We start from the raw sequence: 111127 nt of genomic DNA, 5'->3' as shown, positions 1-111127 counted from the left end.
CCGACGCGGCGGAGCTGGTCGACGTGGACTACGACCCACTCGACGCCGTGGCGAGCATCGACGCCGCGCTGTCCGGCGGTATCGAGCTGTTCCCCGGTGGTGGTGGCACCGGCAACGTCATGCAGGTGAACGGCGCCGAGGAGTTCGACGACGCGATGTTCGCGGACTGCGACGCCGTCGTCACGCAGACGATCCTCAACCCGCGTGTGGCGCCGGCGTCGCTCGAGGTGCGTGGCGGATCGGCGGCGTGGGGCGAGGACGGTCGGCTGACGTTGTGGCTGTCCACGCAGAACGCCCAGATCGCCCGGACCACCGTAGCGGGTGCTCTGGGGCTCGGCGAGGAACTGGTGCGCGTGATCGCGCCGGATGTCGGCGGCGGCTTCGGCGCCAAGATCGGCGCCGACCCCGAGGCGAGCCTGCTCGGCTGGGCTGCGCGTGCCGTCGGGCGGCCGGTGCGGTGGACCGAGTCGCGCAGCGAGAACCTCACGGCGATGACCCACGGCCGGGCGCAGCAGAACACGGTGACCATCGGCGGCAAGCGCGACGGGACGGTGCTCGCGTACCGGATCGACGTCGTGCAGGACAGCGGCGCCTACCCGCGCGCCATGTTCCTGCCCACGCTGACCGAGATGATGGCGCCCGGCGTGTACCGCTTCCCGGTGGTGCAGACGCGTAGCCGCTGCGTGGTCACGAACACCACGCCGATCGCCGCCTACCGCGGCGCGGGCCGTCCCGAGGCGACGGCCGCGGTCGAGCGCGCGATGGACCTGTTCGCCGCCGAGATCGGGATGGACCCGGCCGAGGTGCGGCGGGTCAACTTCATCCACCCGGAGGAATTCCCGTACACCACGCCGACCGGCGGGGACTACGACACGGGCGAGTACGCGGCGGCGCTCGACAAGGTGCTCGAGGCCGCGGGTTACGCCGAGCTGCGCGCGGAGCAGGAGCTGCGCCGCGCCGCGGGTGACCCGGTGGCACTGGGTCTCGGCATCGCCGCCTACGTCGAGATCACCGGCGGCGACGCGAGCGGCGAGAGCGGCCGCGTCGACATCCACGAGGACGGCTCGGTCACCGCGTACACGGGCAGCTCGCCGCACGGCCAGGGGCTGGCGACGTCGTTGGCAATGCTCCTGTCCGACCAGCTCGGCGTGCCGCTGACGAAGATCACCGTGAAGCACGGCGACACCGACGAGGTCCCGCGTGCGGTCGGCACGTTCGGCTCGCGGTCTCTGCAGCTCGGCGGCTCGGCGGTCCGGCAGGCGGCCGACGAGGTGATCGCCCAGGCCCGGGAGCTCGCGGCCGACCTGCTCGAGGCCGCGGCCGAGGATCTGGAGCTCGACACGGAACGCGGGGTCTGGCAGGTGCGCGGCGCGCCGTCGAGCACCACGCTCGACTGGGCGCGGATCGTGTCCGCGGCCGAGAGCGCGGCGCTGTCGGCCGACGTGTGGTTCGGCGACGGCAAGCCGACGTTCCCGTTCGGCGCGCACCTCGCCGTGGTCGAGGTCGACACGGAGACGGGCAAGGTCGAGGTGCGGCGGCTGGTCGCGGTCGACGACGCCGGGCCGGTGGTGAACCCGCTGACCTTCCGCGGCCAGCGCCACGGCGGGCTCGGCCAGGGCATCGCGCAGGCGCTGCTGGAGGTCGTGAACTACGACGAGGACGGCAACCCGACCACGGCCACGCTCGCGGACTACTCGTTCGTGACCGCGACCGAGCTGCCCGACTTCGAGCTCGTGGACATGGCGACGCCGACGACTCGGAACCTGCTGGGGGTCAAGGGGATCGGCGAGGCCGCGACGATCGGGTCGACGCCGGCGGTGCACAACGCGGTGGTCGACGCGCTCGCCCACCACGGCGTGCGGCATCTGGACATGCCGACCACCCCGATGCGGGTCTGGGCGGCCCTGAACGACGTGAGGAAGGCGGACTGACGTGCGGGTCTCCATCGAGGTGAACGGCCGGACCACGGCCGGGGAGGTGCCGGACCGGACGCTGCTGGTGCACTACCTGCGCGACACCGTCGGGCTCACCGGCACGAACATCGGCTGCGACACCACTTCGTGCGGCGCCTGCACGGTCCTGTTCGACGGCGAGTCGGTGAAGTCGTGCACGGTGCTGGCCGCGCAGGCCGACGGGCACGAGGTGACCACAGTGGAGGGTCTGGCCGGCGACGACGGCGAGCTGCACCCCGTGCAGCGCGCGTTCCGCGAGCAGCACGGGCTCCAGTGCGGCTTCTGCACGCCGGGGATGATGATGGCTTCGGTGTCGCTGCTGAAGGAGAATCCGCAGCCGTCGCGACGCGAGGTCCGGGAGGCGCTCGAAGGAAACCTGTGCCGCTGCACGGGTTACCACAACATCGTGAGCGCCGTGGTCGAGGCGTCGGGGCAGGAGGTGGACCGGTGATCCCCGCCGAGTTCTCCTACCGCCGGGCGTCCACTGTGGACGAGGCGCTGGCGCTGCTGGCCGAGCACGGTGAGGACGCGAAGCTGCTCGCCGGCGGGCATTCGCTGCTGCCGCTGATGAAACTGCGGTTCGCGGCGCCCGAGGTCGTGGTGGACATCGCGCCGCTCGACGAGCTGAAGTTCGTGCGGCTCGACGGCGAGGAGGTGGTGATCGGCGCGCTGTCGCGGTACCACGACCTCCACGGCGACCCGGTGCTCGCCGAGCACGCGCCGCTCATCGCGCACGCGTCCGGTGCCGTCGGAGATCCTCAGGTGCGCCACCGCGGCACGCTCGGCGGTTCGCTCGTGCACGCCGACTCGGCCGCCGACCTGCCCGCGGTGATCCTCGCGTCCGACGGCGTGCTCGTCGCGCGCGGTCCGGCGGGGGAGCGGCGCATCCCGGCGTCCGAGTTCTTCCTGGGCCCGTTCACCACGCCGCTGGAGCCGGACGAGCTGCTGACCGAGATCCGCCTGCCCAGCCAGGCCGGACTGGGCTGGGGCTTCGAGAAGTTCACGCGCCGGAACATCGACTGGGCGATCGTGGGCGTCGCGGTGGTCGGCAAATCCGTGGGCCTGATCAACCTCGGCGGCACCCCGCTGCGGGCCGCGGCGACGGAGAAGGCGCTGGCGGATGGCGCTTCGGCCGACGAGGCCGCGGCGCTCGCCGCCGAGGACACCTCGCCGCCCGACGAGCCCCACGCGTCGGCGGAGTACCGCCGGCACCTGGCGCGCGTGCTGACGCGGCGGGCACTGCTGGCGGCGGGCATCGCCTGAGCCGTTCGGCCGGTGGGGAACGGGCGTGATCGTGACGTCCGTTTCCCGCCAGCCGCGCGCGCCCGGCGTGCGCAGACTGGGGAACGTGAACACGACGTTTCCCTTGCACACGGCCATCGAGCCCGGAATCCTGTACTTCGGCACCCCCGTGGTGCTGATCTCCACGACCAATGAGGACGGTTCGGCGAACCTCGCCCCGATGTCCTCGGCGTTCTGGCTCGGCTGGCGAGCCATGCTCGGCCTGGGCGCGCGCTCGAAGACCACCCAGAACCTGCGGCGCACACGCGAATGCGTGCTGAACCTGCCTTCGTCCGCCCTCGCCGCGGCCGTCGACCGGCTCGCGCTCACCACGGGCTCGGACCCGGTGCCCCCAGGTAAGCAGCAGCGCGGCTACCTCGACGTCGCCGACAAGTTCGGCCGCGCGGGCCTCACCCCCGTCTCGTCCGAGACGGTCGCACCGCCACGCGTCGCCGAGTGCCCGGTGGCCATGGAAGCCGTCCTCGAGGCCACCCACCCCTTCGCCGCCGACGACGAGACCCAGCACGGCTCCGTCGTGGGCCTGGAAGTCCGCGTCCAGCGCGTTTTCGTCCACGACGACATCCGCCTGCCCGGTACCGACGACCGCGTGGACCCCGACGCGTGGCGTCCGCTGATCATGAGCTTCCAGAAGCTCTACGGCCTGGGTCCGCAGGTGCGCGAGTCGACGCTGGCGTCCATTCCGGAGCGGCTCTACCGCGGTCCGGACATCGAGCGGGCCCGCCGGGCGGGGGTCCAGACCAGTTGATAACTTGTGAATTCGAGGTGACAAGGCCTGGTGGGGAGGGGCACGTCCGTGAACAATCCGTTGATCGCGCAGACCCAGGATTCCACGAAAGCGTATTCAGGGATCTCGCTGCTCGAAACCGCGAACGACCTGTCGACGGCGATCCAGTCGGGTGACTGGGCGTCGGTGGCGATGGGTGCGGTCGGGACGGCGCTGGATGCGTTGTCGATGGCGATGGACCCGTTCGGTGCGATCCTGGCGGCCGGTGTGTCGTGGTTGATGGAGCACGTCGGTCCGCTCAAGGACGCGCTCAACGGGCTCACGGGCAACGCGGACCAGATCGCGGCGCAGTCCGAGACGTGGGCGAACGTCGCCAAGGAGCTGGGCGGTATCGCGTCGGACCTGAACGACGCGATCAGCGCGGATCTGCAGAGCTGGTCCGGGTCCGCGTCGGACGCGTATCGGCAGCGGGCACAGGACCTGGGCACTTCATTGCAGGCGGCGCAGAAGGGCTGTGAAGGCGCTTCCTCCGGCGTCAAGACCGCGGGTGAGGTCGTCGGTGCGGTGCGCAGTCTGGTGCGCGACATTATTTCCGAGCTGATCGGGCACATGATCAGCTGGGCGTTGCAGGTCGTGTTCACCTTGGGTATCGGTTTGGCCTGGGTGGTGCCGCAGGTCGTGAGCGCGGTGGCGAAGACGGCGTCGCAGATCACCGGCCTGGTCACCAAGCTGGTGAAGGCGCTCAAGGCGCTGGTGCCGTTGTTGAAGAAGGCCGGGACGCTGTTCGAGGACGCGGGGAAGGCGTTCAAGGGCCTCAAGGGTGGCAAGGTGACTCCGCCGCCGAAGACGAAGGACCTCTCGGGCACCCCGAAGGCGCCGCCGGTGAAAACCCCCGGTGGCGACGGTGGCGGCACGCCCAAAGGCACTGGCTACAAGGACATCGACGACAAGGGCACGACGCCGCCCAAGGGCGACGACTCCGTGACGCCGTCCGGCGACCACAGCCCGCCGCCGAAGGGCGACGACGCCACGCACAGCTCGAGCGCAGGTGGCGGCAGCCACGGCGGCGACACGCCCCCGCCCCCGAAGAACGACCCGCCCCCACCGGCGAAGGCCGACCCGGACCCCGCGCCCGTTCCCAGGGGGCTCGACGGCGGCACGCCGAAGGGCGGCACTCCTCAGGGCGGCGCCCCCAAGAGTGACGGCTCCCGCTCGATCAAGGACGACAACGCCGACCCGCACAAGAACAGCACCGAGGCCGAGGACCAGTCCACGGCGGGCGACCCGGTGGACATCGCGACGGGGCGGATGCTCCTGCGCCAGCACGACGTCGTGCTGGGCGGGGTGCTGCCGCTGGCCGTGTCCCGCACCCACGTGTCCGGCTACCGGCTGGGCCGGTCCTTCGGCGCCGCGTGGGCGTCCACTTTGGACCAACGCGTCGAGGTCGAGGCCGACGGCGTGCACTTCGCCGCCGCCGACGGGACGCTGCTGTCCTACCCGGTGCCGGGTGAGGACGGGCCGGTGCTGCCGGTCTCCGGCTCGCGCCGGCCGCTGCACCGGGCCGGCGACGGCGGGTTCGTGATCGTGAACCGCGAGCTCGACCAGGTGTGGCACTTCGCCGCGACCGGGACCGGAGAGCTGCCGCTCAGCACGATCATGGACGGCAACGGCAACCGGATCGACATCGAGCGCGACGCCGCGGGCACCCCGGTGGTGCTGACCCATTCGGCGGGACACCGCGTCACCGTGTCCGCCGAGGCCGGGCTGATCCGCGCTCTGCGGCTCGACGACGGGGGCGAAGGCGTCGAGCTCGCCCGCTACCACTACGACGACGAGGGTCGGCTCACCGAGGTCGTCAACTCCTCCGGCCGCCCGCTGCGCTTCGAATACGACCACGCCGGGCGCATCGTGCGCTGGGACGACCGCAACGGCATGTGGTACCGCTACGAGTTCGACGCCGCCGGCCGGTGCGTGCGCAGCACCGGCAAGGACGGCTACCTCGACTGCGGGTTCGACTACGACGAGGACAACCGCCGGACCCGGGTCACCGACTCGCTCGGCCACGTCACCGAGTACCGGCTCGACGAGCGGTGGCGCGTGGTCGCGCGCACCGACGCGCTGGGCCACACCACCCGGTCGGAGTGGGACGAGGAGGGCAACCTCGTCGCGGCCGTCGACGAGCTCGGCCGCGTCACCCGGTTCGACTACGACGCGGCGGGCAACCTGGTCACGCTCACCCACCCCGACGGCAGCCAGGTCGTCACTACCTACAACGAGGACCGCAAGCCGGTCTCGCTCGTCACCGAGGACGGCGCGGTCTGGTGGCGCGAGTACGACGCCGCCGGGCGGCCGGTCGCCGAGATCGACCCCGGTGGTGCCCGCACCGCGTTCGCCTACGACGCCGGGGGCAACCTCGCCGGGATCACCGACGCGCTGGGCAACGCGACCCGGATCGAGTCCGATCCCGACGGTCGCCCGCTGGCCGTGACGAACCCGGCCGGCCAGGTCACGCGCTACACCTACGACCAGTTCGGCCGGACCACGGCCGTCACCGACCCGGCGGGGGAGGTCACGCGGTTCGCGTGGACCGTCGAGGGCGCGCTGCGGTCCCGGGTGGACCCGGACGGCACGACCCGCCAATGGCGCTACGACGCGGAGGGCAACCTCCGCGAAGCCGCGGCGCCGGGGCAGGCCACCGCGCGCACCGAGATCGGTCCCTTCGACCTGCTGACCTCGGCCGTGAGCACCGACGGCAGCCGGGTGGAGTACGCCTACGACAGCGAGCTGCGACTGGTCAGCATCACCGACCAGCGGGGCCAGGTCTGGCACTACTCCTACGACGCCGTCGGCAACCTCGTGAGCGAGACCGACTTCGACGGCCGCGTGACGCACTACCGCCACGACGCCGCGGGCCGGCTGGTGGAGCGGACCAACGCGGCCGGCCAGTCGGTGCGGTTCTCCTACGACCTGCTGGACCGGCTCGTCGAACGGCGCGCGGGCGAGCAGGTCGCCACCTTCGCCTACGACGCCACGGGCCGGCTGCGCCGGGCGCGCAACGACGACGCCGAGGTCCGCTTCGACTACGAGCACACCGCCACGGGCCGGCGGATGGTCGAGACCGTCAACGGCCGCTCCGTCGTGTCCGAGTTCGACCACGTGGGGCGGCGGCTGCTGCGCCGGACCCCGTCGGGCGCGGAGAGCCGCTGGGAGTACGACCCGCTGGGCCGGCCGGTCGCGCTGCACACGGCGGGCCGCGCCATCCGGTTCCGCTTCGACCCGGTGGGCCGGGAGGTCGAGCGGAGCATCGGCGCCGATGTCGTGCTCACCCACGGCTGGGACGCGCGCGACCGCCTGCGCGACCAGTCCGTGTTCGCCCGCGCGGCCGCGCAGCCGGTGCAGAGCCGGTCCTACGACTACCGCGCGAGCGGCGAGCTCGTCGGTGTCACCGACCAGCTCGGCGGGCCGCGCCGCTACGACCTCGACGCGGCGGGCCGGGTGGTCTCCGTGACCGGCCCCGGCTGGCTGGAGCGTTACGGCTACGACCGGGCGGGCAACGTCAGCCACGCCGACCTGCCCGCGCTCGCGCCCGGCTCGCCCGCGGCGGTGACCGCGGGACCGCGCGAGTACACCGGCACGACCTTGCGGCGCGCGGGGAGTGTGGAGTACGACCACGACGCCGAAGGCCGCCTGACGCAGCGCCGGCACGTCACCCCCACCGGGCGCACGGAAACGTGGCTCTACGCCTGGGACGCCGAGGACCGCCTGCTCGCGGTCACCACCCCGGACGGCCGCGTCTGGCGCTACCGCTACGACCCGCTGGGCCGCCGCATCGCCAAGCAGCTCCTGGGCGCGGACGGCGCGGGCGTCGACGAGCTCGTCGAGTTCACCTGGGACGGCACCGAGCTCGTGGAACAGGTCCGCAACGGCACCAGCGCGATGTCGTGGGACCGCATGCCCGGTCGCGAAGCCCCGGTCTGCCAGACCGAACGCGCGCTGCCCGACGCACAGCGCGGCTGGGTGGACACGAACTTCTACGCCATCGTCACCGATCTCGTGGGCTCGCCTCAGGAGCTCGTCGACGACGGCGGCCGGGTGGTCTGGCACGCGCGCCAGACGGCCTGGGGCGCCGAGCCGGGCGCGGCGGTCCCGGCCGGTCCGGCGACGACCCCGCTGAGGTTCCCCGGCCAGTACCACGACGCGGAAACCGGGCTGCACTACAACTTCTACCGCTACTACGACCCGGCGCAGGCGCACTACCTCTCGCGCGACCCGCTCGGGATGCGGGCGGGGCCCAACCCCCGCGCGTACGTGCCCAACCCGACGACGATGCTCGACCCGCTCGGCCTGTTCATGTGCGTGCAGTCCGAAGCGGAAGAGGTCGCGGACATCGCGTCGCGCAACAACTTCCCGACCGCGATGGCATCGGTGCTGCGCCCGGCCGGGCACGACCAGAACTCGGCGTTCTACGGCTTCAGCGGCCGCGGGAACCACGACATCCGCACCTGCAGGCAAGGGTCGTACGCGAACCAGAACCGGCTCAACGGCCGCAACCCCGAGACCCACAAGCTGCCGGGCGGCACGACGCAGCACCCGCGGCTCACGCAGGCGCTGAACAACGTGCCGCCGAACCGACGCGCGGAGAACCTCCAGCACGGCGGGTGCGCCGAGATGGACGCGGTCAACCAGGCGCTGCACGACAGCCGCGGCCGTCCCCTGACGGGGCAGGCGCTGCAGAACCGGCTCGACGACCTCAACGGCGGCCGGATGGGCATCGCGGGTGTCGACAGCAAGACGGGCGGGCTCGGCGACCGGCAGGGCCGCTACTTCCCGCCCTGCACGACGTGCGACCACGTGCTGGGGCAGTTCGGGATCCGCCCGTCGGGGCACTCGGACCCCACGCTGCCCGCGCGCCCGTTGCCGCAGGCCGCGCCGGCCCCGGCGCCGGCTCCCGCACCGGCGGCTCCCACCCCGGCTCCCGCACTCGCTCCGACGCCCACACCGGCACCGGCTCCTGCTCCTTCAGGCCCGGCGCCGAGCAGTTCGACGGCGCCGCCGAAACCGTCGTGGGCGGACATCGCGAAGCGCCGCTGACCCGGCGCGCAGTCGTCGCACCCGAGCGGGGCGGGCCGCCGCGGTTCTCACCGAACCGTGGCCCCGCCCCGAACTCCGGTGGGGCGGTGCGGGATCACACTGTCCACAGAGGAGTTATCGGGGTCTGTCAACCCGCGGTCCACGCGGCCAGTGCCGGCGCCAACGCCTTGATCCCTGCGGTCACCGCGGCGCGGCCCTTCGCCGACGAGGTGGCGGCCGGCTGCTGCGTCAGGAGCACCACGACGAAGCGGGAGTCGACGATGCCGGTGGTGTTGAGCACGAGCGACGAGCGCAGGATCATCCAGCCCTGCTTGATCTCCCACGTCGTGCCGGGCATGCCGTCCGGGATGCCGAAGTACTGCGGGTAGCCGTCGTCGGCGGGCTGGCGCGCGTCGGCCATCGCGGTGAGCAGTGGTTGTGCCGTGGCGTCGGGGACGGTGTCGGTGAGGTAGCGGTAGGTGGTGACCACGTCGTCGGGGCTCATCTTCGTCATGCCCCACTGGCCCGGGTCCGTCGGTTCGAGTGTGTGCGAAAGCCCGATGAGGTGGGCCATCCGCCCGACGATCGCGGTCCCGCCGTCGGCTTCCCACAGCTTGTCGGCGACGGCGTCGTTGCTGCCGGAGATCATGTCGGTGAGCTCGTCGGCGGTGTCGCCGGAGGGGACCTGCCAGGTGCCGTCGTCGTACAGCGAGTCGAGCGCGATGAGCAGCTTCACCACGGAAGCCGTGTAGTACGCGGTTTGGGGGTTGTTCAGCGCGAGCGTCTTGCCCGTCTTCGTGTCGTACACCGCGAGCCCGACCTTCGTGCCCTTCGACGCGGCGATCACCGCGTCGACCACGTCGTCGGCCACGGCCGAGGGGTCGGGCAGGGGAGGCGAGGAAGTGGTCGGTGGTGTCGTCGACGTCGGTGGTTCGCTCGTGGACGGCGGTGCGGGGGAGGACGAGGGCGGTGGCAGCGTCTGCGCCGCGGGCATCGTCGTCACGTGGCGCGTATTCACCGTGACGACGACCGCCGTCGTGAGGACCGTCGCGGTGAGCCCCGCGGCAGCCAATGTCCATCTCAGCCGTCTTGCCATACCCGGGACAACGCCGCGGAACCGCTTTGTTGCAGCAGATTCCACCTGTCTGTTTCCTGTGTGTTGCTGTGAAGCCGCTGTGATCGGCCGAACGGCCCAGCGCCCGCCCGCCGCGTGCTACGGTCGATGACGGCTTGCACCGCGAAAGGCAGCGAACGCGGTGTGGTGGAAGGAAGGGAGCGGTGATGGTCCGACGCATCCAGTGGTCTGGGCAAGCGTGCCCGATCGCCCGGGCGGTCGACGTGCTCGGTGAACCGTGGACGTTGCTGATCCTGCGCAACGCCACCACGGGTACCGCGCGCTTCGACGAGTTCCGCGACGAGCTCGGCATCGCCGACAACGTGCTCACGACCCGGCTCACCAAACTCACGGAGGCAGGGCTGCTCACGCGCGTGCCGTACCGCGACGGCGGCCGCACCCGCCACGAGTACCGCCTCACGAAGGCCGGCGCCGACGCGCTGCCGGTGCTGCTGTCCCTCGCCGAGTGGGGCGATGAGCACACGCGTTCCGACCCGCCCGCCGAGCGCATGCTGATCGTCCACGGCGCGTGCGGGGCGCGCACCCGCCCCGGCACGCTGTGCGACGAATGCGGCGAACCGATGCGCCGCGAGGACATGCTCTGGTACCGGCCGTGGCGCTCGCCCGAACCCGTGCCGCTCGCCGAACCTGTGAGCTGAACCCCGCGCCGCACCAATCCACAGTGGACAGTCCACGGGGAACGGGAGAGCCCGGGTCCGTGTGCCGGGTCGCGCACGAAGCCGTGCGGCCGGAGGTGCCCGCGGCGGCGCCGCTCGGCGGACCTCGGCGCGCCGGTAGCCTGAGTCCGGACGTGTCACCGGGTGAAGGGGGAGCCGTGGCGACGGAACGGATCGGGCCGCCGGCGATCGCGGGGGAGCGGGAGATGCTGCGGGCGTTCCTCGACTTCCACCGCGCGACGCTCGCGATGAAGTGCGACGGCCTCTCCGACGAGCAGCTGCGCCGGCAGTCGATGCCGCCCTCGACGCTGTCGCTGCTGGGGCTCGTGCGGCACCTGGCCGAGGTCGAGCGCGCCTGGTTCCGCCGGGTGATCGACGGCGAGGACGTGCCGCTCGTCTGGTCGGCCGACGGTGACTACCAGGCCGCCTACGACGCCACCGACGGCACGCGGGCCGAGGCCTTCGCCGCGTGGCAGACCGAGGTGGAGCACTCGCGGCGGATCGAGGCGGCCGCCGAGTCGCTCGACGTCGTCGCGTACAACGCGCGGTGGGGCGAGGATGTCTCCCTGCGGCTGGTGATGCTGCACCTGATCCACGAGTACGCCCGGCACAACGGCCACGCCGACTTCCTGCGCGAGGGCGTCGACGGCGTCGTCGGCGTCTGAGCCGAACCGCCGAGGTGTGAGAGCAGCGACTCTGGCTTGGCCTAGACAAGTCAGCGGCCTACTGTCGCACGGGTGACGAGCGCGAAGCGAATCCTGGTGGTGGGTGCCGGCGCGACCGGCGGGTTCTTCGGCGGCCGGCTGGTGCAGGGCGGCCGTGACGTGACCTTCCTGGTGCGCCCGGGGCGCTCGGCGGCGTTGAGCGAGCGCGGCCTGCGGATCACCGGGCTCGGCGAGGAGACGGTGCTCACACCGAAGCTCGTGCACGCCGGTGAGCTCACCGAGCCGTACGACCTCGTGCTGTTCACGGTCAAGGCCGCGGGGCTCGAGCAGGCGATCGAGGACGTGGCGCCGGCGGTCGGGCCGGACACCCTGGTGCTGCCGGTGCTCAACGGGCTGCGCCACCTCGACGCGCTCGTGACCCGCTTCGGCGAGCAGCGGGTGCTCGGCGGCGTCGCGATCGTGATGACCACTGTGGACGGTGCGGGCGACATCCGCCGCCTGTTCGACCTCCAGTCGCTGACCTACGGCGCCCGCACCGCGCCGGCGCCGGCCGGGCTCGCCGAGGTGCACGAACTGCTCTCGGGTGCGGGCTTCGACACGGTCCTGTCCCCGGACATCACGGCCGCCATGTGGGCGAAGTGGGTGTTCATCGCCTCGATCGGGGCCGTGACCTCGCTCATGCGCGGCACCGTCGGCGACGTCGCCGGACAGCCGGGCGGGATCGCCTTCGCCGAGGCCGTGGTCGCCGAGTGCGCGGCCGTCGCGGCGGCCGCCGGCCACCCGCTGGAGGCGGCCGCTCTCGAGAACGCCCGCGGTACCGTGACCGAGGTCGGCTCCCCGCGCGCGCCCTCGCTCTACCGCGACCTCACGGCCGGGCTACCCGTGGAGGGCGAGCAGATCTTCGGTGATCTGGTGGACCGGGCGCACGCGCTCGGGGTGTCCGTACCACTGCTGGAACTGGTCCGGCTGAACCTGCGCGTGTACCGGTCACGGCTGGGCTGAGCCCCCGAACGAACCCCGTTTCGGCGCCCAGGGAGAAGTCCGCGAACTTTTTCTCCGATCGAGGTGAACCGAATCGGCTCCGGCCCACGTGATGGGTGCGGAAGGGCGCGAAGGCCGTGCCCGGGTTGACACGGACGGATGGTCTTTCGGGCACCGGTTCGAGTGGTGATTTCCCGTCACACCAGGACTGCTAGGCTCCGATCAGTGACATCTGCGCCCCTTTTGCGCAGGTGTCCGGACCGCGGCGCAGCGCCGTGCACGACCCGCCGTGGGGAAGGAAGCTCTCGGGTATGGCGGACAGGTTCGAGTTCGTTCTCGACGTCTTCGAAGCTCTTGTAGTCAGCCAGGCAACCGGCGGTGACATCCGCCAGTACCCGTTGCGAATCGGCACGGTGCCTTCGGATCCCATCCGGTTCGTCCGCCTGGCGACCCAGGTCTACCGGGCGATGGAGGACAAGCGGCTCTCCACTCATGGTGAGCTCAGCCCCCACGTGCAGACGGCGTTCGGGTTGCTCGCCCGGCCGCGCGTCTCCGTCGCGGTGGCCGGGGTCGACGGCGTCGGCGCCGACATCGCGGTGCTCGCCCTCAGCGACGGCAGGCAGGCGCTCGGGATCACGCAGAACCCGCGCACCGACGAACTGCTGTTCTCCCTCTTCGCCGACGAGGACCTCGTCGACGTCGTCACCGGCGTGCTGCCTCCGGCGCGCGCCGCGACGACCGGCGCCCACGAGGTGAGCCGGCAGGCGACGCGTGCGGTGTCGGCGATGACCGCGCGGCGCATCGCCGAGGCGGCCGAGGACGAGGAAGAGACGGACGCGTTCGGGATGATCGAGGTCCGCGGGACCGTGCGGCCCAGCCGCACCGACCCCCGTGTGACACCGACGCCTGGCAGCACCGAGGTGCTGGAGCGCGTCATGGCCGCGCCGCGCCTCGGCGGCGGCCACGTCACCGTCACCGGCTGGGGCCGGCACGGCGAGCTGCGCGCGGCCGACCCGCTCAGCTGGCTCGACACGCAGGACGGCCGCTACTTGATCCACACCGCCACCGGCGACGCCGGTGACCTGAGCGCGAAGTACGTCCCCGCAGGGCGGTCCGAGGTGGCCCGCGCCGTGCAGAACGCCATCGCCGCCGTCTACTGACGCGCGCGCACAAGAGGAGGGAGATCCGGTGGCCGACGACGCGACCCCGGCGAAGATGACTGCGCGTGAACTGACGCCGCAGTTGTCCGGGACCGAGCTGAAGCGATTGGCGCAGACCGGCAGTTTCGCGGTGGATGACACCACCGGCAACCAGATGATCCAAGCGCTCGAAGGTGTGATCGACACCCTTCAGGCGCGGTGGGACGCTTTGCAGAAGCTGGGTACGGCCCCCGCTCTGTCGTCCACGGCGACCGGTCAATGGGTGTCGAACCACATGCTCAACACCGCCAGCGACGCCCAGGGCTTGCTCACGCAGCTGCAGGCGGCGCGCGATGAGTTCCCGACATACGTCGAGGCGATCAAGCTGGCGAAGCAGAACTACAGCAACACCGAAGCCGGAACGCGCGACACCATCAACCGGCTTCCCGTCGACGAGCTGACCTGAGGAGGATCTCGTGTCCACTGCTACAGACCCGTCCACCTCGGCGGTCTCCGACCCGTCGTCGCCGGACTACGACCCGCGCAGCCCCTACTACGAAGTGACGGCCGACTCGTCGTCGAAGTACTTCGTCGGCCCGGTCAAGCCGGACGACGTCGCCTCCGGTGACCAGATCCGCGCCGAGGCCACGAAGGAGATCGACGACGAGATCGCGAAGGGCTGGCTGGGCCCGGTCGTCGACCCGAAGGTGCGCGACGAGAAGATCCAGGAGCTCTACGAGCAGCAACTCGTGCAGTCGAAGTCCGGCCTCGACGGCGGCCTTCAGCTGCGCCAGACCGACGGCGCGCCCTACACCGACTGGTCGCAGGCGACGCACGAGCAGATGCAGCAGGCCATCACCCAGCAGGCGAACTCGGGCACCGTGGCCGAGTCGTCGGAGGAGTGGGTGCAGGTCGGCAACGACCTGGCCACGCACCAGCAGAACCTCGCGCAGGCGATCTCCGCCAGCACGAGCAACTGGCAGGGCGCGGGCGGCGACGCTGCGCGTGAGCACCTGGCGAACGTCGGCAAGTGGCTCGGCACCACCGCCCAGGGCGCGACCCTGGCCGGGCGCCAGCAGGAGATCCACTCGCAGGCGCTGAACCAGACGCAGATCGCGATGGCCGCGAACCCGCCCGTGCAGTTCAACGTGCAGGACGCCAACGCGCAGCTGCAGCAGATCAAGGACCCCACCGAGTACGCCGCGCAGGCGTCCAAGGCGATGGCGACCTTCACCGAGCAGCAGGCCGCGCGCCAGCAGGCGGCGCAGCTGATGACGCAGTACGACCACACGATCGGCTCGGCCGTCGTGACGCCGGCGTTCGCAGCGCCGCCGAAGCTGCCGGGCTCGACCGCCGCGAACGGCGGCGGCGCGGGTGGCGCCGGTGGCGGTGCCGCGAGCCAGGTTCTTCCGACCGGCCCCGACGGCCTGCCGATCGGCCCGGACGGACGGCCCATCGGTCCCGACGGGCTGCCGATCGGCGGCGCCGGGGGCGGTGCCGGTGGTGGCGCGGGCGGCGGCGCTGGTGGCGGTGCCGGTGGTGGCGCCGGCGGCTTCAACCCGCCTCCGCTCAACGTGCCCGACGGCCCGGGCGGCGCCGGTGGTGGTGGTCTCGGCGGTGGCTCCGGGAGCGGCGCCGGCGGCGGTGCGGGTGGTGGCGGTGGCTTCAACCCTCCGCCGCTCAACGTGCCCGACGGTCCGGGTGGCGTCGGTGGCGGTGGCCTGGGCGGTGGCGGCCTCGGCGGCGGCTCCGGCCTGCCGAACGACGACACCACGAAGGCTTCGGGCTTCACGCCCCCGCCGCTGAACGTGCCCGACGGTCCCGGCGGTACCGGGATCGGCGGCAGTGGCTTCAACCCGCCGCCGTTCAACCCGGGCAGCGGTGTCGGCGGCGGTGGCCTGGGCGGCGGCTCGGGTTCCGGCACGGGCTTCACCCCGCCGCCGTTCAACCCCGGCACGGGCGTCGGCGGCGGCTCGCTCGGCGGTTCCGGTGGCGGCCTCGGCGGGGGCTCGGGCAAGATCCCGACCATCGGCCGTAGTGGCGGCATCAACGGCGACAGCATCAGCAGCCGCCTCGGCGGCGGTGCCGGTGGCGGCGGGATCGGCGGCATCGGTGGTGGCGCCGGCATCAAGGGCGCGGGCCTCGGTGGCGCGGCCGGCGCGGGTGCCGGTTCCGGTGCCGCGGCGACCGAGGAGGAGCTGGCGGCGCGAGGCGGTGGCGCACAAGCGGGCGCCAAGGGCGCGGCCGGTTCGCCGGGCATGGGCGGCATGGGTGCCGGCCAGAAGGGCGGCAAGGGCCCGGAGGACAAGGAGCACAAGATCGCCGACTACGTGGAGTCGGACGACCCGAGCTTCTTCGCCCCGGACGAGGTCGTCGCGCCGCCGGTGATCGGTGACTGGAAGAACAAGGACTGGAAGTGAGGCGGGGATGACCAGCGGAGGCTTCGACGTCGAACCCGACGAGCTGACGGCGCACGCCAGCCACCTCGACGGGCTCGTGGACCGGCTGAACAACGCCGTGCAGGCGGCGGACTACGCGTTGAACGACGACGCCTACGGCCTGCTGTGCGCGTTTCTCCCGCCGATCGTGAACCCGACGGGGGAGCAGGCCAAGGACGCGGTGAGCGCCGCGGCCGAAGGCATGCAGACCACGGCGGACAACGTCCGCACCACGGCGCAGGCGTACATGGACGGCGACTCCCAGGAGGCGCAGCCGTTCCTCAACCAGCTGGCCAACAGCGACGACGCGGCGGGCTTCACCAGCGGGGGCTCGGACGGCTATTCGTCTGGCGGTTACTCGTCCGGCAGCGAACCGCTGTCGCCGCGCATCGGCACGACGATCCCGAGCGAGCCGCTGCAGCAGCCGCTGTCGCCGCGGATCGGGACGACGATTCCGAGCGAGCCGTTGCAGGCGCCGCTGTCGCCCCGCATCGGCACCACGGTGCCCGACGAGCCCGTGGTGAACCCGTCGTCGTTCCGGATCGGCACGGTCACCGAGTAGCCGGTGTCACCGTGGCGCCGGGCGACGCTTCGCCCGGCGCCACCCGAACAGTTCAGCAGCAGGCAGATCGAGGAGTACGAACACCATGACCAGTGCGGGAGGGTTGGGTGACCTGATCAGGGACCCCGACGAGGCGATCCGGCGGATGGACGAGTGGGCGGCGGGCTTCGCCCGCAAGGCCGAGCGTTACGCGGCCGCCCAGCAGGAGACCGAACGGCTGCGCCTCACGGCGTCGAGCCCCGACGGCACCGTCAAGGTCACCGTCGGCGCCGACGGGGTCGTGTCCGACCTGGTCTTCGGATCCAAGACGCGGACCATGCCGCAGGAGGAGCTGGCCCGCATGGTGCTGGACACCATGCGGCGCGCGCAGTCGGGCATCACCCAGCGCGTCGCCGAGGTCATGACCGAGAACCTCGGCGACGAGGACCAGGACACCCGCTCCGCGCTGCTCGGCAGCCTCCGCAGCCGCTTCCCGGACCTCGACGAGCCGGAAGACGGTTCGGGCGAGCCGGAGCCCCCGGCTCCGACCCCGCCGCCGGTGCCGCCCGCACCGTCGGCCGGTGGTGCCCCGACCCCGCCGCCGCCCGCCGCGCCGCCGAGCCCGGCAGGACCGACGGGTCCGCGCCGTTCGGGTCGCATCGACCCGGACGAGCAGGACAACAACCCCTGGTGACGTCCTCTGCCGGAGTCCACTGAGGACACCGGCACGGCACGCTTCGACAGCCCGGGTGAGCGCGAATGCTCACCCGGGCTGTCTGCTGTGGACGGTCCGCCGGACACGGTCCGGACACGGTAACGTCACGGCCCCTGCTCCGTTCAGGTGAAGCGAAATTCCCGTCGATGACTCACGGTGAATACGCCCCGCGGCCGTTCGGGGGCTGCCAGCTGCGCAAACGGACGCGGCCATGATCAACAGTGTCCGGTTCATGACCGGACGAGCGGTTGAGGCCTTGTAGCGAAGTAACAGTGGGCGGCGATCGAGGGAGCGACGCGTGACCAAACCGGTCGCGCGGAGTGTCCGTCGAAAGAGGAAACCCGTGTCGTACGCCCCCATTCCGCCGGTGTCGCCGGCTCCCGTGGCTCCGCAGCGCAAGAACGGGCTCGGTGTGGCCGGGTTCGTGCTCGGCCTGATCGGGCTGGTGTTCGCGTTCATCCCCGTCATCGGCCTGATCGCGTGGCCGCTGACGATCCTCGGCGTGATCTTCGGCGTCGTGGGCATCGTCCGGGTGAACAAGGGTGAGGCCGATAACAAGGGCATGGCGATCACGGCCGTCGTGCTGTCGGCGATCGGGCTCGTGATCTGTGTCGTGTGGACGGTCGTGGTCGGCGCGGCGGTGAAGGACGTCGCCGACGGCCTGCCCAAGACGGTGGCGCCGGCGGTCGTCCAGGACGCGGGTGCGGGCGCTCCGACCCCTGCCGCAGTCTCGCCCGGCGAGCACGCCGTTGTCCTGGAGGTGACGACCGCGTCGAAGTCCAATGTGGACTGGAACAGCGGGCTGGCCCAGGGCGCGCAGGCCGTCGTCCCCGGCGGCAAGACGTGGAGCCAGACGCTGTCGATGTCCGACCCGAACTTCACCACCGTCACGGCGACCGCGGTCGACCCACAGCTGGACGGCAAGGACAACACCTGCAAGATCACCGTCGACGGCAAGGTCGTCTCGGAGAACTCGAACGCCTTCGGCGCGGTCTGCACCTACCAGCCGTGAACGCACAACCGGCCCGGGCTGGGAAGCCCGGACCGGTCGTGTGTGGACGGTCGGTTACCACTTGTCCCAGTGGGTGACCTCGTCCGGCGCGGGCCGCGACGCCGGGCGGAAGTCGGTGCCCTTCGTGTACGCCAACGGGGTCAGCACCGCCTGCGCGACGGTCTCGTAGGGGATCCCGAGGAGGTCCGCGACCTCCTTCTCCCGGACCACGTGCATGGACGTCCACGCGGTGCCGAGACCGCGGGCGCGGGCCGCCAGCATGAAGCTCCAGGTGGCGGGCAGGACGTTGGACATGCCCGCCGTGGCGGACGCGCGGTCGGCGCCTTCATTGCAGGCCAGTACGAGCACCGGGGCTTCACCCATGTGGTCGCCGAGGTAATCGGCCGAACTGGCGACGCGCGACTGCACGCGGTCGCGCTCGGTCGCGCCGTCGTTCTTGCCTGGGTAGCCCGGCGATGCCTTGTACTGCGCGAAGATCGAGCCGTAGATCTCGCCGATGGCGCGGCGCTTGGCTTCGTCGCGTACGACCACGAAGCGGGCCGTGACCACGTTCGACCCGGCCGGGGCCTGCAGGGCGAGGGCGACGCATTCGCGGATGAGGTCGTCGGGGACGTCGCGGGTGAAGTCGAGGCGCTTGCGCACCGCGCGAGTGGTGGACAGCAGCTGATCCGGGGAGAGTTCGAGCATGCCGCGATCATAAGTCCGCGAGGTACCCGCCGCGCGAGACCGTGACCACAGCCGGGATTCAGTGTGCGCGCAGGCCTTCGATCAGCAGATCGGCGAAGCGGTCCGCGAGCTCGTCCGTGGTGAGCGACCCGTCGGGGGAATACCAGACATACGCCCAATTCAGGATGCTCGTGAGTGCGATACCGGCGATGCGCGGGTCGGCTTCGCGGAACTCGCCGGCCTCGATGCCTTGCGTGATGATGCTGCGCAGCCCGGTTTCCCAGCGGTCGCGGCTGGCGATCACGGCTTGCTGGCGGGGTTCGCTGAGGTTGCGCCACTCGTGGAAGAAGACGGTGGCGAACTCCTTGTTCTCGCCGATGAGCTTGAGGTCGCGCGCGGCCACTTGGCGCAGCTGCTCGGTGGCGGTGCCGCCGGCGGCGAGGATCTCCTCCATGTCGCGCTCGGAGCGCTCCATGATGCTGTGCACGATCGCCTCGAGCAGGTCCTCTTTGCTCTGGATGTGCACGTAGAGACTTCCGGCGTGCACGCCGACCTCCCGCCCGATGTCGCGCATCGAAGTCCCGTGGTAGCCCTTGCGGGCGAACAGGCTTGCGGCGATCTCGACGATGGGCGTGACGTAGTCGGTGGCTCGTTCGGACACCCGCCCATTAGACACTACGGCGAGTGACGAGTCGATGGGCAGAACGGGTGCAACAACTGTTTGTTGACCGATCGCTCCCGTGCGATTAGCGTCCGGAGGCGAGACTTGGAGGCAGCCCGACGATGCGCTACTACGAGATCGACCAGAGGACCACCGCGCACATCCTCGCCGACAAAGCCGCCCGCGTCGGCGACCGCCCGTTCCTGCACTGGGCGGGGCGCACCTTCACCTACCGCGACCTCGACGAGATGACCAACCGCTACGCCAACGGGTTCGCCGCGCTCGGAATTTCGCGGGGCGACCACGTGGCCATGATGATGCCCAACGGACCCGAGTTCCTGTGGACGCTCTGGGGCCTGGGCAAGCTCGGCGCCGTGGCGGTGCCGCTCAACACAGCCGCCAAGGGCGAGCTGCTGCGCTACTTCCTCGACCAGTCCGACTCCACGGCCGTGTGCGTGGCCGGTGACCTGCTCACGCGCGTCGCCGCCGTGCTGCCCGAGGTGCCGGCCGTGCGCACGGTGCTGGGGCTCGGCTCCGACCCGGCGCAGCTGGCCGCGCTCGACGGCATCACCACGCACGACCTCGCCGACCTCGGCCAGGCCTCGCCCGAACCGCCGCGGCTTGCCGAGCCCGTGCGCTGGAACGACCCGCACCTGATCCTCTACACCTCCGGCACCACGGGTCCGTCGAAGGGCGCGATCTGCCCGCAGGCGCAGGGCCACGCCGTGGGCCATCAGATGGCGTCGCTCAACTCCTACCGCCAGGACGACGTGCTCTACACGTGCCTGCCGGTCTTCCACGGCAACGCCATCTGGTACACGGTGTACGCCGCGTTGTGGGCGGAAGCGTCGGTGGCCTTGTACCCGCACTTCTCGGCCAGCCGGTTCTGGTCGCAGATCCGCGAGTCGAAGGCCACGGTGTTCAATGCGCTGGGCGCGATGGCGAACATCATCTGGCAGCAGCCGCGCTCGGAGCGCGACCGCGACCACTCGGTGCGGATCTGCATGATGGTGCCGAACTCCCGCGAGCTGGCCGACGGGTTCCTCGAACGCTACGGCGCGAAGGTCACCTCCGTGTACGCGATGACCGAGAACTGCGCGGTCACCGTGTTCAGCCCCGACGACCCGCTGGAGAAGGTGCCCTCGGCGGGCCGGGTGCGGCCCGACATGAGCGTGCAGATCGTGGACGACGAGGGCCGTGCCTTGGCGACGGGTGAGGTCGGTGAGATCCGCCTGCGCCCCAACGAACCCGGCATGACCATGCTGGAGTACTACAAGATGCCCGATGCCACTGTCGGCGCCACGCGCGACCTGTGGTTCCACACCGGCGACCGCGGCTGGCTCGACGAGGACGGGTACCTGTTCTTCTCCGACCGCAAGAAGGAAGCCATCCGCCGCCGCGGCGAGAACATCTCCGCCTACGAGGTGGAGACCATCGTCTGCAAGCACCCGGCGATCCTCGAAGCCGCCGCCGTGCCCGTGGCTTCGGAACTGGGCGAGGACGACCTGATGGTGTTCGTCGTGCTCGAAGAGGGCGCGAGCGCCTCCTACGAGGAGATCATCGCGTTCTGCGATGAGCACATGCCCTACTTCATGGTGCCGCGTTACCTGGAGTTCATCGAGCGCCTGCCGAAGACGCCGAGCGAGAAGATCGAGAAGTACAAGCTGAAGACCGCCGCCGCGGACCGCGTCGGCCAGCTGTGGGACCGGGAGGCGGCGGGCATTGTCATCAGGAAGTGAAGCCGTCAGGTTCAGTGTGGACGGTCCCGTCGGCCGGATCACGATCGACCAGGCGGCCACGCGCAACGCGCTCAGCCCCGAGGTGATCGCCGGTCTGGACGAGGCGATCACGGCCGCGGCGGAGTGCTCGGTGGTCGTGGTGCGCGGGCGGGGCGGGACGTTGTCGGCCGGCGCCGAGCTGAAGTTCCTGCGTTCGGTGCTGGACGACCCGGCCGCGGTGCGCGAGTACATCACCTCGATCGGGGTGACGCTCGACCGGCTGGAAGCCGCGCCGTTCGTGTCCGTCTGCGTGATCGACGGCTACGCGGTGGCGGGTGGCTGCGAGATCATGCTCGCCTGCGACCTCGCCGTGGTCAGCGAGACCGCGCAGATCGGCGACCGGCACCTCGAGTACGGGCTGCTGCCGGGCGCCGGCGGTTCGGTACGCCTTAGCCACGCCGTCGCCCCGGCGATTGCCCGCAGGCTGCTCTACACCGGCGAAATCGTCGACGGCGCCACCGCCGCGGGCTTCGGGCTCGTGAGCAGCGCGGTGCCCGCGGCCGAGCTCGACGACGCCGTCGAGGCGCTCGTCGCGCGCCTGGCCCGGCACGCGCCCGACGCGTTGCGCGGCATGAAACGCCTGCACCGCAAGGCACTCGCCGACGAACCCGCCGCCGCGATCACCGCGGAGCGGGAGACGTTGCTCGCGCACTTGGCCGGCCCCACCGCACGGGAGGGGCTGGCCGCGTTCGCCGAGCGGAGAGCGCCGCGGTTCGGCAGTCTCTGACTCAAGATCGCCGGTGGCCCGGCGCGGAAAGGTAAACCATGAGCACAGACACCGATCGCCCGGTCTCGGGCCGGTGGTTCGAACAGCTTGAAGTCGGCACCGTGGTGCGGCACGCGACGCGGCGCACCGTGACCGAGACCGACAACGTGCTGTTCACGACCATGACGATGAACCCGGCGCCGATGCACCTCGACGCCGACTACGCCTCGCGCTCCGAGTTCGGCAAGCCGCTGGTGAACAGCATGTTCACGATCGCGCTGGTGGTCGGGCTCTCGGTGTACGAGCTCACGCTGGGCACGATCGTGGCGCAGCTCGGGATGTCCGACGTGGAGTTCCCGAAGCCGGTATTCGCGGGCGACACGATCCGCGTGGAGAGCGAGGTCGTGGAGGCCCGCGCCTCGAAGTCGCGGCCGAACGCCGGGATCGTCGTGTTCGAGCACCGCGCCTACAACCAGCGCGACGAACTGGTGTGCCGGGCCAAGCGCACCGGCCTGATGCACCGCCGACCAGTGGGGGATGCCGCGTGATCACCGAGTACTTCGACCGGATCAAGGTGGGCGACACTCACGTCAGCCGGGCCCGCACGATCACCGAGACCGACATCGTGCAGTTCGCCATGTTCACCGGCGACTGGCACCCGGCGCACACCGACGCCGAGTACTTCGGCGCCGACCCGGTGTTCGGCGGCCGCGTGGCGCACGGCGCGCTGTCGCTGTCGGTCGCGCTGGGCCTGGTCACGTTCTGGCCCGAGGCGATGAAGGCGTTCTACGGCATCGACCGGCTGCGGTTCGTCACGCCGGTGCGCGTGGGCGACACGATCCACGTCGAGACCGAGGTCACCGAGCTGACCCCGCGCGGCGACGGCAAGGGCGTGGTCACCTCCGCGTTCCGGATCCTCAACCAGCGTGGCGAAACCGTGCTGGCGGCGTCGCTGAAGACCCTCGTGGTCACGGAGGAGGCAGCGCGATGAGCGAGGTGACGGCCGAGCTCGAGACGGCCGAAGAGATCGCGCTGGCGGGCGGCGACGCGAGCCGCTGGCCGAACAAGCTCCCGGTGCGAGAACGGATCGCGCTGCTGCTCGACCCCGGCAGCTGGGTGGAGGACGGGTTGCTCGCTGACGCGTCGGGCGACGGCCTGCCCGCCGACGGCGTGCTCACCGGCGTCGGCACGGTCGAGGGCCGGCCGGTCGCCGTGATCGCCCACGACTTCTCGGTGAAGGCCGGGTCGTGGGGCGAGCTGACGTGCGAGAAGCAGGTGCGCATCCTGGAGCGCGCCGACCGTGACCTGCTGCCGGTGTTCTACCTCGTCGACTCCGCCGGCGGGCGGCTCACCGACCAGCTCGGCTTCTTCTCCGGGCGGCGCGGGGCGTCGCGGATCTTCCAGCTGCAGGTGAAGCTTTCCGGGCGGGTGCCGCAGATCTGCTGCCTGCACGGGCCTTCGGCCGCGGGCGGCGCATACATGCCGGCGTTCACCGACTGGGTCGGAATGGTCGCGGGCAACGCGTCGATGTACCTGGCCTCGCCGCGCGTCGCGGAGAAGGTGACCGGCGAGCGCACCACGCTGGAGGAGATGGGCGGCGCGACCATGCACGCCACCGTTTCCGGCTGCGGCGACGAGGTGTTCGACGAGGACTGGCAGGTGATCGCGGCGGCGCGGCTGCTGCTGTCGTACTTGCCCGACGACTGGCGCTCGGCCCCTGCCCGCGCCGAGGCCGTGGCGCCGGAGATCCCGGACTGGCCCGACGGCCTGATCCCGGAGGACCCCAACGCGGCCTACGACGTGCGCGACGTGATCCTGCGGCTGGTCGACGCCGGGAGCTTCTTCGAGATCAAGTCCGCGTGGGCCGAGGAGATGGTGACGGGCTTCGCGCGCCTGGGCGGGCAGACCGTCGGGCTGGTCGCGAACCAGCCGTCGGTGCGCAGCGGCGCGATCTTCGTGGACTCGGCCGACAAGGCGGCGCGGTTCGTGTCGATGTGCGACGCGTTCAACGTGCCGCTGGTGTTCCTGCAGGACGTGCCGGGCTTCATGGTCGGCGTCGCGGTGGAGCGACAGGGGATCATCCGGCACGGTGCGAAAATGGTCGCGGCGATGGCGAGCGCCGAGGTGCCGAAGTTCACCGTGGTGCTGCGCAAGGCGTACGCGGCCGGCTTCTACGCGATGTGCGCGCCGGGCTTCGAACCGCGCGCCACGATCGCGCTGCCGACCGCGACGATCGGCACCATGTCCCCCGAGGCGTCGGCGAACGCGGTGTACGCCAACAAGATCGCGGCGATCGAGGACCCGGCCGAACGCGAGGCGTTCGTGGCCGCGCGCGTCGCCGAGCAGGCCGCGGACTTCACGTTGCTGCGGCTGGCCGGTGAGCTGCACGTCGACACGGTGGTGAAACCGGAGGCGCTGCGGGCCGAGCTGCTGGGCCGCCTGCGCGCGGCCGGGAGCTGGGAGCGTTCGGGCCACCGCCGTCACCACCTGATCAGCCCGGTGTGAGGGAGCTTTGATGTCGGACGGACTGGTGCCCCGCAGTCTGCTGTTCATGCCGGGCTCGAAAGCGGCGATGATCGCGAAGATCCCGGCGATCGCGCCCGACGCGGCCGTGGTCGACCTCGAGGACGCCGTGCCCGCCGCGCAGAAGGCCGAAGCGCGGGCGACGACCGTGGCCGCGCTGGCGGACTTCGACGCCGGCCCTTCGACGACGGTGCTGGTGCGGGTCAACCCCGTCACCTCGCCGTGGTTCGCGGACGACCTGGCCGCGGTGGCTTCGCTGGGCGGCGTCGGAGTGGTGCTGCCCAAGTACGAGCGGCGCGAGGAGATCGACGCGGTGCGGGCGCGGGTCGGTCCCGACGTGCCGGTGATCGCCGGGCTGGAGACCGTGCGCGGAGTGGCGTTCTGCCGCGATCTGCTGCGCGCCGGGATCGACTCCGTCTACTTCGGAGCGGAGGACTACATCGCCGACATCGGCGGCGTCCGCACCGCCCGCGGGGACGAGGTCTTGTACGCCCGCAGTGAAGTGCGATTGGCCGCCCATCTGTGCGGAATGTCCACAGTGGACCAGGCCGTCGTCTCGATCCGCGACGACGACCGCTTCCGCGCCGACGCCCACCAGGGCCGCGCGATCGGCTACACGGGCAAGATCTGCGTGCACCCCCGCCAGGTCGAATTGGCGCACGAGGTCTTCACACCCGCCGCGGACGAGGTCGCCCACGCGCGCGCCGTCCTGGCCGCCGCCGACTCCGGCGTCGCCGTCGTCGACGGCCAGATGGTCGACGACGTCCACGTCCGCATGGCGCGCACAGTGCTGGCGCGCGTGCCGGGGGAGGTGTGATGCGCGTCGGGTTGATGTTCCCGCCCGCGGGCGATCCGGGGGAGATCCCCGCAGTCGCGCGCAGGGCCGAGGAAGCCGGGTTCGACTTCTTCTGTTGCGGTGAGCACGTGTTCTTCCACGGGCCGATGACCAACGCCTTCGTCGGGCTCGCCGCGGCGGCCGGGGCGACCGAGCGGCTCGGGCTGATGAGCGCGCTCACGATCCTGCCGGTGTATCCGGCGGCGCTGGCGGCGAAGCTCGTGGCGACGCTCGCGGCGGTGTCGCGCGGCCGGTTCGAGCTGGGGGTCGGCGTGGGCGGTGAGCATCCGCCGGAGTTCGAGGCCGTCGGCGTGCCGCTGGCCGAGCGCGGCCGCCGGACCGACGAGGCCCTCGAGGTGCTCGACCGGCTGCTCGCGGGGGGCCCGGTGACGTTCCACGGCGAGTTCACGACCATCAAGGATCAGAAGCTCCAGCCGGTGCCCGACCGTCGGCCGCCGGTGTGGGTCGGTGGCCGGCGGCGCGCGGCGATGCGGCGGGCCGCACGGCACGGTGACGGCTGGCTGCCCTACCTGGTCGCGCCGGATCGGCTGCGCGACAGCCTGGCGCAGGTGCGGGAGCTGGCCGTGGGGTACGGGCGGCGGCCCGAGGACATTCGCGGCGGCGTGTACCTGTGGTCCAGTGTGGACACCGACGGCGACCGGGCCCGGCGTGAGGTGGTGTCGGCCGTGAGCGGGACCTACCGCCAGGACTTCGAGGGCCACGCCGACCGTTACCTGTTGTTCGGCACGCCGGCGCGCGTGCGTGAGCGGCTGGCGGAGTACGCCGAAGCGGGTGCCGAGAGCGTGATCTTCGCGCCCGCGTGCGCGGATCCCGACCGCGCGATCGACCTGTTCGCCACCGAGGTCCTCCCGGGGATCCGGGAGAGGGGGATGTCCCGTGTCTGAGTTCACCAAGGTCCTGGTCGCGAACCGGGGCGAGATCGCGGTCCGCGTGATCCGCGCCGCGCGCGACGCCGGGCTGGCTTCGGTCGCCGTCTACGCCGATCCGGACGCCCGGGCACCGCACACCCGACTCGCCGACGAGGCCTACGCGCTGCACGGCAGCACGGCCGCGGAGTCCTATTTGGACATCGACAAGATCCTCGACGTCGCCAAGGTCAGCGGCGCCGACGCCGTGCACCCCGGCTACGGGTTCCTCTCGGAGAACGCCGCCTTCGCCCAGGCCGTGCTCGACGCCGGTCTCGTGTGGATCGGCCCGGGGCCGCAGGCGATCCGCGACCTCGGCGACAAGGTGACCGCGCGCAAGATCGCCCGGTCCGTCGGCGCGCCACTGGTGCCGGGCACCGAGGAACCGGCGGCGTCGGCCGAGGAGGTCGTGGCGTTCGCGCGCGAGCACGGGCTGCCGGTGGCGATCAAGGCGGCGTTCGGCGGTGGGGGTCGCGGGCTCAAGGTCGCACGCACGCTCGAAGAGATTCCCGAGCTGTTCGAGTCCGCCACGCGCGAAGCCGTCGCGGCCTTCGGCCGGGGCGAGTGTTTCGTCGAGCGCTACCTCGACCACCCCCGGCACGTCGAGGCGCAGGTGCTCGCCGACGCGTACGGCACGGTCGTCGTGGCCGGCACCCGCGACTGCTCGTTGCAGCGCCGTCACCAGAAGCTGGTGGAGGAAGCCCCAGCGCCGTTCCTGAGCGCCGAGCAGCGCGCGCTGATCCACTCTTCCGCCAAGCAGATCTGCGCCGCGGCGGGATACCTCGGCGCGGGCACCGTCGAATACCTCGTCGGCACCGACGGTACGATCTCGTTCCTCGAGGTCAACACCCGCCTGCAGGTCGAGCACCCCGTGACCGAGGAGACGACGGGTCTCGACCTCGTGCTGGAGCAGTTCCGCATTGCCCGCGGCGAGCGGCTGACCATGGCCGATCCGGAACCTCGCGGGCACGCGTTCGAGTTCCGCATCAACGGCGAGGACCCGGGCCGCGGCTTCCTCCCGATGCCGGGCACCGTGCGCCGCTTCGACGTGCCCGAGGGCCCCGGCATCAGGCTCGACTCGGGCGTCGAGGCGGGCAGCGTCGTGGGTGGACAGTTCGACTCCATGCTGGCCAAGCTGATCGTCTCGGGGCCCGACCGCGCGACGGCCCTGGCGCGCAGCCGCCGGGCGCTGGCCGAGCTGGCGGTGGAGGGCCTCGCGACCGTGGTGCCGTTCCACCGCGCCGTGGTGCGCGACCCGGCGTTCACGGCCGAGGACGGGTTCACCGTCCACACGCGTTGGATCGAGGAGGACTTCGCCAACACCCTGCTCGAGTACTCCGCCGAACCCGTCGACGACGGCAAGGTGTCGATCTCCGTCGGCGGCCGTGCCCTGCGGGTGTCCTTGCCCGGTCTGTCGGAAGTGGGCAGCCGGGCCGACGAGATCCGCGCGGCTTCCGCGGCCGTGGCACTCGGCCCGCGCGCGAGCGCCGTGTCCGGCGACGCGGTGACGACGCCGATGCAGGGCACGGTCGTGAAGCTCGCCGTGGCCGAGGGCGACACCGTCGAGGCCGGTGACCTCATCGCCGTCGTGGAGGCGATGAAGATGGAGAACCCGGTGAAGGCGCACAAATCCGGCGTGGTCACGGGGCTCGCGGTGGCGGTCGGCGACAGCCGCGCCCAGGGCGAGGTGCTCTGCGAGATCGCCGGGTAAGGTCCACTGGGGACTTTCCGTTGGTACGGCAGGGGAGCAGGCTCGTGGATCTCGGAATCGCCGGCCGCACGGCCGTGGTGTGCGCGTCGACCCAGGGCCTCGGGCGGGCCTGCGCGGTGGAGCTCGCGCGGGCGGGCTGCACCGTCGTCGTCAACGGGCGCTCGGAGGACTCGACGCGCGCCGCGGCCACGGAGCTCGCGGCGGAAACGGGCGCCACGGTGGTGCCCGTGGCGGGCGACCTCGGCGACCACGCCGTGCAGGACGCGCTGCTGTCGGCCGCGGGACCGGTCGACATCCTCGTGAACAACAACGCCGGTCCGCCGTTCCGCGACTTCCGCGAGGTCGACGAAGACGCGCTGTTCGCCGGCGTGCGCGCCAACATGGCCACGCCGATCCGGCTGGTGCAGCAAGTCGTCGACGGCATGGTGGAACGCCGGTTCGGCCGGATCGTGAACATCACGTCCGGCTCGGTCAAGATGCCGCTCGCCGGGCTCGACCTCTCCAGCGGCGCGCGGGCCGGCCTCACCGGGTTCCTCGCCGGCGTCGCCCGGTCCGTCGCGCACGCCAACGTGACGATCAACTTCCTGCTGCCCGGCTCGTTCGACACCCGCCGCCTGCGTTCGGGTCAGGAAACGGCGGCTGCGAACGCGGGAGTGACGCCGGAAGCCGTCGCGGACCGGCAGCGCGCGGCGATCCCCGCAGGCCGGTTCGGCGAGCCCGCGGAGTTCGGCGCGGCGTGCGCCTACCTGTGCTCGGCGCAGGCGGGGTTCCTCACCGGCCAGAGCCTGCTCATCGACGGCGGGGCGTACCCGGGCGTGCTCTGACGCCCGGGCCCGCGAGCGTCAGCCGACCCAGACCGTCTTGAGGTTGCAGAACTCCCGGATCCCGTGCGACGACAGCTCGCGGCCGTAACCCGAGCGCTTCACGCCGCCGAACGGCAGCTCCGGGTAGGACACCGTCATGCCGTTGATGAACACCTGCCCGGCGTCGAGGTCGTCGATGAACCGCTCGATCTCGCCGGCGTCCTCGGTCCACGCGTTGGACCCGAGGCCGAACGACGTCGCGTTCGCGATCTCCAGCGCCTCGTCGAGGTCCGCCACGCGGTAGAGCGAGGCAACCGGGCCGAACACCTCTTCGGTGAAGATGCGCATCTCGCGCGTGATGTCGGTGATCACCGTCGGCGGGTAGAACCAGCCCGGGCCATCCGGGCGTTTCCCGCCGCACAGCACGGTGGCGCCCGCGGAAACGGCCTCGTCCACCAGTTCCTCGACGTCGGTGCGGCCCTGTTCCGTGGCCAGCGGCCCGACGTTCGTGGTGTCGTCGAACGGATCGCCGACGGTCAGCGCGCGCATCCGCTGCACGAACTTCCTGGCGAACTCGTCGTAGATGTCGGTGTGCACGATGAAGCGCTTCGCCGCGATGCACGACTGGCCGTTGTTCTGCGTGCGCGCCGTCACGGCGGTCTCGGCCGCGCGGTCGAGGTCGGCCGAGGGCATCACCACGAACGGGTCGCTGCCGCCCAGTTCCAGCACGGTGTGCTTCACCTCGTCACCGCAGATCGCGGCGACCGAGCGCCCGGCCGGCTCGCTGCCGGTGAGCGTGGCGGCGGCGACGCGCGCGTCACGCAGGATCGGCTCGACCTGGCGCGAGGAGACCAGCAGCGTCTGGAAGCAGCCTTCGCCGAATCCGCCGCGCCGGAACACGTCCTCGAGGTACAGGGCGCACTGCGGCACGTTGGACGCGTGCTTGAGCAGCCCGACGTTGCCCGCCATCAGCGCGGGCGCGGCGAAGCGCATCACCTGCCACAGCGGGAAATTCCACGGCATCACGGCCAGTACCACCCCGAGCGGCTGGTAGCGGCCCAGTGCGCGCGACGCGCCGACCACCGACGGGTCCGGCAGCGGCTCGTCCGCGAGGAACTCTTGCGCGTGGTCGGCGTAGTACCGCATGCCCTTGGCGGACTTCAGCGCCTCCGCGCGAGCCGAGGCGAGCGTCTTGCCCATCTCGGTCGTCATCATCCGCGCGACGTCGTCGGCTTCTTTTTCGAGAAGGTCGGCGGTGGCGTGCAGCAGCGCGGCGCGCTCGGCGAACGTGGTGCGCCGGTAGGTCTGCCACTGCTCGTGCGCGATCCCGATCCTGTCCCGGACCTCGGCCTCGGTCAGCTCGGTGAACGTCTTGACCGTCTCCCCGGTCGCGGGGTTGATGGTGGCGATCGCCATGGGCGGAGCCGTCCCTTCTCCTCGTCGCGGTGCGGCCGCGCGGGCCGTCCCCAGCACGAGCCTAGGTCTTCCCGGCCCCAGTGGCAGGCAAACCAGTGGCTGACGAACCAGCGGCAGGCAAACCAGCGGCAGGCAAACCAGCGGCAGACAGGCCGCAGCACGAAGCCCCCAGGCTCGTGAGTCCCTGGAGGCTTCGGCTCAGCCCGCCCTTGGCGGGAGTGGGAACCCGGCTGCCGCGCCTGATCGGGGTCAGCACGCGGCAGCCGGGAGATCATTCGTCGTCGGGGTGGTCTTCGTCGTCGCCGGTTTCGGGGTTGCCGTCGTAGATCACTGAGCCGTCGTCGCGCATCCATTTGCCGATCGCCGTCACCTCCAGCGGCTCGGCGAGGTGGAATTGGACGGTGTAGCCGTAGAAGCGGGAGTAGAGCAGCACGTTGGTGAAGGCCGCATCGGCGGCGCCGGGGTTGTTTTCCAGGCGCCACAAGGTGAGTGGGCTGATGCCGAGGGTTTCGGCGACCTCGTCGCGGGTCAGGCCGGCCTTCTGGCGCAGCATGTGCAGGTGCTGCAGGAGCTGCCACAGTTCGGACATCGCCTGGGCGTCGCCGGCGTTGTCGCCGTGGGGCATGCGCTCGCGCCAGGGCGGGCGGCGTTGTCCCGGGTCGTCTTCGACGAGAACGACGTGCAGGCGGTAGCCGAGGTGGCAGGCGTAGGCGTCGAGGGTCGGCAGGGTCTGGCTGGTGCGGGCCCGGGTGCGCAGCGAGTGGATGTTGCCGGCGAGCATGCCGAGGATCCGCCCCGCTTCCCGCAGGGTGAGGCCCTCGGCGACGCGGATCTCTTCGAGCCGCGCGGCGACGATGTCGAGTTGCTCGAGCGCCGACCGCTGGACCAGCGCGGTCATCGCGGCCGCCGGAAGCAGGTGCGGCAGTCGCGTGCCCTGTCACGGTCGTCGCCGAGTTCCCGCGACAGTTCGGAGCGGAACGCCCACCGCGCGGGAATGACGAAGCCGTTCTGCGTGCAGCCGGGGCTGAAGGTGTCCCGTTCCTCGTCTTCCAGCTGAGCGCGCAGGTACCGGTGGTTACGCGTGTCTCCCGCCCAGAAATGCACGGCGAACATGGCCTCGGCGACCCCGCTGATGCTCTTTGTCTCCAAGACCAACCCCTTCCTGGTGCCCCTGTGTTGATCGCTACACTGGTGTACAACTCAGTAAAAGTGCAAGTCTTGCATTCATGCTGAGCCTTCAGTCCACTCGATAGGAGTAGTCCATGGCCAACGCACCTTCTCTTCGCCGGCGCCGGTTGGTGGGTGCGTTGAAGCGGCTGCGGCTCGATGCCGGAATGACGCTTGCCGAGGCCGGCGAAGCTGCGGGATTCAGCGAAGCCAAGGTTTCTCGAATCGAAACGTTCCGATTTCAGGTCAGCGGCGATGACACTTATGCGCTGGCCAAGGCACTGGGCGCGAGTGAGGAGACCGCGAATGCCTTGGTGAAACTCGCGCGGTCTGCCAAGCAGCGCGGGTGGTGGCACGACGCTGCGGGCGAGGACAACGGCCTGGGGACCTTCGCTGACTTCCTTGAACTGGAGAGCGATGCTCGCGAGATCTTCGAGTTCCAGGAGACACTCATCCCGGGGCGGCTGCAGACGGCGGGATACGCGGCGGCGGTGATCCGCGCCGACTTGCCGAACGCGACCCATGCCGAGGTCGAGCGGCGAGTGAAGTTGCGCCTCGACCGGCAAAGTCAAAGTTCCGCGCCCCTCTGGGCAGTGATCTTCGAGGCTGCCTTGGACATGCCGGTCGGTGGGCCGGAGGTGATGTGCGAGCAGCTGGATCGACTCTCGGAGGCGGCGAAGCGACCGGGGATTCAGGTGCAGGTCTTGCCGAAGCGCTCGCGGGGACACGCGGCGATAGGCACGTCGTTCACCTTGTTCGAACTGGCCGACGGCGCAACCTTCGCGCACATCGACACGTTGACTGGCGGCCTCCTGATCGAGGACCCCGCTCAAGTGGAGATCTATCGCAAGGCTCGGATGGGCCTGCAGGCGGCAGCTGCGGACTTCGCCGGCAGCGATACCCTGGTCAAGCGAGCAAGGGACAACCACCGGAGCACACCATGAGCGAGAAGTTCGCTGGTCAGTGGATCAAGGCCAGCTACTCGAACGGCTCGGGCAACTGTGTTGAAGCAGCTGTTCTGCCGACGGCGGTGGGCATCCGCGACACGAAGGCCCGGGAAACCGGTCACCTGACGGTCACGCCCTCCGCGTGGGTCGCCTTCACCGAAGCGATCACCAAGTAGCACGCGCAAGAAGGCCCCCAGCGACTCGTGAGCGCTGGGGGCTTTCTGCTGTCCCTGCTGTCCCTGCTGCTGGGATTCTCGGGATCAGCCGACGGGTTGCAGGACGAAGTCGTAGCGCGCCTCGACCCACGGCACGGCCGACTCGCCGCCGTCGGGCGTCGGGCCCGGCTCGCGGGGCTCGAAGGTGACCACGAGCTCCTGTTTGGTGCCGAACACGACGTCGCTGTCGAGGTATGGGGCGCCTTCCTGGAACAGGTGCGTGATCAGCGGCTGGTGCCCGGCGGCGTTCACGAGGAAGTGCACGTGGGCCGGGCGGAAGTGGCTGATGTCGGTGCGCGAGATGAGGTCGCCGACGGGGCCGTCCATCGGGATCGCATAGCCCTTCGGGGCGATCGTGCGCACGCAGTAGGTGCCGTCGGCGCGAGTGGTGTACTTCGCGCGCAGCCGGGCCTCGTCGACCTCCGGCAGCTGGGACTCGTAGGCACCGTCGGCGTCCGCCTGCCACACGTCGAGCAGCGCGCCGGCGACGGGCGCGCCGTCGAGGGAGCGGACGGTGCCGCTGACGTAGAGCGGGGTGCCCTCGACGCCGTCGGACATGTCGCCGCCGAAGTCCAGCTCGGGGGAGCCGTCGATGTGGAACGGGCCGAGCACCGTGGCCGGCGTGGCTTCCTTCGCGAAGGCGTGGTTCATCTGCACGACGAGCATGCTCAGGCCCAGCACGTCGGAGGCCAGGATGAACTCCTCGCGCTTCTCGTTGCTGATCTGGCCGGTCTTGGTGAGCCACTGGATCGCGGCCATCCACTCCGGCTCGGTGAGCCGCACTTCACGCGCGAAGTCGTGCAGGTGGCGCACGAGCGCGGTCATCAGCTCCTTCGTGCGCGGGTCGTGCGCGGTGCCCCAGCGCCGCGCGGCCAGCTCCGTGATGTTGTCCTCGGTGACGAGCTCCATTGACGTCCTCTTCTCGACCGGATTCCGTGGGGTCAGGGCGTGTACGGGTCCGGCTCCACGGGCCGGTTGTTCAGGTCTACCGCGAGAAAGATGTCGTTGCCCACGGGGTGGCGCAGTTCCTCGGCGAGCTGCCCGATGAGCCCGGCCGTGCGGGCCAGCAGGGCAAACCCGCGCAGCAGTTCCAGCGGCAGCCCGAGGTCGGCCAGCGCCGCGCCGCAGACGCCCGCGCCGTTGAGCGGCAGCGTTTTGCCGAGCACCTGCGGGTGCACGCGGCCGATCGCGGTGAACAGCGCCAGGTGCGGGCCGACGAGCCCTTCCTCGGCGGCGATCTCCAGCAGGCGCGGCGTGCGCGGGTCGCCCTGCTTGTGTACGTGGTGCCCGAGCCCGGGGACGAACTCGCGGGCTTCCCGTTTCGTGCGAACGGTTTCGAGGGCGAGCGTGTCCCAGCCCGGGTCGTCGGTGGGGAGGTCGCCGGCCGAGGCGAGCACCTCGTGCAGGAAGCGGCCGCAGTCCTCGGTGACGCCGAGGAAGCGCGAGCCACCGCCGAGCAGGCCGGCGGCGAGCGCGCCCTGGATCGAGTCGGGCGCGGACAGGTAGGTCAGCCGCGTGACGATCGCGGTCGGGGTGAAGCCGTGGTCGGCCAGCGCCGCGAGCACGGCCTCGAACACGCGGGTCTCGCCCGGCGTCGGCCGGCGCTGAGTTGCGAGCCAGAAGGCCAGCTCGCCGAAGCCGACCTTGCCCATCACGTCGTGGGCCAGGTCCTGGCCGAGCAGGGTGATCTTGTCGAGCGACGACGCTCCGAGCGCCGTCTCGTACACGGGCGGTTCGCTCACTCGGATTCCTCTCGCGGGGTACGGAGCCAGGCGCGCAGCTCGGCGCCGTGCTCGTCGAGCTGCGGCGGCGGCAGCCGGTAGGACGCCGGGGTCGCCGAGAGCCGCAACGGGTGGCGCGTCGTGGGCACCGCGCGGTCGCCTTCGCCGACCTCGACCACGGGATCGAGCCCGAACCGCTCGGCCATCGCGAATCCGCCGTCGATCGTGGAGATCGGGCCGCACGGCACGCCCACGGCCGTGAGGGCCTCGAACCAGTCGACGGCGCCGCGGGCGGCCAGGCGCTCGACGAGGATCGGGCGCAGCTCCTCGCGGTTGCGCGTGCGGTCGGCGTTGTGCGCGAAGCGCGGGTCTTCGGCGATCTCCGGGATGGCGAGCACGTCGCACAGCTTGCGGAACTGGCCGTCGTTGGCCGCGGCGACGATGATGTCGTCGTCGGCGGTCGGCAGCGGCTCGTACGGGAACACGCTGGGGTGCGCGTTGCCCATCCGGTAGGGGACCACGCCCCCCGCGACGTAGGCGGAGCTGTGGTTCACCAGCCCGGTGAGCGCCGAGGACAGCAGGTTGACCTCCACGAGCTGGCCGGCGCCGGTCGCGTCGCGGTGGCGCAGCGCGGCGAGGATGCCGATCACGGCGTGGTTGCCGGCCATCACGTCGAACACGGAGATGCCGGCGCGGTACGGCGGCCCGGCGGGGTCGCCGGTGAGGCTCATCAGGCCGGAGATCGCCTGCACCATCAGGTCGTAACCGGGCACGTGGCTGCCCGCGCCGGAGCCGAAGCCGGTGATCGACGCGTAGACGAGGCCGGGGTTGAGGGCGCGGACGGTTTCGTAGTCGAGGCCGTACTTGGCGAGGCCGCCGGGCTTGAAGTTCTCGATGAGCACGTCGGCCCGGGCGGCGAGCTCGCGCCCGAGCGCCGCGTCGGCCTCGTCTCGCAGGTCAAGGGCGATGGAGCGCTTGCCGCGGTTCACGCCGAGGTAGTAGGTGGAGGTCTCGCCGCGCACCGGCGGCATCCAGGTGCGGGTCTCGTCGCCCTGCGGGCCCTCGACCTTCACGACTTCGGCGCCGAGGTCGGCGAGCAGCATCGTGGCGTACGGGCCGGCCAGCACCCGGGAGAAGTCCGCCACCAGCAGCCCCGACAGCGGTCCGGTGCCCGCTCCCGCCGGGGAGTCTTCCATGCTTCGCCTCTCTTAGTGTCCGTCAGGCGGACCAATGTCCGTCTGAGTCGTCCAACCGAGAGTCTGCGCCAGTGCGGCGCGCCGGTCAAGCGTGGGTCAGGACACGGCCGGCGCGGCGGCGGCGGCCGTGTGGGGCACGTCCTGCAGGCGCGCGAAGTCCGCGCTGATGTCGCCCGCGGCCTGCAGCAGCAGTGGCAGGTGGTGGCCGATCAGGCGGTCGACCGGGGTCTCGGCGGCGTGGCAGTTGACGTTGACGCTCGCGATCACGCGACCGGCCCCGTCGCGCAGGGGCGCCGCCACCGAGCGGATGCCGAGGGTGAGCTGCTCGTCGGTCAGCGCCCAGCCGCGGGCGCGCACCTCACGCAGCTCGGCGTCGCGCTCGGCGTGACCGGGCTGCCAGCGCGGCACGAGCCCGGAGCGCGTCGGCTCGGCGAGGGTGGTCTCGAGCTCCTCGGGTGACAAGGCCGCGAGCAGGACTTTGCCCAGCGACGTCGGCAGCGCCGGGAACCGGGTGCCGATCTGCACGGCCAGCGACACGATCTTCGGCACCGAAACCCGGGCCACGTAGACGATGTCGGACCCGTCGAGCTGCGCGATCGAGCAGGACTCGTTCGTCTGCGCCACGAGCTTCTCCAGGTGCGGGCGCGCGATGTCCCACAGGCCCATCGACCGCACGTAGGCGACGCCGAGTTCGAGCACGCGGGGCGTGAGGGCGTAACCACGCTCGGCCGCGCGCACGTAGCCGAGTTCTTCCAGCGTCAGCAGGATCCGACGCGCGGTGGGGCGGGCCAGCTTCGTGGCGGTCGCGACCTCGGCGAGCGTCATCACCGGCTGGTTGGGCCGGAAGGCGGCGATCACTTCGAGCCCGCGGGCGAGCGCCTCGATGAAGTCCGGACCGGTTCCCTCTCGTGGCATGGCACGACCTCCTCACGGCCTGGCGGGCACTGCGTCCCGCGAAGCGTATCCGCTCGCTGTCCGCGAGACGGACAGCATCGCCCGGCCTCGCGCGGCGCCGGGGCCCGGCCGGGCATTGACAGGGGCTCCGCGGTGCGCAAAAGTGTCTGCACCCCACTGGTTGTCCGTCAAGCGGACGATTGTACGCGTCAGGGGTCCGTGGGGGCTCCGGCGTGGAAGAGAGGCAGCCATGAGCGAGCCCACCGGCCGGCCGGTCGTCCTGCGCGGCGGGACCGTGCTGACCGTCGACGCCACCCGCCGCGTGCTGCCCGGGCACGACGTGCTGGTCACCGGCGACACGATCACCGCCGTCGGCCCGGAGCTGGCCGTGCCCGAAGGCACCGTGGAGATCGACGCGACCGGCGGCATCGTGATGCCGGGCATGATCGACACGCACCGCCACATGTGGCAGACGGCGATGCGCGGCTACGGCGCCGACTGGACGCTGACGCAGTACTTCGTCTGGTACTACCTCGAACACGGCAAGACGTTCCGCCCGGCCGACGTCTACGCGGGCAACCTGCTGTCCGCCTGGGAAGCGCTCGATGCCGGCGTGACGACCACAGTGGACTGGTCGCACGGGTTGCAGACGACCGAGCACGCCGACGCGGCCGCGGACGCGCTGCAGGCCGTGCCGGGCCGGTTCGTGCTGGCGTACGGCAACATCCAGGACGCACCGGCGCACTGGACCGCCACGCCCGAGTTCCGCGAGTTCGTCGTGCGCCGCATGACCGGCGACCCCATGCTCGGCTTCCAGCTCGCGTTCGACGTGACCGGCGACCCGGCGTTCCCGGAGAAGCCGGCGTTCGAGGTCGCGCGCGAGCTCGGCGTCCCCGTGACCACACACGCGGGCGTGTGGGGCGCGACCGGCGACGACGGCATCCGCCTCATGCACGACCACGGCTTCATGACGCCGGAGACGATCTACGTGCACGGCGCGTCGCTCTCGGCCGACTCGTACCATCGGATCGCCGCGACCGGCGGCTCGGTGTCGGTGTCCACCGAGAGCGAGCAGAGCGCGGGCCAGGGCTACCCGCCCACCTGGGCGCTGCGCTCGCACGGCATCCCGGTGTCGCTGTCGATGGACACTTCGGTGTGGTGGAGCGGCGACCTGTTCTCCGCCATGCGCACCACGCTGGGCGCCGACCGGTCCCGCGAGCACCTGGAGGCGCACGCGAAGGGCGATACCGTCACGCACGCCGCGCTACGCGCCGACCAGGTCGTGGAGTGGGCCACCCGCGGCGGCGCCAGGGCCCTCGGGCGCGAGGCGGAGCTGGGCAGCGTCGAGGTCGGCAAGAAGGCCGACGTGGTGCTGGTGAAAAACGATCACTCGCCCGTGTCGTTCCCGCTGCTCAATCCCCACGGCCACATCGCGTTCCAGGCCCAGCGCGGCGACGTGCACACCGTGCTGGTCGACGGCCGCATCGTGAAGCGCGACGGCCGGCTCGTGGACGCCGACCTCGCGGCGGTGCGCCGCACGGTGGACGCGACGGTCGAACACCTGCGCGCGCAGCTGGGCGACGAGGCCTGGGAGCAGGGGATGAACCCCGACGTCCCCGCGGCGAAGGTCCTGGACAACCCGTACACCTACACCGACTACCAGAGCGGCAGCACGCACGGCGGGTGACCACTGTGGACGTTTCCGCTCGGTTCGCCTTACGGTGGGGCGAGCGGGACGTCCGAGGCGGGAGGCCGGCATGGCAAGCGGTGCTGAGCGGTCGCGCGTGCCGGCCCCGATCGAGCCGATGCTCGCGACCCCCGACGGCGGCCTCCTGCGCGACAGCCCGGACTATGCCTACGAGTTCAAGTGGGACGGCTACCGCTCCATCATGCGCGTCGCCGCCGACGGCACCACCGTGCTGACGAGCCGCAACAACAACGACTTCACCGGACGCTTCCCCGAGCTGCTGGGCGTGTTCGGCGACGCGCTGGGCGGGCGGCCCGCGGTGCTCGACGGCGAGGTCGTGGCTCTCGACGAGCAGGGGCATCCCGACTTCGGGCTGCTGCAGAACCACGACAGTTCCCAGCGTTCCGTGTCGTACTTCGTGTTCGACGTGCTGTGGCTCGGCGGTGATTCGCTTTTGGACGCTCCGTACGACGAACGCCGGGGTGTTCTTGAGTCACTTGCGCCTGGGGACCGCCGCCTGGCGGCCATCACCCCGTCCTACTCCCACACGGACTTGTCGGCGCAGGGAATGTCACCGCAGGACCTGCTGGACGTGGCCCAGAAGACGATGCTCGAAGGCCTGGTGGTCAAGGCGCGCGCTTCGAAGTACCACCCGGGCCGGCGGAGCCCGGAGTGGCTGAAGCACCCGCTGATCCGCACCACGGAAGTCGTGCTCGGGGGCTGGCGGCCGGGCCAGGGGCGTCGCGCTTCGACCCTGGGTGCGCTGCTTCTCGGCGCGCACGATCCTGGGACGGGCGATCTTCTGTACCTGGGTGATGTGGGGACGGGGTTCACTGAGCAGATGCTGGTGGATCTACGGGAGACGCTGGCGCCGCTGGAGCAGTCGGTGAGCCCGTTCGCCAACGTGGTGCCCCGAGACCGGGCCCGGGGGGCGCATTGGCTGGCACCTTCGCTCGTCGGCGAGGTGGTGTACCGCCGTCTGACACCGGGAGACCAGCGGCTTCGGCACACGGCTTGGCGGGGGTTGAGGCCGGATCGGGTGCCGAGTGAGGTGGAAGTTCCGTCGACCTGATCGGGTGCCGGGTGCGATGGACGTTCCGCTGTCGCCCTGATCGCACCAGCGGGCTGTCTCGGCCCCGAGACGCGGTCGGCGGCGGACAGGCAGTCGACGATGTCCTCGCTACCAGACCGACAACGGTCGCGCGTCGGGCTGACCGTTTTCGTCGACCCCGACGAGATGGGCTGCTTCGGGGCCGCTGCGGGAGTCGTCGTCCAGCGGGATGGCGAAGCGATGCTCGCCGGAGTCGACCGCGAGGTAGCTGTGGGGGACCACTTCGTAGCCGTCGATCACGTTGCCGACGAAATAGCGCATGACGACCACCGACTGTCCTTCGGGAAAGCGCCATGCGCGGCAGCCATACATCCCGAACGGGTTCGTGAGCGCTCGCAACACAGGTCCGTCGAAATGCAGTTCGACGTAGTCGCGGACGAAGCTGACCGCGCTGATCTTGCGGCCGACCAGGAGTTGCAGCGACGCGGACGGGTCGTGAGCGGGGGCCATGCCGCGATCGTGCCAGAACTCTCTCTTCGTCGTGCCCGCTGAAGGGCTCGCTCGTGTCCGGGGTGCTGACCGACGAGGTGACGCCGGCGGCGACGATCGGCGCCACGGTTAACCACCTGGTCGAAGGGTTCGTCAAGGCGGCGCCAGGGGTCTCGGCCGGGAAGCCGCGCGCAGGTTGATCGCCGCCGGGCACACCGTCTACATCGGAGCGCGGGACGCCACGCGAGGCCGCGAGGCCGCGGATCAGCTCGGGGCGAAGTTCCTGCAGCTCGATGTGACCGACGACGAGTCCGTTGCCGCGGCGGCCGGCCGGTTGACCGAGTTGGACGTGCTCGTGAACTGTGCGGGCGCGTTCGAGGGCATGCTCAAGCCCGAAGACGCGACGGCGGGGCACATGCGGGAGATCTTCGACGTCAACGTGTTCAGTGTGGTCCGGACGATTCACGCGTTCCTGCCGGTGCTGCGCCGGTCCGCCGCGCCGGTGATCGTGAACGTGAGCAGCGGCCTGGGGTCGTTCGGGACGGTGAACAACCCCGAGCGGCACGAGTCGCGGTTTCCGTTGCCGGTGTACGCGTCGTCGAAGGCGGCGGTGGGGATGCTGACCGTGCAGTACGCCAAGGGGCTGCCGGGAATCCGCGTGAACGCGGTGGATCCCGGGTTCACCGCGACCGAGATGCACGGCATGAGCGGCGACGGGATCCAGACGGCCGACGAGGGCACCGACGCGATCGTGCGCCTGGCGAGCATCGGCGCGAACGGTCCCACCGGCACGTTCTCCGACCGCCACGGCGAGCTGCCGTGGTGACCGGCGCGCTGGTCCTGGGCGGCGGCGGGATCGCGGGCATCGCGTGGCCCACCGGGCCTGTCCGACGCGGGCCACGACGTCACGCGGGCGGGCGGCTGGTCGCCGCCGACTCTGCCGTCCAGGGACTCTGGCCGCCGGTGACGATCGACTGGCGCTGACGCACCCGGTTGCGGATGCACTTTTCACAGCCGGTAGCCGATCACCGGACGAGGCCGTCAGCAGCACCGCGGCCGCACGTGATCGAGACCCGGTCCGACGGCCGGTGCAGGCACCGCGGCGCGAGCGAGCCCGGCTCGGCGCTCGGCGGGGGTCGTCATCGCGTGGCTCGAACGTCGAGCGGGACCAGACGGCCGAAGCTGGTGAGCACCGCCGAACCGGTGCACCGCAAGAGGATTCCCGAACCGCGCCCACATGGGTCGGGCCCGATCACCGACGCACCGGCACGCCGCCGGCAGCGGCATCGATCCCCGAGAAGGCGACCAGGACGTCGACGTGCGCGACGCTCGTGCCCAGCCGCCCGCGGTGAATCCGGCCCCGCGGATCCACGCCGAGCCGCGCGGGGATCCGGCAGGTGCCCGGTCCCGAGCCGGCCGGAGGTGCCCGAAACCGGGGTTACCATCCGATTCATGCTGCGCCGATGTTCCTCGGTCGCCGGGCCGTGGCGTGCCCCACGAAGCCCGGCGTCACATCGTGCGGGGAACTGGCGCGCAGCGAGCTCGACGGGTGAGTTTCCACCGCGTGGCCCTTCCTGGTCACCACCGACCACAATGGACACCCGGGGACCGGTGAGGTCGGGGATCGCCTGCCGAGAGCTGTCTTCGAGCCGGGGAGGCGCCGATGACTGAGACCTATCCGCCGCGCCGCAGCCCCGCGCGGATCGCCGTGATCGTCATCGCGGTGGTCGTGCTCGTGATCGGCGTGTGCCTGGCCATCGGGGGCGGCGTCCTGCTGCTCGTGTTCGGCTCCGGCGGGTCGCTGAAGTCGGGGGAGCACGACGTCACGACCCCGACCGCGGCCATCGTGACCGACACGGCGCAGATCACCGACACCGGCCGGCTCACCCGCGCGCTCGGGTCGCCCTCGGTGAGCGTCCACGCGACGGGCGGCAACTCGTCCGGCCTGTTCATCGGCATCGGGCCTGCCGCGGACGTCGACCGGTACCTGACCGGGGTGGCGATCGAGCAGGCGCGCAACTTCAACCTCGACCCGTTCGCGCTCGACGCCGTCCGCCGCGACGGCACGGCACTGGCGATCCCGCCGGCCACCCAGCCGTTCTGGGTCGCGTCCGGGGCGACGGACGTGACCTGGCGGCTCACCGACGGCGACTACCGCGCGGTCGTGATGAACGCCGACGGCACACCCGGCGTGGACTCCCGCCTCAGCGTCAACCTGAACCTGCCGGGCCTCTTCGGCTACGCGCTCGGCTTCCTCATCGGCGGGCTGGTCCTGGTCGTGGCCGCCATCGTCGCGCTCGCGATGGGCCGGCCCCGCAGCCGGGCCCCGGAGCCGACCACGCCGACCCCGCCGCAGTACTGAGACCGCGGACCGGGCCGGCAACCATGGCAGAACACACCGCGACCGCCGAGCACGCGAAAACCCCCGAGTTCCTCACGCGCGCACGGTCGATCGCGCTGGTGCTGTGGCGGCGCGCCCCGTTCACCACAGCCGTCGTCGTGGCCATGGTCGCGCTCGGCCTGGCGACGGGCACGCTGTGGAGCGCCGTCGAGACGCGCGAGTGGTTCCCGCAGGTGTCCTACGGCCTGCCCTCGCTCCTCGACGGCCGCTGGTGGACGTTCCTCACCGGCGCGTTCTTCGCTCTGACCCCGCTCTTCTACCTGCCGGTGGCCGGCGGGTTCGCCCTGCTCGTCGGCCCGTCCGAAGCACGGCTGGGCACGCGCCGGACCGCCGCGATCGCCGTGGGCGCGCAGCTGGCCGCCACCCTCGGCGCTTCGCTGATCCTGCTCGCGCTGCGCGGCACCGGCTGGGAATGGGCGACGCAGCTCGCCGGCCGCACCGACGTCGGGTTCTCCGCGGGCGCGCTCGCCGTGGTCGCCGTGGTCAGCGCGACCATCCGCTCACCGTGGCGGCTGCGGTTGCGCGCACTGCTGTGCGTGTACGTCGGGGTGTCCATCCTCTACATCGGCACGCTCGCCGACCTGGAACACCTGCTCGCCGTCGGCCTCACGCTGCCGCTTGCGCGCCGGCTCGCCGGCCCGAAACGCCTGCGCTCCACGGGCCGCCCGACGCGGCGGGAGTGGCGGCTGCTGGCGGTCACCGGCCTCGTCATCGCGGGCGCGGTCCAGATCGTGGTGCGCATCGCCCCCGGCGTCAGCCCGCTCGGCTCCACGGCGGACCAGGCCGACTCGGTGCCGGAGCTGGCGATCGTGCTCGTGGTGATCGCGTTGATGATCAACGGCCTGCGGCGCGGCAAACGCGCCGCCTGGCGATGGGCGGTGGGGCTCGCCTCGCTGATCGTGGCGCTCGGCGTCGTGATCGCCGTGGTCGTGCTCGTCGCGGAGATCTTCGGCCTGGCCTACACGATCGAAAACGCGTCGTTCCTCATCGCCGACGCCGTGCTCTGGGGCGCCATGCTGACGCTGCTCATCGCCGCGCGCGGGGCGTTCCGCGTTCCCTCCCGACGGAAGCGGCGCCGCGCGCTCGGCTCCCGCGACGTCGACGGCGCCACCGAGCTGCTGCAACGCCACGGCGGCGGCACGCTGTCCTGGATGACCCTCTGGCCGGAGAACTCCCACTTCTTCGGCCCCGACGGCGAGGGCTATCTCGCCTACCGCCGCCACGCCGGGGTGGCCATCGCCCTGGGCGACCCGATCGGCCCCGACACCGCCGGCACGATCAGGGCGTTCGCCGAGCTGTGCGACAACTCCGGGCTGGTGCCGTGCCTGTTTTCCGTCACCGACGAGACCACCGCCGTCACGGACTCGCTCGGCTGGGCGCGCGTGCAGGTTGCCGAGGACACCATCGTCGACCTCGAGGACCTGGAGTTCCGCGGGAAGGCGTGGCAGACCGTGCGCTCGGCGCTCAACCGCGCGGTGAAGGAGGGCGTCGCCTTCCGCCTGGTGACGCTGGCCGACGAACCGTGGTCGCTTGTCGCGCAGGTGCGCGCGATCTCCGAGGAGTGGGTGGGGGACAAGGGGATGCCCGAGATGGGCTTCACCCTCGGCGGCGTGGACGAGGCCCTGGACCCGCGTGTCCGTGTCGGCCTGGCCGTGAACGCGGACGGCGTGGTCCAGGGCGTGACGTCGTGGCTGCCCGTGTACGGCGGCGACGGGCAGGCCGAGGGCTGGACGCTCGACGTGATGCGCCGCCGCGGCAACGGGTTCCGGCCCGTGGTGGAGTTCCTCATCGCCTCGTCGTGCCAGGCGTTCCGCGCCGAGGGCGCGCGCTTCGTCTCGCTGTCGGGCGCGCCGCTGGCCCGCGCCCCGGAGGCCCCGCCCGCCGCGCCGCTCGAACGACTCCTCGACTCGTTCGGCGGAGCGATGGAGCCCTACTACGGGTTCCGTTCGCTGCACGCGTTCAAGACGAAGTTCAAGCCCCGTTACGTGCCGATGTACCTCGCCTACCGCGAGGAGGCCGACCTGCCGCGGATCGGCGTCGCGCTCGCGCGCGCCTACCTGCCGGACGCCTCGCTGGGCTCGCTGGTGCGGATGGGGAAGAACTGACGGGACGGGCGGGCACCCTGGCGACTCTTGGCCGTTTCCCCTTCCACCTGCGCGGACTATGCTCGCCGGGTTGATCAACGGGGGAGAGGACGGGATGGCTGAGCAGGTCCTGGTGCGCGGCGAGCAGGTGCGCCGCGTCGCGGTGGCGAGCGCGATCGGCACGACGATCGAGTGGTACGACTACTTCATCTACAGCACCGCCACCGCGCTGGTGTTCAACAAGCTCTTCTTCCCGTCGCTCTCACCGGCGTCGGGCACGCTGGCGGCGTTCGCGACGCTCGGCGTGGGCTTCGTCGCGCGGCCGCTGGGCGGGATCGTGTGGGGGCACTTCGGCGACCGGGTCGGGCGGAAGGCGATGCTGGTCGCGTCGCTCGTCCTGATGGGGCTCGCGACGGCCGCGGTCGGGGTACTGCCCACGTTCGCGCAGGCCGGCGTGCTCGCGCCCGTGCTACTGGTGGTGCTGCGCGTGCTGCAAGGCATCTCGGCCGGCGGCGAGTGGGGCGGCGCGGCGCTGATGGCCGTCGAGCACGCACCGGCGGGCCGGCGCGGGCGGTACGGCTCGTTCTCCCAGATCGGCGTGCCCGCCGGGCTGATCATCGCGCAGCTGGTGTTCTTCGCGGTGACGAGCTCGCTGTCACCGGAGGAGTTCCGGTCGTGGGGCTGGCGCGTGCCGTTCCTGGTCAGTCTCGTGCTGGTCGTCGTGGGTCTGGTGATCCGCTTGCGCGTGGCCGAAAGTCCGGTGTTCGCGCGGTTGCGGGATACCGGCGAACGCAGCCGCGTGCCGATCGTCGACGTGCTGCGCCGCCGCCCGCGTGAGGTGACCGTGGCGGCGCTCAGCTTCATCGCCAACACCGCGCTGGGCTACGTCTTCTTCGCGTACCTGTTGTCCTACGGCACTTCCGTGCTGAAGCTGAGCAGCACCACGATGCTGGTGGAGATCATCGTCGGCAGTGTCGTGTGGCTCGTGAGCATCATCGCGGGCGCGATCTGGTCGGACCGCGTCGGGCGAAAACGGGTGTACCTCGTGGGTTCGGTGCTGCTCGTCGTGTGGTCGATCCCGTTCTTCCTGCTCGTCGACACGCGCCAGCCGTGGCTGCTCGGGGTCGCGGTGGTCGTGCTGAACCTCGGTCTGGGCGCGACGTACGGGCCGCAGTCGGCGCTGTTCGCGGAACTGTTCGAGCCGCGCTACCGCTACAGCGGCGCCTCGTTCGCGTACGCCGTGGGCGCGGTCCTCGGTGGTGGTTTCGCGCCCCTGATCGCGACGGCGCTGCAGACGTCGACCGGCACGTCACTGTCGGTGTCGCTGTACATGGTGGCGGTCGCGCTGATCAGTCTCGGTGCGGTGATCGCGTTTCCGCGCTCGCCGGTCACCGCAGGCTGAGCCCGACGGCGGCGGCCAAGGTGGTGTTCCTCAGGCGGCGGAGTTCAGGTCGTCCAGCGCCTGCGCCCCGGCCGGCGTGAGCTCGGCCGGCACCCAGTGCCCGGGAGCGACTTCCCGCACCGGCCGGACGAGCCCGGCGTGCGTGAGCGCGTGCGCGGTGGGCTGGTCGGAGCAGAGCAGGCCGTCGATCCGCAGGTCGGGTTCCCTGCCGGCGCCGAGCTCGGCGCGACCCGCCGCGACGGCGCGCAACAGAGCGAGCGCCCGGCCGTTGAGCGGTGTCGTCGTCATCGCGATTCCTTTCCGCGTCCCTCACCTCGAACACGGATCCGCGGCCCCGCCGGTTCACTCCGCTTAGGAGATCGCCAGGTCGGCTCGCAGCGGTGAGCCGCGCATGGCCCGCCAGACCGCGGCCGGCGTCAGCGGCATGTCGGCGTGGCGCACCCCGAACGGGGCGAGCGCGTCGACCACCGCGTTGACCACGGCCGCGGGCGAGCCGACGGTCGCGGACTCGCCGATGCCCTTCGCCCCGATGGGGTGGTGCGGCGAGGGCGTGACGGTCTCGCCGAGCTCCCAAGAAGGGCACTCCAAAGCCGTGGGCAGCAGGTAGTCCATGAAGGAGCCGCCGAGGTGGTTGCCGTCGGTGTCGAAGGCCATGAGCTCCATCAGTGCCATGCCGATGCCGTCGGCGAGGCCACGGTGCACCTGGCCTGCGACGATCATCGGGTTGATCCGCACGCCGCAGTCGTCCACAGCGATGAAGCGGCGCACGCGCACCTGGCCGGTGTCCGCGTCGACGTCGACCACGCACAGGTACGCGCCGAAGGGATACGTGAGGTTCGGCGGGCTGTACACGGTGCTCGCGTCGAGCTGTCCCTCCACGCCGTCGGGTAACGCCAGGTCGGAGTGGGCGGCCAGCGCGATCTCGCGGATGGTGTGCCCACGGCCGGGGACACCGCGCACGAACCAGCGCCCGCGTTCCCACTCGAGGTCGTCCGGGCTCACCTCGAGCATCGCCGACGCGACCTGCCGCGCGCGTTCGCGCACCTTTCGCGCCACCGTGACGGCGGCCGCGCCCGACACCGGCGTCGAACGCGAGCCGTAGGTGCCGAGGCCGAACGGCGTGTTGTCGGTGTCGCCCTGCACGACCTCGACCTCGTCGGGAGGGATGCCGAGCTCGGCCGACACGAGCTGCGCGAACGTCGTCTCGTGGCCCTGGCCCTGCGACATGCAGGACAGGCGCAGCACGGCCGAGCCGGTCGGGTGCACGCGCAGCTCGGCGCCGTCGGCCATGCCGAAGCCGAGGATGTCCATGTGCTCGCGCGGGCCGGCGCCCACGGCCTCGGTGAAGAAGCTCAGCCCGAGGCCCATCAGCTCGCCGCGGGCGCGTTTCTCGGCCTGTTCCCGGCGCAGCTCGTCGTAGCCCGCGATCTCCTTCAGCAGCGTCAAGGCGCGCGGATAGTCACCCGAGTCGTACTGCCAGCCCGTGGCGCACGTGTACGGGAACTGCTCGGGCCGCAGCAGGTTGCGCATGCGCAGCTCCGCCGGGTCGAGCCCCAGCTCGCGAGCGAGGACGTCCATCATCCGCTCGACCACGTACACGGCCTCGGTGATCCGGAACGAGCACGCGTACGCGACGCCGCCGGGTGCCTTGTTCGTGTACACGCCGGTGACCGAGCAGAACGCGGCCGGCAGATCGTAGGAACCGGTGAACACGTGGAAGAACCCGGCGGGGAACTTCGCGGGCTGCGCGGTGCCGTTGAACGCGCCGTGGTCGGCGAGCACGCGCACGCGCAGCCCGAGCAGCCGGCCGTCGCGCGTCGCCGCGATCTCGCCGCACATGTGGTAGTCGCGGGCGAACGACGTGCTCATCAGGTTCTCCGACCGGTCCTCGGTCCACTTCACCGGCCGCCCGGTGACCATCGAACCGACCACCGCGCACAGGTACCCCGGGTACATCCCGACCTTGTTGCCGAAACCGCCGCCGATGTCGGGCGCGACGATCCGGATCCGGTGCTCGGGCAGGCCCGTGATCCGCGAGTACAGGATCCGGTGCGCGTGCGGCGCCTGCGCCGTGGCCCACACCGTGAGCTTGCCGGTGATCGCGTCGATGTCGGCCACGGCGCCGCACGTCTCCATCGGCGCCGGGTGCACGCGCGGGTAGAGCATGTCCTGCCGGGCCACCACGTCCGCTTTCGCGAACGCGGCCTCGGTCGCTTCCTCGTCGCCGGAGGACCAGTCGAACACGTGGTTGTCGGCCTTGCCGAGGTCGTCGCGGATCACGGCGGCGCCGGCGGCGAGCGCGGCCGGCGCGTCGACGACCACCGGCAGCGGCTCGTACTCGACGTCGATCAGCTCGAGCGCGTCTCTTGCCGCGTACCGATCTTCGGCGACGACGAACGCGATCTCCTGGCCCTGGAACCGGACCTTGTCGGTGGCCAGCACGGCCTGCACGTCGTGCGAGAGCGTCGGCATCCACGCCATCCCGCGTTCGGCCAGGTCGTTCCCGGTGAGCACGGCGCGGACCTTGGGGTGTGCCTCGGCCGCGCTGGTGTCCACCGACACCAGGCGCGCGTGGGCGTGCGGGCTGCGCAGGATCGCACCGTGCAGCATCCCGGGCAGCACGAGGTCGTCGAGGAACGTGCCGCGCCCGCGCACGAAGCGCGCGTCTTCCTTACGGGGCAGCGAACCGTAGGTCATGGAATGTCCCCGTCCGGGTGCTCGGCCGCCCACCGGATCGAGCGGACGATGTTCTCGTATCCGGTGCAGCGGCACAGCTGCCCGGAGATCGCTTCGCGGATCACGTCTTCGCTCGGATCCGGGTCGCGGTCGAGCAGCCAGCGCGCGGTCATCAGCATCCCCGGCGTGCAGAAGCCGCACTGAATCCCGTGGCACGCCACGAAACCCTGCTGCACGGGGTCGAGCTGTGCGCCGTGGCCGAGGTCCTCGACGGTGCGCACCCGCTTGCCGTCGGCCATCGCCGCCAGCACTGTGCACGACTTCACCGGGAGGTCGTCGAGCCACACCACGCAGGTGCCGCAGTTGGAGGTGTCGCAGCCCCAGTGCGTGCCGGTGAGCCCGAGGTCGTCGCGCAGGAGGTGCACGAGCAGCAGGCGCGGCTCGACCGTGCGGCGGTGGGGTTCGCCGTTGACCGTCACTGTGATCTCCACGCCCGTCAGCCTCCGGCCCGTTCCGCCGCCCGGTGCAACGCCCGTGTGGTGAGCGTGGCGACGAGGTGGCGTTTGTAGTCGGCCGGGCCGCGCTGGTCGGCGGTGGGGGAGCAGTGCTCGGCCGCGATGACCCCGGCCTTCTCGAAGCGTTCCGCCGAAGCGGCGCCACCGCGCAGGAAATCCTCGGCCTCGGCCGCGACGAACCGCGGGGCGCCGACCGCGGTGAGCCCGATGCCGGCCTCGCCCACGTCGTGGCCTTCGAGCACGAGCTCGGCCCCGGCGGCCGCCACCGCCCAGTCACCCGCCCGGCGGCCGACCTTCGCGTACGCGCTGCCGCTGCCCTCGCGGATCGGCAGTCGCAGCTCCACGAGCAGCTCGGCCGGGCCGACGACCGTGCTGTAGGGCCCGGTGAAAAACTCGCGCACGGGCACGGTTCGCGTGCCTTCCTCCCCGCGGATCACGGCGTTGGCCCGCACGGCGGCGAAGGCGGCCGACAGGTCTTCCGACGGGTCGGCCTGGCACAGCGAACCCCCGATGGTGCCGCGGTTGCGCACGATCGGGTCGGCGATCACGCGCTCGGCGTCGGCCAGGACCGGGAACAGCGCGCCGGCCTCGGCCGAGGCCAGCAGCTCCGCGTGCCGCACCAGCGCGCCGATGCGCAGCTCGTCGTCGGCGACCTCGATCCCGGACAGCTCGGTGAGCTCGTTGACGTCCACGAGCGCTTCGGGCCGGGCCAGGCGCAGCTTCATCATCGGGATCAGGCTGTGCCCGCCCGCGATCACGCGGCATTCCGGACCGTACTTGGCCAGCAGCGCCAGCGCGTGCTCGACGCTCGTTGCCCGCTCGTACTCGAACTGCGCCGGCACCTGCATGACGGTCGATCGTCCCCGCCGCGCGTCCCCGCCGCAACAGCGGATTAACCGATGACCTACTGCGCCGTTGGTTACCAATCCGACCACAGCCACGGCTCCGAGCTTTCGTAGCAACGGTTACCTCATGCCCGGGGGTCTGCCTACTTTTGGTCGGATTGGTAACAGGTAAAGGCACCGGTTTCGCCCAGCTCGGCGCGGGGTTAAGCAAAGGGTTAATCGCGGATTGTCGCGTCCGTGGTCCGGGTGGAGCATCACAGCAGCTGACCAACGGCGGAAGCAGGTGCGCGTCATGCGGATCGAGTCCGACGGGCACAGCCGCGGCAACCCCCGGCTGTTCGAGCTCGTCGAGGACGCACCGAAGCAGGGCCCGGGCCCGACCGTGTGGGCGTGGCCCGACCTCGTGGACTTCCTGAAGGTGGCGGGCCGCCCGGTCGCCGGGCCGTGGCCACCGCACCAACGGCCGCGGCCGGACCCCGAAGAGGACACGCTGCCCACGGCCGTGGCCGAACCTCCCGAGAACGCCTGAGGAGGCCCGCGTGTACCCGTCCCGGTTCCGCTACGAAGCACCGCGTTCCCTGCCCGAGGCGCTCGACCTGCTGCGCACGGGCGGCGACGAGGCCAAGGTCCTCGCCGGTGGGCAGAGCCTGGTACCGCTGATGAAGCTGCGCTTTGCCGCACCCGCGCTCGTCGTCGACATCAACAACGTCCCCGGCCTCGCCCACCACGAGCTCGACGCCGAGGGCAACCTCCACGTCGGCGCGCTGTGCCGGCACGCGGATCTCGAACGCTCGCAGCTGCTCAAGTCCGTGCAGCCCACGATGGCCGCCGCGGCGCCGCTGATCGCCGATCCCATCGTGCGCAACCGTGGCACGCTGGTCGGTTCGCTGTGCCACGCCGATCCCCAGGGCGACTGGGCTTCGGTGGTGCTGGCGCTGGACGGGTCGATCGTCGCTCAAGGGCCCGCCGGCCGGCGCCGCATCGCCGCGCGCGACTTCGTGCTCGGCCCGTTCCAGAACGCGCTGGCGCCCGACGAGATCGCCGTGGAGGCCGTCATTCCCGCACCCCGCGGCACCCCCGCGGGCGGTTATCTCAAGCTGGAACGCCGGGTCGGCGACTTCGCGACGGTCGGCGTCGCCGTGGCGGTGGAGACGCAGGCCGGCACGGTCACCCGCGCCGGCATCGCCCTCACCGGCGTCGGCGGTTCGACGATCGAAGCCACCGACGCCGAGCACGCGCTCGTGGGCGGTCCGCTGACGCCGGACAGCGTGGCGGCGGCCGCGGACCTGGCCGCCGCGGCGGCCCGTCCGAAGACCGACCACCGCGGCACAGCCGAGTTCAAGCGGCACCTGGTGCGCACGTTCGTGGTGCGCGCGCTGGACCGCACCGGGGAGGAAGCGGCATGACGAGCGTCCACGAGATCCACGAGGAAACCACCGGCGACGTCCCGATCCGCCGGATCACGGTCACGGTCAACGGCGAGCGCCGCGTGGTCGAATGCGAACCGCGGCTGCTGCTCGCGCACCTGCTGCGCCAGGGGCTGCGCCTCACGGGCACGCACATGGGCTGCGACACCACCAACTGCGGCGCGTGCACCGTGCTCGTCGACGGCCGCGCGGTGAAGTCGTGCACGATGCTCGCGGTGCAGGCCGACGGGCACGAGGTCACCACGGTCGAGGGGCTCGCCACGGCGAGCGAGCTGCACCCGCTGCAGGAGGGCTTCCGCGAGGAACACGGCCTGCAGTGCGGCTTCTGCACGCCCGGGATGATGCTCTCGGCCAAGGCCCTGCTCGACGAGAACCCGGATCCGTCCGAAGAGGACGTCCGCTGGGCGCTGTCGGGGAACCTGTGCCGCTGCACGGGTTACCAGAACATCGTGAAGTCGGTGCTGTGGGCCGCCGCCAAGCTGCGGTCCGAATAGGAGGCTCGACGTGTCGCAGGCGTTGGACGAGAACAAGATCGGCGGGCTCGGCGTCAGCCGCAAGCGGGTGGAGGACAACCGGTTCATCCGCGGGCGCGGGAACTACACCGACGACATCGTGCTGCCCGGCATGCTGCACATGGAGATCCTGCGCAGCCCGCTCGCGCACGCGCGGATCAAGTCGATCGACACCAGCCGCGCATGGGAGATCCCGGGAGTGCGGCTCGTGCTCACCGGCGAGATGGCCGCGACCCGCAACCTCGCGTGGATGCCCACGCTCTCCTACGACACCCAGGCCGTGCTCGCCACGGACAAGGTGCGGTTCCAGGGTCAGGAAGTCGCGTGTGTCGTCGCCGACGACCCCTACATCGCCAAGGACGCGTGCGAGGCCATCGACGTCGAGTACGAACCGCTGCCCGTGATCGTGAACCCCAGCCAGGCCGTGGCCGAGGGCGCGCCGCTGATCCGCGACGACAAGGCGGGTCAGGCCGACAACGTCGTCTACCGCTGGGAAGTCGGCGACCAGGCCGGCACGGACGCGGCGTTCGAGAAGGCCGACGTGGTCTCGAAACTGCGGCTGCACTACCCGCGTTCGCACCCCTCTCCGATCGAGTGCTGCGGCTCCGTGGCCGACTTCGACCGCGCGACGCAGAAGCTCACCGTGTACATGACCACGCAGGCGCCGCACATCATCCGGGCCGCCGTCGCGATGGTCGCCGAGCTGCCCGAGCACCTGATCCGCATCATCTCGCCGGACATCGGCGGCGGCTTCGGCAACAAGGTGCCCGTGTACCCCGGCTACGTGTGCTCGATCCTGTGCTCGATCCTGCTGGAACGGCCGGTGAAGTGGATCGAGGACAAGACCGGCAACCTGATCTCCACCGGGTTCGCCCGTGACATGTACCTCGACGGCGAGATGGCGTTGCGCGCCGACGGCAAGATCCTCGGCGTCCGCATGCACGCCGAGGCCGACCACGGCGCGTTCTTCGCCGACGCTCAGCCGAGCAAGTTCAAGATCGGGCTGCTGCACTCGACGTTCGCCTGCTACGACGTGCCCGCCGCGCACCTCACCGCGCGCGGCACCTACACCAACAAGGCGCCCGGCGGCGTCGCGTACCGCTGCTCGTTCCGCGTCACCGAGGCGATGTTCTTCCAGGAGCGCATGGTCCACCAAGCCGCGAAAGACCTGGGGCTGGACCCGGCCGAGTTCCGCCGGCGCAACTTCGTGCGCGCCGACGCATTCCCGCACCGCACGCCGTTCGGGTTCCTCGTGGACTCCGGCCAGCCCGAGGCGTGCCTCGACGTGGGGCTGAAAGCCGTGGGCTACGAGGACTTCCTGCGGCAGAAGGAAGAGGCGCGCAAACGCGGGAGGCGCCTGGGCATCGGGATCTCCACGATGACCGAACCGCTCGGCGCCGGCAACAGCCGCGAGTACGACATCCTCGGCATCAAGATGTTCGACTCGGCCGAGCTGCGCGTGCACATGACCGGCAAGGCGCTGCTGAGGGTCGGGGCGAAGAGCCAGGGGCAGGGCCACGAGACCACGTGGGCCCAGATCGTGAGCCACGAGCTGGGCATCCCGGCCGACGACGTCACGGTGGAGGAGGGCGACACCGACACCGCGCCGTTCGGCATGGGTACCTACGCCTCGCGCAGCACTCCGGTCGCGGGGGCGGCGATCTCCATGGTGTCGCGCAAGATCCGGGCCAAGGCGCGCAAGCTCGCGGCCCACCTGCTCGAAGTGTCCGAAGAGGACCTCGAGTGGGAGCTCGGCCGGTTCTCCGTGCGCGGGGTGCCCGAGCACGGCGTGACCATCCAGGAGTGCGCGATGGCGGCGTACGGCAACATGCCCGACGGCATGGAGCCCGGGCTGGAGAACCACGCCTACTACGACCCGCCGAACCTGACCTGGCCCTTCGCGGTCTACATCGTCACCGTCGAGGTCGACCCCGAGACCGGCGTGTGGGACGTGCTCAACACCGTGGCCGTGGACGACTGCGGCGTGCGCATCAACCCGATGATCGTGGAGGGCCAGATCATGGGCGGGCTCACCGAGGCCTACGCGATGGCGAACATGCAGTTCATCACCTTCGACGCCGAGGGCAACTGCGTCGGCTCGAACTACATGGACTACCTGCTGCCCACCGCATGGGAGACGCCGGGGTTCGAACTGCACAGCGAGGTCGTCACGCCGTCACCGCACCACCCGATCGGCGCCAAGGGCGTGGGGGAGTGCGCCGCGGTCGGCGGGCCGGCGGCCTTCGTGAACGCGGTGATGGACGCGCTCGACGACACCGGCGTGCGCAACATCGACATGCCGCTGCTGCCCGACCGTGTGTGGGAAGCCCTGACGCAGCGCCACGACGTGTCCGGCGCGCCGCCCGTGCGGACAGACGACTGAGGTGCCTGACATGTCCACTATGGACTCATATGACGGTTGGGACGTCCTCGCCGACGCCGGCGAGCTGGCCCGCCGCGGTGAGGCGTTCGCGCTCGCGACCGTGGTGTGGCGCCAGGGCCCGTCGTCGGGCAAGCAGGGCTGCCGCGCGATCATCACGGCCCAGGGCGAGCTGCGCGGGTGGATCGGCGGCGCGTGCGCCGAGCCGGCCGTGATCCGCGAGGCCCGGCAGGCGCTCGTCGAGGGCGCGCCCCGGCTGCTGCTGCTCGGTTCGCCGGGGCAGTTCGGCGCGGCGGTGCCCGAGGGCATGACGGTGGTGCCGATCTCGTGCCAGAGCGAGGGCGCGCTGGAGGTCTACATCGAGCCGGTGCAGCCCGTGCCGCACCTGGTGGTGGTCGGGCGCTCGCCGATGGCGCACACGCTGGTGGAGCTGGCGGGTTCGCTCGGCTGGCACGCGCAGCTCGTCGAGCACACGGAGCTGGACGCGGTGACCGAGCGGTCCTTTGTGGTCGTGGCGACACAGGGGCACCACGATGAGGAGTCGATGGAGCGAGCCCTCGCCGCACGGCCGGCGTACGTCGGGCTCGTCGGCTCGCGCCGCCGCGGAGCGAGCGTGCTCGGTTACCTTGCCGACCGCGGTCTGCCGGCCGACCAGCTGGACCGCGTGCAGGTGCCGGCCGGGCTGGACCTCGGCAGTGTGTCGCACCGGGAGATCGCCGTGGCGATCCTGGCCGAGCTCGTGCGGATCCGGGCGGCGCGCGGGGTGCCGCCCGGATCGCCGGGGCCGGTCGAGGCCGAGGCCGTCGACCCGGTGTGCGGCATGACCGTGGAGGTAGACGACCCGGTGGTGTTCAAGGGCCACGAGTACAGCTTCTGCTGCGCCGGCTGCCGCGCCGCCTTCCTGAGCGACCCGGGCGCGTACGCAAAAAAGGAGAGCCGATGCTGATCCGCAACCAGTTCCAGGTCGCGCAGCCCGTGGACAAGGTCTGGCGGTTCTTCGACGACGTACCGGCCGTGGCGACGTGCCTGCCCGGCGCCGAGCTGACCGAGGACCTCGGCGACGAGCGCTACCGCGGCCGCGTGGGCGTCCGCCTGGGACCGGTGTCGCTGAAGTTCGACGGCGTCGCGGCCATCACCTCGCGCGACGAGGACGCCCGCCGGCTCGTGGTCGACGCGAGCGGCGCCGAAGCCCGCGGCCGGGGCCAGGCGGCCATGGTCGTGACGGCGACGCTGGCCCGCGCGGACGTGGGCACCCGCGTCGACTTCGAGCAGGACCTGCAGGTGTCCGGCGCCGCCGCGCAGTACGGGCGGGGCATGATCGCCGACGTCTCGTCGGTGCTGATGCGCCAGTTCGCCCTCAACGTGCAGGAGGCCATCGCGCGCGCCGAACGCGGGGAGACGGCCGCGGCGCGCCACGCGGCGGCCCCGGCCCGCGGGTTCACGATCGGCCTGCAGGCGACGCTCATGGCGCTCAGGCGCGTGTTCCGCCGGTTCTTCGCGCCCTACCCGAGCACCCCGGCCTGAGGAGGCAACCGTGGTCCTGTGGTGGATCGGCAACGCCGTGCTGCTGTTCGTGGTGCTGCCCGTGGTGATCGCCCTGCTCAACCGCGTGCTGGCCGCCGTCGAGCGGATCCGCGCCGCGGCCGACGACATCCTCGTGGGCGGCGTGCGCCTCGCGGGGCAGCTCGAACCCGTCCCGGAGGCGCTCGCGCGCACCGACCGCACCATCGGCGAAGTGGCCGTCGGCGCGACCCGGTACGCCGGCAGCGTCGCGAAACTGCTGGGCTGAAAGGAGTTCCGCCATGCCTGCCGCCGCCTGGGCCACCCTGGCCATCAGCGCACTGATCATCCTGTTCGCCGCCGTCGGCCTGCTCCGCGTGATCCTGCACCTGCGCCACGTCCGCCGCACGCTCGGCAGCGTGCTGGGCGGCGTGCGCGTGATCGCGGAGGAGACCGCGCCCGTGCCCGCCGCGCTGGGCTCGGTCAACGCGAACCTCAAGCCGGTGCGCGACTTCTGCGAGTCGGTGTGAGAGGGGGAGTGTCGTGACCACGGGCTGGATCATCGGGTTTTCGATCGGGGTCGTCATCGTGCTCGTCGTGGTGGCGCTCGTGGTGCCGATCCTGGCACTCGCGCGCTCCATCGGCCGGGCCGCGCCGCTCATCGACGACGAGCTCAAGGCGGCCGAACGCAACACCGCGCCGCTGGCCGAGCTGCGCACCACCATTGACCACGCCGAGGTCATCGTCGCCGGCCTGCGGCGCGGCCGTGAGCGGCTGGGAGGCTGATCCGGGTGTCCACACAGGACGAGACGTTGTGGTGGATCGCCATCGCCGCCGGGTTCGTGGTGATCCTCGTGGTGGTGGCCCTGCTGAGCCTGCTCATCCGCTACGTGAAGGTGATCGACCGCCGGGTCGCGGGCATCCGCGACACGCTGCACGGCGCCGCCGACAACACGCAGCACACCGACCTGATCCCCGTCACGGCCACGCGCGTCGACGCCGTGCTCGCCGAGGGCCTGCAGCACCACCTGTTCCTCGGCCGTGTGCTCGGAAAGGTGAAATCGTGACCACGACCCTGATCGTGCTGACCGTCGTCGACATCGCCTTGCTCATCGCGGGCCTCGCGGTGTACTTGTTCTGGGTCGGCGGCCTGCTCGCCCGCATCGCCACGAACCTGGAGGACTGCGCGGACACCGTGCGGCGCATCAACACCCACGCCGAGGCGATCGTGCCGGGCGTCTCGCACATCAACCGCACGGGCGCGGTGGTGGCCGGAGCGTTGCCGCTGCTGTACGGGATGGCGGAGGAGATCGTGGCGGGCGCGACCTACACGCCGCCGACGGAGGAACGCCCGCCCGCGCGCCCGGCTTCGGGCACTCGGCGTTCGCGGTTGCACGACGCGGTGGGGTTCGCGTCGCACTGACCCTGTTCGGCGCCGGCGCGGCGGGCCAAGGCCGAGATCGGGGTGTGTTCAAGGTGCCGCGCGAGGCGTTCTTCGCGGCGGCGTGGCGACCGCGATTCGCGAGGCGCGGAAACCTCGCGGGACGTTCATGAGCATCGAGGGGGTGGAGCGAGCTTCGCGGCCGGTCACGCGGCCGGCTGACTCCCGCCCCTCCGCGGTCCGTTGCGGGGCCGACGTCATCCCCGCAGGGTGATGCCCGCCGGGTGCGGGACCCGACAGGGTCGGGGGCATCGCCGCAACCGGCGAACCCTCGGAGCGGCTGGGGCCGGTGCACGGGCAAGCGGGCAGGGGTGATCGTGGGCGAGACGTTGACCGGTCTGGCGAACGCGGCCGCCGCCGTGAATCCCGTGCCCTGGGCGCGTTCGCAGATGGCGTTCACGCTCGGGTTCCACATCATCCTGGTGCCGCTCGGGGTGTCGTGGGCGTTCATGACGCTGATCGCGAACTACCGGGCGGTGCGCCGCCACGACCGGGCCGCGCTGGTGCTCGCGCAGCGCTGGTCGAAGTACATGGCCGTGACCTTCGCGGTGGGCGCGGTGACCGGGACCGTGCTGAGTTTCGAGTTCGGTCTGCTCTGGCCGCGCTTCATGGGGACCTGGGGCGAGGCCTTCGGCATCCCGTTCGCCTTCGAGGGGGTTTTCTTCTTCACCGAGGCGATTTTCGTCGCCATCTACATCTTCGGCTGGCGCCGGCTGAAACCGTGGACGCACTTCTGGACCGGCGTGCCGATCGTCCTCGCCGGGGTGTTCGGGTCGATCTCCGTGGTCGCCGCGAACGCCTGGATGAACGCCCCGTCCGGGTTCACCGCGAACGCGCAGGGCGAGATCGTCGACGTCGACCCGCTCGGGGTGATTTTCAACGACGCGATGCCGCTGCAGGCCGCGCACATGGTCGTCGCCGCTTACCTGGTCGGCGGATTCCTGGTCGCGTCGGTGTACGCGGCCGGGATGCTGCGCGGCCGGACCGATCGCTACCACAAACTCGGGTTCACCATCGCGTTCAGCGTCGCCGCGGTGGCGACACCCATCCAGATCGGCGTGGGCGACAGCCTGGCGCGCTGGGTCTACGGAAACCAGCCGGTCAAGTTCGCCGCGATCGAACTGGTCCCGACGACCGGCTCGGACGTCCCCGAGACGCTGCTCGGCCACCTCAACGCGGACGGCACGGTCACCGGCGGCATCCCGATCCCGGGTCTGGCGTCGTGGTTGTCGGACCCGAGCACCGGCCGGTCGACCGTCGTCCAGGGGCTCGACACCGTGCCGGCCGACGCCCGGCCGACGGTTCTCGAGGCCAACATCGTCCACCTCGCGTGGGACGTGATGGTCGGTCTCGGTTCGTTGCTGCTCCTGCTGTCGCTCTGGTACGCCGCGATCTGGTTGTTCCGGCGGCGCATGCCGGCGGGCAAGTGGTTCCTTCGCGCCGCGGCGTGCTCGGGAGTGCTCGCCGTCGTCACGATGGAGGCCGGCTGGGTGGTCACCGAGGTCGGGCGCCAGCCGTGGATCGTCTACAACCTGATGAAGGTCGAGACCGCGGCGACGGGCAACACCGGCGTCTGGATCACCTTCATCGCCGTGGCCGTGCTGTACGTCGCGCTCGGAGTCACGACGATCGTGGTGCTCCGCTCGATGAGCAGGCGCTTCCGCCGGGCCGGCGGGTTCGTCGACCTCGACACCCCGTACGGGCCGGCGAAGGAACCCGAGCCGGCAAAGGAACAAGAGCCGGCGAAAACCGTGGAGCCCGAGCCGTGAGCACCGCGGTCGCGGCCGTGCTGCTGGTCGCCATCGCGACCTACGCCGTGTTCGGCGGAGCCGACTTCGGCGCCGGATTCTGGGACCTGACCGCCGGTGGGCCCGAGCGAGGTGCCGCACCGCGGCACCTGGTGGAGCGGTCGATCGGCCCGGTGTGGGAGGCCAACCACGTCTGGTTGATCTTCATCTTCGTCGTCACGTGGTCGGCCTTCCCGGTGGTGTTCCAGTCCATCACCCTCACGATGTTCGTCCCGCTGGCGATCGCGGCCTTCGGGATCGTGTTGCGCGGCGCGAGTTTCGCGTTCCGCAAGACGGTGGTCACCGTGCGCGTCCGGCGGGTCTTCGGTGGCTTGTTCGCCCTCTCGTCGGTGCTCGTGCCCTTCTGCTTCGGCGCGATCGCGGGCGGTATCGCGTCCGGTCGCGTGCCGGCCGGGGGCAAGGCCGGCGACCCGGTGGGCAGCTGGCTCAACCCGACTTCGCTCGTGACGGGTGGGCTGGCGGTCGTGTTGGCGGCGTACCTGGCGGCGGTGTACCTCGTCAGGGAGGCACGAAAAGCCGGCGACCGTATTCTGACGGACTACTTCCGCCGCCGCGCCGTGGTGAGCGCAGTGGTTGCCGCCATGGTCGCCGCGATCGGCTTCGTCGTCTTGAGCACCTCGGCTCCGCACGTCTTCGGCCGGTTGATCACGTGGGCGCTGCCTCCCGTCGTGCTCAGCGTGTTGAGCGGGTTCGGCGCCCTGGTGTTGCTGGTCCGCGGCGCGGCCCGCGGCGCGAGGGTGCTCGCCGTCGTCGCGGTCGCCTGCATCATTTTCAGCTGGGGCGTCGCGCAGTGGCCGTACCTGCTGCCGGAGAGCGTCACCGTCTCCGCCGCGGCCGCACCGACCGGAACCCTGATCACGTTGCTGGTCGCCGTGGGACTGGCGGTGCTGATCGTGCTGCCCGGTTTCGTGCTGCTCTACGTGCTCGACCAGCGCCGGCTGCTCCCCGAGGAAGGTGCCGAGGACGCCGCCGACCGGATCGTCGACACCGAGGCCGGCTGAGCCGTACCGCAATCACCTGCGAGGGGTGATTGCGGCGCCGCCCGGTCCGTCGATGGTCGAGGCAGGCCCGCGACTTCGGGCGTCACGAATGTGAAGGAGCACCCGTGAACACCACGACCTCGCCCTTCCCGCGGATCGCCGACTACGCGTTCCTGTCCGACTGCCACACCGGTGCCCTGGTGGCGCCGGACGGGTCCGTCGACTGGCTGTGCCTGCCCGCGTTCGACGCCCCGAGCAGCTTCGGCAACCTGCTCGACCGCGGAGCCGGCTCCTTCCGGTTCGGTCCCTACGGGATCAACGTGCCGACCTCGCGCGCCTACGTGCCGGGTACCAACGTCATGACCACCACCTGGCACACACCGCACGGCTGGCTGCTGGTCCACGACGCCCTGACGATGGGCCCCCGGCGCGGCCCCGACACGGTCACGCCCCACACGAGGCCACCCGCCGACAACGACGCCGACCACCTGCTCGTGCGCACCGTCGAGTGCCTCGAAGGTGAGCTGGAGGTCGAGCTGGTCTGCGAGCCGGCGTTCGACTACGGGCGGGAGCCTGCTGTCTGGACCATTGTCGGCGACGATCACCGCGCCGACGCGACCGGGGCCGGCCAGACCTTCCGGCTGAGCACGGACATGCTCATCGGCATCGAGGGTGGCACCGCGCGGGCTCGGCACGTGCTCACCAAGGGCGACAAGGCGTTCTGCGCGGTGTCGTGGGCCGAGGGACTGGCCTCGCCGGCCGACGTCGCGGAGGCGCAGGCCCGGATCGACGCGACGGTCCAGTTCTGGCGCAGCTGGCTCTCCCGGGCCCGCATCCCGGACCACCCGCTGCGCCTTCCCCTCGAGCGCTCGGCGCTCACCATCAAAGGCCTGACCTACATGCCGACCGGCGCGACGGTCGCGGCACTGACCACGTCGCTGCCCGAAACGCCGGGCGGCGAGCGCAACTGGGACTACCGCTACACCTGGATCCGCGACACCACGTTCACGCTCCAGGCGCTGCACTACCTGAACCTGGACTGGGAAGCCGGCGACTTCATGCAGTTCGTCGGCGACCTCGAGCCGAACTCCGACGGCGGCCTGCAGATCATGTACGGCATCGACGGACGCCGGGACCTGGCCGAGTCCACTCGCGACGATCTCGGCGGCTACGAAGGCGCCCGGCCGGTCCGCGTCGGCAACGGCGCCTTCGACCAGCGCCAGAACGACGTCTTCGGCGCGGTGCTCGACTCGCTGCTGCTGCACACCGCCAGGAGCAAGCACCTGCCGCGCCGGCTGTGGCCGCTCGTCCAGTCGCAGGCCGCGGCCGCGACCGCGGCGTGGCGCGAGCCGGACCAGGGCATCTGGGAGGCGCGCGGCAAGCCGCAGCACTACGTGTCGTCGAAGCTGATGGGCTGGGTGGCGCTCGACCGCGCCGCCAAGCTGGCGAACATCCGCGACGACGACGAGCTCGCGAGCCAGTGGCAAGCGACGGCGGACGAGATCCGCGCGGACATCCTCGAGAACGGCGTGAGCGAACGGGGCGTGCTCCGGCAGCACTACGACACCGACGCGCTGGACGCCTCGACTCTCCTGGCGGCCCTGTTCGGCTTCCTGCCGGGCACCGACGACCGCATGCGCAAGACGGTCGACGCGATCGCCGACGAGCTGACCGAGAACGGCTACGTCCTGCGCTACAAGACCGACGAGACCGACGACGGGCTGTCCGGAAAGGAAGGCACGTTCCTGATCTGCTCGTTCTGGCTGGTCTCCGCGCTCGCGATGGTCGGCGAGATGGACCGGGCGAGCAGCCTGCTGGAGCGCCTGCTGCGGATCTCGTCGCCGTTGGGTCTGTACGCGGAGGAATTCGAGGTCGAGCGGGCCCGGCACCTGGGCAACTTCCCCCAGGCGTTCTCCCACCTCGCCCTGATCCAGGCGGCGAGCCGGATCATCCTGTCCGACTTCATGACGGAGCTGTCACTGTGACCGAGCAGCGAACCGAGAGCCGGAATGTCGTGGTACTGGGTGGCGGGCTGGCGGGCGTCGCGTGTGCCCGGCGGCTCGGCGACGAGGGCATCGGGGTGACCCTCGTCGACCGCAACGACTACCACCAGTTCCAGCCACTCCTCTACCAGGTCGCCACTTCGCAGCTGCCCGCCGAAGACATCGCGCGCCCGCACCGGGTGATCTTCCGCGACCACCCGACGGTCGAGATCCGCACCGCGCGCGTTACGGAGCTCGACATCGCGGGCCTCGGCTTGACCTTGTCCGGCGGCGAGAAGATCAGCGGATCGCACCTGGTGATCGCGGCCGGCGCGCAGCCCGAGTACTTCGGTGTCCCGGGCGCCGCCGAGCACGCGTTCCCGCTCTACTCGGTGGCGGACGCCGTGCGGCTGCGGCTTCACGTGCAGGACCTGGTGCGGGAGGTCTCGGAAAAGCGGCTCGGCGAGGACGCCCTCGACATCGTCGTCGTGGGCGGCGGCCCGACCGGCGTCGAGATCACCGGCGCGCTCACCGAGCTGATGACCGCCCTCGCGACCATGCAGCGGATCCCGGCCTCCGGACGGATTTTCCTGATCGACCGGGGCAGCAGGCTGCTCGGCGCCTTCTCCCACCGGTCGCACCAGTACGCGCACAAACGGCTCACCGAGCACGGCGCCGAGCCCCGGCTCGACACGGGAGTCGCGGCGGTGCACGCCGACCGGGTGGAGCTCGACGACGGCACCGTCATCCGCACCCGCACCGTCATCTGGGGCGGGGGCGAGTCGGCGGCGCCCGTGGTGCAGGCCGCCGCCGGGCTCAAAACCGGTCGTGGCGGGCGGGTCGACGTGCTGCCCGACCTGACGGTCGACGGACACCCGGACGTGTACGCGATCGGAGACGCCGCCAACATCCCGGCGCCGCACCACGGGACGCTGCCGCAACTGGGCTCCGTGGCCCAGCAGTCCGGCGAGTGGGCCGCCGGCAACATCCTGCGCCGGCGAGCCGGGCAGCCGGTGAAACCCTTCCACTACAAGGACAAGGGCATCATGGCCATGATCGGCCGCAACGCCGCCGTCGCCGAGGTGGGCAAGCACCGGCACCAGGTCGACGGGCCCCTCGCGTTCGCCGCCTGGCTCGGTGTCCACGCGATGCTGCTGAGCGGGGTGCACAGCAAGGTCGACGCCTTCATGTCGTGGGCGTGGGACTACTTCGAGCGCGACCACGCCGCGATCGTCGAGTGGTCCACGAAACCCCACCGCATCGTCTGGGGAGACGACGACGCGGACGTTCCGCACATCTCACTCGGCCGAGGCGACTCCACGACGTCAGCCGGCCGTTCCTGAGGCGGACGGCCGACGCGGGAGCACTTCGCGTCGGCCGGTCCGGCCACCGGAGCGGCTCGGCCGAGCCTGGTCAGCGGGACGTCCAGGGCATGCGCCAGCCGCCGAACCCGGCCGTGATCCGGTCGGCCGCGGCCGGCCCCCAGGTTCCGGGTTCGTAGGCCTGCACCGGCGGCGGCGCGTCGAGCAGCGGCTGCATGACCCGCCAGGTCTCCTCGACGCCGTCCTGGCGGGAGAACCGGGTGCTGTTCCCGATCATCGCCGCGTGCAGCAGAACCTCGTACGGCGTCGGGCCCTCGCCGCCCTCGTCCGCGAACTCCATGTCGAGCTCGATCGGCGCGATGCGGGCCACGTCGGCGCGGAACGCGTCGATCTGGATCCGGACCCCGGTCGACGGGTCGAGCCTCAGGACGAGCTGGTTCGGCTGCGCCTCGTGTCCGACCAGCCCGAACCCCAGCTTGGGTGGGCGCTTGAACACCAGCCGCAGCTCGGTCTGCGTCACCGGCAGCCGCTTGCCGGCCCGGATGAAAAACGGCACGCCGGCCCAGCGCCAGTTCTCGATGTCGAGCCGCAGCGCCACGAACGTCTCGGTGGCCGAGTCGCGCGGAACGCCGTCGATGTCGAGGTAGCCGCGGTATTGCCCGCGCACGTAGTGGGCCGGGTTCGCCTCCATCACCGCACGGAACAGACCGACCTGCGACTCCTTGAGGGTCACCGGGTCGCCGCGCGACGGCGGCTCCATCGCCGCGGCCGCCACCACCTGCATCAGGTGGTTGACGACGACATCGCGCAACGCGCCGACCGGGTCGTAGAAATGACCGCGGTCCTCGACGCCGAAGCTCTCCGCCATCGTGATCTCCACGCACTCGAGGTAGTTGCGGCTCCACAGCGGCTCGAGGACGGCGTTGGCAAAACGCAGGTGGAGGATCTCCTGCAGCCCCATCTTCCCCAGGTAGTGGTCGACCCGGAACAGCTGCGCCTCGTCGACGTACTGGTGCAGCTCATCGGCCAGCGCACGCGCGGACTGCTGGTCATGGCCGAACGGCTTCTCGATGACGAGCCGGGCACCGGTGGTGAGCCCGGCTTCGGACAGTCCCTTGACCACTCGGGCGAACAGGAACGGCGGGATCTCCAGGTAGAACACCGGTGTCGCGGCGCCTTTGACCGCGGCTGCGACCCGCTCGTAGGTGGCCGGGTCGGTGAAGTCGCCGCTGACGTAGGACAGCTTGGCGGCGAACCGCTCGAAGACCGCCTTGTCGAGGTCTCCGGTCGCTTCGATCGACGACCGGGCCCGTTCGATGAGCTGATCGAGTGTCCAGTCGTCGGCGGCCACCCCCACGACGGGGCAGTCGAGCAGGCCGCGCGCCTCGAGGCGGTAGAGCGACCGGAAGGTCATCACCTTCGCCAGGTCGCCGGTGATCCCGAAAATCACGAGGACGTCCGCCCGCGGCGGCTCGATGGCTGTCGATGTCATCCCTGCCTCCAGCTCTGTCACGACGCATCGCGAGCTCCGGTCGTGTCCGGGAGCATCGTCGCCGCCGACCGAGCGACACGGCCTCATCCGTGGGGGATGAGAGGGGCGCCTCAGCGCTCGTGGCCGATCCACTCCTCGGCCCAGCTGTGGTCGAACTGCGTTTCGTTGCAGCGCGGCCGGTAGACGGCGGTGAGCTCGCGGACGATCTGCTCGCGGTGCGCGGGCAGCCCACCGGGGACCTCGTAGGTGCAGATGTGCACCTTCCACCGCGAGCCCGCGCGGGCGATCCAGCACTGCGCGCGCGGGTGCCGCCACGGGAGGCTCGCCTGGGACAGGTCGTCCGCGTGGCCGACGTACACCACGGCGTAGCGATCGGGCCGGGCCTCGGGCTCGGGGCGGTAGAGCACGGCGTACACCGCGGCGACGGCGGGCGGCGTCCACCCGCCGAGCAGGCGGGGGCCCTCGAACGGGTACCCCGAAGCCGAGCCGAGGCGGATCACTCGTGTTCGCCGACGGCCTCGACGCGCCCGATCGGCAACGACGGCAGCCCGGCCTCCTTCGCCGCGCGGCGGAACTCCGCCGTGGCGAGCGTGATCGCCTTCTCCCGGTTGGGTGCCTCGACGAGCAGGCGCGCGCCGTAGCTCGTGGTGCCGATCCCGCTGGCGATCCCGCCCGAGGCCGCCACCGCGTCGGCCAGGCTCACGATCTCCTCGCGAGTGAACACGCGCTCGCCGTCCGCTTCGATCCCCACGCTCCACCGCATCGCCGGTGCTCCTCACCGAGCTCGGGGCAGCGCTGCCGCGAGCTCCTCCAGGCTGCGCAGGTCGTGGCCGGCCACCAGCAGGTCCACGTACGGCGCGGCGATCCTCATCCCGAGCGGCGCCGGGCCGAGGGCGCCACCGTGCGGGTTCGTCCACACCAGCCGGTGACACAGCCGCGACAGCCGCTCCACCGCCTTCGCCAGCACGTCCGGATCACCGCGGTCGAAGCCGTCGGAACAGATCACGACCACCCCGCCGCGGCACCGGCCACGCCGGCCGAAGGTGCGCACGAACTCGTCGAGCGCGGCGCCGATGCGGGTGCCGCCCTCCCAGTCGACCACGGCTTCGGCCGCACGCGCCAGGGCTTCGTCGGCGTCACGGGTGCGCAGCTGATCGGTGATCCGCGTGAGGCGGGTGCCGAAGCAGAACACCTCGACCTTCGCCGCGGCGCGGCGGGCGGAGTAGGCGAACTGCAGCAGCGTGCGGGAGTAGTCGGCCATGGAGCCGGAGACGTCGAGGACGAGGATCAGCGGCCGCAGCCGCACGCGGCGTTCGCGCCACCGCAGCGCGCGGGGTTCGCCGAACGTCCGCAGCGAGTCCCGGACCGTGCGGCGCAGATCCGGTTCGCGGCCCTTGCGCGCGGGCCGGGTGCGGCGCGTGCGGCGTTTCGGCGGGGTGAGGCGAATCCGGGCCATGATGCGGCGGATCGCGGCGAGCTCTTCGGGCGTGCAGGTACCGAAGGACTTGCGTTTCAGGCTGTCCACATCGGACGCGGTGAGCCCGAGCAGCGTGTCGGTCTCTTGCTCGTCGCCGGTGCGTTCGGGTTCGGGCAGCGCCAGCGTGGCGTCGACGCCCGACTCGGCGAGGATCGTGAGCAGCGCCGCGGGCGGTTCACCGGCGCCGAGGAAATAACGGCGGAACGTCTCGTCGTAGCGGGGGAGGTCTTCGTGGCGCTTCAGCAGCGTGGTGCGGCCGCCCCAGTAGAGGTCGGCGAGGTCGGTGGTGTCGAGGACGGTCATCGCACGGCAGCAGCCGAGCGCGTCGCCGGAGCCCACGGGGAGCCCGGCTTCGCGCAGGGCCCGCGCGAAACCCACCAGCACGCGGGTGAGCTCAGCCACCGGAGGCGAGTTCCGCGAGGCGCTCACGCACCACGTCGAGGTCGTCGCGATCCTTCACGACGGCGCCGAGCGTGTCGCCGGCGGAGCGTTCGTCGAGCGTGCGCTCGCCGAGGAATCGCAGCATGCGAGCCCAGTCGATGGTCTCGGCGACGCCGGGTGGCTTGGCGAGGTCGAGCTCCCGCAGCCGTCGCACGGCGGCCACGACCTGGCGCGCCAAGCTCTCCTCGACGCCGGGCTCGCGCACGAGCACGATCTCCACCTCGCGGTCGGCGCCCGGGTAGCCGAGCCAGTGGTAGAGGCAGCGGCGTTTGAGCGCGTCGTGCAGCTCGCGGGTGCGGTTGGAGGTGAGCACGACCAGTGGCGGGCTGGGCGCGACGATGGTGCCGATCTCGGGCACGGTGACCTGGAAGTCGGACAGCAGTTCGAGCAGGAAGGCTTCGAACTCGTCGTCGGCGCGGTCGATCTCGTCCACGAGCAGCACGGCGCCGGCGCCCGCGCGGACGGCGGCGAGCAGCGGCCGTTCGACGAGGAACTCGGGCCCGAACAGCTGCTCGACCACCTCGCCGGACTCGGCCTGGTGGTCCTGCAGCGCGCGGATGCGCAGCAGCTGGCGGGCGTAGTCCCATTCGTAGAGGGCCTGGGCGGTGTCGATGCCCTCGTAGCACTGCAGCCGGATGAGGCGGCGGCCGAGCACCGTGGCGAGCGTCTTCGCGACCTCCGTCTTGCCGACGCCGACCTCGCCTTCGAGCAGCACGGGCCGGTGCAGCCGCAGTCCGACCAGCAGCGCCGTGGCGAGGCCGCGGTCGGCGAGATACGCGCCGTCGCGCAGGGCGGCGGTGAGCCCCGCGACGGTGTCCGGCTCGGCCATCCCGTTACGGCTGCTCGTCCGCGCCGAGCACGAGGTCACGCACCGTGCTCGTGCCGGGCTTCAGCTTCCCCTCACGGGCGAGCTGGTCGTGCCACGCCGTGTGCAAGTCGCCGTTGTCGGCGAGCCCGCCGAACCCCACGGCCGACATGTTCTTGCACGAACGCTGGGGCCCGCAGGCCGCTTCCAGCTCGTCGGTGTCCTGGCCGTGGGCGCGCCAGACCTCGCGCAGGACTTGCAGCGCTTCGTCGTCCATGGGGCGAGTGAACACCGCGGGCACGGTTGCGGAGCGCTGGATTAACCCTTTGCTTAAGGAGTATTGTCCAGGATTCGGGGTTACCGAGAGTATTTGACCATGACACTGGGCCAGCTCAACGCGTTCGTCCTGGTGGCAAGGCTGGGGTCGGTCACCGACGCCGCGAAGGCGCTCGGCGTGAGCGAGCCGGCGGTGTCGCAGGCGCTGGCCGCGCTGCGCCAGCACCACGGCGACAAGCTGCTCATCAAGCGCTCCGGCGGCATGACACTCACCGCGGGCGGCAGCCGCCTGCTGCCCATCGCGTCGCAGATGGTGGCGCTCGGCGCCGAGGCCGACGCCGCCGTACGCCAGGCCAACGGCGTCGCGGCGCGCTTGCAGCTGGCGGTGACCAGCGAGATCGCGGAGTTCGTCGCCAACCCGCTGCTGGAGGCGTTCACGCGAAGATCGGGCAACGCCATCGACGCGTCGTCCGGGCTCGCACGCACCGCCGAGCTGCCCGTGCTCATCACCAACCGGCTCGCCGACGTCGCGCTGGGCCCGGACATGACGGGCGACGGCGGCGACCTCGACTGCACGCCGATCTTCCGCGCGTCACTCGTGGTGGTCGGCTCGCCGCACTGCCGCCACCAGGGCAGCCCGGCGCACTGGCCGTGGCTGCTCGACCCGGCGGGCGCCGACCCGGGCAGCGACACCGGCCGGCTGCTGGCCCGCCTCGGCGTGCCCGACGACGCGATCCAGGTCTTCCCGAACCAGACGGCCGCGTGGTCGGCGGCCGCCAGCGGGGGCGGGGTGTCGGTGGCGCTGGAGCACCTGGTGGCGCCGCAGCTGCGCCGCCACGAGCTGGTCGTGGTGCCGACGCGCCACACGCCCATGTCGACGTGCTGGTACGTGACCACCCTGCCGACCGACCGCCGCACGGGTGCGGCCAACTCGTTGCGGCACTTCCTGACGACGCCGGCGGCGATGCACGTGATGCGCGCGCCGGGTAGTGGCGTGCCGCCTTCGAGGTTCCGGCCGCCGGTGTACGTGACGATCTGGTCTTGACCTTTTCGGTCAGGTCAGCTCGCGCACGCCGGCGACGTCGTACTCGGCCACTTCGGCGGCGAGGATCTCGGCGTTCTGCTCGTCGCTCGAGCCGCTGCCCCGGAACGCCTCGACGGCCGCCCGCGACTCCCAGCGCTCGAAGACGACGATGCGCCCGGGGTCCAGCAGGTCCGCGGTGAGGGAGAAGCCGAGGCAGCCGGGCGCGTCGCGGGCCTGCTCGACCACGCTCACGCAGCCGGCGAGGTAGGCCTCCCGCCGGCCGGGGTCGACGACGAGGTGCCCGGCGACGATGAGCATGTCCCGCTCCTTGGCTGCGGGCCGCCCGGAGCCGATTTCCGTTGCGGCGGCGGCGTTTCCGTGGTCTATCCGTTGTTTTTCAATAGGGGAGCGGTTTACGCGCGTTGCCGGTCACGAGGTTCCCGATGCTCACCCCGACACCGAACCCCACCTCCGCCGCCCAGGCGAAGCCCAGTGCGGTCGTGAGCGCGATGCTCAACGCCAAACCTGGCTTTTCCTTGCAGGACAACGGTTTCACTCCTTCGTTCGTTCTTCGTGGTGTACTGGTCCGCTCCTGTACGGATGCTGTCATGTCCCCACCGTCCGTCGAGTCAGCGGCGTCCACGCTAACAACGTGAGCCGTGGTGGCCAGGGACTTCACCCGTACGTTGTAATCGACGAGGATCGTGACCGGCAGCGACTCGACGAAGGAGTGACCACATGGGACTCAAGGACATCACCGCGTCCACATCGGAGTTGTACACGGCGCAACGCGTCTACAGTGACCCGGTCGAGAAGGATGGCATCGTTGTCATCCCGGCCGCCATGGTGACCGGCGGCGGGGGCGGCGGGCAGGAGGCGCCGGACAAGGAAGGCGTCGGCTTCGGGCTCTTCGCGCGCCCCACGGGGGCTTTCGTCATCCGCGGCTCGGAGGTCACATGGGTGCCCGCGGTGGACGTGACGGCCTGGGGTCTCGCGGTGGGCGGGATGGTGATCTCACTGGCCTGGATCCTCACCCGCGCGACCCGGCGCCGGCGGGGCAGAAAGCGCTGACGGCGTTCCCGGGCGATTTCCGGGCCGATTTCTCCGGTGATTTCTCGGGCGACGCGGCCGGACGGGTCCGGACCCTTCGCGGCGGTCCGGACCTCGCCCGGCCTGTGGTGGGAGCGGTCAGTCGACTCGGAGCTCGCCCATCGGGCTCCAGCCGGCGCCGGGGGCGTCCAGGCTGACGATCTCCGGGGTGCGGGCGATGACGCCGGGCATCCACGCCATCGCGTCCGCGAAGTGCGGAGATTTCACGTGCGCGCGGCCGGCGTCGGGGTCGGCGAAGGCCTCGACCAGCACGAACTGGTGGGGCACGTCGACGCTGCGCGACCACTCGAAGAACAGGTTCCCCGGCTCGCGCCGGGTGGCGAGGGTGAAGTCGTCGACCAGGCCGAGCCAGTCCTCGCTCCGCTCGGGCCGGACGGTGAACTTGACGACGATGAAGATCATGCTGTCCTCCGAAAGGGGCACAGACGGCGCACGAGGCCACGCTGCCTCGTGACCGGGCGTGAGCCGGGCGCCGCGACCACCCGTACTCACGACCGGCCGCGGCCCCCGGCGGGCGTCCCGCGCCGGGAACCGAGTCCGGGTTCGCCGGGGCTGTGTGCTTCGCCCCGGCTGCCGTAGACACGGCTGCCTCACTTGCCATCAGTGCCGGCAACCTGCCATCGCGGTGGCAGATTGCCCTGGAAACCGACTCGTCCGGCTGTTCGCTTGCCACGGGCTGTGGCACCTTGCCGTTCCTGTCGGCTGCTTGCCGCTGCGCCTCGCCCTTGCCATGGCGACTTGCCATGGTTGTGGCGACTTGCCGTTGCCACGGCTACTGCGGCTCCCACGGCAACTCGCCGTTGCCGTGGCGGCTTGCCATTCCCACGGCTACTGCGGCTGTCGTGGCAACTCGCCGTTGGCTTGGCCAGTTGCCGTGGTTGTGGCCGCTGGCCCTTGCCGTCCGTCTTGCTGTTGCCATGGCGGCTTGCCCTTGCCGTGGCGATTTGCTGTGGCGCCTTGCCGTTGCTGTGGCGATTTGCCGTTGGCGTAGCTGGTTGCCACGTCGTTCCGGCAACTGGTGATGCGGCATGGTCTGTTGCCAGTTGGTGTGGCGTGGTGCCACGGCCCGTGGCAAGCAGCGAATCAGGTGGCGGGATGCCGTTGGGTTTGGCAATTTGCCATCTGGGTCGCTTGCTTGCCAGGCCGCTGGCCGGTTCCGATGGCTTGTTGCCTGAGTAGCCGGCAACAAGCCGTACCGCAGGACACTTGCCGGCCGGCGTGGCATGGTGCCGATCGGCCGGCAGGCTTGCCACCGCATCCTCACCGAGCCGGCCACTCGCTCGACGGGACCGAAATCGGTTCCGAACCCGGTCCCTTCGAGCGTTAGCGCCCAGCCAACAAAGATCAGCAGAGGTCAGCAGACGCCGGCTGCGGTCAGTAGATGTTGGAAGGCCGCACCATGCCCTCCGCCAGGTCGCCGAAGCCGGGAGCGATGATGGCGCCCGGGTTCTGGATGATCTCCTCCACCACGAGCGTCTCCGTGGTCAGCAGCAGAGCCGCGATGGACGCTGCGCTCTGCAGCGCCGAGCGGGTCACCTTGAGGGGGTCGATGACGCCGGCCTCGAACATGTCGCCGTACTCGCCCGTGAGGGCGTTGAAGCCGTGGCCCGGAGCGGACGAGCCGACGGCGGCGAGGACCTCGTCGCCGTCGTAGCCGGCGTTGATCGCGATCCAGCGCAGGGGCTCGACCAGCGCGCGCCGGACGATGTCGCGGCCCACGGCGGCGTCGCCGGTGAGGTCGAGGCTGTCGACCTCGGCGCGGGCCTGGACGAGGGCGGTGCCGCCGCCGGCGACGATGCCCTCCTCGATCGCGGCGCGCGTGGCCGACAGCGAGTCCTCCACGCGGTGCTGCTTCTCCCGCAGCTCGACCTCGGTGGCCGCGCCGACGTGGATCACCGCGACACTGCCCGAGAGCCGGGCGATGCGGGCCTGCAGGCTGTCCTGGTCGTGCTCGTTCTCGGCGCGCTCCAGCTCCCGCTTGATCTGCTCGATCCGCGCCGACACCGCGGTGTCGGCGCCCGCACCGCCGACGAGCGTGGTGCTGCCCTCGGTGACGGTGATGCGACGGCACCGGCCCAACTGCTCCAGGCGCACCGCGTCGATGCTCTGCCCCGCGTCGCCGGTCACGACCTCGCCACCGGTGAATACGCCGAGGTCCGACAGCTCCGCGAGCCGTCGGTGCCCGAAGCCCGGCGCGCGCACCACGACCGAGCGGAACGTGTTGTGCACGTTGTTCGCCACGAGCATGCCCAGCGCGGGCCCGTCCACGTTCTCGGAGATGATCACCAGCGGCTTCTGCGTCCGGGTCACCTGCTCCAGGACCGGCATCAACGTCTGCACCTTCGAGATCTTCTCGTTGGTGAGCAGGATGTACGGGTCCTCGAAGACCGTCTCCATGCGGTCCTTGTCCGTGGCCATGTACGGCGAGATGTAGCCGTTGTCGAACTCCATGCCGTCCACGAAGTTCACCTGCAGCCCGAACGCCGGCGACTCCTCCACGGTGACCACACCGCCGAGCCCGACGCGGCCCATCGCCTCGGCGATGATGTCGCCGATCTCCGGGTCGTTGTTCGCCGAAAGCGTCGCGACGTGCGCGAGGTCGCCCGCCTCCGTCACCTCGCGGGCGCCGGCCTGCAGCACCTCGACCACGCGCTGCACGGCCTTCTGGATGCCGTTCTTCAGCAGCTGCGGGTTGGCGCCGTCGTCCACGGCGCGCAGGCCCTCGCGCACGATCGCCTGCGCCAAAACGGTGGCGGTGGTCGTGCCGTCGCCCGCCACGCCGTTGGTCTTCATCGCCACCTCCTTCACCAGCTGCGCGCCCATGTTGGCGAACGGGTTGCGCAGCTGGATCTCCTTGGCGATGGTGACGCCGTCGTTCGTGATCGTCGGGGCTCCGGTGAGCTTCTCGATCACGGCGTTGCGTCCCTTGGGGCCGAGCGTTACCTTCACCGCGTCGGCGAGCGCGTTCACGCCCGACTCCAGCAGCTGGCGGGCTTCGACGTTGAAGCGCAAGTCCTTGGCCATGTCTGTCCTTCTCCTACGGTGGTCGTGGTCGCGGCTGAACCTGCCGGCGGTCAGGGCACGAGGATCGCGCGGCCGCGGACGAGGCCGCGGTCCAGATCGTCGAGCGCCTTCTCGAAGTCGGTCAGGGCGTATGTGCTGGTGTGCAGCGCGACTTTTCCTTGCGCGGCAAGCACCATGAGCTCGGCGAGATCCGAATAGGACCCGACGAGGTTGCCGACGAAGTTGATTTCGGTGGAGATGATGTCGATGGTCGGCACCGCCAGCGTCCCGCCGTAGCCGACCACGTAGTAGTTCCCGGCGCGTCGCAACATCTTCACGCCGGCCTCGATCGCGCCGCCCTCGCCCACGAAGTCGACGACGGCTTCCGCGCCTTCGCCGCCCGTGAGCTCGAGCACCGCCTGGGCTTCCGAGCCGTCGGCCACCACGAGGTGGTCGGCACCGAGCTCGCCCGCGAGCTTCAGCGCCTCCGGAGACCGGTCGACCACGATCAGCTCCGCGGGGCTGATCGCCTTCAGCACCTGGATGCCGATGTGGCCGAGCCCGCCCGCGCCGATCGACACCACGCGCTCACCCGGGTGCAGGTGAGCCGCCGCCTTGCGGGCGGCGTGGTACGCGGTGAGCCCCGCGTCGGCCAGCGCCGCCACGGCCGCCGGTTCGAGCGAGGAGTCCAGCTTTACCACAGCCCGCGCGTTGGTGCGCAGGTATTCCGCGTAGCCGCCGTCACGGTCGATCCCCGGGAACGCCGACTGTACACAGTGGACGTCATCGCCCGCGCGGCACGCCTTGCACAGCCCGCACGTGGCGAGCGGGTGCAGGATCACCGGGTCGCCCACGGACACCGACGTGACACCCTCGCCGATCTCCGCGACCCAGCCCGCGTTCTCGTGGCCGAGCGTGTAGGGCAGCGTGACGCCCGACTTCTCCGCCCACTGACCCTCGATGATGTGCAGATCCGTGCGGCACACGCCGGCGCCGCCGATCCTCACCACCACGTCGAGCGGTCCCTGCACGCGGGCGTCGGGCACCTCGACGAGCTCGGGGGTGCGGTCGTAACCGCGCAACTGCACCGCTTTCACGACGGTACCTCCTCTCGCACCTCGTCGCCGGTCCGGTAGTACCGCGGTTTCGTACTGTCCTCGATGGACACGCGCACGCCCTTGGCGAACCGCAGCAGGCTCTCGCGCTCGGGGGACCGCTGCGCATCGACCTGCCAGCCCTCGTCCACCAGCTTGCGCACGGCCCGCTCCATGCAGGCCAGGTGCGCCTCGCGCCGGAAGCCCGCCGGGAGCGCGGCGAGCCCACCGCCGGCCTGTTCGGGGACCGAGCCGCCGAAACCGGCGGCAGCGACCTCGTCGCCGGCGCGCCCCTCCAGCACGATGTCGACCGTGTCGACGCTCGGCAGGCTCAGCACCGCGTCGTGTGCGTCGGCCACCATCAGGTACGCGAAGTTGGGCGCGCAGAAGTACGCGGGCAGCCGCAGCCGCACCGAAACCGAGTGGCCGCGGTCGTTGTGCAGGTGCACGCGGACGCCGGTCACGAACCCGAGGTCCGTGATCGGCTCGTGGAACTCGGGGTCCACGACGTCGGCCAGGGCACGCCATACTCTGCTGGTCAGCGTTTCCGCTGTCGCCGCGGTCATGCCGGGACCTTCGAACTCGCTCCGGCGGCCGCGCGGGCACCGGCCATCCCGGCGGTCACCTCCGCGGGCACTTCGAGGTCGTAGAGCTGCGCGGCGTTGAGGCCGAGGATCTTCTTCTTAGCGTCCGTGGTCAGCGTGCCGTAGTCGCCCTGCATGTCCTCGGGGAACTCGAAGTCCACGAAGGACTCGACGAGCCACTTCGGCTGCCAGATCGCGTAGTCGCTGGCGAAGGTGATGCGGTTCTCCCCGAGCCAGTACAACAGCTCGCCCACGACCTGCGCGAAGTAGCGCGGCCGCGTGTGGATGAACGGCATCGCCACGGCGAGGCAGGCGTAGACGTTGGGTTCCTGCGTGGCGATCCAGCAGAAGTCCTCGAACCGGGGCAGGCCCACGTGCTCGACGACGAAGTTCAGGTTCGGGAAGGCGACGGCAGCGTCGTCGATGTCGGCGACATCGGCCGAGCCTCGCTCGCTCCGGTCGATCGCGGGTCCTTTGTGGACGTGGACGTTGCGGATCCCCAGCTGCTCGCACTTCTCCAGGTACCGGTGGGCCCACGGGTCCGACAGCTGCCAGCCCTTCGACTCGCCCTTCCACTCCGCCGTGTAGAGCTTCACGCCCTTGAGGTCCCACCGCTCGGCCAGCGCTTCGAGCTTGTCCAGCCCGGCCTCGCCGTCGCGAGGGTCGAAGGCGCCGTTGACGATGAACTTGCCGGGGTTGTTCTCCGCGACGGCCCCGTCCTGCTCGGTCGTGTTGAACCCGTTGACGTAGAACTCGGTGAGGTAGGTCGGCTGGAAGATGGCCTTGTCCACGTAGCCCGTCGTGAACAGGTCGTCGATCAGCGTCTCCTCGGAGTACTTGCCGAACTTCTCCAGCGACCACAGCCACTCGGCGGGGCTGAGAGTGCGGTGGTGGTCGTAGAAGCACTCGATGAAGCCCTTGCCGTACCGGTTGGCCTGGTTGGCGGGCGAGCCGTCCCAGAAGTGCACGTGGCTGTCGACGATGAAATAGCTCTCGCCGTCCTTGCGGTACATGGGGAGTCCTTTCGCGGGAAGGGCCCCGGGGCCGGGGCCGGGACGGCGAGCACCGTCCCGGCCCGGCCCCCCTCGGGGCGAACCGGGTTCGTGCGCGGGCTACTCGACCGGTTCGAGGTCGAAGTCGATGTACTCGGCCGCGTCCTCGGGGTTGGCGAACAGCACCGTCTCGTCGTCGAGGTGGACCATGCGCCCGTAGTGGGTCGACATGATCTCCTCGAAGTCCGGCTGCCCGAAGTCGAAGCCGATCGCCTCGGAGATCTCGTCCCAGTTGAAGACGATCTTGTTCGAGCCGTCCAGGCGGATCATGGACGGGTACTCCGCCACCGTGATCCCCGGCTTGGCGCGCATGACCTCAGCCACGACGTAGCCGTTCTGGTTGTTCATCAGGGTGACGCCGCACATGTTCGACGCGGTGCGGTCGACGCTAAACTGCCTGCTCGCGGTCATGAAAGCAGCCCTTTCGGTTCGTCGAGAGAGAGGTCGGACAGGAGGCTGCGCAGGCTGGTCACCGAGCGGTCCCAGGACTCGGCGAAGGTCACGACCTTCTCCTGCGGCTGCGACCAGATCGGCTGCAGCGTGCGGGCGGCCGCCTCGGACACCGGCACCCACTTCTCGAGCCACGACGTGAGCACCTGCTTGTTGTGCGCGGAGTGCTCGACGTCGCTGGTGAGCATGCTGAACAGGGCCCGTGTGTAGGAGCGGTCACGCCCGTAGTCGTGCTCGCCGGCGCCGACGACCGTGGGCGTGACGTAGTCGCCGTTGCGGGCGGCCACCTGCATCACCAGGTGACTGCGGAAGAGCTCACCCACCAGGGACTCGAACACCACGTTGGCGGCGAACAGCGACTCGGCCCAGTCGCCGATCGCCGTGAGGCGCTCGACGTTCTCACGCACGCCCTGCCACGCCGGGTCCTCGTGCCACACCGAGCGGTGCACCGCGCCGTCGAAGTCAATCCCCGACTCGGTCAGGTCCAGGTTGTAGAGCGCGAGGTCCTGAGCGAAACGCAGCTTGTGCGCGGTGTTCACGGCGATCGCGTTGTTGATCATGTTCGTGGGCGCCGAGCGCTGCTCCGAGCAGAACACGTGCATGCCGAGCCCGTGCTCGGCGTGCATCCAGGCACCCAGATGCCGTTCCACGAACTTGCTCCAGCTCGGCGCCCAGTTCTGGTAGGCGCCGGCTTTCCTGGCGTTGTCGAGGTTGAGCTGGATCTGCCGGACGACATTGGAATTGTTCCGGAAGATCGTCTGTTCCCACTCCTCGTTGGGGTCGAGGAACTCGTGCCAGTTGCCGGACTTGAGCTCCGTCCACTCCTTCGGGTAGCCGCCGGGGCCGTCCGCGAAGCCGTAGATCCAGCCCTGGGAGAGGTGACGATCGGGGTCGGGCTGGACGTCGAAGGTCACGTCCTCGTAAATCGTCGCACGCATCTTGCGCGGCTTGAAGTAGTTGTAGCTTCGGCTCTTCGAGCTCGGGAAGTCCAGCAGCCCGGCTTCGGCGCCCGTGAACTCCGGCTTCGGGAAGCTCTGCTGGGGCTTTTCCGTACTGACCATGAGCACACCTCTCTGTGTGTGGTGGTCTGCTTCGGGTGGGATCGGCCTGCGGTGGTCAGTCCTCCGCCGCGGCCGTGATCGTGAACTTGTCGTAGAAGACCTGATCGGACGGCACGCCCAGGCTTTCCAGCAGGGGCAGGGCCGCGTCGATCATCGGCGGCGGGCCGCACAGGTACACGTCGCATTCCGGGAGGTTTTCCTCCCGGCGTTCGAGCACCTGGGTCACGAGCCCGAGCTGGCCTTCGCCGTCACCCGGCCAGCCTTCGGGAGCGGTATCGGACAGGCACGGCACGAACCGGAACTTCGGCAGCTGCCGGGCGAGTTCTTCCATCTCTTCGAGGTGGAAGAGGTCCCGCTCGGTGCGGGCGCCGTAGTAGTACACGACTTCCCGCTCGTTGCCGCTTTCCGCCATCTGCCGCAGCAGTGCCAGGATGGGGGACATCCCGGCCCCGCCGCCGACGAAGACCAGCCGCCGGTCGGAGCTGACCCGCAGGGTGAACGTGCCGTACGGCCCGGTCACCTCCAGCGGGTCGCCGGCGGACAGGGATCCTTCGAGCAGTGCCGAGAACTTGCCACCGGGGTAGCGCTTGATGATGAACTCGAGGATCCCGCCGGCCACCGTGACGTTGGCCATGGAGAACGAACGGTGCTCGTCCGTGCCCGGGATCTTGATGTCCACGTACTGCCCCGGGTGGAACCGGATGCCCGCGTCCTCGTCCACCTTCAGGCGGACGAGCGAGATGTCGTGGGTCAGCTCGGTGATGGACTCCACCGTGGTTCCCGCCGTGACGACCGGCAGGCCGGACCGGATCATGTCCTCGTCGTAGTTGGTCAGCTCGATCTCGAGGTCGGAGTACGCGTGCCCTCGGCAGAGCAGCACGAACCCTTCTTCGCTTTCGTAGTCGGCCAACGCGAACGTGGAGTACCGGTCCATCTGCAGGTCGCCCTCGAGCAAGAAGGACTTGCACGCCGAGCACTGGCCCTCCTTGCAGCCGTGCATGAGCATCACGCCCTGCCGGAAGGCCGCATCGAGGATGGTCTCGTCCTCGTCGGCTTCGATGTCGATGCCGACCGGTTCGAACCGGATCTTGTGCTTGTCGCCCATGGCCACCGCTCCTGGGGATGGGGGCACCCACCGGGGCACCCGGGATTCGAACCCGGGAACCCCGGCGGGAACCGTTTCGGGGTGCGGCCTCAGGCCACCGTGACGTTCGGGTTCGCCTTGTACGCGGCGAGGTGCGCCTCGCGCTCGGCGTCCGACATCTTGTTGAGCGCGATGTTCGGGCTGCCGAAGGTGATCCCGCGGACGTCGTTGAGAGTCCACAGCTTCTTCGGGTCGTCGAGGTCGAGGTGCGGCTGCGGGATCAGGGTCTTCCCGTCGTCGCGGACGTAGCCGAGATCGGAGATGATGTCGGCGAGGTCCATGCCGTCGTAGAGCGTCTCCCACTCGCGCTTGCCCGTGAGCCGGCCCATGTTCGGGGTTTCGCGGCCCTCGTACTCGCTGCGGAACGCCGTGGTGTCGGTCCAGGCGCAGGTCTCCGAGCAGTAGGTGCGCCACTGACCGTCGACCTTCTCGGTCACCATGTCCTCGCGGATCAGGGCGGGGACCATGCAGGTCCAGCAGCGGTGCGGGTACTCGTAGCCCACGTTCTCGAACGCGATCGGCTTGTTCTTGCCCGGGTAGCGCAGGCGGTTGTACGCCTCCCACCACTTGCCGAACTGGTTGTACCAGCCCGGGTACTTCGACTCGAACCACTCGAAGTCGGTGTCGGTCATCGGGTCGATGCGCCAGTAGTTCACCGGCCACCCGGTGGCGAAGAACTGCGCCACGCGGTGCACGTAGTGCTTGTTGATGATCCGGTCCCACGCCTCTTCCACGAGGTCGTGGGGGATCTTCAGGCCGTACTTCTCGAGCGGGATGAGGTAGCTGCGGTAGTAGTCGTCGTAGATCCACCGACGCCACATCTCCGCGTAGCTGTCACGGTCCTTGCGGCGGTCCTTCGTGCCGTACTCGATGAAGGTACCGATGGCCGCGTCGACCACGCAGTGGTTGTTCCACCACGCGTAGCGCAGGTCGCGCTCGAGCAGCTGCCGGTTGTCCTCGTCCGCCAGCGCCATCAGCAGGATGGAGTAACCGTTGCTGATGTGGCGGGACTCGTCGGACTGCACGGAGTGGAACACCGTGGGCAGCAGGTAGTCGCCGTTGGCCGCCGCTTCCGAGGGCATGGCGACGAACAGGGTGTTCGTGAACGCGGTCTCGGCCACCACCGTGAGGTAGATGTTGGCCGCGGTGATCGCGTCACCGGTGATGAAGCCCTCGCCGAACTGCCGGCCGATGGTGCCGGCGTAGTTGTTCGAGAACGCCTTCTCCGTGATGTCGAACCCGGCGGGGTCGATGTAGTGGTTCATGTAGAGGCGCTTGAGGTTCATCTGGATCGTCGAGTGGCGAACCTCGTCGATCATCTGCACCGCGAGGCCGTTGTGCACCTCGGGGTTCGGCACCGCGTCGATGGCCATCGGCATCGCGCGGGCGGCCGAGATCTCCGGGAACGGGATGATGGACAGGAAGAGCTTCTGCCACTCCATCCAGCGTTCCTGGACCTGGCGGAACATGTTGCCGCGGATGGCGCCATCCATGGCGCCGAACACGCGGTTGTCCTTTTCCTCCTCCATCGGGAAGTAGGACCGAAGGATCTGCTTGAGCGGATCCTTCTTGGGGGCCTTGTCGAACTTGTAGTCGGTCCCGAAGCGCTTCGCGGGGGTCGCGAAGGTCGGTTCCCACGAAAGTTCCGTGATCTTCTTGTGTGCCTTGCTCAGACTTTGTCGACTCACGCCGTGTACCTCCACCTGATCGGTCGTCGGCAGTTCCTGGCTCGGCTTGGTTCGCGCCGCTCGCGGGTGGTGATCCGGTCCCCGGCCGCCTGGCCGCCGGGCACCGGATGCAGCTCGCACGTCGCCGTCCGGATGCAGGAGATGACACCGTGAGTACCCTGTGATGGTGGTCTCAATTTGAGACAGGCAGTGGTCAGGGCTGCCGTTATGGTTGCTGGCACACGACGTCGTGTGCCTGGCCGGGGCGCACGACGCCCTACTGCCGGGAGGTGAGGCTTTGACCGACGCAGGCGCCTCCATTTCGTCGCCGGAGCGGCTGGCGAACGCCAGGGAGCAGTTCTTGTCCACCGAGGAGGTCGACGCGGAAAGCGTCCGCAAGACGATCCTCGCTTCGTGGTGGCGGTCCCGGACGCACCGGGTGGCCGCCGACCACGTGAAGACTCCGTACGTGGAGGATCCCAACCTCGAGACGCCGCTGCTGCAGAGCGCGGGCGCGGTGCTCGACGCCCTGGAGGACAAGCTCAGCGACCTGGCGGTGAGCGTGGTGCTCACCGACGACCAGGCGCTGGTGCTGGACCGCCGGACGGAGGACCGCGCGCTCGAGCGTTACCTCGACGGGGTGCAGCTCGCGCGCGGGTTCAGCTACGCCGAGGAGTTCGTCGGCACGAACGGGATCGGCACGGCGCTCGAAGGCCGGCAGGCGACCGCGGTGTTCGGTCACGAGCACTACGCGGAGAACCTCGACACGCTCGCGTGCGCCGGCGTGCCCATCCGTCACCCGATCTCGGGCCAGGTCCTCGGCCTGCTGGATCTCACGTGCTGGAAGAAGGACGCCGGCCCGCTGCTGCTGGCGCTGGCCAAGGCGACCGCGCACGACATCGAGACGGAGCTGACCACCCAGGTCGGCCTGCGCGAGCTGAGCCTGTTCTCGGCGTACCTGCGGGCGTGCCGGCGCGGGCAGGGGATCGTGCTCGCGGTCAACAACGACCTCGTGATGCTCAACGACCACGCCCGCCAGCTGCTCGTGCCCGAGGACCAGGCCGCGCTGCTGGCCCGGGCCGTCGAGGCGCTGAGCTCGCAGTCGGACCGCTCCCTGTCGATGGACCTGCCCAGCGGCGCCCGCGCGCGGCTGTCGTACACGCCGGTCTCGAGCGACGTCGGCCCGGCCGGCGGCGTCGTGCGGGCCCGGCTGCTGCAGGAGCCCGAGGTCGTGTCCGCGCGCATCGACACGCGCCAGCCCGTGCTGCCCGGCATCGTCGGCACGGGCGCGTTGTGGGTGCGGGCGTGTCACTCGGTCGGCCGCTTCGCGCGCGACCGGAAGTGGACCGTGGTCGAGGGCGGACCCGGCAGCGGCAAGCTCGCCGTCGCCCGCGCCGCACATTCCGGCTCCATGGCGAGCGCGCCGTGCGAGGTCGTGGAGCTCGACGGCATCAAGCCGGGGGAGTGGGAGGTCCCGGTGCGGCGCGCGCTGCGCAAGGGCCCGGGCACGGTGGTGTTCCGCCACCTCGACAAGCTCTCGCAGCAGGAGCAGCGGGCACTGGCCGCGGTTCTCGACGACGCGCGGCTCGACGCCCGCGTGTGGGGCGTCGCGACGGTGTCGGAGGGTGAGCAGGACGGTCTCGACACCGACCTGATGCGCCACTTCCCGACGTCGGTCACGGTGCCGCCGCTGCGCCACCACATCGAGGACGTGCGCGTGCTCGTGCCGTTCCTGCTCGCGCAGCTCGGCAAGGGCCCGCTGCTGCACTGCTCGCCGGCCGCGCTGCAACTGCTCCTGCGCAACGAGTGGCCGGGCAACGTCGCCCAGCTGCGGCAGGTACTGCGCAAGGTCGTGCACACCCGCCGCGCCGGCGTGATCGAGCCCGAGGACCTGCCGCCGGAGTGCCGGACGGTGGTCAAGCGCGTGCTCAACCCGCTGGAGTCGCTGGAGCGCGACGCGATCGTGCGCAGCCTCCTCGACGCCGACGGGAACAAGTCCCGCGCGGCCCACTCCCTCGGCATGTCGAGGGCCACGATCTACCGCAAGATCCGGGACTACGGCATCGACATCCCGTCGTGAGCCGTCTCCCGTGGGGCGCTGCGATCGGGTGTGGGGAGGACGGCGCATGATCGACCTGGAGCACGACCACGGCGTCGCGGTGGTCCGGATGCACGAGAACCCTTGCGGGAGCATGGTTCCCGAGACGCTGGACCGGATCACCGCTGCGCTGGGCTACATCGGCGGCTCGTACGCGGTCGTCCTCACCGGCGGCGACGACGTGTTCGCCCGCGGCTTCGCCGGCACGGCGGACCGGCTGGAGCGGGCCGTGCTCGCCATCGCGAACCACCCGAGCCCGGTCGTCGCCGCGATCGGCGGAGACGCGCTGGGCGCCGGCTACGCCCTGGCGGCGGCCACCGACCTGCGCGTGATGGCTCAGGGGCGGCTCGGGCTCGGCGCGGCCGCGCACGTGCCGCCCGCCGTCGAGGCGGTGTTGCGCCGCCACGCCGGCCCGGTCTGGCGCACGGTCCGCTCGGGCGAGCGTACGTTCACGCCGGAGGCGGCACTCGTTGCCGGACTGGTGGAAACGTGTTGCGCCCCAACCGATCTGCTACACGTGGCGGTGGAGCGGGCGGCGCGGCTGGCCGGCGGGGCGAAGCAGTTCTGCTGAGGCTCTTCCCGGTGCTCGGGCCTCAGCCGAACTCCTTGCGGATCTGCGGGAGCACTTCGGTGCCCAGCAGCTCGATCGCCTTCATCACCTTCGCGTGCGGCACGCCCGACCAGTCCATCTGCATGGCGTAGCGGTCGGCGCCGGTCAGCTTGCCGACGCTGATGATGCGCTCGGCCACCTCGTTCGGGCTGCCGACGAACAGTGCGCGGGCGCCCTCGGTGTACTGGTCGTACTCGCGGCGCGTGGGCACGGCCCAGCCGCGTGAGCGCGCGCCCCACTTCATCGTCTCGAGCCAGTACGGGTAGAAGGTTTCCTTGGCGTCCTGGGAGTTCTCGGCGACGAAGCCGATGGCGCCCATGGTCACGTCGTGCTCGTCGTCGGCGTGCTCGCCGGCCGCGGCCGCGCGGCGGTAGAGGTCCACGAGCGGCGCGAAGCGCTCCGGCTCGCCGCCGATCACGGCGTAGACCACGGGCAGGCCGAGCAGCCCGGCGCGGATCGAGGACTCCGGGTTTCCGCCGGTGCCGACGGAGATGCGCAGGCGCCGGCCGTACGGGCGCGGGTAGATGTGCGCGTCGTTCAGCGGCGGGCGGAAGCGGCCCGACCACGTGATCGGGTCCTCGCGGTCGATGCGCAGCAGCAGGGCGAGCTTCTCCTCGAACAGCTCGTCGTAGTCGCCGAGGTCGGCGCCGAAGAGCGGGAACGATTCGGTGAACGACCCGCGCCCGGCAAGCAGTTCCGCACGGCCGCGGCTGAGCTGGTCGAGCGTGGTGAACTGCTGGTACACGCGCACCGGGTCCTCGGTGGAGAGCACCGTGACCGCGCTCGCGAGCGTGATGTGCTCGGTGACGCTCGCCGCCGCGGCCAGCACGGTGGCGGGGTTCGAGATGGCGTAGTGCTCCAGGTGGTGCTCGCCCAGGCCGTAGAACCCGAGCCCGAGCTCGTCGGCGAGCTTGATGCGCTCCACCGTTTCGGCGAGCCGCTGCGCCACCGACACCTGTTCACCGGTCACCGGGTCGGGCGTCCGGTCGCCGAAGCTGTAGATACCGAGTTCCATGTCCACTTCCTCGCGAGTTCCTGGCGTCGAACCTACCAGGCTTTGATGACGCGTCAACATTTCATGTCGGTAGGGTCCGCGGTCACGGACTCAACCTTCCCGCCCGCTCACCCGTTGATCACGGTGGACCGGGACGACAGGAGTTGTCGATGCAGGGAAAGACCTTCGCGACGGGAGTGCTCGTGGCCGTCGCGGCCGCGATGACGGCGTGCGCCGCGCCGCAGGCGGCCACCACCACCCCCACGCCGCTGGCCGAGACCTCGGGCCTCGCGCCGGCCACCACCGAGACCACGCCCACGTCGACCGCCCCGCCGCCGCCTCCGTCCCCGCCGTGCGCGGTCACGACCGGCGCGTGCGCGAGCCTGTCGCTGCGGCTTGCGTGGCTGCTCAAGGACGGCGTGGTCGTGCGCGGACCGGTCGCGATGGAACCGGGCGACGCGAGCCAGCCGACGCCGGTGGGCAGCTTCAAGGTCGCGTGGAAGGACAAGGTGCACACCAGCAGCGAGTACGGCGACCCGATGCCGAACTCGGTGTTCTTCGCGGCCGGCGGGATCGCGTTCCACGCCGGGCCGTTGGACAAGCCCTCCCACGGCTGCATCCACCTGGCCGACGCCGACTCGGAGGTGTTCTTCGCCGGGCTGCCGGTGGGCGCGTCCGTCGAGGTGAAGGCCTGATCAGTCCACTGTGGAACCGGAGATTTCCACAGTGGACTCAGTGCCGGCGATGCGGCACCTCGGGGGAGTCGGTGTCCAGCGGCACGGACGAGCCCCGGACCAGTCCCAGTTGGACGGTCGGGCGGCGGCTCACCGTCGCGAGACCCCAGTTGGTGGCGGTGCGCAGGCGGTTGCCCGGCATCGCCAGCAGGTGGTACGCGCGAGTCACGATCTTCGCGGGCCAGCCCGAAAGCGGCACGTGCAGCGGGTTGGCCGCCGCGCGGCCGGCGCCCAGGTCGACCACGAACCCGAGGTCGTGGTGGCGGTAGGTGCCGGGCCGGCCGTACCCGAGTGACGCGGCGACGTTCGTCCCCGCGAGCTTGCCCTGGCGTTCCGCGTGCTGCGCGGTCATCGCCGTGCACTCACCCGGCCGTGTCAGGTCGGGCACGGCCGCGACGTCGCCGCACGCGAACACGTCCGGGTAGCCCGGCACGCCGAGCTGCGCGGTCACCACGACGCGGCCCTTGGTGGTGGGCAGGCCGACATCGGCGACGAGCGGGTCGGGTCGCACTCCGACGCACCACACGAGCGACCGCGTCGGGACGCGTTCGCCGGTGGTGAGCGTGACGGCGTCGGCGGTGGCGTCCTTCACCGACGTCTTCATCAGGACCTCGACGCCGCGCTCGCGCAGCACGGTGTCGGCGGTCTTGCCCAGGCGTGGCGCCAGTTCGGGCAGCACGCGGTCGGCGATGTCGAGCAACAGCCAGCGCACCGGCTGCCCCGTGAGCTCGGGGTGGCGCGCGGCGAGCGCCTCGGTGAACGCCGGACCCTGGACCGCGACCTCGGTGCCGGTGTAGCCGGCGCCCACGACCACGAACGTGCAGCGAGCCGTGCGCTCCTCCGGATCGTCGGCCGCGGCGGCGAGCTCGATCTGGCGGGTGATGTGGTCGCGCAGGTAGAGCGCCTCCGGCACCCCGCGGAACCCGTGGGCGGTCTCGGCGACGCCGGGGATCGGCAGGAGCTTGTTCACGCTGCCGGCGGCGAGCACGAGCCGGTCGTAGGACAGCTCGTGGTCGCGGTCCTCGGGGTCGGTGTAGCCGATCGTGTGCGCGTCGAAGTCCACAGTGGTCACCGTGCCGAGCGCCAGCCGCACGCCGCGCAGGGTGCCGGGGATCGAGACGGTGATGCTGCGCGGGTCGAGCAGCCCGGCCGAGACCTCCGGCAGCAGTGGCAGGTAGAGGAAGTAGTCGGTGGGGTTGACCACCACCACTTCCACGTCGTCGTCCGCGGTCCTGCGCAGTCGCTTCGCCGCGTTGTACCCGGCGAACCCGCCTCCGACGATCACGACCCGCATCACGTCTCCTCCCCGTACGGTTGCCGGACACGCGGCGGTCACCCGGCGGCGGCCCGGCAGCCCGGGTGCCGCCGCCGGGTGCGCTCAGCCTTGCGGCTGCGTGATGTTGACCATCCAACCGATGCCGAACTTGTCGACGCACATGCCGAACTCGTCGCCCCACATCTGCTTTTCCAGCGGCACCGCGACGGTGCCGCCGTCGGAGAGCTTGGCCCAGTAGCCGCGCAGTTGGTCGCCGTCGTCGCCGCTGAGGCTGACCGAGATGTTGGTGCCGGGGTTGTGGTCCATGCCCGGCGGCGTGTCGGCCGCCATCAACGTGAACCCGTTCTCGGTCTCGAGCTGAGCGTGCATGATGTTGTTCGCCGCGGGGGAGTCCGGCATACCGGATTCCCCGAACGTGTTCACGGTCAGCGTCCCGCCGAACACGTCCTGGTAGAACTCCATCGCCTGCCGGGCGTCGTCGCGGAAGCTGATGTACGGGTTGAGGATCGAAGCCACCGGACACTCCTTCGTCGTGGAAGGGAATGAATCCTTGCAGAAGACGAAGGGGTGGACAACGGGGTCGCTCCGGCGGGTGAAGAAATCGCGCTTCGGTAACGAGGACCAGCGCCCTGCGATGCGGGATTTCCGTTGCCGTGTGGCGGTTTTCGGCGTTCTCGGTGAAAAGATTTCGGTTATTACCGTGCTCACGGGTCGGTGGTGAGTTTTCCGCGAAGTTGTTCCAGGGTCTGTGACAGCAGGCGCGAGACGTGCATCTGGGAAATGCCCACGCGGTGCGCGATCTGGGTTTGCGTGAGACCGCCGAAGAAGCGCATCACGAGGATCGCGCGTTCGCGCTGCGGCAGTTCGCGCAGCAGCGGTTCCAGGGCCTCGTGGTTTTCGATGTGCTCGAGCTCCGCGTCTTCCTCGCCGAGGGTGTCCGCGAGCGAGAGGGGTTCCGCGTCGTCGTGCACGGGCTTGTCGACCGACAGCGTCTGGTAGGCGTTGCCGGCGATGAGACCTTCGTGGACTTCGTCGACGTCGAGCCCGAGGTGCTCCGCGAGTTCCGTCGGCGTCGGCGCGCGGCCGAGAGTCTGAGACAGCGCGCTCGAGCCGTGGCTCAGGGCGAGGTGCAGTTCCTTGAGCCGGCGCGGCACGCGCACGGACCAGCCGGTGTCGCGGAAGTGGCGGCGGATCTCGCCCATGATCGTGGGCACGGCGAAGGAGAGGAAGTCCGGGCCGCGATCCGGGGTGAACCGGTCGATGGCGTTGAGCAGCCCGATGCGGGCCACCTGCACGAGGTCCTCGCGCGGCTCGCCGCGGCCGGTGAAACGCGTGGCGATGTGCTCGGCGACCGGGAGGAACTCCGTCACCAGCTGCTCGCGCAGGCGCGGGCGGCGCGGATCGTCCGCGTCGAGGGCGACGAACTCTTCGAACAGCGGCACCGTGTGGGCGTACTCGTCCCGGCGCCGGGTGATCGGCGGCTGGTTCACCTGGCCGTCCCCGGGCCCAGTTCGAGGTGGATCGCCAGGGTGTTGCCGATGGCGTCGCGAGCCGGGGTGCTGGTGGCCGACACGGCGGCGGCCAGCGTCGTGAGCACGTGCCACCCGAAGCTGCGCTCGCTCGGCAACCGCGCGTGCCCGGTGCGGGTCTCCACGGTGATGGCGATGCCCTCGGGCGCCACGCGGAAGCGGCAGGTCATGGTCTCGCCGAAGTCGGCGAGTTCCACGAGCTGTGCGCACGCCTCGTCGACAGCCATCTTCGCGTCGGCGATCGCGTCGAGCCCGTAGTCGGCGCGCGCGGCCACCGCCTGGGCCAGCATCCGCACCAGCGGGATCTGCGCGGTCTCGGCGGGCAGACGCAGCTCGACCACCTCGGCGAGCAGGTTGTCGACGGCCGGCATCCCTTGGCTCGGCGAGCTGCCGACTGCTTCGTTCTCCATGACCCCCGCATACCCACTCGGTCAGGCTTCGACACCTCGGTTTCGCGACTCGTACGGGGTGGTGAGAGGGAGCGGCACCGCGTGTCGGACAGGTGATCGGGATGCAGTAATGTCGCCCGAGGACCCGTTAAAGCGCTAGCGGCCAGTGGTGGCGCGCGCCCGGGTCTCGCCTGGTCTGCAGCGCCCTTCAAGTACCCAAGAGAAGGGTCTGGGAAACATGACCGGCGGCCAGGAACGGCTATCCGCGCGGCTTGACGAAGTCACCGTGGCGATGGAGTCGCTGACCGCGATGCTCGACCACCAGGAACTCGATCTCGGCCAGATGCTGCAGGCGGTCTGTGAGCACGTGGTCGGTGTGGTGGCCGGGGCAGACATGGCCAGCATCACGCTGGTGCGGGACGGTGTCGGGGAGACCGTCGCCAGCACCGACCAGCGCGCGGTGAACTTCGACCGCGAGCAGTACCGCATCGGCGACGGGCCGTGCCTGCGCGCGGCCGAGACGGGGGCGCCCGTGCGGGTCGGCGTCGGCGCGGTGGCCGACCTGTGGCCGCAGTTCGCCTCGGCCGCCGACGAGCTCGGCGTGGCGAGCTTCCTGGCCGCCCCGCTCACCGTCGACGGCGACATCAGCGGCGCGATGAACCTGTTCGGGTTCGGTGAACACGGGTTCAGCGACCTCGAGGTGAAAATCCTGGAGCTCTACACCGCCACCGTGGTGTTCGGCCTGCGCAGCGCGCGGCGCTACTTCGACGCGCAGGAGCTGGTGGCCCAGCTCAACCGCGCGCTGGACACGCGCGCCATCATCGACCAGGCCAAAGGCATCCTGATGGCCGCTCACCGCATCACGGCCGAGGAAGCTTTCCAACGGCTCGTGAAGCGTTCGCAGGACGGAAACCGCAAGCTCTACGACGTGGCGGCCGAGTTCGTGGCCGCTGTGTCCAGTTTTACCTGACCCCGCCCCGCGCGGGTACGCGTGCCCGCGCGCGACACTGGGTATGTCCCCCAGGGGGATCTCAGTCCGGAAGCGGGTGAACCACATGGTGCAAGTGCGGGTCCAGGGTCTCGCCGTCGTCGCCCAGGAGGTGGCGCCGGTGGTGCTGCTGCGCGAGGAAACGGGGCAGCGCCGCTGGCTGGCCATCACCATCGGCGCACCGGAGGCGCAGGAACTGGCCGCCGCGCAGGAGCAGGTGACCTCGGCCCGGCCGGGCACCGTCGAGCTCATCCTCGAGGTGGTGTCGGCGTTCGGCCGGCAAGTCACGAGCGTCGAGGTCACCGAGCTGCGCGACAGCATCTTCCACGCCGACCTGGTGCTCTCGGACGGTGTGCGCGTGTCGGCGCGGCCCAGCGACGCGATCGCGGTCGGGCTGCGCGCCCACGCACCCATCGACGTCGCCGAGGCTGTGCTCGCCGAGGCCGCGGTGGACGTGACGGTGGCCGGCGGCGAGGACCCGGCCGAAGCGCTCGGCGGCGAGCCGGGCGTGGGCACCGAGGACGAGATCCGCCAGTTCCGCGACCTGCTCGACGAGGTCAGCCCGGACGACTTTCGCGACCCCGGACCAGGGCCCGCCTGAGCGGGAATAGCGATCGCCGCTCGTGATGTTGAAGGAGTCGGCCGATGCGTTTTGTGTCCGCCGGGCTCACCCCTCGTCGAGGCGGTGTTCCGTCCGGCTGCCCAGGCATCCGGCTGGCGCCGCGTTGCGCGATCTGCCGAGAGGCGGGCACAGCGCACCGGCCCGAGACGATGGCCCCCGACCTGGCTCCGGTCGGGGGCCATCTTCGCACCCGGTGATGATCTTCGGTCAGCCGCGCAGCTCCGGCGGCTCGCCGTCCACGCCGAGGTCGACCTCCGCGTCGAAGGCGTTGTGCTCGTGCCCGGCCACCGGCTGGGCGACGTCGGTCCCGAGGTCGAAGCCGGCGTGCCGGGCGGCTTCGGCGAGTCCGTCGTTCTCGTCGGACTCGTGCCGGTGGTGGTGGCGCTCGATCATCCCGACATCTTCGGCACTCCGGACCCCGGCGGGCAACCAACGGAGGGTGAACGCGTCACGCGGGCTCGTGGGAGGTCTGCCCCAAGATCGTCTCCACGAGCTCGAGGGCGTGGTCGGTGCTGCGCGCGGTGAAGGTGAGGTCGACGAACACGTCGCGAAGCTCGGTGTCTTGGGCGGTGCGCTCGATGACCGTGACCACGTCGGCCACGCCGGCGCCGGCCCGCGGGTAGACGCGCAGGATCGCGCCCAGTTCCGCGGGGTCACGGCCGGCTTCCTCGGCCAGTTGCCGCAGGTCCGCCAGCGGCGCCAGGATCGCGGTCGCCGGGTCGTACTCGGCCGGTGGCGTGATCACCGGCAGCCAGCCCGCCGCCCGCCGCGCGATCCGGCGCATCGCGGCCGGCGCGTACCCGGCGAGGTACACCGGCGGCGTGCGGACCGGCTTGAACGAGTCGTGGGTTTCGGGCACGGTCCAGTGCCGGCCACGGTATTCGGCGGGATCGGTGGTCCACAGTGCTTCGAGGGCGTCGAGGCATTCGTCGAGGCGCGCGCCGCGTTCGGTCATCGGCACGTTCACGGCCTCGTACTCCTCAGGAGACCAGCCCGTGCCCAGCCCCGGGACCAGCCGGCCACCGCTGAGCGCGTCGATCGTGGTGAGCGAGCGCGCGAGCAGAGCGGGCGGGTACCAGGGCGCGTTGAGCACGTTGGTGCCGAGCCGCACCCGCTCGGTTACCGCGGCCGCGGCGGCCAGCAGCGCGAACGGGTCGAGCCGCACGGCGAACTCGGCCGGGATCGTGTCGGAGCCGCCGTACCCGACCGTCGGGTGCACCGGCGCGAGCAGACGGTCGCCGACCCACAGGCTCGCGGCACCGAGCTCCTCGGCGCGCCGGGCGAAGCGGGTGACGCCCGAGCCGTCTCCGGCGAACGGGCCGAACTGGGGCAGGGTGAAACCGATGCGCATGATGCTCTCCCGGCGTCCGCGGTGGTGGTCCCCGGGGTGATCTTGGCATCGGAGCCCGGGTTCGCGGCCACGGATGTGTGCCGGGAAACGGTCAGGTGGTGAGCCGCCGCTGGCCGGGGACGTGGACGGGTGAAAGGCCCGCGGCGGCGCCGGGGCGTTCGCAGCCGAGTGGCATGAGCTGAAGCAGGCGGCGAGCCGGGTGGGAGTCGCCGGGGTCCACGTAGAAATCGGTGTCGAGGAGCTCGGCCAGCAGCTGCATGCGGCGCAGGACCTTCAGGCCGGCGACGGCGAGGAACGTGGTGCGGCCGAGGTCGATGATCACCACGCCGACCGTGCTGCGGATCCTGGCTTCGACGACCTCGGCGAGGTGCGGGGCGGTGCAGAGATCCACCTCGCCGACCACCTCCACCACGGACACGCCTGGTACGGGACGGTGGACGTGCAGGTCGAGCAGGCGTTTCGGGTCGACGTGGCCGACCCTGGTGGAAGGAGCTTTCGTGCGGCGTAGGGCGCTCATCGCGGCCCGCCTCTCGTAGACCGCGCACCCGGGTCACGGCCGACCCGGGCCGGAGTTCGGTCATCCCAGCCGATCGGCGCCAACGCTCCCGGAGCGCGGTGAAATCGCGGCGGCTGGTGGCTCAACCAAGACTCAGCGTAGTGCACGTGCACTAGAGCCGCCAGCCGCCGCCGGAGTTGTTACCTCCGAACCTGCTTGCCCGCCGCGATATAGGCGTTGGAGTCGCCGAGGAACGAGAACACAACGCCGATCACGGCAGCCAGCGCCGAGAGGTAGCTCAGCCAGGTGCCGCCGTTGCCCGTGATGAGCGACAGGACCTGCAGCGCCGTGAGCACGGTCAGCACGATCCGCGCCCAGTTGCGCCCGGCGCGCAGCTTCACCGCGAACAGCAGGTACAGCAGCGCGATGATGACCGCGATCACGACCGCCACGATGAGCGCGATGTTCGCGGCCTGGTTGAGCGCGTCCTGGCTGAGGTTCGGGTTGGTGCGGCGGGCGGCGTCGACGAGGTCGTCCTTCTGCCCGAAGAGCAGCAGAGCGGCGACGATGCCGATCACGGTCGAGGCGACGAACGCCCAGAACGCGACCGTGATGGTGTTGGGCACGGCCGGACGTGGGGGTTCGCCGGAGAAGGAAGGCGGCGTGGAGTCCTCGGGAAACCGCGGCAGATCGCTCATGTGAGGACATTAGGCCCACTGCCGCGGCCTCGCACTACGACGAGGGGACGGTACCGGTGGCCGCGTCCAGGCTCGGGTGGATTTCCAGCACCGAGTCGAGGTGCAGCAACCCGATCGGGCGCAGCAGGCCGCGCTGCTGGGTGACGATGCGGAACGGGATGCCGGCCTCGGTCGCGCGGCCCCGGACGTCGATCAGCACCGAAAGGCCGCTGGAGTCGCAGAACGGCACCTCGGACAGGTCCACGACGAGCACGTCGGGGCGGGCTTCCAGGGCCGCGACCAGCTCGTCGCGCAGCGCGTCCGACACCGCGGTGTCGATCTCCCCGGCGGCCGTGACCACCGTCGTGCCGGCGGCGGTCGTGGTGGTGATGTGGAGCGTGGGCAGGCGTCGCGCGCCGGCCGCTCTGAGATCGTCGGTCATGACGGTTCCCTCCGCGGTCACGGGCCCGCCGGGCCGGATGAGCACCCAGCAGGCCGGGTGCCCGGCTTGCGGCCGGGACAGGGTCTGGTGACGGCTGGGTGCTCAACCGTGGTTCTTCCGAACGTAACAGCCCCGGCCCCGCCAGGCAGTCCGAGGCTTCACCGGCGCGGCGGTCCCGCGTCGACGACGGCCAACGACAGGTCGAGCGGGTCGAAGTGGATCAGGGATTCGAGCCACCAGGTCATGCCCGCCTCGGTCAGGGCGCCGAGGTCGACCGTCGGGGGTTGGTCCCAGGCCGGGCTGGCGTTGCCGGCCACCGCGACGTCGAAGGGGCGGCCCGCAGGGCGCACGGCGGTGACCAGCCGGGCCAGCTCGTCCGGCGGCGGCGGGTGCGGGCCGGCCAGGGGGAAGATGCCGTCGCCCGTGGTGGCGCGGGTGAGGACGCGCGGGTGGTCGGTGGACATCGCGGTCCAGACGGGGATGGGGTGCGGTTCGGGTGCGCCGGCGTCGAGGTCGACGTGGAAGTGCTCGCCGCGGTGGTGCACCGCGGCGCCCGACCAGATCGCGCGGGCGACCGCCAGGGCCTCGTCGAACTTCGTCGAGCGGGGGCCGAGGGGTTCGCCGAAGCGGCTGAAGTCGCCGGTTTCGTCGGAGCCGAGGCCGGTGCCGAGGACGAGGCGGCCGTGCGAGAGGCGGCTGACGGTCGAGGCCTGCCGCGCGAGCACCCACGGCCGGCGCCGCGCCGGGGGAGTGACCATCGGGCCGAGAAGGATCGTGCTTGTCGCCTGGGCGATCGCGCCGAGCGTGGTCCACGGGTCCGCGATCGGTGGCGCGCCGGGCACGACGTGGTCCCACAGGAACACCCCGTCCCAGCCGGCGGCCTCGGCCCGCACGGCGAGCTCGACGAGCACCGCCGGGTCGCCGAACGGTCCGAACGGCGGCAGGTACAGGCCGTGGCGCAGGGTGCTCACCGGGGTCTCCTCACGTCGGCGCTGCGGGAATCGGGCCACCGTAACGAGTCCGCGTTCAGTGGGCTGAATTGCCTTGCCCGACAACGGGAACCCGCGCGCGCGGTTGCCGGTCAGCGGCACGAGGAGGGGCCGGACGTGCGGACAAACCGCCCCAACGATGGGAAACCGGGGCGGGGATCTTGTCACCGCGCCCGCGGTTTGGTTGTGTCGGTGCGGACCCCGGACGCGGCCGCCAACGCGGGCACGGGTTCCCCACGGTGCCGATCAGGTGCCGTGTCCGCTGGGTTTTCCCCGTGAAACGAAGGAATCTGCATGCCGCGCTTGCGAAGAGTGTTGTGTTCGGTGACGGCCGCGGCGGCCGCCGTGACCGTGGCGGCCGGGTCGGCGACCGCCGCCTCCGGGCCCGAGATCACGCCGGCGGCGCCCGCCGCCCAGGCCCCTGCCGCCGTGTCGCGGACCGTCCACGAGTGGCTCACGAACCCCGGTGACGCCACGCCCGTCGACACGCAGCTGAGCTGGCAGAGCCCGGCCGCGGCGGCGCCGACGACGGTCCGCATCGATCCGAACGTGAAGTTCCAGACGGTGTCCGGCTTCGGTGCGGCCATCACCGACTCGTCGGCCCAGGTGCTCTACGGCCTCACGCCGGGCAACCGCGACGAGGTCATGAAGAACCTCTTCGACCCACGCGCCGGCGCGGGCATCAGCTTCCTGCGCCAGCCCATCGGCGCGTCGGACTTCGCTGTCGGCCAGGACTACAGCTACGACGACCTGCCGGCCGGGCAGACCGACTACGACATGAAGCACTTCTCCATCGCCCACGACGAGGCGCAGATCCTCCCGCTGGTGCGCCAGGCGAAGAAGCTGAACCCGCAGCTGGAGATCGTCGCGAGCCCGTGGAGCATGCCGGGCTGGATGAAGACGTCCGGCTCGATGATCGACGGCAAGCTCATCGACTCGCCGAAGATCTACCGCGCCTACGCGCTGTACCTGGCGAAGTTCCTGCAGGCCTACCGCAAGGCGGGCGTGCACGTGGACTACCTGACCGTGCAGAACGAGCCGCAGGCCCTGGAGCGCAACAACTACCCTGGCACCGACCTGCCGTGGCAGCAGGAAGCCAAGGTGATCGAGGCCCTCGGCCCCGCCATCCGCGCCGCCGGGCTCGACACGAAGATCCTCGGCTTCGACCACAACTGGAGCGAGCACCCCGGTGACATCGCCTCGCACCAGCGGGCAGGGGAGGACCCGCAGCCGGAGTACCCGTACGACCTGCTGTCCACCCCCGCCGCGAAGTGGATGGCCGGCACCGCCTACCACTGCTACTACGGCTCGTCCGACGCGCAGACGCCACTCAAGGCATCGTTTCCCGGCAAGGACATCTTCATGACCGAGTGCGAGGGCGGCGACTCGTCCACGATCCTCGGCGTGATGCAGAACTGGGGCCGCAGCTCGATCGACTGGAACATCGCGCTCGACGAGAACCACGGCCCGCACCTGGGCGGCTGCGGCACCTGCAACGGCACCATCACCGTGAACTCGCAGACGAAGGCAGTGACCTACAACGACCAATACCGCGACATCGAGCACTTCTCGAAGTTCGTGCCGCCGGGCTCGGTGCACATCGCCTCGTCCGTGGTCTACACCAGCGGCAGCAGCACGCCGATCGAGGCGGTCGCGTTCACGAACCCCGACCGCTCGACCACGGTGGTCGCGCTGAACACCGCGAAGACCGAGCAGAAGTTCACCGTCGTCTCCGGTGACCGCTCGTTCGACGCGACCGTGGGCGCCGGCGCCACCGTCACCTTCCAGTGGAGCGGCCACTGACCGACCGGGTGGTGCGGGGCGGCGGAGAGCCCGCCGCCCCGCGTCGCGCGCGGTACGTTCGGGGTCCCGGACGAAGGAGCGGTCATGACGGGTCTGCCCGCGACCATGCGCTCGTGGCGCGTCACCACGCCGGGCCCGATCGGCACCGGCCCGCTGCGCCTTTCGAGCGTCCCGGTCCCCGAACCGGCGCCGGACGAGCTGCTGGTGCGGGTGCTGGTGTGCGGCGTGTGCCGCACCGATCTCCACGTCACCGAAGGTGATCTGCCGGTGCACCGGCCGGCGATGACCCCGGGGCACGAGGTGGTCGGTGAGGTTGTCGCGAAGGGGGCCACGGCGAGCGGGTTCGCACTCGGCGACCGCGTCGGTGTCGCCTGGCTGCGTCACACGTGCGGCGAGTGCAAGTTCTGCTTGCGGGGCGCGGAAAACCTGTGCCCGCAGTCGCGGTACACGGGCTGGGACGCCGACGGCGGGTATGCCGAGTACACGGTCGTCCCGGCTGCCTACGCCCACCACCTGCCCGCCGGGTACACCGACGACGAACTGGCGCCCCTGCTGTGCGCCGGGCTCATCGGCTACCGCGCGCTGCAGCGGGCCGAGGTGCCCGAGGGCGGCCGGCTCGGTCTGTACGGCTTCGGCGGCAGCGCGCACCTCGCGGCGCAGGTGGCGCTCGCGCGGGGCGCCACGGTCCACGTGCTGACCCGCGGCCGGGCGGCGCAAGAGCTCGCGCTCGAGCTGGGCGCGGCTTCGGCCGGTCCCGCGGACGCCTCGCCGCCTGAACCGCTGGACGCGGCGATCCTGTTCGCGCCGGCGGGCGGGCTCGTGCCGGTGGCGCTCGCCGCGCTCGACCGCGGCGGCACGCTCGCGATCGCCGGGATCCACCTCACCGACGTGCCGGAGCTGAACTACCAGCGGCACCTGTTCCAGGAGCGGCAGGTCCGCAGCGTCACGGCCAACACCCGCGCCGACGCGCGGGAGTTCCTGGACTTCGCGGGCCGTCACCACCTCGAAGTGACCACTCGTCCATACGCGTTGGCTGACGCGGATCAAGCTCTCGCGGACCTCGCCGCGGGCCGGTTCACCGGCGCCGCCGTGCTTCGCGCCTGAGCGTGTTGGCCGACCCCGAGGAGTTCGACGACCTCGACGCCCGCTCCCACCGCCTCACGGGCGGGGTTTCGAGCGTGCCGGTCACCTCGTGACCGCGCCGGGCCGCACTCGTTCCCGGGGTGTGGCCCGAGCCGCTCTATCGTTGGTAGAGATAATCCGTAGCGACGCTATGACGTGCGTAACAGTGCTACGTGAGCGGGATATCTGAGCTACACTGGGTGCATGGACATCCGCACCCAGATGCTGGAGGCCGCCGAGAAGCTGCTCGACGCCTCGCCCGACCGCGACATCTCCACGCGCGCCGTGTGCGAGGCGGTCGGGGTCGGCGCGCCGATGCTGTACCGCCTGTTCGGCGACAAGAACGGCCTGCTCTCGGCCGTCGTGGACCACGGGTTCGACCGCTACCTGGCCACCAAGCGCGCGGCCGAGCCGTCGGCCGACCCGATTGCCGACCTCAAGAACGGCTGGGACACCCACATCGCCTTCGCCCAGGAGCACCCGGCCGTCTACCGGCTGATGTACTCCCCGGCGTTCACCGAGATCCCCAGCGCCGCGCAGGAAGCGCTGCGGCTGCTGCGGGAGGTGCTCGTGCGCTGCGCCGCGATCGGCCGGCTGCGCGTCGACCCGGACGCCGCCGCGCAGCGCGTGATGTCGGCGAACATCGGGGTGGCGCTCAACATGGTCACCCAGCCGGACGTGTACACCGATCCCGAACTGTCCCGGCGCGTGCGCGACGCCGTGCACGACAGTCTGCTCACGCCCGAGAACGGCACCGAGGAGACCGAGAGCTCGGCAGCGCCGCTGCCGACCGCGGCCCTGCAGCTCGCCGCGCTCCTGCGTACCGAGGACACCACGCTCGGCACGGAGGAGACACAGCTGCTGCTGAAGTGGCTCGACGGCCTGACCCGCGACTGACGAGTCCGAAGTGGACGGATCGCCCGGCCGGGGGCTCAGGGCTCGGTGAGCACGAGGTCCAGCAGGCCGGGGAAGCGCGCGTCGAACTCGGAGCGCCGCAGCCGGTTGTAGCGCCGCGGTCCGCGGTCGAGCTGTTCGAGCAGTCCAGTGGACCGCAGCACCGCGAAGTGGTGGCTCGCCGTCGCTTTCGACACCGGCAGGTCGAAGGTGCCGCACGCGCGCGAGAAGTCCGGCCCGTCCGAGAGCTCGCGCAGGATCGTGCGGCGCACCGGATCGGTCAGCGCGTCGAGTGCCTGCTGCAACGTCACCTCGGCCGGATTCGTGTGGGTCAGCGTCCGCGCCATGCCGCCTCCCGGCTTTCTGTGTCACTCCGGCGTCCTCGCCGATGGTACCCGTGTCCGGCGAGTGGCTCAGACCGCGGAGATCGTGGCCGATCCCGTGTCCAGAAACGGATGCGACGCGGTCACGGTGATCGTCCCGGGCGTGTTGCGCATCGAGCGGATCCAGACCGCCGCCGCACCGCCGAGGGCACCGAAGTCCAGGAACGGGTCGCCGATCAGGACTCCCGGCCCGTCGACCGCGACGCTGAGCACCCCTCGGGCGTGCGGGCGCGGCGCGCCGTAGCGGTCCACCGACCGGAGGGTGACGCGCGTGGTGTCCTGGCCGTCGGCGGTGATGGCGCCGTCGTCCGCGGCCACGGCCAGCGTGTCGAACGCCGGGTCGGCGCTGAACCTGCGGCGCAGCACCGTCTGCCCCTTCACCCGGCCCTCGATCGTCAGGTCCGGGCGCCCTTTCCCGGTCACGGTGAGGTTCACCAGGAACGGCGGGTGCTTCAGGTGACCGAACCGCGCCCGGTCGGGGTGCACGGTGACCGGCCGCCGGCCCGCGACCGTGACCACGAGCTGGTCGCAGTTCGACCAGATCAGCGCGTTGCGGCCGGGTCCGCCCCGCGGCGAGCCGGGCCCGAAGTCCCAGTAGAACGCGGGCTCGATCACGGCGCCGCGCGCCGGGGCCCGTTGCGCGCGGTAGAAACCCGCGCCCAGCTTGGGAATCCGGAAGAAGTCGACCACGCCGGGGTACTTCACCCCGCGCAGCGAGTGGTACCAGCCGGACGGGTAGTCGAAACCGCACCACGCGATCAGCCCGCAGTAGCGCGGGTCGGCCGCGGCCTGTTCGTGCACCCACGCGTGCAGCATGCTCTGCTCCCGCTGCACGTCGGCGGCGTCGGTGCGGCGGAAGTACGGCGCGCCCACGAGCGTGCCTACGGCTTCGCTCACCAGGTACGGCACGCCCCGGCGCGGCGGGCGCAGCGGCGGGGGCGCGTTGCGCGAGGGCGGACGGCTGTAGTCGTTGAAGGAGAACACCCCGCCGTTCTCCTTCACCGGGTACAGCGGCGAGACGTAGCCCCTCTGCCCGGCGACCGCGCCGGTGCACGGCCGCATCGGGTCGAGCTCGGCGGCGAGCTGGTCGGTCTTGCCGTAGAGCGTGTACTGGCCGAGCGTCTCGTTCACGCGCGTGCCCCACACGATGATCGACGGGTGGTTGCGGTCGCGCACGATCATGTCGTGCACGTCGCGCACCGCGAGCTCCTGCCACGCGGTGTCGCCGACGTGGTCCCAGCCCGGCAGCTCCTCCCAGACGAGGATGCCCAGCTCGTCACACGCGTCGAGGAACGCGGGCGACTGCGGGTAGTGCGAGCAGCGGACCATGTTGACGTTGAGCTCGTTCTTGAGGATCTCGGCGTCGCGCCGCTGCACGCGCTCGGGCATCGCGCCGCCGACGAACGGGTACCACTGGTGGCGGTTGAGCCCGAAGAGCTTGAGCGGGCGGCCGTTGAGGCGGAAACCGTCCACAGTGAACTGGGCGTCGCGCAGCCCGGTGCGCACGGGGTAGGTGTGGACCTTGCGCCCGGCCACCGAGAGCGTGACCAGGACGTCGCACATCTCCGGCTCGTCGACGTCCCACAGCTTCACCGCGTCGAGGCCTTCGAGTGTGACGGTCGTGTTCGTCTCGCCCTTGCGCAGCCCCGTGATGTCGGTGACCGCGGTGGCGATCTCCGTGCCGGCCTGGCTCAGCGTCGCCGTGAGCCGCACGGGTCCCTTCACCGCCTTCGCCGCGTCGACCGTGCAGTGCACCACCACCGCGCGGTTGGGCGTGAGCACGGCGATCTGCTGGGCGTACACATCGGACAAGTAGGCCTGCGGGGTGCCGTACAGGTTGACGGTGCGGTAGATCCCGGCCGGCTGGTAGAAGTCGATGGCCGTCGGGTTCGGGTACTCGGGCAGGTCCGGGGGAGTGTCCTGCTGCCAGCGGCCGTCGACGGCCACGGCGAGCACGTTGTCGGAGCCGGTGAGCAGCCCGGTGATCTCGCACGTGAGCGGCAGGTAGCCGCCGCTCTGCGAGGCGACGCGGCGGCCGTTGAGGAACACGGTGGTGGCGCTGAGGACCCCGTCGAACCGCAGGAACGCACGGTTCTTGCGCAGCTGCGGCGGCACGAAGAAGTGCTGGCGATACACCCACAGGTGCTGCCAGTCGTTCGGGTGCCAGCCCTCCCACGACAACGGTGTGACGCAGTGGGGCACCGACACCAGCGTCATGGACCGGTCGTCGAAGTCCACTTCGGTGCAGCCCGGCACGAACGGGCCGAACAGCCAGTCGGCGCCGAACCCGCTCGTCGCCTCGACCGGCGCGGGCTGGTGCAGCGCGGCCGAGAGCGCGCCCGAGGCCGCGATGGCCGCGCCGGCGCCGAGCAGGAACGTGCGCCGGGCGTGACCGGTCTTCGGGACAGCCGTGCCCCCTGGTTTTTCCTCCGCCATGCCTACGCGCTCTGCCGGCCGCCGGACTCGTCGTACCCGGCCTGCGTGGCGAGGATGTCGACGGCGTGGTCGCGCAGCCAGGAGAACAACGTCGAGAGCTGGTCGCCGGTGCCGCGGCCGAGCGGCGTGAGGCCGTAGGTGACCTGCGGCGGCGTGGTGGGTTCGACCCGGCGCCACACGAGGCCGTCGCGCACGAGGGTGCGCAGCGTCTGCGCCAGCATCTTCTCGCTGACACCTTCGATGCTGCGGCGGAGCTCGAAGAACCGCAGTTCCCGCTCGCGCAAGGCGATCAGCACCCATACGCCCCAACGGCTGGTGACGTGGTCGAGCACCGTCCGCGCGGGGCAGTCGGTGTGAAACACCTCATACCCGTCACGAGCCGACCGGCCCGCGAACTGCGTCCATTCCTCCATGTCGTGAGCTTACTTAAAGGTGCGTCCTTCCGGCCGGGGGACGCGCACGGCACCTTCGTGACCACTGTGGAACGAAAGACAGGGGTTCGAAGATGATCGTGGTGACAGGGGCGACGGGGAACATCGGGCGTCCGCTGGTGGCGGCGCTGGCGGCGGCGGGCGCGCCGGTGACGGCGGTGTCGCGGACGGCGCCGGCCGGGCTGCCCGAGGGAGTGGTGCACCGGGTTGCCGATCTGGCCGCGCCGGAATCGCTGCGCGACGTGGTGGCCGGGGCGGACGCGCTGTTCCTGTTCCCGGGCGGCCCGGCTCCGGCGGAGCTGGCCGACGTGGCGAAGGCAGGGGGAGTGCGGCGGCTCGTGCTGCTGTCCTCGCAGGGCGCGGCCACGCGGCCGGAGGCTTACGGGTTTTTCACGGCGTACGAACGGGCTGTGCGCTCGTCGGTGCCGGCGGCGACGATCCTGCGGCCGAGCGGGTTCACCACGAACACGCTGGGGTGGGCCCCTTCGGTGCGCGCTTCGCGCCTTGTCGAAGCTCCCTTCGGCGACGTGGCGCTCCCGTTCGTCGACCCGGCGGACATCGCGGCGGTCGCCGCCGCGGCGCTGCTGGACGACTCGCACGACGGCGCCGAGTACGAGGTGACCGGTCCGGAGTCGCTGACCCCGCGCGAGCGGGCGGCGGTGATCGGCACCGCGCTCGGCGAGCCCGTCCGGTTCGCCGAGCAGACGCCGGACGAGGCTCGCGCGCAGATGCTGGAGTTCATGCCGCCGCCGATCATCGAGGCGACGCTCGGGGTGCTGGGTTCCCCGTTGCCCGCCGAACGCCGGGTGAGCCCCGACGTGCCACGGGTGCTGGGCCGCCCGGCCCGTGCGTTCGCCGAGTGGGTGGCGGACTCCGTCGCCGCGTTCCGCTGAGGGACCGGCGAAGGTGCACCAGCCCGCCGCGCCGGCCGCGTCGATCTCCGCGTGGGCCGGCGCGCGGGCTGTGGTGGGCTCGCGTCAGGCGAGACGCGCTGGCCCGCCGACGAGGTCGACCAGGTCGGCCAGCGCCTCGCCCAGCGGCAGGTCGACGCGGACCCGTGCGTGCGCGTCGCCGCGGGTCTGGCCGCGGTTGACGATGAGGACGGGTTTGCCGGTTTTCGCGGCGTGGCGGACGAAGCGCAGACCGGACATGACCGTGAGCGACGAGCCGAGGACGAGCACCGCCGAGGATTCGTCGACCAGGCGGTAACAGCGTTCGACGCGTGGGCGCGGCACGTTCTCGCCGAAGAACACCACGTCGGGCTTCAGCACACCGGCGCACCTGGTGCAATCGACGAGAGTGAACGTGCGCACGGCCTCCTCGGCGAGCTCGACGTCGCCGTCGGGGTTGATCCGGGTGGCGGTGCCGCCGAAGTCCGGGTTGGCCGCGCGCAGGCGGTCGTCCAGCTCTTCGCGCGGCGTGGTGCGGCGGCAGCCGAGGCAGATCACGCGATCGAGGTTGCCGTGCAGCTCCACCACGCCGCGCGTGCCCGCCGCGCGGTGCAGGCCGTCGACGTTCTGCGTGATCACGCCGGACAGCAGGCCGGCTTCGCGCAGGGTCGCGACGGCGTGGTGCCCGGAGTTGGGCTCGGCGCGCGCGATGGTGCGCCAGCCCAGGTGGCTGCGCGCCCAGTAGCGGCGGCGGCCCTCGGCGCTGTGGGTGAACTCGTCGTAGGTCATCGGGGTGTGCCGGCGCAGGCTGCCGGACTCGCCGCGGTAGTCGGGAATGCCGGACTCGGTGGAGATCCCCGCCCCGCTCAGCACCACCACGCGGCCGCGGGAGACGACCTCGGCCACCTCGGCGACGCTTCCGGTGCGCGGGAGCGGTTCACCCGTGCCGGTCCAGGTCATGGTCGGTCGTGTCCGCACCCGATCAGCTTACGCACCCACGAGGTCGCGTTCGCCGTCCTCGAGACTGCGCCCCTTGGTCTCCGGCATCAGCCGCCACACGAAGACGAACGCGAGGGCGATCATCACGGCGAAGAACCCGAAGTTGAGCCCGGCGCCGAAGGCGTCCAGCAGCGGTGGGAACACGAGCGCGACCGCGAGGTTGAACAACCAGTTGAAGACCACGCACACGCTCACGGCAGCCGCGCGGATCCGCAGCGGGAACAGCTCCGGCAGCGCGACCCACTGCACGGGCCCCACGACACGGAGAACGACGCGAGACCGTGAACACCTTCCTCGCTGCCGCGCTGCCGCGCTGCCGCGCAGCCGGGTCAGGACGGTGCGGGCCGTGCGTTCGTCGTGCTGGTTGACCGCGAGCCAGCGCGGACTCTCGGGCTGCGTGTAGATCCCGGCGACAAGCGGGCGCGGGCCTCGCGGGGCGCGTGCCGAAGTTCGCTGCCCGCCGCCCGCTCACTTTTCGATCATGACCCGCGCGGCGAAGGTCGGCATTGTGAAAGCGGTTTCTCCCGGCAGGGCAACACAAATCCCCCGGACGGGCAGATTCCGGTTTGGCCGAGTTGTCACTGGGTACTTCAAGGGTATGTGGTTCGCGTTGGGTACACCCGTGGTCCTGATGGTCGCCGCCGTGTTGATGGAACGGTTCGAACGGTCGTGCACCCGGGTGCCGGCGAGAGCCGCAGCGGGCGAAGGCACGCAGGAAAGGCCTGCGCCTGAACGGGCAATGCTTCGCGGGACGGCGGAACGCGAAGTTCCGCGTCCGGTGGTGGCGCCGACAGTGGCGCTGCCGCACTGATTTCCGCCTGGTGCGGACCACCGGGTGAGACCGGGAACGTGGTGCGGCGCCGGTCATGGCCGCGGGCGGCGGCCAGGGACGGAGACCGGCGTGGGCACCTGCGGGGAAAGGGCCGGGCTCCCACCGTCGGGGTGCGGGAGCCCGGCTCGTCTCGCGCGCGGGGTGATTACTGGGCCGCGCCCGAGGTGAGGGTTTGGTACCACGCGTCCCACGGGTGGTTGGTCGCCGCGTAGTTCGCCGGCGGGTTCGTGGCCAGGCCCGCCGAGTCGAAGTCCCATCCGCGGACCAGGTGCCCGCTCTGCCGGGCCGAGGTGATGAACGCCGGCTCCGTGGCGGGGGCGCCGTAGAACAGCGCGTCCTGCTGCAGCTCCGCCGGGTCGCCCTGCTGGTACTCGTCGAACGCGACCTGCGGATAGCGCACGCGCTCACCGGAGACTCGGTCGGTGGCGTAGCGCAGGGTCTGGGCGGGCGTCGGGCCGTCGGCGCCGGTCGACACGGTCACGCGGCGGGTGCCCGACGTGCCGGTGGCCTTCGGGAACAGCGCGTCCGAGGTCTTCGCGTTGCCGCTCCAGGTCACGGCGCCGGACGCGTCGAGCGCGCCCTGCCACTGCCAGTTCTGGCTGGAAGACTGGCTGCGGTGGATCTCGCGCACACCGGTGCCGGTGAAGGCGACGGTGGGGGACACGCCGTCGTCGTACTTCTGGCTCGCCGACCAGGTCAGCTCGCCGTCGGCACCGAGCTTCGCCGTGTGGGACCAGAGCGTGGCCGCAGTCTGCGACTGGTGGACCTCCACGAGCCGCCCCGAGTCGTCGAGCGCGATCGCCGGGGTCTGGCCGCTGTCGTAGCGGCCGTGGCGGTTCCAGGTCACGCGGCCGTCGGCGCCGTACGTCCCGGTCCAGTACCAGAGCGCGCCGGCGCCGGAGTCGTGCACCTCCACGACCTGGCCGTGGCCGTTGATGGCCACCGCCGGGTGGTAGCCGACGTCGCGGCGGTACTCGGCACGCGTGCCGCTGTCGCCCGAGAGGAGCGTGAGCACCTTGCCGCGCAACGAGTCCGTGGTCGCGCCGGCCGGGTAGTCCTTGGCGAGCAGCAGCCGAGGGCCGAAGGCGGTCTGCAGCTCCTGGTTCACCGCGGCCAGGTTGCCGGCGGCGAACGAAGTGTTGTCGGTGAGGTCGTCCTTGAGGTCGAGCATCACCACGATCGGCGCGGCCGTGGGGTGCGCGGCCGACCAGGTGTTCACCACGGCGAGCCAGTCGCGCAGGTTGTTCGACGCGGGGTTGCCGGCGTGGTCGACGAGGTCGCCCGGGCTGCCGTGCCCGATGCCGTAGTCGTGGGTGGTGGCGTAACCGTTGTCGTGAATGTCGAACTCGACGAAGCGGACGCCGTGGTCGAGCTGGTAGGTGATCGAGCCCTTCGCGCCGTCCACGTCGCCGGAGTAGCTGTTGTGGGTGGCCTTGAAGGTCGTCGAGGTGAACGGTGTGGCCGCCGCGGTGGCGGGTGCTGTGACCAGCGCGAACGCGGTGGCGGCCGCGGCGAGCGCCACGGGCGCGCGGAAGCGGTGCATGTGTGAGGACCCCCAGGTCGAGTGCGGAAAGTGGCGAAATCGTAGCGATCATCCGCCGAGTTCATGGCATGTTCGGACGATGCCGGACAACAACGGGAAAATCTTTGCCGACCAGGTGGCCGACGTGCTGGGCGCGCTGCCCGGGGTCGTGGCGGTCGCGCTGGGCGGGTCGCGCGCCCAGGGCAACGCCGGCCCGGACAGTGACTGGGACGTGGCGGTCTACTACCGCGGCGCGTTCGACCCCGGCGACCTGCGCGCGCTCGGTTACCCCGGCGAGGTGTCCGAGCTCGGCGAGTGGGGCGGCGGCGTGTTCAACGGCGGCGCGTGGCTCACGATCGACGGCAGGCGCGTCGACGTCCACTACCGCGACCTCGACTCCGTCGAACACGAGCTGGCCGAAGCGCGCGCCGGGCGGTTCCACTGGGAGCCGCTCGCGTTCCACCTCGCAGGCATCCCGAGCTACCTCGTGGTGGCCGAACTGGCCGTCAACGAGGTGCTGCGGGGCAGCCTGCCGCGTCCGGAGTACCCGCCGGCGCTGCTGGAGACCGCCCCGAAGTTCTGGCGCGCCTCGGCGGAGCAGACGCTCGGCTACGCGAAGAGCGCGCACGTCGAGCGCGGGCACACCACGGAGACGGCGGCGTCGGTGGGCGTCGCGGCGCTGCAGACCGCGCACGCCGTGCTCGCCGGGCGGGGCGAGTGGGTCACGAACGAGAAGACCCTCATCGAGCGCGCCGGGCTGCGCGGGCTCGACGACGTGCTCAGCGGCCTCGCCCACGACCTCGAAGGCGCCTTCGCGACCGCCGCCGCGCTGCTGCGGGCGGCCCGTTGACGGTCGAACGAAGTGGCTAGTGTCGACAGTTGAGGCCTCCAGCGCGATGACACATCGATAACGGGACGATCCGTACCGAGAGGAATCGACGCGTCGATTCACTTGCGTGACCAGGAATTTTCCTTGTCGTGGAAGATCTTTTTCGTGGTCGATCATGGCAATCGTCTCACTGCGACCCTTGACACAGACTGGGCTGGGGCAGAGACTCTCCCGAAGTGTCGACACCTTGCGAATAGCAGTGCAGCCATCAGCAAGGAGGAGCAGTAGTGAGCAACCCAGAAGTCCGACCGGTTGGGGTGGCGGTCGGCCGATGACGTCGTCGAATGTATGTCTGGACGCGCGTGATCTGCTGCTGGGCCACAAGGCCCGGCGCGGCAACGCGTTCTCCACGGCGGTCCTCGACCTCAACCTCCAGATCATGGACGAGGAGTTCGTGGTCATCGTCGGGCCCAGCGGGTGCGGCAAGACCACGTTCCTCGAAGCCGTCGCCGGGCTGGTCCCGGTCGCCGGCGGTGCGCTGGAGGTGGGCGGCAAGGCCGTCAAGGGACCCGGCCCCGAACGATCGCTGGTGTTCCAGCACGCGTCGCTCTACCCGTGGCGCACGGTGCTGGACAATGTCCTCTTCGGACCGCAGGTGCAAGGCCGGCTCACGCGGGAGGTGCGCGCCCGGGCCGAGGAACTGCTGGAGATCGTGGGCCTCTCGCACGTCGCCCGCAAGTACCCGCACGAGCTCTCGGGTGGCATGAAGCAGCGCGTGAACCTCGCGCGGGCCCTGGCCACCGACCCCACCCTGCTGCTGCTCGACGAGCCCTTCGGTGCGCTCGACGCGCAGACGCGCGAGAACCTGCAGGACGAGCTCCTGCGGATCTGGCAGGCCGACACCGTCAGCTCGAAGAAGACCGCGATGTTCGTGACCCACGACGTGAACGAGGCCGTGCTGCTCGCCGATCGCGTGCTCGTGTTCTCACCTTCCCCGGCCCGCGTTGCCCTCGAGGTCAAGATCGACGCGCCCCGCCCCCGGGACGCGGCCTGGCGGCGCAGCTCAGAGTTCCTCGCCTACGGCGACCGGATTCTCGAGGCGCTGCACCACAAGCCGGCCGACGAGAGCGCGAACCCCACCCCCACCCAGGAATCCGCGGCTGCGGAAGACTCAGCGAGGAACCATGACAACGGCGTCAACACTGACCAGGCCGCCGAGCCCGCCCGGGCAACCCGCGGCAGTGGAGTCCAGGGGACTGTCCGCCTGGGTTCAGCGCAGGCGTAGCGGCCTGCTCGGCGCGGCCGGGCTCGTCATCGTCCTGGTGCTGTGGCAGGTCTGCACCGCCACCGGCGTCGTCGACGTCTCCTTCAGCAGCAGCCCGACGCGCATCGTCTCCTCCGAGATCGACCTGTTCGGCTCGGGCACCATCTGGCCCGCGCTCGGCGCGACCGGTCTCGAGCTGTTGTGGGGCCTGCTGATCACGTTCGTCGTAGGCATCCCGGTCGGGCTCGTGCTGGGCCGCAGCAAGATCCTGCACGACATGACCGAGCCGATGGTCAACATCCTCTACTCCGTGCCGTACGTGATGTTCCTGCCGATCATCATCTTCTGGTTCGGCATCGGCGACGTCTCGCGCATCCTCGTGATCATCTGGGCCGCGATCCTGCCGCTCATCATCAACATCACCGCCGGCGTGCGGAACCTCGACAGCGACTACACCCGCGTGGCCACGGTGTTCTGCACGCCGCGGCTGCGGTTCTTCTACGCCATCGCGCTGCCCGCGACGCTGCCGTACATCCTCGCGGGTGTGCGCCTCGCCGTCGGCCGGGCCTTGGTCGGCGCGATCGTCGCGGAGCTGTTCCTCGCGAGCCAGGGCCTCGGGTATTTCGTCCAGACCCAGACCTCGAACTTCAACATGGACAACGCCATGGCCGGCATCATCATCCTCGCTGTCGTCGCGCTGCTGCTCAACGGCGCCGTGCGGATGATCGAACGCCGCTTCACCCACTGGGCAGGTTCGCAATGAACAAGAAGCTTCTTTCGACGGTGGCCGCCACGGCGGCCCTGGCGCTCGGCCTGTCCGGCTGCGCAGGCAAGGGCGGCACCGACCCGGTCAAGGCGGACGCCAGCGGCGCCCTGCCGATCACCATCGGCTACACCGCGCTCGGCGCGGGCTACTCCGACCTGTACGTGGCCCAGGACGAAGGCATCTTCGCCAAGCACGGCCTGAAGGTCACGCTCAACCGGCTCAACGACAGCTCGCAGCTCGTCGCCGCGCTGTCGAGCAACAGCGTGAACATCGGGGTCGGCGTGGCAGCAGACTCCGCCGCCGCGATCATGAAGGGCTCCGACCTCAAGTACGTGGCGATGTCGGAACCGCACTACAACCTCGAGATGTGGGCCAGCCCCGACATCAAGACGATCAAGGACCTCAAGGGCAAGAAGGTCGCGATCTCCTCGCCCGGTTCGCAGAGCGACTTCGGGCTGACCGACCTGCTCGAGGCCAACGGCATGAAGCGCGAAGACGTGCAGGCGGTGTTCGTGAAGAGCGTGCCCGCCGAGGTCGCGGCGCTCGGCAGCGGTGCGGTGTCCGCGCTGCTGACCCAGCCGCCGAACGGCACGCAGAGCCGGGAGAAGGGCGCGCACCGCCTGGCGTCGCTGGCCGATCTGCAGTTCCCGCTCGGCGCGTACACGGTGCAGAACAAGTTCCTGCAGAACAACCGTGAAGCGGTGAAGCGGTTCTACGCCGCGGAAGCCGAGTCGCTGCAGTACCTGCGCTCGCACAAGGCCGAGACCGTGAAGGCGATCAAGAAGTACAGCGGCGTGCAGAGCGACGACCTGGCCAACTACGCGTACGACTTCTTCCTCACCGTGTGGTCGCAGACCCCCGAGGTCGATCCCAAGGTGATCAAGCAGGCGTTCGACGAAGCGGCGCACAACGCGAAGTCGACCCCGCCCGCGGATGTCACGAAGTACATCGACAGCACGCTGGCGGCGGCATGACCGTGCCGAAGACGGCCGCCGCCGTGTTCGAGGACGGCTGGGCGCCTTACCTGACGGATCGCGACCGGGCCGTGCTCGCGGCCACGTCGTGGGCCAAGCAGGCGCCGTTCGGCCTCGGCTCGCGCCCGCTCGTGGTGGCCGTCGACCTGTACTACGCCGCGCTCGGCCTGCCGCGGGCCGGCATCGTGGAGTCGGTCGCCGACTGGCCCAGCTCGTGCGGGGACGCCGGCTGGGAGGTCGTCGACCGCACCGCGCCGTTCTTGCAGGCAGCGCGTGACGCCGGCGTACGTGTGGCGTACTTCCACGCCACGCCACCGGAGTACGGGCGCTGGAACCGCAAACCGGCTCCGGCACTCGCGCCGAAGCCGCGCGCAGTGGACGGCAACGCCATCGTCGCCGAGGTGGCCCCGGCCGAGGGTGACATCGTGCTTCGGAAGATCGGCCCGAGCTGCTTCTTCGAGACCCCGCTCGACACCATCCTCCGGGCGGGGGGCTACGACACGCTGCTCGTGGTCGGCGAGGCCACCAGCGGCTGCGTGCGCTCGACCGTGGTCGATGCGTGCAGCCGCGGCTACCGCGTGGGCGTGGTCGGCGACCTGTGCTTCGACCGGTTCGAGTCATCGCACTGGCTGAGCCTGTTCGATCTCAACCAGAAGTACGCCGACGTGATCACCGCCGACGCGGCCACCGAGTACTTCCAGGCCGACACGCGACGAGGAGCAGCATGAACGACACCGGTCCCGACCTGCGGCGCTGGCTCGCCGAAGCTGAGCGCGAAGGCGAGGTCCAGCCGATCGAGGGCGCCCACTGGGAGCTGGAGATCGGTGCGCTCTCGCAGGTCAACTACCGGCGCAGCAAGCCGAAGGCGATGCTGTTCGACTCCATCAAGGACTACTCCACGGGCTCGCGGGTGCTGTCCGGCTCGGTCAGCAACCCGCGGCTGCTCGGCTCCGTCCTCGGCCTCGGCTGGGACAACACCGACGAGGACCTCATGGAGACCCTCGCGGTGAAGCCGGGCGAGTGGGCGGCCAACGCGGCCGAGTTCCGCGCCGTCACGGTGACCGACGGCCCGCTACTGTCCCATGTGGACGACGAGATCGACCTGCTGAAGTTCCCCGTGCCGCGCTGGCACGAGGGCGACGGCGGGCGCTACATCGGCACGGGCTGCGCCGTGGTCACGCGTGACTACGACACCGGGCGGATCAACCTCGGCGCCTACCGTATGCAGGTACAGGACGAGGGCCGCTCGGCGACCGTGAACATCGAGGCCGGCAAGCACGGCGCGCAGCACCTGCGCCGCTGGTTCGAGGCCGAGGGCCGCGCGCCGATCGCCGCGTCGCTGGGGCACCACCCGGCGTACCTGGTGGCGGCGGGCGTCGAGGTGCCCGGCGACGTGTCGGAGTACGACTACGTCGGCGCCATGACGGGTTCGCCGGTGCGCACGATCGCAGGCCTGGCCACGGGCCTGCCGCTGCCGCACGACGCGGAGATCGCGATCGAGGGCTGGGTGCGCCCGGCCGACACGCGCCCGGAGGGCCCGTTCGGCGAGTGGACCGGGTACTACTCCGGTTCGAAGGACCCGATCCTCGCGATCGACATCGAGAAGGTCTACTACCGCGACGACCCGATCCTGCTCGGGGCGCCTCCGGGCAAACCGCCGCACGACTACTCGTACATGCGCACCGTGATGAAGTCCGCGATCATCACCGACTCACTGCGCAAGACCGGGCTGCCCGGCGTGCGCGCCGTGTGGGCGCACGAGGCCGGTGGCGGGCGGTCGCTGCTGATCGTGGCGATCGAGCAGAAGTACCCGGGGCACGCGCGCCAGGCCGCGTACCTCACGGCGCAGCTGCCGAACGCCGCGTACATGAACCGCTTCACGGTGGTGGTGGACCACGACGTGAACCCGCGTGATCTCGGCGAGGTCGTGTGGGCGATGTGCGGGCGCACCAACCCCGAGCTCGACATCGAGGTCATGAAGCGGACGTGGGGCAGCCGCGTCGACCCGCTCACGCTGCCGGGCGAGATCGCGTTCAACAGCCGCGCGGTGATCGACGCGTGCCGGCCGTTCGAGCGGCTCGCGAGCTTCCCGGCGGTGGCCGAGTCGACCGAGGACCTGGTCGCTTCGGTGACCAGGCGCTGGCCCGAGGTGCTCGGCTAGTGACCGACGCGGGCGTCGAAGACCTGCGGAAGGAGCTGTTGTTCAGCGCGTTGCGCGGGTCCGACGGCGACTCGTCGCTCGCGTTCACGATCTTCCGTGAGCTCGCCACGAGCATCGTGGAGGGCAGGCTGCGGCCCGGTCACGAGGTCAACTCGGCCGAGCTGGCCCGGCGGTTCAGCACCTCCCGCACCCCGGTGCGGGAGGCGCTGCTCCTGCTGGAACGTGAGTCGCTGGTGATCGTGCCGCCGCGGCGGCGGCCGTACGTCTCGCCGGTGGACATGCGGCAGGTGCGGGAGATCTACGAGATCCGGGGCAGCCTCTACGGGCTGGTCAGCGAGCTGGTGGTCGCCCGCGCCACGGACGAGGAGATCGACGGTCTGCGTGCCTGGCAGAAGGTGCTCGCCGACGACGCCGAACGCGGCGACGTCCACGGCTACTTCTGGCACAACGTCGGGTTCCGCAACGCCGAGGCGAGCCTCTCGCAGAACGGCGAGCTGCAGCGGCGGCTGTCCTCGCTGGGCCTGCAGATGCACCGCTTCCGGCACCTGAGCCTGTCTCTGCCGGGCCGGCTGCTGCACTCGGTCGCCGACCACGAGCGCCTCGTCAACGCCTACGCCGACCGCGACGCGCCGCTCGCCGCGGCGGTGAGCCGGTCGCTGGTGCTGCGGGGTTACCGGGCGATCGAGCGGTCCGGCCAGGTGTGAGGCCGTCGTAGTGCCCGGCTTCCCGGCCGGGCGCGCGTAACCGCCGTCTGTGCGCGCGAGGCCCCGACCCGTGCACAGGCGCCGGTCACCCGCGTCCGGCCGGGACGTCACCTTCGGTTCCGTGGCCCGGGTCGAGCACCCCAATGCGGCATTGGGTGCGTTCAACGCACCCAATGTGGCGTTCGGTGCGTTCAGCGCGCCCCAACCCCCCAAGGGGTGGTTTAGGGGGGGGAGGGGGCGGGGGA

At 70.9% G+C, this 111127-nt stretch carries 113 protein-coding genes and 1 pseudogene (1 of these 114 cut by a window edge); 65 read left to right on the top strand and 49 right to left on the bottom strand.

Annotated elements, in window-relative coordinates; translation table 11 throughout:
• The 5 genes from ABZU76_RS30860 to ABZU76_RS30840 all read left to right on the top strand — a co-directional run.
• Window positions 1-1931 carry the 3' portion of a xanthine dehydrogenase family protein molybdopterin-binding subunit gene (locus tag ABZU76_RS30860; protein WP_354875591.1) on the top strand. It extends 334 nt beyond the left edge of the window, so 1931 of the gene's 2265 nt are visible here — the last part of the coding sequence; the start codon falls outside the window, past its left edge; its stop codon occupies window positions 1929-1931.
• 1 nt (window position 1932) lies between these two features.
• Window positions 1933-2403: a (2Fe-2S)-binding protein gene (locus tag ABZU76_RS30855; protein ID WP_220241316.1), complete on the top strand. Its 471-nt coding sequence runs from the start codon at window positions 1933-1935 to the stop codon at window positions 2401-2403.
• The gene (locus tag ABZU76_RS30850) at window positions 2400-3215 is read left to right on the top strand and encodes a xanthine dehydrogenase family protein subunit M (protein ID WP_354875589.1); all 816 of its coding nucleotides are present in this window, start codon (window positions 2400-2402) and stop codon (window positions 3213-3215) included. Before ABZU76_RS30855 ends, ABZU76_RS30850 begins: the two co-directional genes overlap by 4 nt.
• An 85-nt stretch (window positions 3216-3300) precedes the next feature.
• Window positions 3301-3999, top strand: a complete 699-nt coding sequence (locus tag ABZU76_RS30845) for a flavin reductase family protein (RefSeq protein WP_354875731.1) — start codon at window positions 3301-3303, stop codon at window positions 3997-3999.
• Between the two features lie 48 nt (window positions 4000-4047).
• Window positions 4048-9069 carry an RHS repeat-associated core domain-containing protein gene (locus tag ABZU76_RS30840; protein ID WP_354875587.1) on the top strand — a complete coding sequence of 1674 codons (5022 nt, stop codon included), beginning with the start codon at window positions 4048-4050 and terminating at the stop codon, window positions 9067-9069.
• 127 nt (window positions 9070-9196) lie between these two features.
• On the opposite strand, the gene ABZU76_RS30835 is transcribed toward ABZU76_RS30840, so the two are convergent.
• Entirely contained in the window at window positions 9197-10144 is a 948-nt protein-coding gene (locus tag ABZU76_RS30835; protein ID WP_354875585.1) for a hypothetical protein, read from the bottom strand.
• Between the two features lie 185 nt (window positions 10145-10329).
• Between ABZU76_RS30835 and ABZU76_RS30830 the strand changes: the two genes are divergently transcribed.
• The 9 genes and pseudogenes from ABZU76_RS30830 (at window position 10330) to ABZU76_RS30790 (ending at window position 18330) form a co-directional block, all read left to right on the top strand.
• A complete protein-coding gene (locus ABZU76_RS30830) occupies window positions 10330-10821 on the top strand; it encodes a helix-turn-helix domain-containing protein (protein ID WP_354875583.1) in 492 nt (163 codons plus the stop codon).
• Between the two features lie 176 nt (window positions 10822-10997).
• Window positions 10998-11504, top strand: a complete 507-nt coding sequence (locus ABZU76_RS30825; protein ID WP_354875581.1) for a DinB family protein — start codon at window positions 10998-11000, stop codon at window positions 11502-11504.
• 72 nt (window positions 11505-11576) lie between these two features.
• Window positions 11577-12506, top strand: coding sequence for a 2-dehydropantoate 2-reductase (locus tag ABZU76_RS30820; protein ID WP_354875579.1), 930 nt, complete (start codon window positions 11577-11579; stop codon window positions 12504-12506).
• Between the two features lie 290 nt (window positions 12507-12796).
• Window positions 12797-13645, top strand: coding sequence for an ESX secretion-associated protein EspG (locus ABZU76_RS30815; RefSeq protein ID WP_354875577.1), 849 nt, complete (start codon window positions 12797-12799; stop codon window positions 13643-13645).
• A 55-nt stretch (window positions 13646-13700) separates the two neighbouring features.
• Entirely contained in the window at window positions 13701-14090 is a 390-nt protein-coding gene (locus ABZU76_RS30810; protein WP_354875729.1) for a hypothetical protein, read from the top strand.
• Between the two features lie 10 nt (window positions 14091-14100).
• Window positions 14101-16044: a hypothetical protein gene (locus ABZU76_RS30805; RefSeq protein WP_354875575.1), complete on the top strand. Its 1944-nt coding sequence runs from the start codon at window positions 14101-14103 to the stop codon at window positions 16042-16044.
• 7 nt (window positions 16045-16051) lie between these two features.
• A pseudogene (locus ABZU76_RS30800) lies at window positions 16052-16342 on the top strand (type VII secretion target); the annotation flags it as partial.
• 367 nt (window positions 16343-16709) lie between these two features.
• Complete coding sequence (locus ABZU76_RS30795) at window positions 16710-17297, top strand: YbaB/EbfC family nucleoid-associated protein (protein WP_354875573.1); 588 nt, start codon at window positions 16710-16712, stop codon at window positions 17295-17297.
• Window positions 17298-17661: 364 nt separating this feature from the next.
• Window positions 17662-18330, top strand: a complete 669-nt coding sequence (locus ABZU76_RS30790; RefSeq protein ID WP_354875571.1) for a DUF4190 domain-containing protein — start codon at window positions 17662-17664, stop codon at window positions 18328-18330.
• 54 nt (window positions 18331-18384) lie between these two features.
• On the opposite strand, the gene ABZU76_RS30785 is transcribed toward ABZU76_RS30790, so the two are convergent.
• Window positions 18385-19017, bottom strand: a complete 633-nt coding sequence (locus ABZU76_RS30785) for a nitroreductase family protein (RefSeq protein ID WP_354875569.1) — start codon at window positions 19015-19017, stop codon at window positions 18385-18387.
• Window positions 19018-19075: 58 nt separating this feature from the next.
• Window positions 19076-19657 carry a TetR/AcrR family transcriptional regulator gene (locus ABZU76_RS30780; protein WP_354875567.1) on the bottom strand — a complete coding sequence of 194 codons (582 nt, stop codon included), beginning with the start codon at window positions 19655-19657 and terminating at the stop codon, window positions 19076-19078.
• Window positions 19658-19779: 122 nt separating this feature from the next.
• Here ABZU76_RS30780 and ABZU76_RS30775 point away from each other — a divergent pair, with 122 nt between their 5' ends.
• Genes ABZU76_RS30775 through ABZU76_RS30735 form a run of 9 tightly spaced genes read left to right on the top strand, consistent with a single transcriptional unit; the run spans window position 19780 to window position 28960 of the window.
• Entirely contained in the window at window positions 19780-21396 is a 1617-nt protein-coding gene (locus tag ABZU76_RS30775; RefSeq protein WP_354875565.1) for an AMP-binding protein, read from the top strand.
• 16 nt (window positions 21397-21412) lie between these two features.
• A complete protein-coding gene (locus ABZU76_RS30770) occupies window positions 21413-22162 on the top strand; it encodes an enoyl-CoA hydratase-related protein (RefSeq protein ID WP_354875563.1) in 750 nt (249 codons plus the stop codon).
• A gap of 38 nt (window positions 22163-22200) precedes the next feature.
• Window positions 22201-22689: a MaoC family dehydratase gene (locus tag ABZU76_RS30765; protein WP_354875561.1), complete on the top strand. Its 489-nt coding sequence runs from the start codon at window positions 22201-22203 to the stop codon at window positions 22687-22689.
• Window positions 22686-23132, top strand: coding sequence for a MaoC/PaaZ C-terminal domain-containing protein (locus ABZU76_RS30760; RefSeq protein WP_354875559.1), 447 nt, complete (start codon window positions 22686-22688; stop codon window positions 23130-23132). Before ABZU76_RS30765 ends, ABZU76_RS30760 begins: the two co-directional genes overlap by 4 nt.
• Window positions 23129-24646, top strand: coding sequence for an acyl-CoA carboxylase subunit beta (locus ABZU76_RS30755; protein WP_354875557.1), 1518 nt, complete (start codon window positions 23129-23131; stop codon window positions 24644-24646). The genes ABZU76_RS30760 and ABZU76_RS30755 overlap by 4 nt, the downstream gene beginning before the upstream one ends.
• A gap of 10 nt (window positions 24647-24656) precedes the next feature.
• Window positions 24657-25481, top strand: a complete 825-nt coding sequence (locus ABZU76_RS30750) for a CoA ester lyase (protein ID WP_354875555.1) — start codon at window positions 24657-24659, stop codon at window positions 25479-25481.
• A complete protein-coding gene (locus ABZU76_RS30745) occupies window positions 25481-26404 on the top strand; it encodes an LLM class flavin-dependent oxidoreductase (protein ID WP_354875553.1) in 924 nt (307 codons plus the stop codon). The genes ABZU76_RS30750 and ABZU76_RS30745 overlap by 1 nt, the downstream gene beginning before the upstream one ends.
• A complete protein-coding gene (locus ABZU76_RS30740; protein WP_354875551.1) occupies window positions 26397-28136 on the top strand; it encodes a biotin carboxylase N-terminal domain-containing protein in 1740 nt (579 codons plus the stop codon). Before ABZU76_RS30745 ends, ABZU76_RS30740 begins: the two co-directional genes overlap by 8 nt.
• Window positions 28137-28180: 44 nt before the next feature.
• Window positions 28181-28960: an SDR family NAD(P)-dependent oxidoreductase gene (locus ABZU76_RS30735; protein WP_354875549.1), complete on the top strand. Its 780-nt coding sequence runs from the start codon at window positions 28181-28183 to the stop codon at window positions 28958-28960.
• An 18-nt stretch (window positions 28961-28978) separates the two neighbouring features.
• On the opposite strand, the gene ABZU76_RS30730 is transcribed toward ABZU76_RS30735, so the two are convergent.
• The 3 genes from ABZU76_RS30730 to ABZU76_RS30720 all read right to left on the bottom strand — a co-directional run bounded on the left by ABZU76_RS30730 (window position 28979) and on the right by ABZU76_RS30720 (window position 31504).
• Complete coding sequence (locus tag ABZU76_RS30730) at window positions 28979-30355, bottom strand: NADP-dependent succinic semialdehyde dehydrogenase (protein ID WP_354875547.1); 1377 nt, start codon at window positions 30353-30355, stop codon at window positions 28979-28981.
• Window positions 30356-30626: 271 nt separating this feature from the next.
• Window positions 30627-31253, bottom strand: coding sequence for a helix-turn-helix domain-containing protein (locus ABZU76_RS30725; protein WP_354875545.1), 627 nt, complete (start codon window positions 31251-31253; stop codon window positions 30627-30629).
• Window positions 31250-31504 (bottom strand): hypothetical protein, encoded by a 255-nt coding sequence (locus tag ABZU76_RS30720; protein WP_354875543.1) that lies wholly within the window; start codon window positions 31502-31504, stop codon window positions 31250-31252. Before ABZU76_RS30720 ends, ABZU76_RS30725 begins: the two co-directional genes overlap by 4 nt.
• A 113-nt stretch (window positions 31505-31617) precedes the next feature.
• Here ABZU76_RS30720 and ABZU76_RS30715 point away from each other — a divergent pair, with 113 nt between their 5' ends.
• Both ABZU76_RS30715 and ABZU76_RS30710 read left to right on the top strand, forming a co-directional pair.
• Window positions 31618-32466 carry a helix-turn-helix transcriptional regulator gene (locus ABZU76_RS30715; protein WP_354875541.1) on the top strand — a complete coding sequence of 283 codons (849 nt, stop codon included), beginning with the start codon at window positions 31618-31620 and terminating at the stop codon, window positions 32464-32466.
• Complete coding sequence (locus ABZU76_RS30710) at window positions 32463-32645, top strand: DUF397 domain-containing protein (protein ID WP_354875539.1); 183 nt, start codon at window positions 32463-32465, stop codon at window positions 32643-32645. The genes ABZU76_RS30715 and ABZU76_RS30710 overlap by 4 nt, the downstream gene beginning before the upstream one ends.
• 84 nt (window positions 32646-32729) lie before the next feature.
• Here ABZU76_RS30710 and ABZU76_RS30705 read toward each other — a convergent pair whose 3' ends face one another.
• The 4 genes from ABZU76_RS30705 to ABZU76_RS30690 all read right to left on the bottom strand — a co-directional run bounded on the left by ABZU76_RS30705 (window position 32730) and on the right by ABZU76_RS30690 (window position 36516).
• Window positions 32730-33593, bottom strand: a complete 864-nt coding sequence (locus tag ABZU76_RS30705; protein WP_354875537.1) for a dioxygenase — start codon at window positions 33591-33593, stop codon at window positions 32730-32732.
• A 32-nt stretch (window positions 33594-33625) separates the two neighbouring features.
• Window positions 33626-34426, bottom strand: a complete 801-nt coding sequence (locus ABZU76_RS30700; RefSeq protein WP_354875535.1) for a citryl-CoA lyase — start codon at window positions 34424-34426, stop codon at window positions 33626-33628.
• The gene (locus ABZU76_RS30695; protein ID WP_354875533.1) at window positions 34423-35601 is read right to left on the bottom strand and encodes a CoA transferase; all 1179 of its coding nucleotides are present in this window, start codon (window positions 35599-35601) and stop codon (window positions 34423-34425) included. Before ABZU76_RS30695 ends, ABZU76_RS30700 begins: the two co-directional genes overlap by 4 nt.
• Before the next feature lie 96 nt (window positions 35602-35697).
• Window positions 35698-36516: an IclR family transcriptional regulator C-terminal domain-containing protein gene (locus tag ABZU76_RS30690; RefSeq protein ID WP_354875531.1), complete on the bottom strand. Its 819-nt coding sequence runs from the start codon at window positions 36514-36516 to the stop codon at window positions 35698-35700.
• Window positions 36517-36745: 229 nt separating this feature from the next.
• On the opposite strand from ABZU76_RS30690, the gene ABZU76_RS30685 reads away from it, so the two are divergent.
• Window positions 36746-38182 (top strand): amidohydrolase family protein, encoded by a 1437-nt coding sequence (locus tag ABZU76_RS30685; protein ID WP_354875529.1) that lies wholly within the window; start codon window positions 36746-36748, stop codon window positions 38180-38182.
• 70 nt (window positions 38183-38252) lie between these two features.
• The gene (gene ligD / locus ABZU76_RS30680) at window positions 38253-39254 is read left to right on the top strand and encodes a non-homologous end-joining DNA ligase (protein ID WP_354875527.1); all 1002 of its coding nucleotides are present in this window, start codon (window positions 38253-38255) and stop codon (window positions 39252-39254) included.
• A gap of 108 nt (window positions 39255-39362) precedes the next feature.
• On the opposite strand, the gene ABZU76_RS30675 is transcribed toward ligD, so the two are convergent.
• Window positions 39363-39743 (bottom strand): hypothetical protein, encoded by a 381-nt coding sequence (locus ABZU76_RS30675; RefSeq protein WP_354875525.1) that lies wholly within the window; start codon window positions 39741-39743, stop codon window positions 39363-39365.
• 53 nt (window positions 39744-39796) lie between these two features.
• On the opposite strand from ABZU76_RS30675, the gene ABZU76_RS30670 reads away from it, so the two are divergent.
• The 5 genes from ABZU76_RS30670 to ABZU76_RS30650 all read left to right on the top strand — a co-directional run bounded on the left by ABZU76_RS30670 (window position 39797) and on the right by ABZU76_RS30650 (window position 45609).
• The gene (locus ABZU76_RS30670; RefSeq protein ID WP_354875523.1) at window positions 39797-39922 is read left to right on the top strand and encodes a hypothetical protein; all 126 of its coding nucleotides are present in this window, start codon (window positions 39797-39799) and stop codon (window positions 39920-39922) included.
• Window positions 39919-40548 carry an SDR family NAD(P)-dependent oxidoreductase gene (locus ABZU76_RS30665; protein WP_354875521.1) on the top strand — a complete coding sequence of 210 codons (630 nt, stop codon included), beginning with the start codon at window positions 39919-39921 and terminating at the stop codon, window positions 40546-40548. Before ABZU76_RS30670 ends, ABZU76_RS30665 begins: the two co-directional genes overlap by 4 nt.
• Before the next feature lie 837 nt (window positions 40549-41385).
• Complete coding sequence (locus ABZU76_RS30660) at window positions 41386-42084, top strand: hypothetical protein (protein ID WP_354875519.1); 699 nt, start codon at window positions 41386-41388, stop codon at window positions 42082-42084.
• Between the two features lie 23 nt (window positions 42085-42107).
• Window positions 42108-44228 (top strand): DUF2156 domain-containing protein, encoded by a 2121-nt coding sequence (locus tag ABZU76_RS30655; RefSeq protein WP_354875517.1) that lies wholly within the window; start codon window positions 42108-42110, stop codon window positions 44226-44228.
• Between the two features lie 94 nt (window positions 44229-44322).
• The gene (locus tag ABZU76_RS30650) at window positions 44323-45609 is read left to right on the top strand and encodes an MFS transporter (protein WP_354875515.1); all 1287 of its coding nucleotides are present in this window, start codon (window positions 44323-44325) and stop codon (window positions 45607-45609) included.
• Between the two features lie 30 nt (window positions 45610-45639).
• Here ABZU76_RS30650 and ABZU76_RS30645 read toward each other — a convergent pair whose 3' ends face one another.
• The 4 genes from ABZU76_RS30645 to ABZU76_RS30630 all read right to left on the bottom strand — a co-directional run bounded on the left by ABZU76_RS30645 (window position 45640) and on the right by ABZU76_RS30630 (window position 49648).
• Window positions 45640-45897 (bottom strand): hypothetical protein, encoded by a 258-nt coding sequence (locus ABZU76_RS30645; RefSeq protein WP_354875513.1) that lies wholly within the window; start codon window positions 45895-45897, stop codon window positions 45640-45642.
• Window positions 45898-45960: 63 nt separating this feature from the next.
• Complete coding sequence (locus tag ABZU76_RS30640) at window positions 45961-48306, bottom strand: aerobic carbon-monoxide dehydrogenase large subunit (RefSeq protein ID WP_354875511.1); 2346 nt, start codon at window positions 48304-48306, stop codon at window positions 45961-45963.
• A complete protein-coding gene (locus tag ABZU76_RS30635) occupies window positions 48303-48776 on the bottom strand; it encodes a (2Fe-2S)-binding protein (protein WP_354875509.1) in 474 nt (157 codons plus the stop codon). The genes ABZU76_RS30640 and ABZU76_RS30635 overlap by 4 nt, the downstream gene beginning before the upstream one ends.
• Before the next feature lie 5 nt (window positions 48777-48781).
• On the bottom strand, window positions 48782-49648 hold the full coding sequence (locus ABZU76_RS30630) for a xanthine dehydrogenase family protein subunit M (RefSeq protein WP_354875507.1): 867 nt from the start codon (window positions 49646-49648) through the stop codon (window positions 48782-48784).
• Between the two features lie 289 nt (window positions 49649-49937).
• On the opposite strand from ABZU76_RS30630, the gene ABZU76_RS30625 reads away from it, so the two are divergent.
• From ABZU76_RS30625 to ABZU76_RS30555, 15 genes are all read left to right on the top strand, one after another.
• Window positions 49938-50174 (top strand): hypothetical protein, encoded by a 237-nt coding sequence (locus ABZU76_RS30625; RefSeq protein ID WP_220241278.1) that lies wholly within the window; start codon window positions 49938-49940, stop codon window positions 50172-50174.
• A 10-nt stretch (window positions 50175-50184) separates the two neighbouring features.
• On the top strand, window positions 50185-51051 hold the full coding sequence (locus ABZU76_RS30620) for a xanthine dehydrogenase family protein subunit M (protein ID WP_354875505.1): 867 nt from the start codon (window positions 50185-50187) through the stop codon (window positions 51049-51051).
• Window positions 51048-51566 (top strand): (2Fe-2S)-binding protein, encoded by a 519-nt coding sequence (locus tag ABZU76_RS30615; RefSeq protein WP_220241276.1) that lies wholly within the window; start codon window positions 51048-51050, stop codon window positions 51564-51566. Before ABZU76_RS30620 ends, ABZU76_RS30615 begins: the two co-directional genes overlap by 4 nt.
• A 10-nt stretch (window positions 51567-51576) precedes the next feature.
• The gene (locus tag ABZU76_RS30610; protein WP_354875503.1) at window positions 51577-53967 is read left to right on the top strand and encodes an aerobic carbon-monoxide dehydrogenase large subunit; all 2391 of its coding nucleotides are present in this window, start codon (window positions 51577-51579) and stop codon (window positions 53965-53967) included.
• Between the two features lie 10 nt (window positions 53968-53977).
• Window positions 53978-54910, top strand: coding sequence for an XdhC family protein (locus tag ABZU76_RS30605; RefSeq protein ID WP_354875501.1), 933 nt, complete (start codon window positions 53978-53980; stop codon window positions 54908-54910).
• Window positions 54904-55488: an SRPBCC family protein gene (locus ABZU76_RS30600; protein WP_354875499.1), complete on the top strand. Its 585-nt coding sequence runs from the start codon at window positions 54904-54906 to the stop codon at window positions 55486-55488. The genes ABZU76_RS30605 and ABZU76_RS30600 overlap by 7 nt, the downstream gene beginning before the upstream one ends.
• 10 nt (window positions 55489-55498) lie before the next feature.
• Window positions 55499-55753, top strand: coding sequence for a hypothetical protein (locus ABZU76_RS30595; protein WP_220241272.1), 255 nt, complete (start codon window positions 55499-55501; stop codon window positions 55751-55753).
• A 13-nt stretch (window positions 55754-55766) separates the two neighbouring features.
• The gene (locus tag ABZU76_RS30590; protein WP_220241271.1) at window positions 55767-55994 is read left to right on the top strand and encodes a hypothetical protein; all 228 of its coding nucleotides are present in this window, start codon (window positions 55767-55769) and stop codon (window positions 55992-55994) included.
• A 13-nt stretch (window positions 55995-56007) separates the two neighbouring features.
• Window positions 56008-56250, top strand: coding sequence for a hypothetical protein (locus ABZU76_RS30585; protein WP_255638069.1), 243 nt, complete (start codon window positions 56008-56010; stop codon window positions 56248-56250).
• Window positions 56251-56255: 5 nt separating this feature from the next.
• Complete coding sequence (locus tag ABZU76_RS30580; RefSeq protein ID WP_220241270.1) at window positions 56256-56531, top strand: hypothetical protein; 276 nt, start codon at window positions 56256-56258, stop codon at window positions 56529-56531.
• Window positions 56528-56887: a hypothetical protein gene (locus ABZU76_RS30575; protein WP_354875496.1), complete on the top strand. Its 360-nt coding sequence runs from the start codon at window positions 56528-56530 to the stop codon at window positions 56885-56887. The genes ABZU76_RS30580 and ABZU76_RS30575 overlap by 4 nt, the downstream gene beginning before the upstream one ends.
• A gap of 335 nt (window positions 56888-57222) precedes the next feature.
• Complete coding sequence (locus ABZU76_RS30570) at window positions 57223-58674, top strand: cytochrome ubiquinol oxidase subunit I (RefSeq protein WP_354875494.1); 1452 nt, start codon at window positions 57223-57225, stop codon at window positions 58672-58674.
• A complete protein-coding gene (locus ABZU76_RS30565; protein ID WP_354875492.1) occupies window positions 58671-59714 on the top strand; it encodes a cytochrome d ubiquinol oxidase subunit II in 1044 nt (347 codons plus the stop codon). Before ABZU76_RS30570 ends, ABZU76_RS30565 begins: the two co-directional genes overlap by 4 nt.
• A gap of 104 nt (window positions 59715-59818) precedes the next feature.
• Entirely contained in the window at window positions 59819-61678 is a 1860-nt protein-coding gene (locus ABZU76_RS30560; protein WP_354875490.1) for a glycoside hydrolase family 15 protein, read from the top strand.
• Entirely contained in the window at window positions 61675-63018 is a 1344-nt protein-coding gene (locus ABZU76_RS30555; protein WP_354875488.1) for an NAD(P)/FAD-dependent oxidoreductase, read from the top strand. Before ABZU76_RS30560 ends, ABZU76_RS30555 begins: the two co-directional genes overlap by 4 nt.
• Before the next feature lie 70 nt (window positions 63019-63088).
• Here ABZU76_RS30555 and zwf read toward each other — a convergent pair whose 3' ends face one another.
• The 6 genes from zwf to ABZU76_RS30525 form a co-directional block, all read right to left on the bottom strand.
• The gene (zwf, locus tag ABZU76_RS30550) at window positions 63089-64489 is read right to left on the bottom strand and encodes a glucose-6-phosphate dehydrogenase (protein ID WP_354875486.1); all 1401 of its coding nucleotides are present in this window, start codon (window positions 64487-64489) and stop codon (window positions 63089-63091) included.
• A 110-nt stretch (window positions 64490-64599) separates the two neighbouring features.
• Window positions 64600-64989 carry a hypothetical protein gene (locus ABZU76_RS30545; RefSeq protein ID WP_354875484.1) on the bottom strand — a complete coding sequence of 130 codons (390 nt, stop codon included), beginning with the start codon at window positions 64987-64989 and terminating at the stop codon, window positions 64600-64602.
• Window positions 64986-65252 (bottom strand): hypothetical protein, encoded by a 267-nt coding sequence (locus ABZU76_RS30540; RefSeq protein ID WP_354875482.1) that lies wholly within the window; start codon window positions 65250-65252, stop codon window positions 64986-64988. The genes ABZU76_RS30545 and ABZU76_RS30540 overlap by 4 nt, the downstream gene beginning before the upstream one ends.
• Window positions 65253-65264: 12 nt before the next feature.
• Window positions 65265-66368: a VWA domain-containing protein gene (locus ABZU76_RS30535; protein ID WP_354875480.1), complete on the bottom strand. Its 1104-nt coding sequence runs from the start codon at window positions 66366-66368 to the stop codon at window positions 65265-65267.
• Window positions 66361-67236, bottom strand: coding sequence for a MoxR family ATPase (locus tag ABZU76_RS30530; RefSeq protein ID WP_354875478.1), 876 nt, complete (start codon window positions 67234-67236; stop codon window positions 66361-66363). The genes ABZU76_RS30535 and ABZU76_RS30530 overlap by 8 nt, the downstream gene beginning before the upstream one ends.
• A 4-nt stretch (window positions 67237-67240) precedes the next feature.
• Window positions 67241-67489, bottom strand: a complete 249-nt coding sequence (locus ABZU76_RS30525; protein WP_354875476.1) for a hypothetical protein — start codon at window positions 67487-67489, stop codon at window positions 67241-67243.
• Window positions 67490-67588: 99 nt separating this feature from the next.
• On the opposite strand from ABZU76_RS30525, the gene ABZU76_RS30520 reads away from it, so the two are divergent.
• A complete protein-coding gene (locus tag ABZU76_RS30520) occupies window positions 67589-68533 on the top strand; it encodes a LysR family transcriptional regulator (protein WP_354875474.1) in 945 nt (314 codons plus the stop codon).
• Window positions 68534-68542: 9 nt separating this feature from the next.
• Here ABZU76_RS30520 and ABZU76_RS30515 read toward each other — a convergent pair whose 3' ends face one another.
• The gene (locus ABZU76_RS30515) at window positions 68543-68830 is read right to left on the bottom strand and encodes an antibiotic biosynthesis monooxygenase family protein (RefSeq protein WP_354875472.1); all 288 of its coding nucleotides are present in this window, start codon (window positions 68828-68830) and stop codon (window positions 68543-68545) included.
• Window positions 68831-68909: 79 nt separating this feature from the next.
• A complete protein-coding gene (locus ABZU76_RS30510; protein ID WP_354875470.1) occupies window positions 68910-69059 on the bottom strand; it encodes a hypothetical protein in 150 nt (49 codons plus the stop codon).
• A 191-nt stretch (window positions 69060-69250) separates the two neighbouring features.
• Here ABZU76_RS30510 and ABZU76_RS30505 point away from each other — a divergent pair, with 191 nt between their 5' ends.
• Window positions 69251-69583 (top strand): hypothetical protein, encoded by a 333-nt coding sequence (locus ABZU76_RS30505; RefSeq protein ID WP_354875468.1) that lies wholly within the window; start codon window positions 69251-69253, stop codon window positions 69581-69583.
• A gap of 117 nt (window positions 69584-69700) precedes the next feature.
• On the opposite strand, the gene ABZU76_RS30500 is transcribed toward ABZU76_RS30505, so the two are convergent.
• From ABZU76_RS30500 to ABZU76_RS30460, 9 genes are all read right to left on the bottom strand, one after another.
• Entirely contained in the window at window positions 69701-70024 is a 324-nt protein-coding gene (locus ABZU76_RS30500; protein WP_354875466.1) for a putative quinol monooxygenase, read from the bottom strand.
• A gap of 972 nt (window positions 70025-70996) precedes the next feature.
• On the bottom strand, window positions 70997-72646 hold the full coding sequence (gene groL, locus ABZU76_RS30495; RefSeq protein WP_220241249.1) for a chaperonin GroEL: 1650 nt from the start codon (window positions 72644-72646) through the stop codon (window positions 70997-70999).
• 50 nt (window positions 72647-72696) lie between these two features.
• Window positions 72697-73722 carry an NAD(P)-dependent alcohol dehydrogenase gene (locus ABZU76_RS30490; protein WP_354875463.1) on the bottom strand — a complete coding sequence of 342 codons (1026 nt, stop codon included), beginning with the start codon at window positions 73720-73722 and terminating at the stop codon, window positions 72697-72699.
• Window positions 73719-74285, bottom strand: a complete 567-nt coding sequence (locus tag ABZU76_RS30485) for an iron-sulfur cluster assembly protein (protein WP_354875462.1) — start codon at window positions 74283-74285, stop codon at window positions 73719-73721. The genes ABZU76_RS30490 and ABZU76_RS30485 overlap by 4 nt, the downstream gene beginning before the upstream one ends.
• Window positions 74282-75316, bottom strand: a complete 1035-nt coding sequence (locus ABZU76_RS30480; RefSeq protein ID WP_354875460.1) for an amidohydrolase family protein — start codon at window positions 75314-75316, stop codon at window positions 74282-74284. Before ABZU76_RS30480 ends, ABZU76_RS30485 begins: the two co-directional genes overlap by 4 nt.
• 99 nt (window positions 75317-75415) lie before the next feature.
• On the bottom strand, window positions 75416-75766 hold the full coding sequence (gene mimD, locus ABZU76_RS30475; RefSeq protein WP_354875458.1) for a propane 2-monooxygenase effector subunit MimD: 351 nt from the start codon (window positions 75764-75766) through the stop codon (window positions 75416-75418).
• Window positions 75763-76866 (bottom strand): aromatic/alkene monooxygenase hydroxylase subunit beta, encoded by a 1104-nt coding sequence (locus ABZU76_RS30470; protein ID WP_354875456.1) that lies wholly within the window; start codon window positions 76864-76866, stop codon window positions 75763-75765. Before ABZU76_RS30470 ends, mimD begins: the two co-directional genes overlap by 4 nt.
• A gap of 55 nt (window positions 76867-76921) precedes the next feature.
• Entirely contained in the window at window positions 76922-77971 is a 1050-nt protein-coding gene (locus ABZU76_RS30465; RefSeq protein WP_354875454.1) for an FAD-binding oxidoreductase, read from the bottom strand.
• Window positions 77972-78060: 89 nt separating this feature from the next.
• Entirely contained in the window at window positions 78061-79698 is a 1638-nt protein-coding gene (locus ABZU76_RS30460) for an aromatic/alkene/methane monooxygenase hydroxylase/oxygenase subunit alpha (RefSeq protein WP_354875452.1), read from the bottom strand.
• Window positions 79699-79975: 277 nt separating this feature from the next.
• On the opposite strand from ABZU76_RS30460, the gene ABZU76_RS30455 reads away from it, so the two are divergent.
• Window positions 79976-81757, top strand: a complete 1782-nt coding sequence (locus ABZU76_RS30455) for a helix-turn-helix domain-containing protein (protein WP_354875450.1) — start codon at window positions 79976-79978, stop codon at window positions 81755-81757.
• Window positions 81758-81803: 46 nt separating this feature from the next.
• On the top strand, window positions 81804-82346 hold the full coding sequence (locus tag ABZU76_RS30450; RefSeq protein ID WP_220241233.1) for an enoyl-CoA hydratase-related protein: 543 nt from the start codon (window positions 81804-81806) through the stop codon (window positions 82344-82346).
• A gap of 22 nt (window positions 82347-82368) precedes the next feature.
• On the opposite strand, the gene ABZU76_RS30445 is transcribed toward ABZU76_RS30450, so the two are convergent.
• Window positions 82369-83400, bottom strand: a complete 1032-nt coding sequence (locus tag ABZU76_RS30445) for an LLM class flavin-dependent oxidoreductase (RefSeq protein ID WP_354875448.1) — start codon at window positions 83398-83400, stop codon at window positions 82369-82371.
• Between the two features lie 149 nt (window positions 83401-83549).
• On the opposite strand from ABZU76_RS30445, the gene ABZU76_RS30440 reads away from it, so the two are divergent.
• Window positions 83550-84074 carry a L,D-transpeptidase gene (locus ABZU76_RS30440; protein ID WP_354875446.1) on the top strand — a complete coding sequence of 175 codons (525 nt, stop codon included), beginning with the start codon at window positions 83550-83552 and terminating at the stop codon, window positions 84072-84074.
• Between the two features lie 37 nt (window positions 84075-84111).
• On the opposite strand, the gene ABZU76_RS30435 is transcribed toward ABZU76_RS30440, so the two are convergent.
• From ABZU76_RS30435 to ABZU76_RS30420, 4 genes are all read right to left on the bottom strand, one after another.
• A complete protein-coding gene (locus tag ABZU76_RS30435; protein WP_354875444.1) occupies window positions 84112-85407 on the bottom strand; it encodes an NAD(P)/FAD-dependent oxidoreductase in 1296 nt (431 codons plus the stop codon).
• Window positions 85408-85491: 84 nt separating this feature from the next.
• Window positions 85492-85905, bottom strand: coding sequence for a VOC family protein (locus ABZU76_RS30430; protein ID WP_354875442.1), 414 nt, complete (start codon window positions 85903-85905; stop codon window positions 85492-85494).
• Between the two features lie 188 nt (window positions 85906-86093).
• Window positions 86094-86879: a SigB/SigF/SigG family RNA polymerase sigma factor gene (locus ABZU76_RS30425; protein WP_354875440.1), complete on the bottom strand. Its 786-nt coding sequence runs from the start codon at window positions 86877-86879 to the stop codon at window positions 86094-86096.
• Window positions 86876-87328: an ATP-binding protein gene (locus ABZU76_RS30420; RefSeq protein ID WP_354875438.1), complete on the bottom strand. Its 453-nt coding sequence runs from the start codon at window positions 87326-87328 to the stop codon at window positions 86876-86878. The genes ABZU76_RS30425 and ABZU76_RS30420 overlap by 4 nt, the downstream gene beginning before the upstream one ends.
• Before the next feature lie 217 nt (window positions 87329-87545).
• Here ABZU76_RS30420 and ABZU76_RS30415 point away from each other — a divergent pair, with 217 nt between their 5' ends.
• Both ABZU76_RS30415 and ABZU76_RS30410 read left to right on the top strand, forming a co-directional pair.
• A complete protein-coding gene (locus ABZU76_RS30415; protein WP_354875436.1) occupies window positions 87546-88277 on the top strand; it encodes a GAF and ANTAR domain-containing protein in 732 nt (243 codons plus the stop codon).
• Window positions 88278-88362: 85 nt separating this feature from the next.
• Window positions 88363-88896 (top strand): bifunctional nuclease family protein, encoded by a 534-nt coding sequence (locus tag ABZU76_RS30410; protein WP_220241218.1) that lies wholly within the window; start codon window positions 88363-88365, stop codon window positions 88894-88896.
• A 228-nt stretch (window positions 88897-89124) separates the two neighbouring features.
• On the opposite strand, the gene ABZU76_RS30405 is transcribed toward ABZU76_RS30410, so the two are convergent.
• The 6 genes from ABZU76_RS30405 to ABZU76_RS30380 all read right to left on the bottom strand — a co-directional run bounded on the left by ABZU76_RS30405 (window position 89125) and on the right by ABZU76_RS30380 (window position 92854).
• A complete protein-coding gene (locus ABZU76_RS30405; protein WP_354875434.1) occupies window positions 89125-89310 on the bottom strand; it encodes a hypothetical protein in 186 nt (61 codons plus the stop codon).
• A gap of 55 nt (window positions 89311-89365) precedes the next feature.
• Window positions 89366-90268 carry a TIGR03619 family F420-dependent LLM class oxidoreductase gene (locus ABZU76_RS30400; protein ID WP_354875432.1) on the bottom strand — a complete coding sequence of 301 codons (903 nt, stop codon included), beginning with the start codon at window positions 90266-90268 and terminating at the stop codon, window positions 89366-89368.
• Window positions 90269-90359: 91 nt separating this feature from the next.
• Window positions 90360-90785, bottom strand: a complete 426-nt coding sequence (locus ABZU76_RS30395; RefSeq protein WP_354875430.1) for an STAS domain-containing protein — start codon at window positions 90783-90785, stop codon at window positions 90360-90362.
• A gap of 179 nt (window positions 90786-90964) precedes the next feature.
• The gene (locus ABZU76_RS30390) at window positions 90965-91462 is read right to left on the bottom strand and encodes a hypothetical protein (RefSeq protein ID WP_354875428.1); all 498 of its coding nucleotides are present in this window, start codon (window positions 91460-91462) and stop codon (window positions 90965-90967) included.
• Between the two features lie 34 nt (window positions 91463-91496).
• Window positions 91497-91883, bottom strand: coding sequence for an STAS domain-containing protein (locus tag ABZU76_RS30385; RefSeq protein WP_354875426.1), 387 nt, complete (start codon window positions 91881-91883; stop codon window positions 91497-91499).
• 158 nt (window positions 91884-92041) lie between these two features.
• A complete protein-coding gene (locus ABZU76_RS30380) occupies window positions 92042-92854 on the bottom strand; it encodes an LLM class flavin-dependent oxidoreductase (protein ID WP_354875424.1) in 813 nt (270 codons plus the stop codon).
• Between the two features lie 312 nt (window positions 92855-93166).
• Here ABZU76_RS30380 and ABZU76_RS30375 point away from each other — a divergent pair, with 312 nt between their 5' ends.
• From ABZU76_RS30375 to ABZU76_RS30365, 3 genes are all read left to right on the top strand, one after another.
• The gene (locus tag ABZU76_RS30375; protein WP_354875422.1) at window positions 93167-94675 is read left to right on the top strand and encodes a glycoside hydrolase family 30 beta sandwich domain-containing protein; all 1509 of its coding nucleotides are present in this window, start codon (window positions 93167-93169) and stop codon (window positions 94673-94675) included.
• A 105-nt stretch (window positions 94676-94780) separates the two neighbouring features.
• Window positions 94781-95779 (top strand): zinc-binding alcohol dehydrogenase family protein, encoded by a 999-nt coding sequence (locus ABZU76_RS30370; protein ID WP_354875727.1) that lies wholly within the window; start codon window positions 94781-94783, stop codon window positions 95777-95779.
• A gap of 222 nt (window positions 95780-96001) precedes the next feature.
• A complete protein-coding gene (locus ABZU76_RS30365) occupies window positions 96002-96694 on the top strand; it encodes a TetR/AcrR family transcriptional regulator (RefSeq protein WP_354875420.1) in 693 nt (230 codons plus the stop codon).
• A gap of 35 nt (window positions 96695-96729) precedes the next feature.
• Here the strand turns inward: ABZU76_RS30365 and ABZU76_RS30360 are convergent, their stop codons facing one another.
• The 3 genes from ABZU76_RS30360 to ABZU76_RS30350 form a co-directional block, all read right to left on the bottom strand.
• Entirely contained in the window at window positions 96730-97038 is a 309-nt protein-coding gene (locus tag ABZU76_RS30360) for a helix-turn-helix domain-containing protein (protein ID WP_354875418.1), read from the bottom strand.
• A 66-nt stretch (window positions 97039-97104) separates the two neighbouring features.
• Window positions 97105-99510 (bottom strand): glycoside hydrolase family 2 TIM barrel-domain containing protein, encoded by a 2406-nt coding sequence (locus ABZU76_RS30355; protein ID WP_354875416.1) that lies wholly within the window; start codon window positions 99508-99510, stop codon window positions 97105-97107.
• 2 nt (window positions 99511-99512) lie between these two features.
• On the bottom strand, window positions 99513-99923 hold the full coding sequence (locus tag ABZU76_RS30350; protein ID WP_220241198.1) for a helix-turn-helix domain-containing protein: 411 nt from the start codon (window positions 99921-99923) through the stop codon (window positions 99513-99515).
• Between the two features lie 92 nt (window positions 99924-100015).
• On the opposite strand from ABZU76_RS30350, the gene ABZU76_RS30345 reads away from it, so the two are divergent.
• A complete protein-coding gene (locus tag ABZU76_RS30345; RefSeq protein WP_354875414.1) occupies window positions 100016-100834 on the top strand; it encodes an NAD(P)H-binding protein in 819 nt (272 codons plus the stop codon).
• An 84-nt stretch (window positions 100835-100918) separates the two neighbouring features.
• On the opposite strand, the gene ABZU76_RS30340 is transcribed toward ABZU76_RS30345, so the two are convergent.
• The 3 genes from ABZU76_RS30340 to ABZU76_RS30330 form a co-directional block, all read right to left on the bottom strand.
• Complete coding sequence (locus ABZU76_RS30340) at window positions 100919-101809, bottom strand: NAD-dependent protein deacetylase (protein ID WP_354875412.1); 891 nt, start codon at window positions 101807-101809, stop codon at window positions 100919-100921.
• A 9-nt stretch (window positions 101810-101818) separates the two neighbouring features.
• Window positions 101819-102088 (bottom strand): MFS transporter, encoded by a 270-nt coding sequence (locus ABZU76_RS30335; RefSeq protein ID WP_354875410.1) that lies wholly within the window; start codon window positions 102086-102088, stop codon window positions 101819-101821.
• A gap of 719 nt (window positions 102089-102807) precedes the next feature.
• On the bottom strand, window positions 102808-104205 hold the full coding sequence (locus ABZU76_RS30330) for a hypothetical protein (protein WP_354875408.1): 1398 nt from the start codon (window positions 104203-104205) through the stop codon (window positions 102808-102810).
• 79 nt (window positions 104206-104284) lie between these two features.
• Here ABZU76_RS30330 and ABZU76_RS30325 point away from each other — a divergent pair, with 79 nt between their 5' ends.
• The 7 genes from ABZU76_RS30325 (at window position 104285) to ABZU76_RS30295 (ending at window position 110882) form a co-directional block, all read left to right on the top strand.
• Window positions 104285-105034 carry a nucleotidyltransferase domain-containing protein gene (locus ABZU76_RS30325; protein WP_354875406.1) on the top strand — a complete coding sequence of 250 codons (750 nt, stop codon included), beginning with the start codon at window positions 104285-104287 and terminating at the stop codon, window positions 105032-105034.
• 310 nt (window positions 105035-105344) lie between these two features.
• The gene (locus ABZU76_RS30320) at window positions 105345-106298 is read left to right on the top strand and encodes an ABC transporter ATP-binding protein (protein ID WP_354875404.1); all 954 of its coding nucleotides are present in this window, start codon (window positions 105345-105347) and stop codon (window positions 106296-106298) included.
• Complete coding sequence (locus tag ABZU76_RS30315; RefSeq protein WP_220241185.1) at window positions 106255-107040, top strand: ABC transporter permease; 786 nt, start codon at window positions 106255-106257, stop codon at window positions 107038-107040. Before ABZU76_RS30320 ends, ABZU76_RS30315 begins: the two co-directional genes overlap by 44 nt.
• On the top strand, window positions 107037-108017 hold the full coding sequence (locus tag ABZU76_RS30310; RefSeq protein WP_220241184.1) for an ABC transporter substrate-binding protein: 981 nt from the start codon (window positions 107037-107039) through the stop codon (window positions 108015-108017). Before ABZU76_RS30315 ends, ABZU76_RS30310 begins: the two co-directional genes overlap by 4 nt.
• Window positions 108014-108745, top strand: a complete 732-nt coding sequence (locus ABZU76_RS30305) for an isochorismatase family protein (protein ID WP_220241183.1) — start codon at window positions 108014-108016, stop codon at window positions 108743-108745. Before ABZU76_RS30310 ends, ABZU76_RS30305 begins: the two co-directional genes overlap by 4 nt.
• A complete protein-coding gene (locus ABZU76_RS30300; RefSeq protein ID WP_354875401.1) occupies window positions 108742-110178 on the top strand; it encodes a UbiD family decarboxylase in 1437 nt (478 codons plus the stop codon). The genes ABZU76_RS30305 and ABZU76_RS30300 overlap by 4 nt, the downstream gene beginning before the upstream one ends.
• Window positions 110178-110882, top strand: a complete 705-nt coding sequence (locus ABZU76_RS30295; RefSeq protein WP_220241180.1) for a GntR family transcriptional regulator — start codon at window positions 110178-110180, stop codon at window positions 110880-110882. The genes ABZU76_RS30300 and ABZU76_RS30295 overlap by 1 nt, the downstream gene beginning before the upstream one ends.
• The last annotated feature ends 245 nt before the right edge of the window (window positions 110883-111127 follow it).

The organism is Amycolatopsis sp. NPDC005232 (genome assembly GCF_040607795.1).
Lineage (GTDB): Bacteria > Actinomycetota > Actinomycetes > Mycobacteriales > Pseudonocardiaceae > Amycolatopsis.
The sequence above is the reverse complement of the archived record's forward strand: the minus strand, read 5'-3'. Positions and strand labels throughout refer to the sequence as shown.

What these genes read in the sequence shown, in the direction of transcription:
- ABZU76_RS30525 (WP_354875476.1), bottom strand. Translation starts at nt 67,489, where the DNA reads ATGGACGACGAAGCGCTGCAAGTCCTGCGCGAGGTCTGGCGCGCCCAC.
- zwf (WP_354875486.1), bottom strand. Translation starts at nt 64,489, where the DNA reads ATGACATCGACAGCCATCGAGCCGCCGCGGGCGGACGTCCTCGTGATT.
- ABZU76_RS30370 (WP_354875727.1), top strand. Translation starts at nt 94,781, where the DNA reads ATGCGCTCGTGGCGCGTCACCACGCCGGGCCCGATCGGCACCGGCCCG.
- ABZU76_RS30515 (WP_354875472.1), bottom strand. Translation starts at nt 68,830, where the DNA reads ATGCTCATCGTCGCCGGGCACCTCGTCGTCGACCCCGGCCGGCGGGAG.
- ABZU76_RS30345 (WP_354875414.1), top strand. Translation starts at nt 100,016, where the DNA reads ATGATCGTGGTGACAGGGGCGACGGGGAACATCGGGCGTCCGCTGGTG.
- ABZU76_RS30325 (WP_354875406.1), top strand. Translation starts at nt 104,285, where the DNA reads ATGCCGGACAACAACGGGAAAATCTTTGCCGACCAGGTGGCCGACGTG.
- ABZU76_RS30375 (WP_354875422.1), top strand. Translation starts at nt 93,167, where the DNA reads ATGCCGCGCTTGCGAAGAGTGTTGTGTTCGGTGACGGCCGCGGCGGCC.
- groL (WP_220241249.1), bottom strand. Translation starts at nt 72,646, where the DNA reads ATGGCCAAGGACTTGCGCTTCAACGTCGAAGCCCGCCAGCTGCTGGAG.
- ABZU76_RS30305 (WP_220241183.1), top strand. Translation starts at nt 108,014, where the DNA reads ATGACCGTGCCGAAGACGGCCGCCGCCGTGTTCGAGGACGGCTGGGCG.
- ABZU76_RS30605 (WP_354875501.1), top strand. Translation starts at nt 53,978, where the DNA reads ATGTCCACTATGGACTCATATGACGGTTGGGACGTCCTCGCCGACGCC.
- ABZU76_RS30730 (WP_354875547.1), bottom strand. Translation starts at nt 30,355, where the DNA reads ATGGCGATCGCCACCATCAACCCCGCGACCGGGGAGACGGTCAAGACG.
- ABZU76_RS30615 (WP_220241276.1), top strand. Translation starts at nt 51,048, where the DNA reads ATGACGAGCGTCCACGAGATCCACGAGGAAACCACCGGCGACGTCCCG.
- ABZU76_RS30410 (WP_220241218.1), top strand. Translation starts at nt 88,363, where the DNA reads ATGGTGCAAGTGCGGGTCCAGGGTCTCGCCGTCGTCGCCCAGGAGGTG.
- ABZU76_RS30745 (WP_354875553.1), top strand. Translation starts at nt 25,481, where the DNA reads ATGCGCGTCGGGTTGATGTTCCCGCCCGCGGGCGATCCGGGGGAGATC.
- ABZU76_RS30405 (WP_354875434.1), bottom strand. Translation starts at nt 89,310, where the DNA reads ATGATCGAGCGCCACCACCACCGGCACGAGTCCGACGAGAACGACGGA.
- ABZU76_RS30640 (WP_354875511.1), bottom strand. Translation starts at nt 48,306, where the DNA reads ATGACCTACGGTTCGCTGCCCCGTAAGGAAGACGCGCGCTTCGTGCGC.
- ABZU76_RS30320 (WP_354875404.1), top strand. Translation starts at nt 105,345, where the DNA reads ATGACGTCGTCGAATGTATGTCTGGACGCGCGTGATCTGCTGCTGGGC.
- ABZU76_RS30750 (WP_354875555.1), top strand. Translation starts at nt 24,657, where the DNA reads ATGTCGGACGGACTGGTGCCCCGCAGTCTGCTGTTCATGCCGGGCTCG.
- ABZU76_RS30785 (WP_354875569.1), bottom strand. Translation starts at nt 19,017, where the DNA reads ATGCTCGAACTCTCCCCGGATCAGCTGCTGTCCACCACTCGCGCGGTG.
- ABZU76_RS30625 (WP_220241278.1), top strand. Translation starts at nt 49,938, where the DNA reads ATGCGGATCGAGTCCGACGGGCACAGCCGCGGCAACCCCCGGCTGTTC.
- ABZU76_RS30690 (WP_354875531.1), bottom strand. Translation starts at nt 36,516, where the DNA reads ATGCCACGAGAGGGAACCGGTCCGGACTTCATCGAGGCGCTCGCCCGC.
- ABZU76_RS30695 (WP_354875533.1), bottom strand. Translation starts at nt 35,601, where the DNA reads ATGGAAGACTCCCCGGCGGGAGCGGGCACCGGACCGCTGTCGGGGCTG.
- ABZU76_RS30385 (WP_354875426.1), bottom strand. Translation starts at nt 91,883, where the DNA reads ATGACCGACGATCTCAGAGCGGCCGGCGCGCGACGCCTGCCCACGCTC.
- ABZU76_RS30830 (WP_354875583.1), top strand. Translation starts at nt 10,330, where the DNA reads ATGGTCCGACGCATCCAGTGGTCTGGGCAAGCGTGCCCGATCGCCCGG.
- ABZU76_RS30655 (WP_354875517.1), top strand. Translation starts at nt 42,108, where the DNA reads ATGGCAGAACACACCGCGACCGCCGAGCACGCGAAAACCCCCGAGTTC.
- ABZU76_RS30540 (WP_354875482.1), bottom strand. Translation starts at nt 65,252, where the DNA reads ATGCGGTGGAGCGTGGGGATCGAAGCGGACGGCGAGCGCGTGTTCACT.
- ABZU76_RS30415 (WP_354875436.1), top strand. Translation starts at nt 87,546, where the DNA reads ATGACCGGCGGCCAGGAACGGCTATCCGCGCGGCTTGACGAAGTCACC.
- ABZU76_RS30420 (WP_354875438.1), bottom strand. Translation starts at nt 87,328, where the DNA reads ATGGAGAACGAAGCAGTCGGCAGCTCGCCGAGCCAAGGGATGCCGGCC.
- ABZU76_RS30480 (WP_354875460.1), bottom strand. Translation starts at nt 75,316, where the DNA reads ATGTACCGCAAGGACGGCGAGAGCTATTTCATCGTCGACAGCCACGTG.
- ABZU76_RS30470 (WP_354875456.1), bottom strand. Translation starts at nt 76,866, where the DNA reads ATGGTCAGTACGGAAAAGCCCCAGCAGAGCTTCCCGAAGCCGGAGTTC.
- ABZU76_RS30530 (WP_354875478.1), bottom strand. Translation starts at nt 67,236, where the DNA reads ATGGCCGAGCCGGACACCGTCGCGGGGCTCACCGCCGCCCTGCGCGAC.
- ABZU76_RS30390 (WP_354875428.1), bottom strand. Translation starts at nt 91,462, where the DNA reads ATGAGCGATCTGCCGCGGTTTCCCGAGGACTCCACGCCGCCTTCCTTC.
- ABZU76_RS30685 (WP_354875529.1), top strand. Translation starts at nt 36,746, where the DNA reads ATGAGCGAGCCCACCGGCCGGCCGGTCGTCCTGCGCGGCGGGACCGTG.
- ABZU76_RS30705 (WP_354875537.1), bottom strand. Translation starts at nt 33,593, where the DNA reads ATGGAGCTCGTCACCGAGGACAACATCACGGAGCTGGCCGCGCGGCGC.
- ligD (WP_354875527.1), top strand. Translation starts at nt 38,253, where the DNA reads ATGGCAAGCGGTGCTGAGCGGTCGCGCGTGCCGGCCCCGATCGAGCCG.
- ABZU76_RS30775 (WP_354875565.1), top strand. Translation starts at nt 19,780, where the DNA reads ATGCGCTACTACGAGATCGACCAGAGGACCACCGCGCACATCCTCGCC.
- ABZU76_RS30590 (WP_220241271.1), top strand. Translation starts at nt 55,767, where the DNA reads ATGCCTGCCGCCGCCTGGGCCACCCTGGCCATCAGCGCACTGATCATC.
- ABZU76_RS30725 (WP_354875545.1), bottom strand. Translation starts at nt 31,253, where the DNA reads ATGACCGCGCTGGTCCAGCGGTCGGCGCTCGAGCAACTCGACATCGTC.
- ABZU76_RS30650 (WP_354875515.1), top strand. Translation starts at nt 44,323, where the DNA reads ATGGCTGAGCAGGTCCTGGTGCGCGGCGAGCAGGTGCGCCGCGTCGCG.
- ABZU76_RS30300 (WP_354875401.1), top strand. Translation starts at nt 108,742, where the DNA reads ATGAACGACACCGGTCCCGACCTGCGGCGCTGGCTCGCCGAAGCTGAG.
- ABZU76_RS30435 (WP_354875444.1), bottom strand. Translation starts at nt 85,407, where the DNA reads ATGCGGGTCGTGATCGTCGGAGGCGGGTTCGCCGGGTACAACGCGGCG.
- ABZU76_RS30310 (WP_220241184.1), top strand. Translation starts at nt 107,037, where the DNA reads ATGAACAAGAAGCTTCTTTCGACGGTGGCCGCCACGGCGGCCCTGGCG.
- ABZU76_RS30815 (WP_354875577.1), top strand. Translation starts at nt 12,797, where the DNA reads ATGGCGGACAGGTTCGAGTTCGTTCTCGACGTCTTCGAAGCTCTTGTA.
- ABZU76_RS30355 (WP_354875416.1), bottom strand. Translation starts at nt 99,510, where the DNA reads ATGGCGGAGGAAAAACCAGGGGGCACGGCTGTCCCGAAGACCGGTCAC.
- ABZU76_RS30505 (WP_354875468.1), top strand. Translation starts at nt 69,251, where the DNA reads ATGGGACTCAAGGACATCACCGCGTCCACATCGGAGTTGTACACGGCG.
- ABZU76_RS30710 (WP_354875539.1), top strand. Translation starts at nt 32,463, where the DNA reads ATGAGCGAGAAGTTCGCTGGTCAGTGGATCAAGGCCAGCTACTCGAAC.
- ABZU76_RS30450 (WP_220241233.1), top strand. Translation starts at nt 81,804, where the DNA reads ATGATCGACCTGGAGCACGACCACGGCGTCGCGGTGGTCCGGATGCAC.
- ABZU76_RS30330 (WP_354875408.1), bottom strand. Translation starts at nt 104,205, where the DNA reads ATGCACCGCTTCCGCGCGCCCGTGGCGCTCGCCGCGGCCGCCACCGCG.
- ABZU76_RS30465 (WP_354875454.1), bottom strand. Translation starts at nt 77,971, where the DNA reads ATGGGCGACAAGCACAAGATCCGGTTCGAACCGGTCGGCATCGACATC.
- ABZU76_RS30485 (WP_354875462.1), bottom strand. Translation starts at nt 74,285, where the DNA reads ATGACCGCGGCGACAGCGGAAACGCTGACCAGCAGAGTATGGCGTGCC.
- ABZU76_RS30810 (WP_354875729.1), top strand. Translation starts at nt 13,701, where the DNA reads ATGACTGCGCGTGAACTGACGCCGCAGTTGTCCGGGACCGAGCTGAAG.
- ABZU76_RS30795 (WP_354875573.1), top strand. Translation starts at nt 16,710, where the DNA reads ATGACCAGTGCGGGAGGGTTGGGTGACCTGATCAGGGACCCCGACGAG.
- ABZU76_RS30445 (WP_354875448.1), bottom strand. Translation starts at nt 83,400, where the DNA reads ATGGAACTCGGTATCTACAGCTTCGGCGACCGGACGCCCGACCCGGTG.
- ABZU76_RS30520 (WP_354875474.1), top strand. Translation starts at nt 67,589, where the DNA reads ATGACACTGGGCCAGCTCAACGCGTTCGTCCTGGTGGCAAGGCTGGGG.
- ABZU76_RS30660 (WP_354875519.1), top strand. Translation starts at nt 41,386, where the DNA reads ATGACTGAGACCTATCCGCCGCGCCGCAGCCCCGCGCGGATCGCCGTG.
- ABZU76_RS30500 (WP_354875466.1), bottom strand. Translation starts at nt 70,024, where the DNA reads ATGATCTTCATCGTCGTCAAGTTCACCGTCCGGCCCGAGCGGAGCGAG.
- ABZU76_RS30645 (WP_354875513.1), bottom strand. Translation starts at nt 45,897, where the DNA reads ATGACGACGACACCGCTCAACGGCCGGGCGCTCGCTCTGTTGCGCGCC.
- ABZU76_RS30755 (WP_354875557.1), top strand. Translation starts at nt 23,129, where the DNA reads ATGAGCGAGGTGACGGCCGAGCTCGAGACGGCCGAAGAGATCGCGCTG.
- ABZU76_RS30630 (WP_354875507.1), bottom strand. Translation starts at nt 49,648, where the DNA reads ATGCAGGTGCCGGCGCAGTTCGAGTACGAGCGGGCAACGAGCGTCGAG.
- ABZU76_RS30365 (WP_354875420.1), top strand. Translation starts at nt 96,002, where the DNA reads ATGGACATCCGCACCCAGATGCTGGAGGCCGCCGAGAAGCTGCTCGAC.
- ABZU76_RS30835 (WP_354875585.1), bottom strand. Translation starts at nt 10,144, where the DNA reads ATGGCAAGACGGCTGAGATGGACATTGGCTGCCGCGGGGCTCACCGCG.
- ABZU76_RS30765 (WP_354875561.1), top strand. Translation starts at nt 22,201, where the DNA reads ATGAGCACAGACACCGATCGCCCGGTCTCGGGCCGGTGGTTCGAACAG.
- ABZU76_RS30440 (WP_354875446.1), top strand. Translation starts at nt 83,550, where the DNA reads ATGCAGGGAAAGACCTTCGCGACGGGAGTGCTCGTGGCCGTCGCGGCC.
- ABZU76_RS30715 (WP_354875541.1), top strand. Translation starts at nt 31,618, where the DNA reads ATGGCCAACGCACCTTCTCTTCGCCGGCGCCGGTTGGTGGGTGCGTTG.
- ABZU76_RS30600 (WP_354875499.1), top strand. Translation starts at nt 54,904, where the DNA reads ATGCTGATCCGCAACCAGTTCCAGGTCGCGCAGCCCGTGGACAAGGTC.
- ABZU76_RS30400 (WP_354875432.1), bottom strand. Translation starts at nt 90,268, where the DNA reads ATGCGCATCGGTTTCACCCTGCCCCAGTTCGGCCCGTTCGCCGGAGAC.
- ABZU76_RS30675 (WP_354875525.1), bottom strand. Translation starts at nt 39,743, where the DNA reads ATGGCCCCCGCTCACGACCCGTCCGCGTCGCTGCAACTCCTGGTCGGC.
- ABZU76_RS30350 (WP_220241198.1), bottom strand. Translation starts at nt 99,923, where the DNA reads ATGGAGGAATGGACGCAGTTCGCGGGCCGGTCGGCTCGTGACGGGTAT.
- ABZU76_RS30395 (WP_354875430.1), bottom strand. Translation starts at nt 90,785, where the DNA reads ATGAGCGCCCTACGCCGCACGAAAGCTCCTTCCACCAGGGTCGGCCAC.
- mimD (WP_354875458.1), bottom strand. Translation starts at nt 75,766, where the DNA reads ATGACCGCGAGCAGGCAGTTTAGCGTCGACCGCACCGCGTCGAACATG.
- ABZU76_RS30360 (WP_354875418.1), bottom strand. Translation starts at nt 97,038, where the DNA reads ATGGCGCGGACGCTGACCCACACGAATCCGGCCGAGGTGACGTTGCAG.